The following is a 115,343-nucleotide window of genomic DNA, read 5'->3' as shown; positions in this document are numbered from 1 at the left end:
AGACCGAGCGCGGCCGCGGCGCCACGCTGCTCGACGGCGGCGCACCGCTCGGCGCGGCATTGGGGGCGATCCTGATCACCGGCCTCATCGCCATGCTCGGCTCGTGGCGGCTCGCGTTCGCGGTGGCGGGCATCGGCACGGTGCTCGCGGGCATCCTCGCTTGGTCCTACGTGCGCAATACCCCTCGCGAGCATCCGGGCGTCAACGAACTCGAAGCCGCGTATATCGAGGAATCGCACGCCCGCGACGCCGCCGCCGAACCGTCGTCACTCTCCGGCCGCTCACGCGACTTCTTCAAGTACCGCTCGGTGTGGTGCATGTTTTTCGGCTGGATGTGCTTCAACAGCGTGTTCTACGGCCTGCTCACGTGGATGCCCAACTACCTGCACATGGTTCACGGCTTCGACATCAAGCAGATGGGCGGTTCGAGTTTCATCATCTTCTTCAGCGGCTTCGTCGGCGAGCTGATCGGCGGATGGATCGCGGACAAATGGAAGGCGGCCGGTGGACGTCCGAATGTCGTGATGCGCACGCTTTTCAGCATCGCGGCGGTCATCGCAACGGTGTCGATCTTCTCGGTGGCGTATGTGACGAATGCCGTGGCGGTCGTCGCCCTGCTCTCTTCGACGCTCTTCTTCCTGCGCTGGTGCGGTCTCTACTGGTGCATTCCGTCGTCGCTCGGCACGCGCAACAAGATCGGCTTTCTCGGCGGCTTCATGAATCTCGGCGGCAACATTGGCGGCATCGCGGTGCCGATCATCGTCGGCGCGATCGTGCAGTTCACGCACTCCTACTTTCTCGCGCTGATGTTCTTCGCGGCGGCCGGCGTCGGCTTGCTTCTGTGCTCCAGCGCCATCGATTACGAAAAGAAGATTCCCGTGTAAGCGGAATCGCCAATGCAGCAACGCTTCGCTCAATTCACACCAGAGATATCACGATGAAAAAACGCACCTTGCTCGGCATGCTCACGCCTTCGTCCAACACGTCGCTCGAACCGCTCACGAGCGCGATGGTTTCGGGCTTGCCCGGCGTGTCCGCGCATTTCGCGCGCTTTCCGGTGACGGAGATCTCGCTCGCGGATCACGCGCTCGGCCAGTTCGACGATTCGAAAATCCTGCAGGCGGCGCAATTGCTCGCCGATGCCAAAGTCGATGTGATCGCATGGAACGGCACGTCGTCGGGCTGGCTCGGCTTCGAAGCCGACGAGCGCCTGTGCCGCCGCATCACGGAAGCGACGGGCATTCCGGCGACGACTTCGGTTCTCGCGCTGAACGAAATACTGAAGAAGACCGATGCGCGCGAGTTCGGCCTCGTCACGCCTTACCTCGACGACGTGCAGGAGAAGATCATCGCGAACTATCGCAGCGAAGGCCTTGACTGCATCGCGGAGCGGCATCTGAACCTGAAGGTCAACTTCTCGTTCTCCGAAGTGCAGCCTGACGAAATTCGCCGCATGGTGCGCGAAGTGGCGAAGGACAAGCCGCGCGCGATTTCCATCTTCTGCACGAACCTCAACGCTGCGCATCTCGTGCCCGAGCTCGAAGAAGAAACCGGCATTCCGATCTACGACACCATCACGACGGTCGTATGGAAATCGCTGCAACTCGCTGACTACGACACGCGCAGCGTGAAGGGCTGGGGGCGTCTCTTCAGCGACGTCATCTAAAGGGACATGCCATGTCGAACGATCTCGATTTCGTGATTCGTCACGCCGACGTCGTCACTGCGTCGGACCGCTTTTCGTGCGACATCGGCATTCGCGACGGCCGCGTGGCGATGCTCGGGCAAGGCCTGCCGGGCGCGCCGCGCGAACTCGACGCGAGCGGGATGCTGGTGCTGCCGGGCGGCGTCGACGGCCACTGTCACCTCGATCAGCCGATGCCCGATGGCCTGCGCATGGCCGACGACTTTCTCACCGGCACGCGCTCCGCGTTGTGCGGCGGCACGACGACGGTGATCCCGTTCGCCGCGCAGGCAAAGGGGCAATCGCTGCAAGCCGCCGTCGACGACTATCACGGCCGCGCCGAGGGACGCGCGATGATCGATTACGGTTTTCATCTGATCGTCGCCGATCCGACGCCGCATGTGCTCGCGGAAGAATTGCCGCGTCTGATCAAAAGCGGCTACACGTCGTTCAAGGTCTATATGACTTACGACGATCTCAAGCTGAACGACCGTCAGATGCTCGACGTGCTCACCGTCGCGCGCGAGCATGGCGCGCTCGTGATGGTGCATGCGGAGAACTCCGACTGCATCGGCTGGCTCACCGAGCGATTGTTAGGCAAGGGCCTGCACGCGCCGCACGCACACGCGCTCGCGCGGCCGGCTGTCGTCGAACGTGAAGCGACGCATCGCGCGATCGCATTCGCGGAACTGGTCGATGTGCCGATACTCATCGTGCACGTATCCGGCGCGGATGCGATCGAGCAGATTCGCTGGGGCCAGTCGCGCGGACTGCCGATTCTCGCTGAGACGTGCCCTCAATACATGTACCTGACCGCCGACGATCTCGGGCACGGCGAATATGAAGGCGCGAAGTGCGTTTGCAGCCCGCCGCCGCGCGACCCGGCGAATCAGAACGCCGTGTGGAAAGCGTTGCGCCAGGGCGTGTTCTCGCTCGTGTCGTCCGATCATGCGCCCTTCTCTTATGACGATCCGCAAGGCAAGAAGCCTGGCGGCAAGGAAGTATCGTTCGATCACATTCCGAACGGGATTCCCGGCCTCGAAACGCGTTTGCCGCTGCTTTTCAAGGGCGTGAAGGACGGGCGCATCTCGCTGCATCAGTTCGTCGATCTCACCGCGCTTGCGCCAGCGAAGCTCTACGGCCTCTATCCGAGGAAAGGCACCATCGCGGTCGGCGCGGATGCGGATATCGTCGTGTGGGACCCGGAAAAGCGCGTGACCATCGCCAATTCGACGCTGCATCACGCGGTCGATTACACGCCGTATGAAGGTATTGAAGTCACGGGATGGCCGCGCCATTGCTTCTCGCGCGGCGAACTGCTCGTCGAAGACGGCAGGCTCCTCGACGTGAAAGCCGGACGCGGACGGTTCCTGCCCGCGGGGAAGCCTAATCTCGAATGACATCAGGAGCATGCGATGAAGCTACGTTTGTTATCGCTGACAGCGGCGATGTTGTGCATCACGGCGCACGCGGCGCACGCGGCGGATAAGGACATGCCGACGGTCGTGCCCGAATCCATCGGCGTCGATTCCGCGCCGCTCGTGCGCATGTCGGCATGGATGCGTGCGGACAAGATGGATGTGCGCAGTCTCGTCGTCGTGAAGGACGGCAAGATCGTGTTCGAACGTTATGGCGACGGTCTCACGCGCGACAACAACTACGAGCTGTATTCGGTCACGAAGACCATCACGTCGCTGCTCGTCGGTGTGCTCGAAGGCGAAGGCAAGTTGAATCCGTCGATGAAGGTCGCGCCGCTCATCGCCAGGGCGCGACCCGATCTCGCATCGCAACTCGCGGACAAGCAGGACATAGAACTGCGTCATTTGATGTCGATGTCGAGCGGCCTCAGTTATCAGACGCGCGAAGGCACCGATCCGCTTTACTACGGCGCCCCGGATCGCCTGCGCGTGGCCGTGACGGCGCGTGCGGCGAAGACGCCCGGCACCGACTTCGATTACATCGACGTGAATCCGGTGCTCGTCGGCACGGCCGTCAGCGTGGCCGCGCACGAACGCGAGGACCGTTTCGCACAGAAGAGGCTGTTCGAGCCGCTCGGCATGTCGCATTACCGCTGGACCGGCGTCGATGAAACCGGCGCTGTAGCGGGCGGCTGGGGCTTGCGGCTGCGCGCCGTGGACATGGCGAAGATCGGCATGCTGATGCTCGACAACGGCCGCTGGCAAGGCAAACAGATCGTGCCTCAGGCATGGATCGAACAGATGACGACGCCCTCACCCGCCGCCGCCGATTACGGCTACTACTGCTGGATTCAGCATGTCGTCGAGAAGGGCCAGCCTGAATTCGGCGCGATGGGCTTCAAGGGGCAGTTCATCACCGTCTTGCCGAAGCAGCACGCGGTGGTCGTGATGACGAGTCTTCTTCCGACCGATGGCGGCCTGCGCGACGCGACGTATCTCAATCGATATCGCCACATGGTCAACGATTTCATTCTGCCCGCGCTGACGCCGGCGACGCGCCCGGTCGTCACGGCATCGAAGACCGAAGCGCTGAAGAACGAGCTCGAACGCAGCAACAAGACGCAAGGCGTGCCCGGCACGGCAGCCGCATTCAACGACACGCCGGAGACGTGACCATGAAAGGACCTTTGCTGTTCGCGGGCGTCGTCGCGATCTCGCTTGCGAGCGCGCAGGCAGCGCCGCTGCACGAAGCCGGGCTCGCGCAGGCGCAGCCCGAAGATGCGAATGTCGATTCGCACGAACTCGTGCGCCTCTCGCAGTGGATTCGGGACGAGAAGCTCGATATCTACAGTCTGCTCGTCGTGAAAGACGGCAAGCTGATTTTCGAGCGCTATGGCGCGGGCGCATCGCGCGATTCGAACTACGAGCTGTACTCGGTGACGAAGTCCGTCACGTCGATGGTGGCGGGCATGCTCATCGCCCAGGGCAAGGTCAGTCTGGACGATTCGGTCGCGACCCGCCTCGCCGCGTGGCGTCCCGACTTGCGCGCCGATTTCGCCGACAAGCGCAATGTCGAACTGAAGCACCTCCTGTCGATGTCGAGCGGGCTGCATTACGACTTCAGGCCGAAGGACGATCCGATCTACTACGCCGCGCCGGACCGGTTGAAGCTCGCGGCGGAAACCAGTCCCAAGGCCGCGCCCGGCTCGCAGTTCGAATACACCGACATCAATCCGATTCTCGCCGCCGCGATGCTGAGTGCAGCCGCGCACGAACCGGTCGAACAGTACGCGCAGGCGAAGCTTTTCGGTCCGCTCGGCATGAAGCACGCCGTGTGGGAACGCGCCGACCGCTCGGGTCTCGTCTCGGCGGGTTGGGGTTTGCGATTGCGCGCGGTCGACATGGCGAAGATCGGCATGCTCGTGCTCGATCATGGCCGCTGGCAGGGCCGCCAGGTGGTGCCTGAGGAATGGATCGCGCAGATGACATCGCCCGCGGTCGCGCCGTACTTCGGCTATTACTGGTGGATCAACAACGTCGTGCAGAGCGAGCCGGAGTTCGACGCCATGGGCTTCAAGGGGCAATTCATCACAGTGCTGCCCAAGCGCAACACCGTGATCGTGATGACGAGCGTGATGTCGGTGGATGGCGGATTGCGCGACGCGAAGAACCTTCAGCAATTCCGGCATATGGTGAACGGTTATGTGATTCCGGCACTCGACAACCGGCGTCATGCGCAACCGTCCGCGCGAGCTCGCGCGCAGATGGATCGCGAGCTCGCGGTCAGTGCGCAGACGCAAGGCATACCCGGCGCGCAGGTTGATCCAACGGATATGCCGAGGTAACGAATCCGCCCATCTGGTTGGTGCAACTACGATCCAAGTCCAGCGCGAGGCATGTCGAGCGCGCCGTCCGCATCGGGCGAAATCGGTTTCGCTCGCGCACGGCAGGCGCCCGCGCAGAAGATGCCGACGGCCGAAAGCCCCGCGGGCAACGCCAGAACGAGATAGAGCGCGGCATTAGACCAGCCCGCCGACAACATCAACGCGCCGCCGAACGATCCGGCGATCGCGCCGATGCGCCCCACGCCGAGCGCCCACGCAACGCCCGTCGCCCGGCTCGATGTCGGATAGAAGCCGGACGCGATGACGTTCGCGCAGACCTGCGAGCCGCTCACGCAAAACCCCGTCACGAAGATGCCCGCCGCCAGCCACCACGCGGAGCCCGCGGCCGCCAGCGATGCCACCGCGGCCGCGCCGACGAGATACGCCGCGCTCACGACCTTGTAGGCATCGAACCGGTCGATCAGGACGCCCAGCACGATCGCGCCGAGCACGCCGCCGCCTTGCAGCAGGCCCGCGAACACCGACGCCTGCTTGAGCGACAAGCCCGCTCTCGCGCCGAGTATCGGCAGCCAGTTGATCAGCATGTACAGCAGCAACAGGCTCATGAAGAACGCGAGCCACAGCAGCAGCGTGCCGCGCCGATAATCCGCATCGAAGAGACGAGCGACCGGCGAAGCACTGGCGCGTTCGCCCGAGGTGAAATAGCGCGTGTCGGCGGCCGCGCGATCCGGCGCCACGCGCTTCAGGATAGCCGCGATGCGTGCTTCGTTCCCCTTGCCGAGCGCGAGAAAGCGCACCGATTCCGGCAACGCGAACCACAGGACGGGCACGAGCATCAACGGAAGCAGTCCGCCGATAACGAGCACTCCGCGCCAGCCGAACTCCGCGACGAGATACGCTGTCACCACGCCGCCGAGCGCGGAGCCTAATGAGAAGCCGCAGAACATCAAGGTCAGCAAGGTGCCGCGCCGCCGCTCGGGACTGAATTCGGATGTGAGCGTGATCGCGTTCGGCATCGCGCCGCCGAGTCCGAATCCGGTGAGAAAGCGCAGCACGACCAGCCACTCGATATTCGGCGCCGCCGCCGATCCGAGGCACGCCGCGCCGAACCACGCCACCGACAGGATCAGCACGCCGCGCCGCCCGATGCGGTCGGCAAGCGGGCCGCTCAGAAAGGCGCCCATCATCAGCCCTAGAAGACCAGCGCTAAAGAGCGGTCCGAGGGCGATCACGGACAGGTTCCAGTCGCTGCGCACATGCGGCGCGATGAAGCCGATGATCGCGATATCGAATCCATCCAGCGCGACGATCAGAAAGCACAGCACGCCGATCATCACCTGAAAGCGCGACACGCGCGCATGGTCGATGATGTCGCGCACATCCAGCGGCTCGCGCCGCGATTCGTAAGCGTCCATGAAGTCTCCCTGAAGTGATGCTCACGCGTGCGCGGATTGAGCCTTGCATGCGGCAATGGCCTCGACCTGTTCGATGAACGCGGGATCGCGTTCGCGCAGGTCTGCGTGGCTGACTCGCCCGGTGCGACGCATGTAGTCGTAGGCGAAGCTCACGGGATCGAGATTCATGCGCGTATCGACGGACTCGTACCAGTCGAGACTCTTGCGCGCCGCATCCTGAAAGCGGTTCGACGCGTCCCTTCGGCTTTCCTCGAAGGCGGCGAAAGCGGCGGGAACGTCATCGCGATGCAACGAGAGCGATTCCGCGAGCGCGATGGCGTCCTGCATCGCCATGCGCGTGCCCGAGCCGAGCGAGAAATGCACGCTGCGCAGCGCATCGCCGAGCAGCACGACCTTGCCGTGCGACCAGCGCGCATTGCTCACCACTTTCGCCTGGAACCATTGCGAGCGGTTGGTCAGCAATGACTCGCCTTGCAAGTCGTCGGCGAAGACGTTTTCGCAGAACGCGCGGCTCTCGTCTTCGGTCGCATGATCGAGCCCGCAACGCTGCCACGTCTGCGGATCGACTTCGACGAGAAACGTCGAATGCGTCTTGCTGTACTGATACGCATGCGCGATGAAAACGCCGTGCGGTGTCTCGCGGAAAATCAGCGACACCGGATGAAACAGGCGCGTCGTGCCGTACCACGCGAACTTGTTGCGCCGTTCGTCGAAGCTCGGCTGGAAGTGCTCGGCAAGACGCGCGCGCACTTCGCTGTTCACGCCATCGGCGGCGACGACGACATCGTAATCGTCAAGCGTGGCCGGATCGTTCACGCAACTGTTGTAACGCACATCGACGCCCGCATCGCGGCACGCCTCTCGCAACACGGTCAGCAAATCAATGCGCGATGTGCGCGAGAAATGATTGTTCGACAGCCGCACCGGCACGCCGCGATGCACGACCTCCATATAGTCGCAGCGCTCGTGATGCGCCGTGAACTTGCGGAAGAACGCTTCGTCGGCCTCTTTCAGAAAACTCAGCGCGACATCGGAGAACACGACGCCCCAGCCGTATGTCGCACCGGCCTCGTTGCGCTCATGAACGACGATCTCGTCGCCGGGATGACGCTGTTTCATCAGCATCGAGAAGTAGAGTCCGGCGGGGCCGCCGCCGATCACCGCGATTTTCATGGTGTACTCCTTAATATTCAGAACAATTGAATGCGGTCTCGCCGAGCAGCGCGCCGGCATTCGGCACGATCGGCGCTAGGCCCAGATGATCGAGCATCTGACGCGTCGTGCAGACGGCCGTCGACGTCACCGGCACGCCAAGCCTGTCCTGCGCGGTCTGAATCGCCGCGAGCGACGGCATCTGCACGCACGCGGACAACACGACCGCATCCGCGTTCGCGATACGAAGGCGCTTCACGTCGTCGAGCAATTGCAGCGGATCGCGTCGGCCGACTTCGAGGTTGTCGGGAATCTCGAACGAAAGCGCATCCAGCACTTCGATGCCTTCCTCTTCGATATACGCAACCACCGCCGCCGTCAGCGGCTTCATGTACGGCGCCATCAGCGCGATCCTGCGCGCGCCCATCGCCTTCAGACCGGCGACGAGCGCACCGGCTGACGTCATCACGGGCGCCTCGCAATGGTTCTCGCGTGCGATGCGGCGCAGGTCTTCCTCGACCTGCCGGTGATAGCCCGGCCCCATCGCCATGATCGCGACGAGACACGCGGTGCTCATCACGTCGACGCGCGCATCGGCGAGTTCGGCCGCGCAGCGCAGGCCCTCGCGATTCATCGCTTCGAGTTCTTCCTTGACGACGCGATGCATGCGCATGCGGCTCGAATGAAACGTGAAGCGTTCGGGCAAGATGGCTTCCCGCGCGCGCAGCATCGCGGGGATTTCGGTTTCCATCGTCGTGTTCGAGCTCGGCACGATCTGGCCGATTCGATACGTTCGGGACACTGCCTGAATCATTGCGTTTCTCCAGCGTAAGGTTGTTCTGTACACCGCGACCGATATCCTTCGAGCGCGTCGCGCAAGACGGCGGGCATCTCGATCGATTCGCGCGCGTCGCGGCGGATGCAGACCGGCGTGAGACGCGCGATGAACGCGATCTCGCCATCGGCCATGCGCGCGGTGATGACCAGCGTGAACGTGCGCGTGCGGATCGCATCGACTTCCACGGTGGCGTCGAAGGTTTCGTCGGGTTTGAGCGAGCGGCGAAAATCGAATTCGAGCGCGCGCGTCGGGGTACCGAAGCCGTGATGATTCTTGACCGCCTGCGGCGCGCCATCGAAGAGAAAGCCGTAGAACAGCTCGGCGAACGAGATGACGTAATCGGAAAACGACGCCGTGTAGACCACGCCCGCCGGATCGCATTCGCCCCAGCGCACGCGGCGGCGCACGACGAACGGTTGCGTGCCGGCCACGTATTCGGTGCAGATCATGCGTCCTCCCTGGCACGAGCCGCATGCTCATTGGCGAGACGCGCGGCGACGTCGTGGCGCAGAGCCGCCTTGTCGACCTTGCCGACGCGCGTCACCGGAAACTCGTCGACGATCTCGATGCGCTCCGGACACTTGAATTTCGCGAGCCCCTGCGCGACGAGAAAATCGGCAAGCTGCCGCACGGTGGGCGCGGCATGGTCCGCACGCAGGATCAGATAGGCGCAGGCCTTCTCGCCGTAGAGCGCATCGGGCATGGCGACGAGCTTCGCGTCGGCGACCGCGGGATGATGGCTCACGTAGGCTTCGACTTCCTCGCAGCCTATCTTCTCGCCGCCGCGATTGATGTTGTCGCGCAGCCGCCCTTCGAACGCGAAGCAACGTACGCCGTCGATGACCCTTTGCGTCACCATGTCGCCGGTGCGCACGAAGCCATCGGACGTCAGCGTCTGCGCGCTCGCCTCGGGCGCGCGAAAGTAGCCGCGCAGGCTCGACGGTCCGCGAAAGCACAGCTCGCCCGCCTCGCCGTCGGGCGCGGGATCGTCGGAGCCTGGCACGAGCACGCGGATCTCGTCGGCCGCGCTGCCCGACAGCCCCTGCGTGAAGTGCCGCAAGCGCGCGGCATGCGCCGGACCCGCGCCGAGCAGCAGCCCTTCGGTCGTGCCGTACAGGTTGAAGCATGGCACGCCGAGATGCGCTTCGAGCGAATCGGCGCGGCTCATCGTGCCGAACAATTGCAGCGACGACAGATCGTGCCGCGCGATCTCCTGATACGCGATCATCTGCGGCGCGACCGGCCCGATGGACAGCCCGTGCGTCACCCGATGCGTTTCGATGAGTTCCAGCATCCGCGCGATGTCCACGCGCGGCATCAGCACGGTCGTCGTGCCCGCGGCGACCGTCGAGACGAGCGCATACAGTTGACCCGCGTTGTGCAGCAGCGGCAGCGACCAGATCATGCGGCTCGCCTCGCTCATGCCGATATGCCGCATCCAGTCGAGCGCGTGGCCGATGTACTCCGCATGAAAGCGCGGGATGATCTTCGGCACGCCGGTCGTGCCGCCGGAAAGCTGGAAGCTCAGCACGTCCTCGCTGCCGATGCGGATATCGGCCAGCAGGGCGCGCGCACGCGCAAGCGGCATCGACTCGATGAGCGCGTCGATCGCGTGAGCGCCCTCTTCACCCTTGCCGCGCGCAACGATCAGTTGTTCGAGCGATGCGATCCGTCCGAACATCTGCCGCGCGAAGCCGACGAGATCGAATGCGGAGAAATCCGCCTGCACGAAGTAGCCGCGCGGTTCGGACTGCGCCGCAAGCTGGCCGATCTCGACCTCGCGATACTGCGGCACCGCGCACACCGGCACGATGCCCGCCTTGTAGGCGCCCATCAGCGCAACGGCCGTGTCGATGGTCGTACCCATCTGGAAGATCGCGCGATCGCCCGGCACAAGGCCGGTTTCGATGAGCGCTGCGCCGAGCCGCTCGCTGCGCGCGTCGAGTTCCGCGAAGGTGATGGTGGCTTCGTCGGAAATGTAGGCGGGCCGCTCGGGCATGCGCGCGGCGGTGGCGCGCAGCGCGTCGCCGAGCGTCATGTCGCGCCATGCGCCCGATTCGAAATAGCGTTGCGCAAGCTCGGGCGGACAATAGATCACGCCGTCGATCGGATGAAAGATGCCTCTCATGGTGGGTGTCTCCTGCCTATCCACGTGCCGTTTCAAACGCGCGGCGCGATGCGCACGACATCGCGGTCGTAGCATTCGATGCGTCCGTTCAGTCCGCCGGTGAAAAGTCCGTACCAGACGGCGGGCTTCAGGCCGAGCGCGCGGCGCTCGAACGAAACCGGCTCCGTGGCGCTGATCACCGTGTAATCGCCCTGGTCTTCGACGCGGCACGTGTCGAGCTTGCGCGCGGCGTCGATCAGCGTCGAGAACTCCGGCACGTTGAGCACGAATATTTCGAGCGCCTTCTCGTCCGTCTCACGGCTTTCGCTCAGGCGCGCCGCCTTGCGCGTCCAGACTTCATCGATACATGTCGCGCCATTCTCTAGCTCGATTGCCGCTTCGAGCGTGGCTGCGGCATCGCGTGCATCGAGCGGCGCGAGCGCGCGCAGCTTGCGCGTGATCTCGATGAAATAGCCGTTCGGATCGCGAAAGTAGATCGACTCGATCACTTCGTGCGCCGTTTCCACCGACACGTCCACGCCGCGCGCCTCCAGTCGCGACTTCCACGCCTGCAGTTCGTCTTGCGTATCGACGAGCCAGGCCGTGTGCGTCGCATCGAATACGTGATCGTCGGGGCGCGGAGGATGCGCCGCTCTGCCGTTCAGCGTCTCGGGCTCCTGGCTTCCAAGGTAATGAAAGAACGCGATCGTGCTGCCGTTGCCGCTGTCGAAAAAGAAGTGAAGGAAATCGGGATGCGTCGCGGGGCCCCATCCGCGCGCGGAAATCGTGTGAATCAGAGGCAGGCCGAGCACGTCGCGATAGAACTCGACGGTCTCCTTCAGTCTCCAGGTCGGCCGCGCCGTGTGATCGACGCCGCGCAGGCGCAAGCTCAGATCGGCGGCGGGAATGTCGCTCATCTTCATGTCGGTACTCCGTATCGGATCAGGCGGATTCATTGGGGAAAGTTCTCGCGCAGCCAGTCGCGCACGATGCGCCCGGCGACGTAGCGGCCCGCCTCCTCGCCCTCGGCGAGCGCGCGGCCGTGGTGATCGCCGCGCACGCGACGATGCGTTTTCACCGCCGAGCCGAGACTCGCGTAGATATCCGCGATGACGGTCGGAAAGCACGCCTGGTCGCCGGTGTATTCGACGACGAGCGACGGCTGCACGATCGCGGGCGCGGTCTTCGACAACAGCGCATTGGACGACACGCCCGACCACGTCGAGAGCCACGCTTCCGGCGAACAGCAGCGCGCGAAGCCGACCGAGCCGTAGTTCGACGCGAACGGGTCCGCGCCCCACAGTGAGCCGTAGTGACGGTCGGAGGGATCGAGCGAAAGATCGAACGAGCGCAGATCGGCGTCGGTGCGCCAGATCGTCATCAGCGGCGTGTGCGCGGCCACGCGGCGCGTGCGCGGATCGGCTGCATCGCCCGCCGACTTGACGCGCGCGCGGGCATCGAGCCGCCCGGCGATCAGATTGCGCGCGATGGCGTCGAGCCGTTCCACGCGCGCGGTCTGCGCCGCGCGATAGCGCGCGACGAACGCCGCGTCGTAGCGCGACGATTGCGGCGGCGCGTTGAAGCCGTTGGACGGCGTGAACGGGTCAAGCGATGCATCGACGGCGAGCGCATCGTTCTCGTCCGTCACCGACGGATCGATGCAGCCCTGCAGCAACGCGCCCTGCCCCGGATGCGGCGCAACGAAGATCACGCCGTCCACCAGCGGCATGTCGAGCGACGCGAGTTTCGTCGGACGTCCGCCCGGCGTGCGCTCGATACGCGCGTCCGGCGCGAGGTTCGATTGCTGCGCGTAGAGCGCGTAAAGCCCGCTGCCGCCCGAGTTGCCGAGCAGCACGATTCGCCTGAAACCCGCGTCGCGCAGAAAACGCAGGCCAGCCGCGACGTCGTAGAGCGCGAACTCGTGTTCGAGGCGCATGTCGTTGCCGACCGAGCGCGGGGCTTGCGTCCACGCCGCAAAGCCCGCGCCAGTGATATCCGGAATCAGGTAGTGGCACGCCATGAACTCGCGCGGATGCATGATGCACACGACCGTATCCGTCGCGCCGGGCGAATACAGCGAGCCGCTCGTCGCGGCGCCGTCCTGCGTGCGCAACACGACATTACGCGTGCCGACGCCGGCGGGCAGCTCGCGCGGGTTCCAGTCCGTGTTGAGAAATCCTGCGGTCGCGCCGCCAGAGCCGGCGCGCGTTTGCTCAGATCGGTTCATCGAGTCATCTCCTTTTTTTACATCTTAGTCGAATATTTTTACTTATGTGTTGATTTTTCGTTATGGTTTTTACGGATGTGTTGATTCGACGCGTGACGAACCCTGTTAGGAGGCTGGTTTGGGTTATCGTGTTGATCGTTCTGACACAACCGTCGAAAACGCCGTATGACCCGAACCCAGACCAAGAGCGACGCCTTGCGCGAAAACATCCTCGAAGTGGCGACGCGCCTTTTCATCGAGCGCGGCTTCGACGGCACGAGCTTCAACGACATCGCCGACGCAATCGGCGTGAGCCGTCCCGCGCTCTACTACTACTTCAAGAGCAAGGAAGCGATTCTCGAAGTGCTCACGGAGACGGTGACGCGCGCGGCGGGTCAACTGGCGTCGGAATCCGTGCCGGGGCACATGCAGCATCCCGCCGGCATGCTGCGGCATCTGGTATTGCGGCATGCGCAGTTGATCCTCACGCATCCGCTGCAGTTTCGTGTGGTGGAAAGGAACGAAGGCAACCTGCCGCCGCAGCAACGCCAGCTTGCGGAACAGGCGCGGCGCGCCGTGCTGGAGCAGTTTCAGCACGCGATCGAATTCGGCATCGAGCAGGGACAGTTTCGCGCGCTGGATGCGAAGGTCGCGGCTTTCTCGATCATCGGCATGTGCAACTGGAGCGCGTGGTGGTACTCGCCCGACGGGCCGCGCTCGCTTGAGCAGATTTCGGAGCAGATCGCCGACATGGCCCTGCATGCCGTACAGATGGAAAACGGACGGCAGTTGCGCGAGCCGAGCGTCGGCGCGGTGATCCAGTTGCTGCGCGACGACATCGACATGCTGGAACGGCGGCTTGGATCGGACGAGTGATCATGCCGCGATGTGAGGCAGAGCCATGTTTCATCCGTAATTTGGGCCGGATTTTCTGAAACGCCGCCGTAACGGCGCGCGCACAGAATTCATCCCATGCGCAGAACGAACGGCGCCAAACAACCGGAGAACAATCATGCCGATGCCTTGCTACCTCACGCTCGAAGGACAGAACCAAGGGAAGATCGAAGGCTCCATCAAGGTGACGGGCCACGAAGGAAAGATCCTCGTGCAAGCTGTGGATCACACCATCGAGATTCCGAAGAGCCCGCAAACGGGGCTGCCCACCGGCAAGCGTGTGCATTTGCCGATGACGCTGACGAAGGAAATCGACAAGTCGTCGCCGAAGCTTTATCAGGCATTGACGTCGGGCGAGCAGATGAAGGTGGTGACGCTGGAGTTTTATCGCATCTCGCCGAAGGGCACTGAGGAGAAGTACTACACCGTTCAGCTGTCGAATGCGATTCTGACGAACATGAAGTCGTGGACGCCCAATGCGCTCGATCCCGAGAACCGCCAGATGGGGCATATGGAAGATGTGTCGTTCACGTACGAGAAGATCACGTGGACTTTCGACCCGGACGGCATCGAAGCTGAAGATTCCTGGCTGGCGCCGAAGTCTTGATTGTTGGGTTTGGGTGCATGGAAGAGCCGCTTCTCCTGGAGAGCGGCTCTTGTGTATTCTGCTGTGAGGCACAGACCCAACGAGCGTCAGCGAGGCTCCCGTTCTACAACCGTTCAATCAGGCGCCGATCCCCCGACTCACAATACTCATGACATGCCGCACGCGCCGCGTTCGCCGCGCCGTGCACGAATAGCGGCGCATCCGCGCGGCGCGACATCGACACCACGATCGACGGCGGCGAAGGCTGCAACGGCAACTCCACCACTTCTCCGCGCGCGATGAGATCTGCGACGAACAGACGAGGGATCGCCGCCACACCGAAGCCATCGCGCACCAGTTGCACAATCACCGAGATCGACGGCGATCCGGTAATGCGCGTATCCGCGAGCGGCACGCCGTTCGCGAGCGCAAGCTTGCCGACGATGTCCTCCAGCGCGCGATGCGGTGCCGTGCCGCGTCCGAAGGTGAGGATCGGATGGCGCAGCACGCGCTTGGCGAGCCCGCTGCGCGACAGCGGAAGCAGCCCCGCGCGCGCGACCCAGTGCACCGGATAGTTCGCGAGCGCATCGCACACCACGGTTTCCTCGTCGCTGCCTTCCACGCGAATGATCAGATCCAGCTCGCCGGCCATCAGGCGACGCTGCAATACCACGCTCACGTCCACCGCAAGCTCCACTTCGAGTTGCGGAAGGTCGGCCGAAAGGCGTCGCATGTAATCGGCGAGCCAGCTATGCACCACTGTTTCGATCACGCCGAGCCGCAGCTTGCCGCGCATCGCGCCTTCGTGCGACGCCGCTGCCTGCAACTGGCGCGTTGCTTCCACGACGGCTTTCGCGTAGCCCAGCAGATATTCGCCGTTAGGCGTGAGCCGGAAATCGCGGCTCTCGCGATCGACGAGCGTGGTCTGCAATTCGTCTTCGAGCGCCTTCAGACGCTGCGAGATCGCGGCGGGCGTGGCGTGCAGCGCCGTTGCCGTGGTGCGGAAGCTGCGCAGCTTGGCAAGCGTGACGAAGGTCTCGAGAAAGCGAGTGTTCATAGGCTGGAAAACAAAGCGACGCAAAAGCGCGGCAAAAACAACGAAGGGAAACGCTACAAAAACCTCAACGTGATTCGGGAAAACCCGCGATTCTGTTAAGAAATTCTATTCACTCTGCACAAATAAAACTAGTTGGCGTCAGATTTTCTTCTTTTCTATGCTTCGTCTAACGCTGCAATTCATACACACCGCACGCCGATACCATGACTCCATCTGAATTCCGCAAAGCTGTCCGCCACGGTGACTTCCGCGGCCCCACAGCCGGCCATTGTGGCGACTACGCGCAAGCCAATCTGGCGATTCTGCCCGCCGCACACGCGCACGATTTCCTGCGCTTCTGTCATGCGAATCCGAAGCCGTGTCCGCTGCTCGGCGTGGGCGAGCCCGGCGATTTTCGCGTGCCCGTGCTTGGGCGCGACGTCGATATCCGCACCGACGTGCCCGCCTATAACGTCTATCGTCACGGCGAACTGAGCGAACGCGTCGAGTCGATCGAAGTGCTCTGGCAGGACGATTTCGTCGTGTTCGCCATCGGCTGCTCGTTCTCGTTCGAGCACATGCTCGCGAAGGAAGGCATCGGGCTGCGCCACGTCGAAGAAGGCCGCAACGTGCCGATGTATCGCACCGATATTCCGAACCAGCGCGCGGGCGTGTTCGGTGGCGAACTCGTCGTGTCGATGCGTCCGCTGCGCGGCGCAGACGCGATCCGCGCGATACAGATCACAAGCCGCTTTCCGGGCGTGCACGGCGCGCCCGTGCATATCGGCGATCCTGCGGAACTCGGCATCGCCGATCTCGCGCGCCCCGAGTTCGGCGACGCGGTGACGATCCATCCGGGCGAGCTGCCGGTCTACTGGGCGTGCGGCGTGACACCGCAAACCGCGCTCATGGGCGCGAAGCTGCCCATCGCCATCGCACACGCGCCGGGCCACATGCTGATGACCGACATCACCAACGCATCGCTGGCCGTCTTCTGAGCGTTTGCGCAGCACGCGCGGCATAACACGGCGCCGCGCTCCATTCACAGCAATTCGAAGCGATCCGGCCACGCGGTCCGGAGGGAATGACGCATCCCCACGCTTTGCGTCTATCCACAGGAGCAGCAGATGGACAGCAAGACACTCACGGCAAACGTCGACGACGCCGCCGATCTGAAGGCGACAGCAGACGGCGCACAGCTTTCCTGGTACGCCGAAGCGGGACCGCGCGCACGCCGCGCGTTCTGGAGCTGCAAGGTCGGCTACATGCTCGACGGCATGGACACGCAGATGCTGTCCTTCGTCATTCCGACGCTCGTCGCCACGTGGGGCCTTTCGCTCGCGGACGCCGGTTTCATCGGCACGATGACGCTGCTCTCGTCCGCGCTCGGAGGCTGGATCGCAGGGATTCTGTCCGACCGCATCGGCCGCGTGCGCACGTTGCAGCTCACCGTGCTGTGGTTCGCGGTGTTCACCGCGTTGTGCGGACTCGCTCAAAACTACGGCCAGTTGCTCGCCGCGCGCACGCTGATGGGCTTCGGCTTCGGCGGCGAATGGACAGCGGGCGCCGTGCTGATCGGCGAGGTGATCCGCGCACGCGATCGCGGCAAGGCGGTCGGCCTCGTGCAATCGGGCTGGGCGCTCGGCTGGGGCATGGCCGCCCTGCTCTATGCCGTGCTGTTCTCCGTGATGGCGCCCGAGCTTGCATGGCGCGCGCTGTTCCTGATCGGTCTCGTGCCGGCGCTGCTGGTGGTCTTCATCCGCCGCTACGTGAAAGAGCCTGAAGTGTTCGAACAGGCGAAGGTCGCGCAGCAGGAGGCACAAGACAAACCGCGCTTCACCGAAATCTTCGCGCCCCGCCTGCTTTCGACAACGCTGCGCGCCGCGCTCCTCACCACCGGCGCACAAGGCGGCTACTACGCGATCACGACGTGGCTGCCGACCTTCCTCAAGACCGAGCGTCATCTCACGGTGATGGGTACGGGCGCTTATCTGGCGATGATCATCGCGGGCTCGTATGTCGGCTATCTGTGCAGCGCCTGGCTCACTGACCGCATCGGCCGCAAACCGAACTTCATTCTGTTCGCGCTCGGTTCGATGGCGATTGCCTTCGCGTACACGTCGTTGCCGCTCACGAATGCGTCGATGCTGTGGCTCGGTTTTCCGCTCGGCTTCTTCGCGTCGGGCATCTTCTCCGGTATGGGCGCGTTTCTCACGGAACTCTTTCCGACCCGCGTACGTGGCTCCGGCCAGGGCTTCTGCTACAACGTCGGCCGCGCGATCGGCGCGCTCTTTCCCGTGCTGATCGGCACGCTGTCGAGCCGCTACGGCCTCGGCACGAGCATCGGGATGTTCGCGGTGGCGGCGTATGGCGTGCTGATCCTCGCCGCGCTCACGCTGCCGGAAACGCGTGGCCGCGAACTCGAATCGGCCTGAACAACGCGCTCTTACTCCGTTACCTCTTTCGAATCGCACCTCTCGACACCATGAAGCAAGATCACCACTCCGATGTTTGCACGCCGTCCCGCTGGCAATTCTGGATTGACCGCGGAGGCACCTTTACCGACATCGTCGCGCGCCGCCCGGACGGCACGCTCACCACGCACAAGCTGCTCTCCGAGAACCCCGAGCAGTATCGCGATGCGGCGGTCGCCGGGATTCGTCATCTGCTCGGACTGCGCGACGGCGAAGCCATCACGCCGCACGACGTCGAGATGGTGAAAATGGGCACGACAGTCGCGACGAACGCGCTGCTCGAACGCAAAGGCGAACCGGTTGCGCTCGTCACGACGCGCGGCTTTCGCGACGTGCTACGGATCGCGTATCAAAACCGTCCTCGTCTTTTCGATCTCGACATCGCGCTGCCCGAGGCGCTCTACGAGCGCGTGGTGGAAATCGACGAACGCATGAGTGCGCAAGGCGACATCGTCGCGCCGCTCGATCACGCCGCGGCCGAACGCGCGCTCCGCGAGGTCTATGACAGCGGCATCCGCGCGCTCGCCATTGTGCTGATTCACGGCTATCGCCATACGTCGCATGAACGCGAACTGGCGGCGTTGGCACGTCGCATCGGCTTCACGCAAATCTCCGTCTCGCACGAAGTGTCGCCGCTGATGAAAATGGTTTCGCGCGGCGATACGACGGTGGTCGACGCGTATCTGTCGCCGATCCTGCGCCGTTACGTCGATCAGGTCGCGCACGAAATGCCGGGCGTGAATCTGCAATTCATGCAGAGCAGTGGCGGACTGACGCGCGCAGACGTGTTCCAGGGCAAGGACGCGATTCTCTCGGGACCGGCGGGCGGTATCGTCGGCATGGTCCGCGCGGCACAGGCGGCGGGCTTCGAGCGTGTGATCGGCTTCGACATGGGCGGCACGTCGACGGACGTCTCGCACTTCAACGGCGAGTTCGAGCGCGTGTTCGAAACGCAGGTAGCCGGTGTGCGCATGCGTGCGCCGATGATGAGCATTCACACGGTGGCGGCCGGCGGCGGTTCCGTGCTCGGCTTCGACGGCGCGCGTCTGCGTGTCGGCCCCGATTCGGCCGGCGCGAACCCCGGCCCGGCTGCGTACCGACGCGGCGGTCCGCTCGCCGTCACGGACTGCAACGTGATGCTCGGCAAGATCCAGCCCGACTATTTTCCGCGCGTGTTCGGTCCGCATGCGAACGAGCCGCTCGATCACGACGTGGTGGTGAAACGCTTCCAGGCACTCGCCGATGAAATCTTCGCGGCGACAGGCCAGCGTCGCACACCCGAAGCCCTCGCTGAAGGATATCTGGAAATCGCGATCGGCAGCATGGCGAACGCGATCAAGAAAATCTCCGTGCAGCGCGGCCACGACGTGTCGCAATACGTGTTGACGACGTTCGGCGGCGCCGGCGGCCAGCACGCATGCGGCGTGGCCGACGCGCTCGGCATGACGAGCGTGTTCGCGCATCCGCTTGCGGGCGTGCTCTCCGCCTACGGCATGGGTCTCGCGGACCAGACGGCCATGCGCGAACGCGCCCTCGAAATCAAGCTTGACGAAACTTCGCTGGCCACGATTGAAGCCGCACTCGATGCGCTCGCCGGCGACGCCACGCGTGCCCTGCTCGAACAGAACGTCGATGCCGCGCTCATCACGACCGAGCGGCGCGTGCATCTGCGCTATCAGGGAACCGATTCGCCGCTCTCCGTGCCGGCAGGCAGTGTCGACGAAATGCGCGCCGCGTTCGAAGCGGCCTATCGTCAACGCTACGCTTTTCTGATGGCCGATACGCCGCTCATCGCCGAGCTTGCGTCCGTCGAAGCGATCGGTCATTCCGATGCTCCCGTCGATTGCGGCGACCTTGCGCCTCGCGACGCGAACAACGCACTCCGTGCGCAGACTGTCGTGCGGATGTATTCGGGCGGCGCATGGCACGACGCCTCGCTCTATCAGCGCGATACGTTGCGTGCGGGCGATACGCTCGACGGTCCCGCGATCATCGCCGAAAAGAACGGCACGATCGTGGTGGAGCCGGGCTGGCAAGCGGTGCTGACCACCCAGGGCAACGTGGTGATGACGCGTGTGCAACCGCTCGCCACGCGCCGCTCCATCGGCACCGACGCCGACCCTGTGCGCCTCGAAATCTTCAACAACCTGTTCATGTCGATTGCCGAGCAGATGGGTTTGCGTCTGCAAAACACGGCGTATTCGGTGAACATCAAGGAGCGCCTCGACTTCTCGTGCGCGATCTTCGACGACGCGGGCAACCTGATCGCGAATGCGCCACACATGCCCGTGCACCTTGGCTCGATGGGCGAAAGCATCAAGACGGTGATCGAGCGCAACCGGGGGACGATGCGCGACGGCGACGTGTTCATGCTCAACGACCCGTATCACGGCGGCACGCATTTGCCCGACGTGACCGTGATTACGCCCGTGTTCGCCGACGGTTCTTCCGAGCCGCTCTTCTACGTCGGCTCGCGCGGTCATCATGCGGATATCGGCGGGATTACGCCGGGTTCGATGCCGGCTTCTTCGTCGCATATCGACGAGGAAGGCGTGCTGATCGACAACTGGCAGCTGGTGTCCGCGGGCGTGTTGCGCGACGCCGAAACGCGCGCCTTGCTCGCATCGGGCCGTTATCCCGCGCGAAATATCGCGCAGAACATGGCCGATCTGCGCGCGCAGGTGGCCGCGAATCAGAAAGGCGTGGACGAGTTGCGCCGCATGGTCGCGCAAGTCGGCCGCGACGTGGTACTTGCGTTCATGCGCCACGTGCAGGACAACGCGGAAGAAGCGGTGCGCCGCGTGATCGGCGCACTGAAGGACGGCAGCTATCGCTACGAACTCGATAACGGCGCCGTGATCAACGTGGCGATTCGCGTCGACGCCGCCACGCGCAGTGCCACAGTCGATTTCACCGGCACATCCGCGCAGTTGCCGAACAACTTCAATGCGCCGAAGGCCGTGTGCATGGCGGCGGTGTTGTATGTGTTCCGCACCCTCGTCGGCGACGATATTCCGCTCAACGCCGGCTGCCTGAAGCCGCTTTCGGTGATCGTGCCGGAGCGCTCGATGCTGAACCCCGTTTATCCGGCGGCGGTGGTGTCGGGCAACGTAGAGACGTCGTCCGTGATCACGAATGCGCTGTATGGCGCGCTCGGCATCGTGGCATCGAGCCAGGGCACGATGAATAACTTCACGTTCGGCGACGCGCGCTACCAGTACTACGAGACGATTGCGGGCGGCAGCGGCGCGGGTGATGGTTTCGGCGGCGCGGACGCCGTGCAGACGCACATGACCAATTCGCGCCTCACCGATCCCGAAGTGCTCGAATGGCGCTACCCGGTGCGGCTCGAATCGCATCTGATCAACGCGGAATCGGGTGGCGCGGGACGCTGGCGCGGCGGCAATGGCGCGATCCGGCGCATCCGTTTTCTCGCACCGATGACGGCGTCGATTCTGTCGAATAACCGCATTCATGCGCCTTTCGGCGCGCGTGGCGGGCTGGCGGGAAAACGCGGCAGCAATCGCGTGGAGCGCGCGGATGGTCAGATTGTCGCTCTAGGTCATATCGCGAGTGTCGAAATGGGACCCGGAGATGTGTTCGTGGTGGAAACGCCGGGGGGTGGGGGTTTTGGGAATTCGGCGCAGGCGTTCCCGCTTTAAGGCCGCTGCGGTTGAGTCGGCTTCTATCCAGGGGCTTATTGCCCCGAGCTGCCGGCCCGGCCGCCCGCCCGCAACCCGGTCCCGGTGCGGCTTGGGGCGTTGGCGACGTCGCTAACGCCCTACGCGAACGCCGTCGCTTCGCGAACTTATGCCGTCGCCGACGTACGCTGACGATTAACGAGCTGATTGTCTTTGCCTTCGACGAATCGAGTCAGCCCGATGTCGAATTCGATTTCCTTATATGCGTCGGCCTTGAGACCCAGCGCAGCGCCGCCAGTCTTCTCGACGACGCGAGGAATGAGATCCTCTCGCGTCGCGTACGCAAAGTCGTCCCAGATCAGCGGATCGCCTTCGATGTTGATCTGTGTGGTCAGCTTACGGAAGTTATCGCTTGTGACGAAGAAATGCACGTGCGCCGGACGATTGCCATGCCGTGCGAGCACGTTCAGCAATTGCTGCGTCGAACCGTGCGGCGGACACCCGTAGCCCACGGGCATCAGCGTGCGGAACTCGTATTTACCGTCTTGTCCCGTCTTCACCGCACCGCGCAAATTGAAGTCGCTTTGTGCGCCGGTCGGATCGAAATGGGAGTAGAAACCCTTTGAATTGGCATGCCAGCATTCAACGACGGCACCGGCGACAGGCTTGCCGTCGGGACCAGTGACGGTGCCGCGGATGACAAGCGGCCCAGCCTCTTCGTCTGAGTTGATGTCGATCTTCGCGACGCCGTCGCGCAGCGGCGCGCCTGCCACATACAACGGACCCTCAATGGTGCGCGGCGTGCCGCCGTGAATGTCCGCGCGACGGTCTTCTGCATCCATGCGAATATCAAGAAACTTCTCGAGACCGAGACCCGCGGCGAGCAATGCCGCTTCCCCATCGCGACCGAGCCGGTTGAAGTAGTTCACGCCGGCCCAGATTTCATCGGGCGTCATGTCAAGATCGTCGATGGCTTTGAACAGATCGCTTAGCAGCCGATGCGTGATCTGTTTTGCCCGTACATTGCCGTCTTCGCTGCCGAGATTGGCAGCGGCCGAAAGCAGGTCCTGAACTTCCTTCGCTTCAAAAACTTTGACGCTCACGATGTTGTCTCCATAGGGTATTGCGGGGTATGGCGCAGCGTCTGCTCTCTTGCGACACCACGCTAGATGTCACGCGTCGTCTTCGCGAACCGACGACGGGTGACGGCACAACGGCGTCACCGAAATGCTCATGTACGGGAACAACGGCAAAGCAGTGAGGATGTCGTGCAGTTCAGCATTGCTTTCGACGTCGAAGATACTGAAGTTCGCGTACTCGCCTGCGAGCCGCCAGATATGCCGCCACTTGCCGCTGCGCTGCAAGGCTTGCGAATAGGCTTTCTCACGTGCCTTGATTTCGTCGGTGGCATTCGCGGGCATATCCGGCGGAAGGTTCACATCCATGCGTACGTGGAAAAGCATCTTGTTTTCTCGTCAGAAATTCGGCTACTTGATGACCTTGACCAGTCCGTCACGCGTAAAGCGTTTGATCCGGTCTGTGTCCAACTCGATGCCGAGGCCCGGGCCGTTCGGCACGGTGAGTCCAAAGTCACTGTAATCCAGCGGTTGTGTGAGGATTTCTTCCGTAATGAGCAGCGGACCGAACAGCTCGGTGCCCCATTGCAGGTTGGGCAAGCTCGCAAAAAGCTGAGCCGACGCCATTGTGCTAACCGCCCCTTCCAGCATGGTCCCGCCGTAAAGCTCGATCCCCGCCGCGTCGGCAATGGCGGCGACACGCTGTGCTGCAAAGAGCCCCCCGCTTTGTTCGATCTTGATCGCGAAGACGTCGGCGCCTTCCTGCTTCGCGATTTCGAACGCGCTTTGGGGACCTTGCAGGATTTCGTCCGCCATCAAGCCGACGGGAAAACGGCGCATCAGGCGCGCCAGCGCTGCCGCGGATGCGACGGGTTGCTCGACCAGATCGCAGCCTGCATCGACAAGCGCGGGAATAGCCCATGCCGCCTGCGTTTCACTCCAGGCCATGTTCACGTCCACCCGCACGGACCCTCGATCGCCGAGTGCGCGCTTGATGTCGGCGACGTGCTTGATGTCTGCTTTGACTTCCTTCGCGCCGATCTTGAGCTTGAAGATCTTGTGCCGACGGCGCTCGAGCATCATCTCTGCTTCCGCAATGTCCCTGTCTGTATCGCCCGATGCGAGCGTCCAGGCCACGGGCAGACGCTCGCGGTGCCGCCCGCCCAAAAGTTCGCTGACCGGTACGCCGAGGCGCCTGCCATGCGCATCGAGCAACGCGGTTTCCAGCGCGCTTTTCGCGAAGTGATTGACCCTGACAAGCTTGGCGAGATGTGCCATGAGCAACTGAACGCGCGTCGCATCACGGCCGATGCTGGCGGGTGCAAGATACGCATCGGTCACGAGCTTCATCGACTCTGGACTCTCCGGACCATACGCCATGCCGGCGATCGTCGTGGCTTCGCCAATTCCCGTGATGCCATCGCTACAGAACACCTTCACCAGCATGAGCGTCTGGCCGTGCATGGTGGCGACGGAAAGCTTGTGGGGGCGAATCGTCGGCAGGTCGACGAGACAGGTTTCGATGCGTTCGATCGTCGCTGAAGTCATAGCTATAGATTCGGTACGTCCGACAGGATGTTGGCCAGTTCGACGACACGTTAATTTGGTCGCACCACATTCGTCAAATAGATCAAATGTGCGTGATGTTATCCATACCGTTGATGATTCGATTTACGTTGAAGAGCGAGCATGCTCCAGGTGCGCCTGCACGCTCGCACTCGAGCTATCGCTTCAAAACTTGTGGCGGATGCCCACGCGGACCGTGCTTTGGCGGTCGCTCGTCGAGGGCGTGAGGTTGTTGATCGCCGCAACCGCTGCGGTGCCGGTTGAATCGATGCCTGATGCTTTCTGGTACACGCCGATCAAATAAACATCGGTTCGCTTTGACAGGAAGTAGTCGGCGCCCAGGGCGCCCTGATAGTACTTCGCGCCCGGAACGTTGCCGGTAGCCGAATCGACATCGCCGCCTTTCGTGTAGTCGAATGCCGCGCCGAGCACGAGCGCGGGCGTCAGTTGATACTTGAAGTTGACTTCGACGTTGTTGAAGTTTGCATTGCCGGTGTACCCCCGCGGATTGGGCCCGGAGTTCACGGTATCGCCGAGGTTTTTGAACTGCGCGTTGGAGTATGTCGCACCCAGGGTGGCCGGTCCGAATGCGTAGGCCGCGCCCGCCGCGACCACCTGATAAGTGCGCGCCGACGCATAGCCGCTATACACCGGCGACGAGATGAAGTTCGCGCTCGCGGTGGGCGGGGTGCTCGCGCCGTTGTCACCAAAGAAGCCGACGTTCGGATTGCGCGCGTTCAGGTAGCCGACGCCCAGCGTAAGCGGCCCGTTCGCGTAGCCCGCACCGAGCGACCATAGCTGGTTGCGCGAGACCGCGCCGGCCACACCGCCGAGACTATAGACGCCGCCAAACGTAAATCCATAGTATTGCTTACTAGCGAATTTGATAGCGTTGTTCACGCGGTATGCGTTGTTGAGGTTGTCCAGATCGCCCGGATGAGCGCCGATATATCCCGCCCACTGGGTGCCGGACTCGAACGGGCCCACATAGTCGACGACTGAATCGTATTGACGCCCGATCGACACGGTACCGTAGGCACTGGACAAGCCCACGTACGCCTGGCGACCGAACATCAGGCCCTGGGTACTGCCGCGATTCTTTTGCGCGAGCGAGCCGTTGTTGAGATCGAAACCGTTCTCTATAGCGAACAGCGCGGCGAGTCCGCCACCAAGCTCTTCCCTGCCCTTCAGCCCCCAGCGGCTGGCCTGCATGACGCCGCTCGACAGGTTGTAGAGATTGTGACCGCCTGAGTTCGAGGTCCAGTTGAAGCCATCGTCGACGATTCCGTACAGGGTCACCGCGCTTTGTGCTTGCGCCGTGCCTGCAATTGCAAGTAGCGCCAGAGAAGTTCCCAAGGCAAGTCTCATACGTTCGGGTTCCATGCGAGCCGTTCTATTAAATGACGCAATGAAGGTTCATTGCAGTGATGAGGGCGATGCGCCACGCAGTCTGCGGTCGCGCGTTTCACGCGGCAAATAAACCAAAAGCATGACGGTCGATAAGCGTGATTGATATGTGATGCAAGGCAAGGGTTAGCACGTACGGAACGCGGAGGCACATGCACCAAATTCATGTCGCACATTTTTGTCCCGAATTTGACCGCTGTTGTCGAGGCTCATATCGTGGGCACATCGCATCGATACGACTCGCGCCGCTTCTTGAGCATCAGGGAAGCGGGAACCATCACATCATGTTTTCTCCCACCATGAACCCTGAAGCTCTGAACTCCGATCTAGGCGCGCTCGCTCAATCCCGACCCGCGCGTCCCGTAAGCAATGTGCGCCGTGCCGTCACTACGGCAGTGCTCGGCCAAATCCTTGAGTGGTATGACTTCTTCTTGTACGGCACCGCCGCCGCGCTTGTTTTCGGCAAGCTGTTCTTTCCCGTCGGCACCGATCCGCTGACGGGCACCATCGCCGCATTCGGCGGCTTCACGGTCGGCTTTATTGCGCGGCCGATCGGCGGAGTGCTTTGCGGCCATATCGGCGACCGTTATGGCCGCAAGGTGGTGATGATGCTCACACTTCTCACGATGGGCACCGCCACGGTCCTGATGGGCGTTTTGCCAACGTATCAGCAGGTCGGCATTGCGGCGCCCGTCATGCTGGTATTGCTGCGCATTCTTCAGGGACTGGCAGCAGGCGGTGAATGGAGCGGCAGTATCCTGCTCATTCACGAGAACGCGCCGCAATCGAAGCGCGGAGCGCTCGCGGCATGGAGCCCCTGCGGCGCCGCGCTCGGCTTTGTCTTGTCCACGGGCGCTTTCCTTCTGGTGCAGAACCTTCCGGCGGGTGATTTTCAGAGCTGGGGCTGGCGCCTTCCGTTTCTCGCCAGCGCCGCACTCGTCCTCCTGGGCCTCTGGATGCGCCGCTCCGTTGGAGAGAGCGCCGCGTTCGCCGAAGTGAAGAAGACGCGCCACGAAAGCCGGATGCCTGTCATTGAAGTGCTGCGCCAATGCCCGCGCGAAGTGCTCACGGTGTTCGGCCTGCGCTTCGGCGAAGGCGCGGCGTCCTACCTCTTCTTCGCATTTTCGATCGCCTACGGGCAGTTCCTCGGCATCAAGTCGAGCTGGATTCTCAGCGGTCTGTGTATTTCGATGCTGCTGATGATCCCGGTTTCGCTGTTCTTCGGCTGGGTAACCGACAAGGTCGGACGCAAACCCGTGTATCTCGCCGGTGCGATCGCCATCGTGCTGGTCGCATGGCCGTACTTTGCGCTGCTCGGCTCAGGCGAGTACTGGAAGGTCGTTGCCGCGCTCGTCCTGGCGAACAGCATCACGCTTGGCATTCTGGAAGGCGCACAACCCGCGTTCATCAGCGAAATGTTGCCGGTGCACCTGCGTTTTTCCGGACTCGGCATCGGACGCGAAGTCTCTTCCGTACTCGGTGGCGGCCTCTCCCCGATGATCGCCACCGCGCTGCTCGCGCACTATCACAGCGCCGTGCCGGTCGGCATCTATCTGGGCGTACTCGGACTCATCACCGTCATCGCTACCTTGCTCGCGCGCGAGACGTATCCCAAAGCGATGCGCGCCGCAGCGCGTCAGCAAGCCGAATGACATCGACACACCATTAACCGAGAGGTATCAAGCATGCAAGCCCTTCAAAGCGAAGCAATCATCGATTCGCAAAACGACTATCCCGAGTACGCGGGAACCCTGTCGCTCGATGCGCTAGTCGAAGAAGTCGAGCGCCGCCGCGACGAATTCGATGTCGTGTCTCACGTGCCGCGCGATATGGTTGGCAAGATGAAGCGCGCGGGCATTTTCCGCGCGAGCACACCCAAGCGTTTCGGCGGCGACGCGCTGCCGCCTGCGCGCTTCCTGGAGATGCTCGAACGCATCGCGATCGCGGACGGCTCAGCCGCCTGGGTCGCAGCGTTCGGCTCCGCCAACACGTACCTCGCGTCACTGCCGGTCGACACGCAGGCGCGTATCTACGCAACCGGTCCTGATCAGGTCTTCGCGGGCGGCTTGTATCCGCTGCAAAAGGCCGAGCGCGCGCCCGGCGGCTTCCTTGTGTCGGGACAATGGCGCTTCGCCAGCGGCTGCAAGGGTGCGGACTGGATCGGCGTAGGAATCGGCGGGGCACCTGCTGGCATCGACGATAAGAACGCCGGCAAGCCCTTCACTGCCGTCTTCCCGGCGAGCGAAGTGGAGATCGTCGATAACTGGAATGTGGTCGGCATGCAGGGCACGGGCAGCCACGATCTGCGTTTGAAAGACAAATACGTCGAAGAACAATGGACCTTCGTGCGCGGGGGCACGCCATTGATCGACGAACCGCTCTATCGGTATCCCGCCGTTGCCTATCAGGCGCAGGTGCATGCGGCAGTGAACATCGGTCTCGCGCGCGCCGCGCTCGACCTGCTGGCGGGAATGTCCGGGGTGACAAAGACGACGACGGGTGCGCCGCGTCTTGCCGATCGCGCCTACTATCGCTCGGGGCTCGCACACGCGGAAGCGCAGTTGCGCAGTGCGCGGGCGTTCTTCTTCGAGTGCGCGGAAACATCCTGGCGCACGGTGCTCGCTGGCGACCCGGTGTTGCCGGCAGAAGCCAATTTGTTGCGTCTGTCGGCCACGCACGCGGCCCACACCTGCGCCGATATCGTCATGCAGGCGTACAAGATGGCGGGCATCGGCGCGATCTATCGCGAGAACCGGATGCAGCGTCTGGTACGCGATTCGATCGTTGTCACCCAACACGCCTTCCTCGGCGAAGGAAACTACGACGCATCGGGCGCGATCTTCGTGGGCATTCCGCCCGTCACGCCGTATCCCTGAATCTGCGAACTCTGAAAGGACACCAGCCATGACCCACGATCAAGCGCGTGCACAATTTCGCAATGCAATGGCCTCGCTCGGCGCGGCCGTCAACGTCATCACCACGGACGGACCACACGGACGCAGCGGTATCACGGCAAGCGCCGTTTGCTCGGTGACCGATACGCCGCCAACGATGCTCGTCTGCATCAATCAGTCGAGTTATGTTCACGACGTGCTGCTCAACAACGGCCGCGCATGCATCAATGTGCTCGGCGCGCACGCGCAGGAGCTGGCGCGCATTTTTGCGGGCATGGATGGATGCTCGATGGAGGAACGCTTCGCGCGTTGCGGCTCGCGGCCGGGCGCATTGCAACTTCCTGTGCTCGACGATGCCATTACGAGTCTCGAAGGACGCATCGTCGACAGCAAACAGGTCGGCTCGCATTCGGTTCTTTTCGTACAGGTAGAACACATTGGCTCCGGGGAAGGCGGCGACGGCCTCGTGTACTTCGGCCGGCAGTTTCATCGGCTTGCCCGCGCGGCCGTATCCTGCGAGACGGCGTGACCATGCAAGTGTGCCTGTTTCTGATCGGTGCGAGCGGACAGCAACCGCTGCTCGATGTCGCGCCGCTGCAGCGCATCGACGGCTTGCGCAACCTCATCGAGCATGAACCTATCGCGCAAAGGGTCGATCCGCGCATACCGCCCGCTGCCAATGCGCCATCGTGCGTGCTGCAGTTATATTTCGACGAACTCGCCGCGCTCGAAGCGGCCGCAACCCGCGATGGCCCGATTCACCGCGCGCTGCAAGCACAGTCGGAAGTCAAGCGCTTCACGCAGCAAGTCATGGCGGTGCGCGCTCTCGTGTCATCCACGCCGGGAGGCCAAGCGCGCGCGCAGCGGTGTACTTATCTTGTCGCATACGAAGGCCCGGCCGAAGACTTCGACACATGGCTCGCACATTACCTGCAGCATCACGCGCCTCTGATGTCGACCTTGCCCGCGCTGCGTGAGGTGGAGATCTATACGCGCATCGAGTGCGCCATCGGCATGCCGTGTGCGCGCGCGGACGCGATGCAACGCAACAAGGTCGTATTCGACGATGCGTCAGCGCTCGTCGACGCACTCGCTTCGCCGGTGCGCGACCTGATGCGCCGCGATTTCCATACCTTGCCACCCTATCGAGGAGGCACGCCGCATTTTGCAATGCGCAGCACATACGGTAATCTCGCCACACATTGATATCCGCATGGCGCGACCAGCGCTCGTTCGTGAGTGAACCGTATGACCAAGCTCAACCTCGGTCTCGCCGATCTGAATCTGCTGCGCGTGTTCCTCGCCATCTGGGATCTGCGCAGCCTCACCGCCGCCGGCGATCGTCTGGAATTGACGCAGCCTGCGGTCAGTCACGCGCTACGTCGCTTACGCACGCTGTTTGACGATCCACTTTTCGTGCGCACGCCCAGCGGCATGGTGCCGACCGATGCCGCGCATCGGCTGTACCCGCCGCTCGCACAGGCGTTGTCGATCATCAATGAAGCCGTCCAGCAGGTTGCCAAGTTCGATCCCGCGACGGCGAGACGCGTCTTTCGCATCTCGATGTCGGACATGTCGGAATTCTTTTTCCTGCCACCGCTTCTGGCGCTGCTCGACCGTGAAGCGCGCGGCGTTCGCATCGAAGTGGTCAATGTTCCGGTGGAATCCGTAAGCGCCGCCATGCGCGCCGGAGAAATCGATCTTACTCTGGGCTATGTGCCGGGTCTCGACGCGGGATGTGTGAGCCAGACGTTATTCGTCGACGAGCATGTCTGCGTGGTGCGCGCACATCATCCCTTAGCCAAATCACGGCCGACACGCGAAGACCTGGCCGCCTTGCGCTACGTCTACGCCAGCACCAACGCGACGGGTCATCGCATGGTCGAGCAATGGCTAGACGAGCTTAATCTCAAGCGCGATGTCGTCGTCCGATTGCCGCATTTTGTCGTGGCGCCTGAGATCGTGATGAACACGGACCTCGCCGTCATCTTCCCCAAGAGCATTGCACGGCGGTTCAATCGCGGCAAAGCCTTCCGCATTCTGCCCTTGCCCTTCGCTTTACCCCCCATCGAAATACAGATTCATTCGCACACACAGTTCGCCAACGATCCGGGCGTCGCGTGGTTGCGCGAGACGATCTCCGCGATGTTTCGTCAGCCCGAAAACTGACACTTATTTGCCGCGCTGATATCAGGACATCTTTTCGGCGGATTTGACGGATATCAGTCTCAACTCGACACTGTCTGTCATTCGAAGGCTTCCCAAGGCCTCAGTCCTACTCATTCAATGCGAGCAGACATGGCAACAGTTCATTCCCCGAGCGCCGAGCGCAGCGCGGCGACGCCGGATCGCGCCCTCAGACGTATTGTCATCGCGTCGGTCGCGGGTAATGCGATGGAGTGGTACGACTTCTTCGTCTACGGCACGGCGGCCGCGCTAGTTTTCGGCACCTTGTTCTTTCCGGCCAACGCCGATCCACTGATCGGCACGCTCGGCGCGTTCGCCGCGTTCGCAATGGGCTTTGTCGCGCGACCGCTCGGCGGTATTGTGTTTGGCCATATTGGCGACCGTTACGGACGGCGCGCGTCGCTCGTCTGGACGCTGCTTATCATGGGTTTCGCGACTTTCGGCATCGGCTTGTTGCCGACTTACGATCACGTGGGTCTGTGGGCGCCGGCTGCGCTTGTCGCACTTCGCCTGCTGCAGGGTATTGCGTCCGGCGGCGAATGGGGCGGTGGCGTGCTGATGATCAGCGAGAACGCGCCACCCGAAAAGCGTGGCTATTACGCGGCATGGAGTCAGCTCGGCGTGGGCGGCGGTTTCGTGCTGTCCTCGGCGGCGTTCCTCGCGGTGCAAGCCTTGCCGCACGAGCAGTTCATCTCTTGGGGATGGCGTCTGCCGTTTCTCGCAAGCATCGTGATCTTTGCGCTTGGCGTCTACATTCGTCATAGCCTGCCCGAGAGTCGCGACTTCGAGAACGCGGAAGAAGCCGGCAAGACATCGCACATGCCGGTGCTCGAAGCCATCAAGCGTCATCCGAAAGAAATTCTGATGGCGATGGGTCTGCGTGTCGCGGAAAACGGCGGCGCTTACATCTTCCTCGCGTTCTCACTCGTGTACGGCAAGTTTGTCGGCATTCCCAATTCGACGATGCTCACCGGCGTCATGCTCGCGATGGTCGTCGAAATGGTCGCGATGCTGCTGTGGGGCAAGCTCTCCGATCGCATCGGACGCAAGCCTGTGTACATGATCGGCGCCGCTTCGCTGGCGGTGATGGCCTTCCCGTTCTTCTGGCTGCTCGACACGCATTCAACCCCGCTTATCTGGCTTGCGCTGGTTCTGGGTACCGCCGTTTGTCACGGGGCGATGATCGGCACCTTGCCTGCGCTTGTCGGCGAATTGTTCAGCACGGAAGTGCGCTACTCCGGCGTCGCGCTCGGGCATGAAGTGGCCTCGATCTTCGCGGGCGGTCTGTCGCCGCTCCTCGCAACCGCGTTACTGTCGCACTATCACACGTCTTGGCCCGTCGCGGTTTTCCTCATCGTGCTCAGTCTCATCACGGTCATCACGCTGCGCTTTACGCGGGAAACGCGTCAGCGCTAAGCCGGTACCTCTCTCACTTGATCGCGCTGACGATCATGAAGCTCGCCCATCGCCCACGCGTTCACTGCACAACGCTAACTGCTGCTGCGTGTCGCGTTCCCGTTCCCCCGAGCTGGCGTGCACGTTTCAAATATCAGCCTCACTGATTTGCTGACCTGTTTTTAATCGATTTGACGCATGATCGTTGAGTAGCGAGACTGATGTCATCGAGAGGATGCGCCGAGTGCGTGGTCAAGCTCGTGTTAGCCGCTCATTCAGCCACTCAACTTCTCCCCAGGAATACGATGAGTATGCCGAACTACCAAACCATCGACACCAGCGCGCTCGCCAAGCGCGCTGAGCATGATCGCATTGCCCCGTCGCTCTACTACGATCCGGACCTGTTCGAAGCCGAACTCGAACGCATCTTCTACAAGACGTGGATCTGGGTTGCGCACGACAGCGAATTGCCCAAACCGGGCGACTTCGTGACGACGACCATTGGCCGTCAGCCCGTCATCGTGGTGCGCGACAAGACCGGGGCCGTCAACGTGTTGCAGAACCGTTGCCGTCATCGCGGCGCAACCGTGTGCGAAGAGCACAAGGGTAACGCAAAGGGCTTCACGTGCCCGTATCACAGCTGGTCCTATGCGCTCGACGGTGCGCTGCGCGCCCTGCCCTACGGCGATGGTTACGAAGGCGTGTGTGAGAAAGGCGATCTGCCGCTCAAGAAACTGCGCGTGGGCGTCTATCAGGGCCTTATTTTCGCGAGCTTCAATGAAAACATTGAATCGCTCGAAGACTTCCTCGGCGGCGCCAAGCCGTGGATCGATCTTTTCATGAAGCAGGGCGCGGGTTATCCGATCAAGGCGAACGGAGAGCACAAGTTCAAGTTCAAGGGCAACTGGAAAATCCAGCTCGAGAACACGACCGACCTCTACCACTTCCCCGTCGTGCATAAGTCCTGGATGAAGTCCATCGACGATGAAACGGCCGCTGTGATTACGAGCTTCATGACGAGCGAAGACGCGTTCTGCCGCTCGCTCGGCAACGGCCACAGCCTCGCGGTGCTGGTGCCGGAAATCGTCGACCTGGACAAGGACGATGGCGCGCCGCTGCCCGACCGCTTCAACGAACTCGCCGCGCAACTCGCACAAAAGCATACGCCGGAGGAAGTGCGGCGAATCGTGCGTTCGCTTATGGGCGTCGGCTTCAATCTCAATCTGTTCCCGAACCTCGCCTTGTCGATGGCGTTCTTCCGCGTGCTGCGCCCGATCTCGGCCGAAGAGACAGAGATTCGCCACGTTGCGCTCGCCATGGACGGCGGCCCCGAGGAAGCGAACCGGGTGCGGCTGCGCATTCACGAACACTTCCAGGGGCCGTTCGGATTTGGCAGCCCCGACGATGCCGAAGCATGGGAACGCGTGCAGCGAGGCTCATACGCCGGTCCTGACGTACCTATCCTCGTGAACCGCGGCCTTAACCGCGAAACCACCGCACCGAACGGTGAGAAGACTGCGCACGCAACCGACGAAACCGGCATGCGCGAAGCCTATAAGCAATGGCGCGCAATGATGGAGCAAGCATGATGGACGAACGCAACGCACTCTTCACCGATCAGACGTTCGCGCGGGCAATCGAATTCCTCTGGCGCGAAGCGGAGCTTCTGGACCGGCGCGACTACCGCGCATGGCTTGAACTGTGGGATCCGAAAGGTATCTATGTGGTGCCGATCGATCCCGACACGACCGACTACGCCGCGACACTGAACTATGCGTTCGACGACCAGCACATGCGCGAACTGCGTGTGCAGCGCATGACATCCGGCTATTCGGCGTCCGCCTCCGACGCCGCGCGTACTGTGCGTACCTTGTCGCGCTTCACGCGGTCTTCAGACAGCGCGGACCTCGTCGAAGTGAACTCGTCGCAGATCATCATTGCGTACAAGCGCGGCGTATCGACTATCTTCGCTGCGGACCTGACGCACAAGATCAGCATTACAAACGGCGAACTTCGGCTCGTCGAGAAGGTTATCCGCCTGATCAATTCAACCGAAGCACTGAACGCCATCGGCTTCCTGCTTTGAACTTCAATCGAGCATCGGTGCATGCATTGTGCCGATGCGCATTCTTATCCTGATCATGCCGACCCTCGAAGTTTATCTGCCTCAAGGTCACTCCGACGAGCGCAAGGCATCGCTCATTGCCGGTCTGACGCGGGCGACCGTCGACGCCATTGGCGCACCTGCGGAATCCGTGCGCATTCTGCTGACGGAGTTGCCGGTCTCGGACATCGGGTTGGGCGGAAAGCCGACGCCCGCTGCGTTGCCGGTCATCATCGCGATTCTGATTGCAGGCCGCACGGAAGCGCAAAAAGAAGCGCTGATCGCGCACCTGTCCGAGACCAGTGCATCCGTGCTGGATGTGTCCTTGCAGTCCACGCGCGTGATGATCAAAGACATCCCCAATACCGATTTCGGCCTCGGCGGCAAGACCGCCCGCGCGTTGGGCCGATAAGTCCAAAGCGGGTGCTTTTCTGCTGCGGCGTCACGCAGAATTTCTTGACGGTCCCGCCCGCCGTTACCAACAAGACGTGAAGCCATGACGGACACGATCATCAGGAGCCTGCAGGCGCGCTTGCAACTGCTCGAAGCGCAGGACGCGGTGCGCAAGACCATCGCGCGGTACATGGCGCTCTGCGATGTGCCGGCACGCGCATTGGAAGGCGAATCGCTTGCAGCGCTCTTCTGCCATGACGCCGTGTGGGAAGGCATCGGTCCGCAGTATGCGGACAAATTCGGCCGCTTGCAGGGGCCGGGCGCTATCGTCGAGATGCTGCAACGCTACCTGCCGCCCACACCGCACTTCGCAACGAACGTTCACTTTCTGACGAGCGAGCATATCGACGTGCAGGGCGATACGGCGAAGGGCCGTTGGATCATGTTGCAGGCATCCGGCTATGTCGATGCAAAAGCCGAACTCATCGCGGCGCGGCTGGAAGTGGATTTCACGCCGTCGCCGCACCGTGACGACGTCTGGCTGATTCGTCACTTCCGTACTGAGCGCCTTTTCGACGCGCCCTGGCTGGTCAACGCCGCTCAAGGAGTCCGTGCATGAGTGCCTTTCTACAGGAATTCGATCTCGCCTCGCATGCCACCGACGATGCGCCCACCATTGCGATCAAGGACAGCATCGACGTAGCCGGCTATCCGACGACCGCGGCTAGCGAAGCGCTTGCTGATTCAGCGCCCGCGCTGCGGCACGCGCCCGTCGTGCAGCGCCTCCTCGATGCGGGCTGGCGCATTACCGGCAAGGCCAACATGCACGAACTCGCCTTCGGCATGACGAGCATCAACGAATTCAGTGGGACGCCTGTCAACCCACAAGATCCGGCGCGCATTCCCGGCGGATCGTCGAGCGGCTCGGCATCGGCGGTGGGCTTGCGCCTCGTCGATGCAGCGCTCGGCACGGATACCGGCGGCTCTGTACGTTGCCCAGCGGCATGCTGCGGCGTCATCGGTCTGAAGCCGACCTTCGGGCGCGTGTCGCGTGAAGGGGTCGCCCCGCGCCAGACATCGCTCGACTGTGTTGGCGCGTTCGCACGGGACATGAACACGATCATCGACGTCATGCTCGCCATCGATCCGTCATTCCAGGGCGGTCATGCGCGCCGCGACGCGACAAGGCTGCGCGTCGCGCTGCCCGAAGTGGAAGCCGCCGACGAAATCCGCCATGCGGTGGCGGCGGCCGTCGCACGCAGCCGCTTCGCGTCGCGCGGCGTACAGTTGGAATTCATGCGCGATGCCTTCCCGGCCGGGCTTGCCATCATCAACGCCGAGACGTGGCGTGCGTTCGGTCATCTCGTCGACAGCGGCAAGCTTGGCCTCGACATCCTCGCGCGTCTGCGCGCAGCCGCCAACACCCAGGTTTCCGAGCTCGACGCCGCCGAGCGCATTCGACGGGACTTCACCGATGAGGTAGACCACGTGCTGGAAGACGCGGACGTCCTCGTCCTTCCGACCATGCCGTCACTGCCGATCACGATCGAGGCCGCGCGAGCGGGCACTTCGGTGATTGCAATGTCGTCGCTTATCCGGCCTTTCAACCTGAGCGGACATCCGGCGCTGACGTTACCGGTCCCGATTGAAGGAACATCGCTGAAAGCGGGGTTGCAGATCGTCGGCCGGAAAGGCGAGGACGAGACGGTTTGCGCGGTCGCCGCATGCATCGAAGCGACACTCGCTTCGCATGCTTAGAGAAGAGCGCAAGTCATGCCGAAAAGAGTCGTGCGCGCCTCCCCGCACAAGTCCGTCAGGCCGTTGCGACTACAGGCGCCGATTTTTCCACGGGCCGGTACGACTGCTCCGCAATCTGTCCTCGCAGCTTGATGAGCGCCAGCACCGTATCGATCGTCGGTGTCGCCTGCCCGACGAGACGCCCCATTTCCTGAACCACGGTGAGGAGTGGATCGATCTCCATCGGACGGTTTGCCTCAAGATCCTGGAGCATCGACGTCTTATGCGCGCCGACAGCACCCGCGCCGTCAATACGTCTTTCGACGTCAACACGAAAATGCACGTCAAAGCGATCGGCAATCGCTTTGGCCTCCAGCATCATCGCCTTGGACACAGCGCGCGTAGCCGGATTACCCGTAATGACATCGAGTGTTGCATGAGTCAATGCGCTGATCGGGTTGAAGCAGAGATTGCCCCACAGCTTGAGCCAGATTTCATCACGAATCTTCTCGCGGATGGGCGCATCCAGATCCGCGGCGGTCATGATTTCATGTAGCTTCTGAACGCGTTCGCTACGTTCCCCATTGGGTTCGCCGATGGGAAATTTCTTTCCATACACATGGCGGATGACACCCGGCGCCACGACCTCGGCAGCCGGGTAGACGACGCAACCGATCGCGCGTTCCGGTCCGAGCGCGCTCCATTGCTTTCCTCCGGGATCGACGCTATCGAGCGTCGTGCCCTCCAGTTCCCCGCCATGCTTGTAGAAGTACCAATAGGGAATCCCGTTGACCGCCGTGACGATCGCCGTGTCCGGCCCGATCAACGTCTGCATCTGATCGACGACACCCGGCACTGAATGCGCTTTCAATGCGACGATCACGTAATCCTGTTGACCCAGCTCGCGCGGATCCGACGCGCAACGGACCTTGACGACACGTTCCTCGCCATCGATTTGCAGCCGTACGCCATTCTCCTGCATCGCAGCGAGGTGTGGACCACGCGCGACGAAGCTCACGTCAGCGCCGGCAGACGCCAGCTGCGCACCAAGGTATGCACCGATAGCACCGGCGCCATAGACACAGATCTTCATCGTTACTCCCTGTCCCACATCAAGAATGCCGGGAACCGAAACGCCGCTTCGCTTCAGTTCCCGAAGCCAATGCTTCGCTATATGCAGCGCTCAGTCACCGCAGTGGACGCGTTCTCAGGCGCCAAGATGACTGAGCAAGGCATCGACACTGCCCTTGGCATCGCCGAACAGCATCCGCGTGTTCTCCTTATAGAAGAGCGGATTGTCGACACCGGCATAGCCTGCCGCCATGCTTCGTTTGGAGACGACCACGGTTCGCGCCTTCCATACTTCGAGCACCGGCATGCCGGCGATCGGACTGCCCGGATCTTCGAGCGCGCCCGGATTCACGATGTCGTTTGCACCGATCACCAGCACGACGTCCGTGTTGGAAAAGTCCTCGTTGATTTCATCCATCTCGAGCACGATGTCATAGGGCACCTTCGCCTCCGCCAGCAGCACGTTCATGTGCCCCGGCAAGCGGCCCGCCACCGGATGAATGCCGAATCTCACCTTCACGCCCTTGCTACGCAGCTTCTTTGTGATCTCGCTGATCGTCGCCTGAGCCTGCGCGACCGCCATGCCGTAGCCGGGCACGATGACGACCTCCGAGGCATCGCGCAGCAGCGAGCCGACTTCATCGACGGTGACCGGCGCGACTTCCCCCTCGATCGCCTTAGCAGCCGTCGACGTCGCCGTGCCGAACCCGCCCAGAATCACGGCGAGGAATTTTCGGTTCATCGCGCGGCACATGATGTAGCTCAGAATCGCCCCGCTCGATCCGACCAGCGCTCCGGTCACGATCAGCAGATCGTTGCTGAGCATGAAGCCGGTCGCGGCGGCGGCCCAGCCCGAGTAGCTGTTCAGCATCGACACGACCACCGGCATGTCCGCGCCGCCGATCGCCATCACGAGATGCACGCCGATCAGCGCGGCGATCGCGGTCATCGTGAGCAGCGTGCTGATGCCTTCATTCGCATCGGGCGCCGTGAGGAACAGATAGCCGAGCGCGATGCACGCGATCACGCCGACGAGATTCAGCGTGTGCCGCATCGGCAGCAGCAGCGGCTTGCCTCCTACGACGCCCTGCAGCTTCAGAAACGCAGCGATCGATCCGGTGAAGGTTATCGCGCCGATGAACACGCCGAGATAAATCTCGACGTTGTGGATCGATTGCGCCACGCCGCCCGATTCCGCACCCGACGCCGGCGACAGATAGCTCGCAATGGCGACCAGCACGGCCGCGAGACCCACGAAGCTATGCAGCGCCGCGACGAGTTGCGGCATCTGTGTCATCTCGACGCGTCGTGCGAGCAGCGCGCCGCCCGCTATGCCGATCGCCATCAGCACGGCGACGACCGGCAACGCGGCTCCCCCGTTGAGCCACAGCGTGGTGACGATGGCGATGGCCATGCCGGCGACGCCATAAAGGTTGCCGCGCCTGGCCGTCGATGGATGACTGAGCCCGCGCAGGCTCAGGATGAACAGCACACTCGCCGCCAGATAGGCGATGCTTCCGATTCCGTTCTGCATGCCGATCTCCTTAGCGCTGGAACATGTTCAACATGCGTCGAGTGACGAGAAAGCCACCCGCGATATTGATCGTCGCGACCAAAATCGCAAGGCCGGAGAGAATCGCGACCAGATGATTCGGCGTGCCGACCTGCAGCAGCGCGCCCGTCACGATGATTCCACTGACCGCGTTCGTCACGCTCATGAGCGGCGTATGCAATGCGGGCGTCACGTTCCATACGACCTGATAGCCGACGAAGATGGCGAGCACGAACACGGTGAAGTGCGCGACGAACGCGGGCGGCGCAAAGGCCCCCAGCGCTGCGAGCAATGCCGCCGAGATAACGAGCCCGGCCACGCCGATCCATCCTGCGCGGCGCTTCTGCTCGACGGTCACGGCAATCGTCGGCGCAGGCTTCGGCACAGCGGGTGCGGCAACGGCAGGCTGAGGCTTCCTGGGCTGCGGCCACTTCACCTCGCCGCGCAGCACTACGGTCACGCCGCCGATCACCTCGTCATCGGTATTGACCACGATCTCGCCGTTCTTCTGCGGCGTCAGATCGGTCAGAAGATGCCGCAGATTCGTGGCGTACAGCTGGCTCGATTGCGTCGCCATGCGCGACGGGAGATCCGTATACCCGACGATCGCGACGCCCTCCACGGATACCGCCTCGCCCGGCTGCGTGAGCTCGCAGTTGCCGCCCTGCTCCGCCGCCATGTCGACGATCACGCTGCCCTGGCGCATGCTGCGCACCATGTCGGCGGTGATCAGTTTCGGCGCCGGTTTGCCCGGAATCAGCGCAGTCGTCACGATGATGTCGACGTCCTTTGCCTGCGCCGCGAACAGCGCCATTTCCGCGGCGATGAATTCCGCGCTCATCTCCTTCGCATAGCCGCCGCTGCCGCCGCCGTCCTCGATATAGTCGAGTTCGAGAAACTCGGCGCCCATGCTCTCGACCTGCTGCCGCACCTCGGGCCGCGTATCGAAAGCACGGACGATCGCGCCGAGACTGCGCGCCGCGCCGATCGCCGCCAGTCCTGCCACGCCGGCGCCGATCACCATCACTTTCGCCGGCGCGATCTTGCCTGCCGCCGTGATCTGCCCCATGAAGCCACGGCCGAACTGGTGCGCGGCTTCGATGACCGCGCGATAGCCGGCCATATTCGCCATCGAACTCAATGCATCGAGCTTCTGTGCGCGCGAGATGCGCGGCACGCAGTCCATCGCGAGCACGGTGACGTTGCGCGCGGCGAGGCGCGTCAACAGCGCCGCGTTCTGCGCGGGCCAGACAAAGCTGATCAGCGTCGATCCTTCGCGCAACCACTCGACTTCATCGCCCACGGGCGCAATGGAAGGCGCGCGCACTTTCACGACGATATCCGCCCTCGCATAGAGTGACGGCGCATTCTCTGCGATCCGCGCACCCGCGGCGCGATAGGCATCGTCGGAGAATGCGGCGAGTTCACCCGCGCCGGCCTCGACCGTGACCTCGAAGCCGAGCTTCAGCAGATGCCCGACCACCTCCGGCGTCAACGCGACGCGACGCTCCCCGGGATAGCGCTCCCGCGGCACAGCAATCATCATTTGCATGACTAAATTCCCAATCGACGGTTTGTATTCTTGAGTGGCGCGCGTCTGAAGCGTCTTTTCGTGCTTCAGGTCTTCGCGAGGACTTCGGACACATGGTTCGTCAACGTGCCGATGCCTTCGATCGAGACTTCGACCGTCGCGCCGTCGCGCATCGAACCCACGCCCAGCGAAGTGCCGCACGCGATCACGTCGCCCGGCAGCAAGGTCATGTCGCGAGAAATGAGGCTCACCTGTTCCAGCGGTGAAAACGCCATGTCGGCAAGCGGATAGTTCTGCCGTTCGACGCCGTCCAGCGTGGTCACGACGTGGGCGTTTTGCCAGTCGAGCGCGGTTGCGATGGCAGGACCGATGCAGCCGAAGGTGTCGTAGCCCTTGGCGCGGCACCATTGCGGAAAGTTCGCATCTTCGAACAGCAGCTCGGCAGCGGTGACGTCGTTGACGACCGTGTAGCCGAACACGTAATCGGCCGCTTCTTCAATGCTCACGTTGCTGCACCGTTTTCCGATCACGATGCCGAGCTCGCCTTCATAGACGATCTTGCCGCCGTATCCCGCGGGGCGCAGGATCGTGTCGCCGGGTCCCGCGAGCGAGGTGGACGGCTTGATCAGAAACAGCGGGTGCGCGGGCAGCGCCTTGCCCAGCTTCGCGGAAAGCGCATGGAAGTTGTTCCATAACGCGACGATTCGGCTCGGCACGCACGGACTCGTCAGCGAAATATCGTCGAGGTCGAACACCTGCCCTGTCCGATGCGGCGAAGCGAACATGTCGCCTTCGTATTCGACCACGCGCCCGTTCTCGAGCATGCCAAAACCAGCGCGGCCTTCACCCTTTGCCGTCGCGCGCGTATAGCGGATCCACAAACTCATGATGGTTTTTTCCCGATGTCGCAAAACCTTTCGCGCTGATGCGTGGATATCATCCGCACGCACGCAGCCGCCGGCGCCTCGCGTCAGCCCGAAGCTGTCGCGAGGTACGAATAGTGGTCATTTTCTGGTCGGTCAGCCGCGAATGCGGGCATCGAGTAAAGCGGCCGGCGGGATGAGTGGCCGCTTCTTCCTTCAGCTGCGTCGGCTGCATTTTTTGGTGCGCGGACGCGAGCTGTCTTCTCCTGATTGCTTTTTATTCTGTGAATCGATGAGCCTTCAGGCGTTGGCGTTCGCCTCCAGCTCGGCGATGCGCTTGCGCAGCGCACGCTCTTCCTGAAACCGCGCCGTTTCATCGCGGATGATCGCGACGATGCCGGTCACTTCACCTTGCGGCGATTGCAGCAGCGCGACGGTGAACGCAATCGACATCGCGCGTCCGGCTTTATCGACGGCCGGAACCTTGAGCAAATCGTGTCCATAACGCGTCTCGCCGGTCGCCATGGTCTTGTGATAGCCGTCCCAATGCCGGCCGCGCAGACGCTCCGGAATGATCAGATCGAGCGACTGACCCATTGCCTCGCTCTGGGTAAAGCCGAACATGCGCTCCGCCGCCGGATTCCAAAGCGTGATCGCTCCGCTCGCATCCGAAATGATCACGGCATCGCCGATCGCATTGACGAGCTGTTCGTAGTCGATGGGGTGGGTCATAAAGTTATCCGGATCGTGGGGTATGAATCGAAGCTTACGCCTCAATCGATCTGATTTTTATAAGGGGCGCTGCCTATGCCTTCTTCTGCACGACTGCCGCATAAGAAAGACAGAAGGCAGCGCTCACCTTCACCTGCCGATACAACCAAACAACTGCGTCAAACGGCTCCCGATTCCTGCATCTGCGCGACTTGCTCCCTGCTATAACCCAGCTCGGCCAGCACATCCGCCGTGTGCTCGCCCAGGAGCGGCGAGGCCTTGATTTCCGGCTTCAGGTCCGAGAACTTGATCGGGCTGCCGACCGTGAGGTACTTGCCGCGCACCTTGTGATCCACTTCGACGATGGAGCCGCTCTTGCGCAAGGATTCGTCGTTCGCGAGTTCCTTCATCGTGAGCACCGGCGCGCACGGAATATCGAACTTGCGCAGGATATCGACCGCTTCGTACTTCGTCTTGTCCGCGAGCCATTCTTCGATCTTGCCGAAGATATCGAAGATGTGCGGCTGACGTGCTTCGGCCGTGTTGTAGTCCGGGTCGTCGATCCATTGCTCCTTGCCGATCGCGCGGCAGATCGGCGCCCATGCGTGGCCCTGAATCGTGAAGTAGATATACGCGTTCGGATCGGTTTCCCAGCCCTTGCACTTGAGCACCCAGCCCGGCTGGCCGCCGCCGCCCGCATTGCCGCCACGCGGCACGACGTCGCTGAACGTGCCGTGCGGATACTGCGGATATTCCTCCAGATAGCCGACGCGATCCAGACGTTGCTGATCGCGCAGCTTCACGCGGCACAGATTGAGCACGCTGTCCTGCATCGACACGGCGACCTTCTGTCCCTTGCCCGTTTGCTGACGGCCGATGATCGCCGTCAGAATGCCGATCGCGAGATGCATGCCGGTGTTGCTATCGCCCAGCGCCGCCGCGCTGATGGTGGGCGGGCCGTCCCAGAAGCCCGTCGTCGAGGCCGCGCCACCCGCGCATTGCGCGACGTTTTCGTAGACTTTCAGGTCGTCGTAGTGATGGCCGTCGCTGAAGCCCTTGACAGACGCCACGATCATCTTCGGATTCAGCGCCTTGATGTTCTCCCAGGAAAAACCCATCCGGTCCAGCGCGCCCGGCCCGAAGTTCTCGACCAGCACGTCCGACTCCTTGATCAGCCTGGTCAGCACTTCCTTGCCTTCGGCCTTCTTCGTATCGAGTGTCAACGAGCGCTTGTTGCTGTTGAGCATCGTGAAGTACAGCGCATCCGCGTCCGGAATGTCGCGCAGCTGGTTACGCGTGACGTCGCCCGAACCGGGACGCTCCACCTTGATCACGTCCGCGCCGAACCATGCCAGCATCTGGGTGCATGCGGGACCGGCTTGCACGTGCGTGAAGTCGATGATCTTGATGCCTTCGAGTGGTTTGTTGCTCAAGGGATTCTCCTGGGTGGCTCGTCTTGGTTACTTTTTCGCTGCCGCGGTTTGCGGGTTCAGATTCGTCAGGCGACCGCTCTCCGTGCCGGCCGTTTCGTCGATGACTGCGTTGATCAGGGTCGGTTTGCCCGACTTGATCGCTTCTTCCAGAGCATGCGTGAGTTCTTCCGGCGTCGTCGCGTGGAAGCCGATTCCGCCGAATGCCTCGATCATCTTGTCGTAGCGCGCGTTCTTCACGAACACGGTCGGCGCGACATCCTTGCCACCCGTGGGGTTCACATCGGTGCCGCGATAGACGCCGTTGTTGTTGAACACGATGGTGCACACCGGCAAGTCGTATCGGCAGATGGTCTCGAGTTCCATGCCGCTGAAGCCGAACGCGCTATCGCCTTCGATCGCGACGACCTGCTTGCCGCTCGTCACCGCCGCACCGATCGCGAAACCCATGCCGATGCCCATGATCCCCCACGTACCCGAATCGAAGCGCTTGCGCGGCTCGTACATGTCGATGATGCTGCGCGCATAGTCGAGCGTGTTGGCGCCTTCATTGACCACGTTGATGTCCGGGCGCGTCTTCAGCACGTCGCGGATGGCTCGCAGCGCGCTGTGGAAGTTCATCGGCGACGGGTTTTTCGCGAGCGTCGCCGCCATCTTTTCGAGGTTCTTGTTCTTGCGCTCGTTGATCGCGCCCGTCCATTCGCTCGACGGCTTCGGGAAGCCGGCGTCGATGCCCGCGACGAGCGCCGAGACACACGAACCGATGTCACCGATCACCGGCGCGGCGATCGCGACGTTGCTGTCGATCTCGGTCGGCGAGATGTCGATCTGCACGAACTGCTTGGGCGCCGCGCCCCAGGTCTTGCCCTTGCCGTGCGCAAGCAGCCAGTTCAGACGCGCGCCGATCAGCACGACGCAATCCGCTTCCTGCAGCACGAACGAGCGCGCCGCCGACGCCGATTGAGCATGCGTGTCCGGCAACAGGCCCTTGGCCATCGACATCGGCAGATACGGAATGCCGCTCTTCTCGACCAGTTCGCGAATCTGCGCGTCGGCTTGTGCGTACGCCGCGCCCTTGCCCAGCAGGATCAGCGGACGCTTTGCGCCCTTGATGACGTCGAGCGCGCGCTTCACCGAATCCGGCGACGGCAACTGACGCGGCGCGGCATCGACGACCTTCACGAGCGATTGCTGGCCCTTGAGCGCTTCCATCGTCTGCGAGAGCAGCTTGGCCGGCAGATCGAGATAAACGCCGCCGGGGCGGCCCGACACGGCTGCGCGGATGGCACGCGCCACGCCGATGCCGATGTCCTCTGCATGCAGCACGCGATAGGCAGCCTTCGCATACGGCTTCGCGGCGTTCAACTGGTCCATCTCTTCGTAATCGCCCTGCTGCAGGTCGACGATCTCGCGCTCGCTCGAGCCGCTGATCAGGATCATCGGGAAGCAGTTGGTGGTTGCGTTGGCGAGCGCGGTCAATCCATTCAGGAAGCCCGGCGCCGACACCGTCAGGCAGATGCCCGGCTTCTGCGTCATGTAGCCGGCGATCGCGGCCGCGTTGCCCGCATGCTGCTCATGGCGAAAGCCGATGAAGCGCATGCCTTCTGCCTGCGCGAGTCGCGCGAGGTCGGTGATCGGAATGCCGACCAGGCCGAAGATCGTGTCGATGTCGTTCAGCTTCAGCGCATCGATGACGAGATGGAAACCGTCGGTCAATTGCGGCGCCTTCACTTCCACGGCTTCCTGTGTTCTTGCCTCGAGTACGTCTGCCATTTGTCTCCCCCTGAGGGCCGGTTATGTTGGTGATATACTAGATACCGAATACTGTATCTGTCAAAGGTTTATTTGGGTTTTGTCATAGGGGTGAACCAGAACATCGAGGGCGCAACCCGCGAATGCATCGCTCAATCAAGAAAATCGCACTTGGCTTCGACGAACGCGGCCAGATCGAGCGAATGCTCCTTCACGAGCCGCTCGGCCAAGTCTGAATTGCGCGTCTCGAGCGCCTCGATGATCCGCATGTGATCGACGATGGAACGCGACGCACGATCGCTTTGCGGAAGCGTCATCTTTCGAATGGCCCGCACGTGCACGAAGATGTTCTTGATCGTGTCGAAGATCACGTCCGACTTCGATAGCCGCACGATGGCCGAATGGAACGCGATGTTCGCTTCCGAGTACTCGTCGATATTCTCGGCAGGCGTCGAATCGCGGAAGTCGTCGAACATCCGGCGAAGCTGGGCGATCTCCTCGTCGGTCGCACGCTGGATGGCAAGTTGCGCCGCCGCGCTCTCGAGTGCGGCCCACATGTGAATCATCTCGACAATCTCGCGCTTGGTCTTGCGAAGGATATAGACACCGCGGCGCGACCCGGTCCGCAGAAAGCCTTCCTGCTGGAGCAGCGCCATGGCTTCGCGAATCGGCGTACGCGACACGCCGAGCGCCTCGGTCAACTCCTTCTCGTCGAGACGAATTTCGTTTCGCGAGTGGTAGATGTCCGCTTCGGCAATCACCTGCCGCAGTTTCACGTAGGCCTGATCGCGAAGCGAGGCGGCTACGCTGATGGGCTCGAGCGACAGCGTCAATCCGCCAGCCCCCTCCAGAGATTGCGTTTCAGATAGCATCGGTTGCTCGATTCCCTATATGCGGACGTGCCCAGGTGTGGGTTCATCGACCGCTTGGTTTTAGCTTCTGATATACAACATACTACATTCAGAATGCCAACGATAGAGGCAAAATTCGACACATGCATGGGGCTTCGGACGAGCGTCCGCTTCGGGGTGTTTTAGTGAACCAGGGGACAAGGCAGAACGAGCGCCCCGCAAACGCGCGCGCATCGGGATGGGAGAAGCTTCGGTGTGAGATTGCCCGTGAATGCAAGCAGCAAGACAGAGTGCGCGAAAAGCACAGGGCAGCATCCGCGACCTCATCTTCGAGTTCGCGGATGCTGCCCCTAACAACGCATGAAACCTTCAACGCCACGCGGACGCGACAAGCAACGTCAATCGGTGCGACGCCCGGATTCACGCATGACAGACCTCTTCATCGGGCTGACGACTTGCTCGGCGCCTCCGCCCAGTCAGCGTGAAAGGACAAGTCGATCGACGGCTCCGGCGATGTCTGCGTGACCGTGTTCTCGATCCAGCGCTTGCGCATCGGTGCGAGGACGAACTTGGCGCACACGCCCGCCGCGATCGACGTGATCGCGGTAGCGATGAACACGGTATTCCACGAGCCGACCGTCGCCAGCACCGAGGCCAGCGGCACCAGCATGGAAGCCGTGCCCTTCGCCGTGTACAGCGTGCCGGCATTGGCGGCGGCGTACTTGCTGCCGAAGGTGTCGGCGCAGGTCGCCGGGAAAATCGAGAAAATCTCGCCCCAGCAGAGGAAGGTCAGCGCCGCGAACAGCATGAACATGTACGGATTCTGTCCGAACTGCATCAGCCCGAGCAGCGCGACGCCTTCACCGAGAAAGATGATGAACATCGTGTTCTCGCGGCCGATCTTGTCGGAGATGAAGCCGCACAGCGGACGCGTAAAGCCGTTGCACAGGTTATCGATGGAGAGCGTCATCGCGAGCAGCGGCAAGGTCGCGCCGAACAGGCTCACCGGCATGCTTGCGAACCCGTATTCCTTGGCGATCGGCCCGAACTGCGCGGTCGCGATCACGCCGCCCGCCGCGACGAACACGAACATCAGATAGAGCACCCAGAAGATAGGCGCCCGCACCATCTGTCCGGTCGTGTAGTCGACCTTGGTCGCCACGATGCGCTTGGCCGGCACGATGTTCGCAGGCGGTTTCGGGCGCACGAGCAGCAGCGCCAGCACGAAGATGACCGCGCCTTGCAGGATGCCGAAGAACATGAACGTGTGCTCGTAGCCCGAGCTCTGGATCATATTGGAGATCGGAATCACCGTGACGGCCGCGCCCGCCCCGAAGCCGGCCGCAGTCAGACCGGCGGCGAGACCGCGCTTGTCCGGGAACCACTTGAGCGCCGTGCCGACACACGTGCCATACACGCACCCCGCGCCGATACCCGCGACGACTGCCGCGATGTATAGATGCATGAGCGTAGTCGCATGAGCGTCGATGATCCAGCCGATCGCCGCGCAGATCGCGCCGCCCATCACCACGGGCCGCGGTCCGAATTTATCGACGAGCCAGCCCTCGACGGGCACGAGCCACGTCTCCGTGACGATGAAGATGGTAAAGGCCATCTGAATCGCGGCTTGGCCCCAATGGTTCTTCGCATCCATTGGTATGACGAACAGCGTCCACGCGTACTGGAAATTGGCCACCAGCCCCATGCAGACGATACCGATCACCAACTGCACCCACCTGTTCTGACGTCGTCCGTACGACTTCCCGGACGCAACCGTGTCTGCGCTTGCCATGTCTGTCTCCGTTATGTGTCATTGCGCTCGTTCGGCGCTTGAATGTAGTGCTGAGATCGATGCGTTTGCTCAGGGTAAGTACTCAGTCGCCTCGCGGGCTAGAGCCTTCGAACACGGGAAAACACGGGAACATCGTGCGGCAGAGAAACGATACGGGAAAGTTATAAAAAGTTAGGGTTTGAATTCACGATCATGAATGGATGAGGGGCGCCCGACGCGAAAAGGCGTCGGCGCGGAGAGCAGCTAGAGCCGCTCGATCATCGACGAGTTGTTTGCGGAGCACAGTCTGCCGCGTCCGCGCATCGACGTGCATTGCGATGCGATCACCGGCGCGCAGGCCAGCAGCGCGGAGAGCGATCTGCTGGGCCTACTGGAGCCTCGGCTTTATGATTGTTCCGGACGAGATCGTGGCCGCGGTGAAGCACCGCAAAAGTCGTTCTGGGATCTCATGACGGGAAGCTACTTCATCGAGCGCGCGATGAGTCCCTTCGCTTCGTTGCTGCTCGAATCGATCGACAGTGCGGTGTTGGCATTTTGCCAGGCACACATGGCACGCTCCTGCACGACGCAACTGCGTGCCGCCTTCAAGGCCGCATTGCGAACCGTCTCCCGCGACAGCAAATCCTGTTTGAGCCGGAGGGCCTCGGGATTGTCCGGCTGCAACGAAAGCGCCCAAGAAATGCCGGACCGCGCCAGTTGCAGGTTGTTTTTTCCGAGACCGTCGCGCGCTCGCGCGAGCGCAAGCGGCATCAACTTCTGATTTTTGTCGGCGGATGCTTTGTCACTCGGCGGCGGCGCTTCCGAGCGTGGGGCAATTGTCGGAGCCTGCGGCACGGCCGGGGCCTGCGCGGGCTGATTCAAGTCGTTCGACGTCACCATGCCTTGCGCGCCGATCGATCTCGTCGGCTCTTCGTGCGCGTCATGATTCCGAATCCAGTACGAGAGTCCCGATCCGATGAGCACGAAGGCCGCCGCAAGCGTCAGCACTGCCCCCTTTTTCATGCCCCGACGCCCGGTATCGCGGCGCGGTGGCGGACGGACCTCGTCGTCGGGATAAACGGCGTCGTTCGATGCGAACGAGGATGCATTTTGCCGCGGCCACGCCGGCGGGTCAGGCGGAAGATCGAGACGCCCGTTCGGTGCGCCGTGCGCTGCCGCTCCAGGCTTCCTCGCGGTGGGGACACGATCGCCGAACACAAACCGCGCAGGCGCACCGCAATGAGGACAGGACAAATTCGGCCGTGGCGCCTTGCCACCGCAGCGTGCGCATGTTCCCGTGACAATCGGGGCACAAACGCCTTGTTCGTCCATCTAAACTCTCCTCCTCGTGAAGTGCGAAAGAAACGTCGGACCTGAAACGTGGTTGATGCGACGGGCGCGACGGGCAAAGGTGGCCGCTGGATCGATATGGAACGGCTCTCTTCCTCACGATTACGGGCCAGACTAGGGCTATTAGTCTAACATCGGGCCGCTCGAGCGCGTCCTCACGCCATCGACATGGAACGTTAGCGGTAACGCGACGGGACGCCTTAATATCGGTATCCTTATTATTTACCGAGGGGCCCAGGAAGGTCCTTGGTCGACAGCCAAACCGAGCGCGTCGAAGTAAAGGTCGAATGAACGCAGGACCGATTCGGCGATCAGCCGAGCGATGCCCGCGTAGTTGTTGCTCGCGCAAGCGTCGTCCAGCGAATCGCAATAGGCTGCGCGATCCTCATCGCGGATAACAGCCGGGGGATAGCTCGATTTCATCAACTCGATATTCAGAAGCAGGCGACCTGTTCTGCCGTTTCCGTCAACGAACGGATGGATCCTGACGAACCTCGCATGAAGTTCCGCTGCGCGCTCAATGGGATGCATGTGCCCTGCTCCCGCATGCCACTCGACGAGCGCCGCCAGTTCGGCCGGAAGATCCAGGAAGTCGGGCGGCGTGGTTCGGGCGTCGGCGATCGCCACATTCACATGACGGTAGCGACATGCCTCCTCACCGACGCGGCGCTTCAGCACGGCGTTGTGGATGTTGCGGATCTGCCAGGTCGAGATTGGCTCATTGCTTGCGATGATCTCCTCGATGTAGCGCATCGCGTTGGGACGGCCCATGGTCTCGCAGTGCTGCCGTAGCGACTTGTCGCCAATCTTCAAATTGTCGAGTACGACCTGGGCTTCGCGCAGTGAGCGCGCGTGGTGCTCGGTTGCGTTCGCATCAGGCGTCCATTCGAGCCTCAGCCTTTGCTGCAGCGATGCCAAGGCTGGAGGGGAAAGCGGGCGTGTCGCGTCCAGTCGTGCCTTGTTGGCGTCGATCGCTTCCAGCATGCGTTGTAAGTTCATGGTTCTGGTCTCATATCGGCGGCGTGGCGTGGCTGCGGGTGCGAACTGGCGATTGAACTAACGTCAATATGGAACAGATTTGGAAATGATGGGGGTGGCGGTGGTGGATGGATGGCCGAAGCCTGCCACGTCGGCAGTGCGGACACGTTGGGTCGCGGCGGCGCTTGCGCGTAGCGTGTGCTGCGTCAGCGTGATGGCGCGTTGGCGGGTGTGTGGGATCGTGAAGGTGGTTAAGCGATTCTGGGATCGGGGATTTGCCGTATCGACCGTCAACTGTCTGTTGGACTTCCAGGCCGTTAAGAGGGAGTTTCAGGCGGCGTCGGATGGTTCGCGGGATCTTTGCTGCTCCTGGGCCGTAGCCGACATTGGAGGAGACTGCCTTGGAAGTTAGCATCATGGACGGCTTCCGACGGTGACCGCGCCGCGCTGAGGCCAACGGCCGCGACTCACTTGAGGACCCGGACTTTGGATCCGGCTCCGGCGTTCAAGCCGGACGCCGGCATGAACTGGCCGCTGACCGAGATCGCCTCCGACGGCCACGCCCTCGGCTTGTGCGACTTGTGCGTGAGGATGCCCGAACTCGCCTGGGTCAGTTTGCGGAGGCTGACGACCGTCCGCGGGCGACTCGTCCTGCCGATCGAGCGCCACTTGCACTTTCGGGGGGAGAAACTGAGCACCTACACGCGCGATGCGCGGCTGGCAGGGCGGATCCTCGTCCAACCCAGCGCGGGGCGTCGCGGAGCGCTCCGACAGCGCCGGTGGTGAGACCTCCGGGCTCCATTGCTGACGCCGGCCGGCATTCCGAGATCCGGGCCTGCGCGCTTCGCTTGCGTGCGGACGGCACACGGGGACGGCCGTTGCGTCGAAACGTCTTCCCTGACCTTATCCCCTTGTCCGCGACTGTATCTCACGGCCATGCGTTGTCAAGGCGCGCAGGGCCGCGTCCTCGGCCGCGTCCTCGGCTGCGTCTGCGTCTGCGGGCCGCATACCCCGCCCTTGTCTCCTCGACGGCGCTCGCCCGCGTGCTCCTGACCGTCGCGGGTGATGAACTCAAGAATGACGGTGGTGACGAGGCCGCGGGTATTTCGCGCCGACCGCACCGGCCAGCCGAAAGACGGGCTCCGAATCTTGGAATCCGGTTGCGATGAACAGCAAATCCTTTTTTGTCAGGAGGCGCCATGCAACTTGCAACTCGTTTCGCTTTCCGTTCGCCGGTGCCGCGCTCCGACTAACTGGCTGAAGTCACTACTGAAGGATGCCATTACGCACCAGGCCGCTAGCGCCGCGTTCGGGCATTGCGTCTTATGCCGCAATTGCCGCCGACGCTAGAGCGGAACGCGATGGGCTGGGCCGCCGCGGAGGCATAGCATCCGATGCAACCATGCTCCAACACAACGTTCAAGCGGTCTTGGATTCTCACTATACGGAGGCGCTTACCGCGGCCGAGTCCGGCTTTATTCCATATTTGACGAATTGTCGGCGTCGTTCCTCCTTAGCGTGTCTCAGGCTTACCTCGATGCGAAAGCAACGGTTCGTGGCAGGCTGGGAGCCTTCTACGAGCGTCCGGACGCGATTGACATTGCACGGCTCCTTCCGGCATCCGCCAAAGCAAAGATTCGACGTCCTCGGCCTCTCGAATCTCGACTGACCCGCGTCGCCCCCCCCCCCGGAGCGGCAGCGATCGTTTGCCAATCGGCCGGGCGTGCCGGCCCACGACCGTTGCCGATCTTCGGATTTCGGTAGGTCTAAAACAGGATAAGCGTCGCTTTCTGCCAGTCGCGCCTGCCCGGTCGCGTGCGCCAACCAAACAGGTCCGTTTTGCAAATGACCGAGTGCTTGGCGCGCCAAGTAACTCAATGGCCGCTTCCAGCCTCCGATGACATAGCCTCGACGCTTCTGAGTCACGCTTCATCGAGAACGGTCTGTGACTGCTCATAACGTGAATAGCGCCGTCATTGAATGAGCATTGCTTTCGATCAAAAGCGGTACCTCGCTCGGCGCCAAAGACCGCTCGAAGTCCCCAGCCCTCGATCAACTCGCGCGTGGCGTCAATCGCCTCAAGTTACTACTGTATTTGCCGTTAACGCCCTAACGCGATAGGAGGTTACATCATGAAGCTATTTGCTACAGTGTGCGTATGGCTGTTCGCCACTGCAAATCCGGTCTTGGTGACCCACGCGAATGCGGCGGCGCCCCTAAAGTCCTATGGAGAGATGTCGTTCTCCGTTTTCTCCCCTTGCGCTGGCAACGCTAGCTTCTGCGCGCCTACAATCTTGGCGCACGGGATCGCCAAGGCTGATACGGCGGAATCTCTGCGATCGTTCGTTACGAACATCGCAAATCGTCTTACTTAGATAAAGAGCATCTAGCGGACTACACGCGCGTGTGCTGCGACAGTCCCGGTGGAGATCTTGTCGGTGGCATCAAGCTCGGCAAAGTATTCGAAATATGAAGTTAGACACCTGTTTGGCTTCAGACTATACAAAAAGAGATAATTCGCGATCTGACGCATTTCGCGACAATGGAGCTATCTGCGCTTCTGCGTGTGTCTTGTCATTCGCCGGTGGCATGAATCGAAGTGTGGAGGACCGCTCACGGGTCGGAATACATCAGTTCTCGGGCCGGTCCGGGCAGATCGGCGATAGCGCTACTCAGGTAGCAGTCGTGCAGATTGCGGACTATCTCGAAGGAATGGGAATCTCGGGGCGTATCCTTGATTTGGCATCGCTTGTGCCAGCTGAGAAAATTTATTGGCTCAATACGAACGAAGTGAAGAGTCTTCGCTTGGACAACCCAACACAGATTCTTCATGCATGGAACCTCCAAGCAGGGCCTGACGGCGTGTTGATCGGTCCTGGTCAGCCAGCCCACCGCTCAAGGTGATGACGCGAACGTCACACAACTTTTGCTTACCCAGACTTCCACAGGGCCAGTGCTGCTGATCCGAGGCGAATTCCACAATCGGTTCGCAAGCAGCATTGTCGAAGGTGTGGATGCCTTGTCGTCCACCGATGGTCGAGCAAATGTTTGGTTGGTTACTGGACGAAAGAAGAGCCATCATTGCACGAGCGGTCCGATGGCAGCCCGACAAAAATGGGCGCGGAATTTTCGCAGCTATAGCACTCTCGTCCAATGAGGCGCTGGCGCTGGCAAACGCACGAACACTGCGAGTCGAGACGTCTTGCCCTCATGCCTTGGATCAGTATTCTTTGGATACCGACATATCTATGCAGAATACGGCAGGCATCCTTCGAGCTGTTTTGAAGCCTTGAATTCGCACCTTTCGATCGCTGCATCCATCCAACGATCGCACTCAATGACTAGAATGGCCGGGTGGCTCCGTTGTACCAAACACTATCGCTTGCCAATAAAAAAGCCGCTTCTCCGAAGCTTGCGGCTCGCTGGTCGGGTAACCAGTCCAGTTACCGCAAACTTCGAGAGCGCGGCAGAACCAAGGCGCTACCCGGTGTAGGTCGGAGCGCCCCAAAGCGTTCTCAATAGTTGCTTTCTGGTGCCCAATCGTGCGAAGGGTGCCGTGCATTAGCGTCCGGAAATCAAAGCCACAGCAGGTCGGCTCTCCCTGACGTTCGAGGGATTTGGATCGGCGAGTTTATCCGCGCGCCTTTCCCAGCTTTGCCCATGTACGCTAAGATCATGTAATCGGCGCGCCCTTAGACGAGTCGAAAAACTAGCACAATTTCCGCGGAATCTCCATGGCTTTAACAAGCAAATCATCGTCGAATACGTCAACAATAATTGAAATTGACCTTGATCGCAGTGACGACAACAATCAAGTTGAAACGAACCAGCTCATTCAATTGGATCGCTACGATGCACTGAAGAGCGAAATCGATCGCGACCTAAAGAGGATTCTCAGGCAAGACTGGTTGGACGGCTATCCAGCAGGAAGCGGTCTCGTCTATTTCATCGACGGTACCCGCGGCGCGGGCAAATCTACATTTCTGAAGTCAGCATTCAAAGGTCTTTCGAAGGATCTGCGAGAGGAAGGCCTCAAGATTGCGCCGCTCGCCCATATCGACCCCAGCCGTGTCGAAAGCAATGAAGTCGTGTTACTTCATGTGCTGAAAGCGTTGAAACGAGAGGTCGACAAGACCGCACGCAGCAACTTCACGTTGAACGAAGATCGTCATCTCGCTAGTTTTCGTGACTTCTTCCGAAAGTTGGCAGGAGGTCTAAGTTTGCTGGCTCCTGGCCACAATCCTCTGCAGGACGTGGATGCCGAGCTTTTCCTTGACTGGGGTCTGGAGCGTGCCGGCCACAGCGAAGATCTGCGCTCCGATCTACATAACGTCATAGATTCGGCGTGCAGCCTTTTGAACGTCAATGCGTTGATCCTGGCGTTCGACGATGCGGATACCTATACGGAACATGCCCGCAGCGTCCTCGAATGTATCAGGAAATACCTAGACATGCCAAAGCTGATCATCCTGGTAACCGGAGATCTAGAGTTGTATTCGCTTCAGGTACGGGACATGTTTTCAGGCATGCTCCATCGAAATAGCAAGAAAGACGATCTCGATGAGCAGCGCGTGTCTCAGCGCATTCGAATGCTTGATCACCTCGAGGACCAGTATCTGCTCAAGCTTTTTCCTATCAGGCGACGCATTCAGCTCAGACCACTTTGGAACTTGATAGGCGATAGTGAAACCCGGAAAAAGTCAACCGTTCGATACAAACTAGTCAGCAACTCTTGGCTCGAAGAACGAGACGTAGACTCTGTAATCGCTGAAACGGTCCAGCAAAGCCTTCGCATTCGCAGTTCTCGTGACATTGCTCTATATCGAGAATTTCTGCTCAAACAGCCTCTAAGATCGGTACTTCAACTGCTCTCGAAGGTCGCAGGGCACCTGAGCCAACGAGACAATGGACGCAGACCAGCGACCGAGTGGTCTACGGAGCTCTCAGACGCCGTGTGCGAAGCCCTGAGATCGGTCGCACTTGGGAGTCTTTACAAGTTTGGCGTCGATGTTGATGCCATTGCGGCGCGAGAGTTGCCCGCCTTGATCGAAGCCGTGTTCGACCTTGCCGTTCGAGAGGGCGACGTCGATACAGCCGCTTACTTGCGTCCTCAGCCCAGTGATCCAGGTCTTCGTAATAGTTTCGCGTCGCTCTCCGCGGATGTCGCTGCGTTCTGCGCTGGAAGCCCGAGCTCGGTCATTCAGTATATGCTGGCCGGACCCGGAAGCGTCGCTCTCTATGGCCAAACGATGTCCGCGCGAAATCGTACGCGGCTCGGCGAGTCGGATCGATTAAAGCTTTTTAAGAAATATGTCGGAATTGGACGAAAGGAAGACTCTCTGAACTGGGCGAGACATGCTGCGGTTATCCTTTCCAGTCCATTTCTGGTGAATTTCGATGCTCCAACCGTCCGATTTGGCGTGATTGGCCTCTGCAAGCGAGAGCCAACGTTCCGAGCGACAGAAAGGGGCCGAACATTCGAGACTGTTTCGCATCAACTCGAAGCTCTTCGTGAACAAAAAAAGCCGCAGCCTGTTTTCGCACTGAGTTTGATCGACGTTTCTGGAATCGCTAAGTTAACGCTTGCCTCTATATTCAACATATTGGGGATCATTGAGCGATTGCTCTCCTTGCGAGAGAGCGATCTTAATTTAAAGAGCGTACTTGGTATTCTTTCGAAACCCTATCCGGCGCTTAGCATTTCACGCCCAGAATGGGAAGAGGAATATCCCCTCAGGGCAGTCGACGAAGTTAGTGAAAAGGACTATCACTCGCACAGGTCTGAAGAGTCTGGGCCCGATGTGCCAACAGGTTACAGCGCGCTTTCAGAACTGAGTAGAAATACTCTCAACTGGTTGAGGGATATTCAAGATCTGAAGGGTTCAATCTCGCCGTCCTCGGTTTTCATCGGGAAGATTTGGACGCGCCTGTATTTCAGCCTTGAAAAAGTCTCGATTGATAGGCGGGGAAAGGTCGGCGCGGCGAGCCTGATGGAGCTCTTTGCGTTGTGCGTGGTTAACGCATTTTTGGTTGAGGAGCTGGAGCATCATCTGCACACCAATATGGCATCGTATGAAAAACTCAGGTCTATCGATCGGACCAACCCGCTCACATCACCTGATACGTTCGTAACAAAGCTGAAGCATCAAGCAGTCAACCGCACACAAACCCCTCTCACCGCCTTGATCGTCACATGCCCGCTTATTCTTGGTCTACTGAACGCGGAACGAAGATATGCAGATGGTATCGCGAAGCTTGCAAGGACCGAAATGCAGATGACACATCACAATCTACGTAAAACCATCATGGGGATGCACGAGGAGGAAGAGCGCAGAAGCACGCATACTAGGATTCACGAAATGCTTTGCGACAGTGAGACCTGGGATCTTGTCGAACACATTTCCATACCATGAACGAAGAAATCGCGAATGGCGATACCAGTAGCGTAATCGCTCTGATTTCTGCTACTTTGCTCTCGAATCATCTGGTTCTAGACCTTGTGACCCGGTCGATGTTTTCGGATGACATCAGCAGTTCTGAGCTGCGTGAAGCGGTGTATCTGGGATATCGGCCATGGGCTTCTCGATTTCCTGACCACGTATTCGAAAGCTCATGGCGGCACTTAAGCCAGCGAGTCGGCAGTATCGGCGAACACTGCTTGCTCCTGGCGTCACTGAAAGCATTGTCTGACGAATTTCTTCAGCTTCGTCACGGTCACGCAACGGTTAAGCGCTCCAAATTCGGGCCGTGGCAACAAAGCGTCTTGAGTCGCATGAGCGGCTTGCCTGTTTTGGGTAGCCTTTGGGCAAACCATAGATCCATGGATGCCCACCGTTCGCACGAAATTCATGCAGAATCCGCGGCAGATTTTCGCAGCGGTGGCTGGCGACGGGAACTGCAGCCGATTCTGCTACCCATAGACGCCGTGGTCGAGGACTACATCGCACGAGAAGGCCTGCATGAAACTCACCTGCATCTCAACGGAAGCACCCACGCAGAGCAGTGCTGGCTGCGTGCACTCATCGCGCCGAAGGCTGAGACACGCGACTTTAGTAACAAATGGATTGCAAGGTCCAGCCAAGAGGCGGCTCGAATTCGAGAACTCGCCCATGCCGTCAATCCGACGCTAACACCCGCAGAACTCTATCGGCAGCTCGTTGCGGCGCGGCATCTAAGACAATGGTTAGTGGCACTCGCGACGGACAGCGTTCCGGGAGGAATGAACCTACCGACACGCTACACTGAATTTTGTGAGTTTCCGCTAATCGAGAGATCGGCGCCGCCTGCACGCGACGCGTCGCTTGAGCTTTCCTCTGCGACGCGAGCGGTTGATGAAGTCCGATGGATCGAGTTGGTTCTGCGACGGCTCGCACTCAGGCCCGATGTATGCATTGAGCGCATGCTGCATTGCTATCTGTTACTTCAAAATCAGTACTACAGGCTTCTTGTTCAAAGCGAGGAACAGTTCGGCTTTGATCAATTTCAGAAACTGACCTACACCGATCTCCGCGAACCGGCGGAGACGACATATCTCAATCGATTTATAATGATGCACGGGGACAATCGGGGATTTAGTCGGACCGGATACCTAGAAGGCCGGTTTGCACCGAAATCAACTATCGACAAAAATGCCAAAATCCTCCACCAGATTCTTTTCGGCTACAAGCGATACCTTCGCAACGACTGGACAACGCGACCTCCTTACACCGGTGGGACAACGTCACTTAACGCTCTCCTACGCGAACTCGATGAAGAATTTGTAAGTCGCCCCGCGCGTGATCGGCGTCATCATCGGCTTGCTCTTGTAGCGCACTTTATCAAGAGGCCATGGTCTGCAAGTCCAGTCCACAAGGCGGGTCCATACCGGTTCTTCAGACAACGCGCTGAATTGAGGCGCAGCGCCACAGCACTGCTCGCTACGTTGTCGAGATGGCCGCGGCTTAAGACGTGGATTAGAGGCATCGATGCGGCGGCCAACGAATTGGATGCGCCTCCCGAGGTCTTCGCGAGCTGTTTTCGAGTTTGTCAGCGCGCTGGGCTATCGCGGAGAAGCTACCATGTTGGTGAAGATTTTCCGCACTTGCTTGCAGGCTTGCGCAACATCAATGATGCACTGACACTGCTCGACCTTCGGGACGGCGACCGGATCGGTCATGGAACTGCAATGGGTATTTCTCCTCAACTCTGGATAGACAGGATGCCGAGAACGATGGTCGTTCGTCGAGGTGACTGGATGATCGATCTGCTAGCTGCATGGCAGCTCTTAAGGTCGGTTCCCGGATCTGATGTACTTGCTGATCGAGTTTCCACCGACTTACTCAAGATCTCTAGCATCGTCTTCCAAGACGACATTAGTTGCGCGGCGCTCGAACGAGCGATGGGTCTTCGTCATTTAAATCCCTATTTCATTAAGGCATCTCGCGATAATTCCTGGAACTGGCAATCGTCGTCATTAAACGATAATTGGAGGATCGAAGCAGAGTTAGTGCACAATGCCAAGCAAAGCAATCGGCGCGACGTCGATTTATTGTGGGAATGGCTGAGCAATCGTGAAATATGGGCGCGGACCGAGGAAACAATCGAGGTAAGCTCCTCTTACTTTACGGCATCTACATACGTTCAGCTTCAACAATCCCTGATGCGAAAAGTAGCCGAGCGAGGGGTGATCGTTGAAACGCTCCCGTCTAGCAATGTAAGAATTAGCCAGTATCAGACTTTTTTGGAGCATCATTCACTGCGCTGGATGCGAGTGCCGGGGTTTGTTATGGATGGAGATCCCGAAATTATGGTATCGCTAGGATCGGACGATCCCGGGATATTTGCCGGCAATCTAGACGGAGAGTTCTACCAGCTTTACTCAGCTCTAAGAAATCAATCACTAAGCGACACCATTTCCCTTGAGTATCTCGCGCCGCTGAACGAGCGTGGGCGTAAATACCGCTTTCACGAAAGAAGCTTGAGTTAGCCTTAATCTAACCCCAGCCAGCTAAGACGGCGAACCGGTGAAGATCAAACGACGATTTGTGGTGTCGTTGCGTGCAGTGCTTATGCTGCCGGTCGCCGCTCTAGCAGTCGGCAAACCACTTTAAAGTTGTACGTGTCAGACTGTCTGCGGTCGATGAGAACTCAGAATCGATGGGTGCCATTCACCAAAACCTGTCGCTCGCGGTTCACCACCTCTCATCGTGATCCTCAACAGTTACAGCCGGAAGATACCCGCAGTGGCGGCCCGGACCGCAGAAGAATTTGGTGGCATTGTGCAACGCGAGCGGAAGCAATGAACTGCTAGGAGGACGCCTCAGAATCCTCGGTCGGGTCAGGATAACCCTGCGCCTCGGCGCCGCCGAGAGGCGGTTGGGTACGTGCGTCGTCACGCAGAGGGTAGAAGCCGTACCTACCATATTCACGTATGCGCGTGAAAACCGTGGGGTTCAAGGTTGCGGCAGTGGCGGGCTCGACCTCCTCGTTCTCCAGGACAATCACCTGCCCCAGCCCATTCCACGTCGACAGCCATTTGTAGAAACTTGCGACGACGGTGGCGGATGGAACATCTTTGGTCTAAGCCGACTTGGGATCGGCATAGGCTTTGAGCGGCGAGTCGAGAACCACACGCGAACGCGGCACGCCGCACGTCCCCTTCTCTCAAACCGTCTTCGGATAGTTAGACGGGAACAACGCACGCTTCGTCTCATCGTCGTTGACCGTCTTGAACGCATGCTTCTTATTCACAGCGCGCGCACGTTCGACGGCCGGCCGCGCATCGATCTTCGCAAACCAGCGCTTGAGTTCCGGATATGGCCCGAGCGGATCCTCGCTCGACTTGAACACGCGCGATGCCCGATCGAGCCAGCCCCACGCGGACATGTCCGCGATCGTATAGCTGTCGGCCACGATGTATTCGCGGCCCTTGAGCCTGTCGTTCAAAACCTGATAGTGACGATCCGCCTCCCGCCGATAACGATTCACCGCATAGTCGAGCCCTTCCGGCGCCGCGTACTGAAAGTGCACCGCCTGCCCGGAATACGGTCCGAGCCCACTCGCTACGAACATCAACCACGAAAGAAGCTCCGGGCGATCTTCCGGCGCGCCGGCGAACTCACCCGTCTTCTCCGCAAGATAAAGAAGGATCGCGGTGGAGTCGAACACAACAGCCGGCTTGCCGCCCGGCCCTTCCCTGTCCACGATGGCGGGCACCTTGCCGTTCGGGTTGATCGCGCGGAACCCGGCCGAATGCTGCTCGCCCTTGCTGATGTCCACCGGCCTCAATTCATATGGCAGCCCCGATTCTTCGAGGAAGAGCGCGATCTTCGCGGGATTGGGCGTCGGGTGAAAGTAAAACTCGATCATGGGGATGGTCTCTGTGTCGTGGCCGATGTCGCGCCATTCTAGATCGGACGATTTCTATGCGCAGAAGCGAATCGGAAGGGCTAATGCTGGCGTAAGGAAGCACTAACGCCGGTGCACTCGCACGAGCCTCACTGCCGATTGCTGAAAATGAAGCCAACATTACATTTCAACCTATCTCCTGCCGAACTTTCTCCACCCGCTAACCCACATTTTGCCCATTTCATCCTGTCGTAAGGTTTACCCCGATTTAAACGCAAACCAACAAAAGGGACATTTTGACTGCAGCACGTAATCCATGCGAAACCCAATTGACGCCACCTTGAAGCGCCGCCTCTGCGACTGGCGTCGCGCACGCCGCAAAGGAGAGCGATTTGGTCCTGGAACTGGAGCGAGTCAGTGTCGTTTCTGGCGGGCAACCGTATTTGTACGGCGTGGATTTGCGCCTCGTCCCAGGCGCCATCAATGTGCTTCTCGGACCCACGCAGGCCGGTAAAACCACGCTGATGCGCGTGATGGCGGGTCTCGACAGGCCGAACGAAGGCCGAGTGCTCGTCGACGGCCAGAACGTGACCGGCGTCAGCGTGCGCCAGCGCAATCTCGCGATGGTCTATCAGCAGTTCATCAACTACCCGGCGATGACGGTCTTCGAAAACATCGCCTCGCCTTTGCGCCTGCAAAAGACCGATCCTGATGAAATCCGCCGGCGCGTGCGGGAAGTCGCAGCCAAACTGCATATCGATCATTTGCTGGAGCGGCGGCCGGGCGAACTGTCAGGCGGCCAGCAGCAGCGCTGCGCGCTCGCACGTGCACTCGTGAAGCGTACGTCGCTGGTGCTGCTCGACGAACCGCTCGTCAATCTCGATTACAAGCTGCGCGAGGAATTGCGCATGGAACTGGCGACGCTTTTCGCTGACGGCAACACCACCGTCGTCTACGCGACGACCGAACCTCTCGAAGCGTTACTGCTGGGCGGCCATACGGCGATCGTCGATAAAGGCCAGGTTTTGCAGTTCGGTCCCACGCTCGACGTCTATAACGCACCGGTCAACGTCGCGGCCGCGGCCATTTTCAACGACCCGCCGATGAACATGCTGACGAGCGACTGCGCCAACGGCCGCGCGCGTCTGCCGATCGGCGTGGAGGTGCCAGTCCGGCACGGTGCCGCTGTGAACGGCGCGTGCCGCATCGGCATCCGGCCGGGGCATCTGCGTCTTCACGCGAAGGCCTCTCATGCGATCGCCGTTCCGTGCCGGCTCGAACTCGCGGAACTGAGCGGCTCCGAAACGTACCTGCACTTGCGCACGCTGACCGGCGCGGTCAACCTGGTTGCGCAGTTGCAGGGCGTGCATCAGATCGAGCTCGGCACGCAGCTCGACGTTTTCATCGACCCTGAAGAACTGTTTGTGTTCGGCGCAGAAAGCCAACTGGTGTCCAGCCCGGAGGCAGCGCATGGCGTGCATTGAGTTTAGAAATCTCGCACACGCGTACAGACCGAATCCCGCGACGGTCGACGACTACGCGCTTCAACCCATGAGCATGGTCTGGGACGACGGCGGCGCTTATGCGTTGCTCGGGCCATCGGGTTGCGGCAAGACCACGCTGCTGAATATCGTTTCGGGGCTCGTCAAGCCGTCGGAGGGCCAGGTGTTGTTCGACGGACGCGACGTGACGGCGCTCGGCGCACGTCAGCGCAACATCGCCCAGGTGTTCCAGTTCCCCGTGGTCTACGACACGATGACCGTGTTCGATAACCTCGCGTTTCCGTTGCGCAATCGCAAGTTGTCAGCGGCCGAGGTCACGAAGCGCGTGCACGAAGTCGCGGATATCCTCGATATGACGCGCGACCTGCCGCTCAAGGCGAGCAATCTGGCCGCCGACGCCAAGCAGAAGATCTCGCTCGGGCGCGGCCTCGTGCGCAAGGACGTCGCGGCGATCCTCTTCGACGAACCGTTGACGGTGATCGACCCCGCGATGAAGTGGATGCTGCGCCGCCAGTTGAAGAAGATCCACCAGCAACTCAAGCTCACGCTGATCTACGTGACGCACGATCAGGTAGAAGCGCTGACTTTCGCCGATGAAGTCGTGGTCATGACCAATGGCCGCGTCGTTCAGAAGGGAGGCGCCGATGCGCTTTTTCTGCGGCCGGACCACGCGTTCGTTGGCTACTTCATCGGCAGCCCGGGCATGAACCTTTGTCCGATCGAGCTTGACGCCGACGGCGCAACAATCGGCTCGCAGCGCCTGCCGCTCGACGCCGGCACGCTGGCAACGCTACGGGACGCGCATCAGCAGACCAAAGGCGCGCTCAAACTGGGGATTCGCCCGGAGTTCGTCCGCCTCTCGCAGGAAGGAGGCGCCGGCGCGGTGCACGCGCGGGTGCTGCGCGCGCAGCAGCTCGGCAACTATCAACTGGTTACCTTGCAATGCGACGGCCATGTTTTCAATGCGAGGCTCGAACCGCATCTGCGGATTGTCGACGGACCCGCGTGGCTGCATCTCGTTGCGCCTGAAACCGTGTACTTCTGCAACGACGAACGAATCGAAACGCGCATCTTCGAAGGGGCCGCGCGATGAACAAGCCCGTCAATCAGAAGGCATGGCTGCTGGTCGTTCCGGTGTTCATCTGCGTCGCGTTCTCTGCGATCCTGCCGCTGATGACGGTGGTGAACTATTCGGTGCAGGACATCATCGGCCCGACGCAGCATGTGTTCGTCGGTACGGAGTGGTTTCGCAACATCATGACCGATCCGGATTTGCGCGAGGCGCTCGGCAGACAGGTCATTTTCTCCGCGTGCGTACTGCTGTTCGAGATTCCATTGGGCGTGGGCCTCGCACTCTCGATGCCGGCTTCGGGATGGCGCGCATCGGCCACACTCATCGTGCTTGCCATGCCGTTGCTGATTCCGTGGAACGTGGTGGGCACGATCTGGCAGATCTTCGGGCGCCCGGATATCGGACTGCTCGGCTACTGGCTCAATAGTCTTGGCTTCGACTACAACTACACGGCGAGTCCCACGGCGGCATGGATCACCGTGCTGGTGATGGACATCTGGCACTGGACCCCGCTCGTCGCGCTGCTGTGCTATGCGGGCTTGCGCGCGATTCCGGACGCCTTCTATCAGGCCGCGGAAATAGACGGCGCAAGCCGCTTTGCGGTATTCCGCTACATCGAATTGCCGAAGATGCGCGGCGTGCTGATGATCGCCGTGCTGCTGCGCTTCATGGACAGCTTCATGATCTACACCGAGCCGTTCGTGCTGACAGGCGGTGGTCCCGGCGATTCCACGACATTCCTCAGTCAGTATCTGACGCAAAAAGCGGTCGGTCAGTTCGATCTCGGCCCGGCTGCGGCTTTCTCGCTGATCTATTTCCTGATCATTCTGCTGCTGTGCTTCATTCTCTACAACTGGATGAGCCGCGTAGGCAAAGGTGGACCCGCCGCGCAAGGAGACGACCATGCAGGATAAGCGCCGCTGGATGCGGACGTTGATGCTCGTCGTCTATATGCTGTTCGCGCTGATTCCGCTTTACTGGATGTTGTCGATCTCCCTGCGCACGAACGAGGAGACCATGTCGACGTTCGCCACGCTGCCGCAGCACGTGACGTTCGACAACTACAAGGTGATCTTCACCGATCCTTCGTGGTACTGGGGCTACATCAATTCGATCATCTACGTGCTGATGAACACGGTGATGTCGGTGCTGGTCGCGCTGCCTGCCGCATACGCGTTCTCACGATATCGCTTTCTCGGCGACAAGCACATGTTCTTCTGGCTGCTCACCAACCGCATGACGCCGCCCGCCGTATTTTTGCTGCCGTTTTTCCAGCTCTATTCGAGCGTCGGTTTGACCGACACGTACATTGCCGTCGCACTCGCGCACATGCTGTTCAACGTGCCTCTTGCCGTGTGGATTCTCGAAGGCTTCATGTCGGGCGTCTCGCGAGAAATAGACGAAACCGCGTACATCGACGGTTATACGTTTCCCGCTTTCTTCGTGAAAATCTTCCTGCCGCTCATCAAGTCGGGCGTCGGCGTCACGGCGTTTTTCTGCTTCATGTTCAGCTGGGTCGAACTGCTGCTCGCGCGCACGCTGACTTCGGTCAACGCGAAACCTATCGCTGCCGTGATGACGCGGACCGTGTCGGCGGCCGGCATGGACTGGGGCGTGCTGTCGGCGGCGGGCGTGCTGACGATCGTACCCGGCGCGCTGGTGATCTACTTCGTGCGCAACTACATCGCGAAGGGCTTCGCGATGGGGAGAGTGTGATGTTCACCTGGATGTACTGGACGCCCGAGGTGGCGATCTTCTTCGGCTGCATCGTCGTCATGCTGTGCGGCATGACGGTATGGGAACTGCGCTCGCCCACTCATGAACGCAAGGGCTTTCTGCCTATCGCAACGACTCGCGGCGATCGCCTGTTCATCGGCCTGTTGGCTGCCGCGTATGTCAATCTCGCGTGGCTCGCCATCAGCGCCGAGGGTTCGAGTTCGTGGCCGGGCTTCGCAGCCTCCGTGCTGGTCGTGCTCGCGATCATGTGGAAGGGCTAAAGAGCAAACGCTTGCAATGAAGACTGATAAGTGCCGGTTCCGCTGATGGCCCCCAGCGGGCGCCGACAAGATCGAAGGGGCACGGAAGACACAGGAGAAGACCATGCATCAGAGGAGACGGATCGTCGCGCTGGCATTGGCAAGCATCGTGTCAGGCACCTTCGCAAATCAGGCTCGGGCGGGCACGCCCGAGGCGCAGAAATGGGTGGACAGCGAGTTTCAACCCAGCACGCTTTCGAAACAGCAGCAGATGGACGAGATGAAATGGTTCATCGACACCGCGGCAAAACTCAAATCGCAAGGCGTCAAGGAGGTTCATGTCGTGTCGGAAACCATCGACACGCATACCTACGAATCCAAAACGCTTGCCGCCGCGTTTAGTGAAATCACCGGCATTCAGGTGAAGCACGACATCATTCAGGAAGGCGACGTCGTCGAGAAATTGCAGACCTCCATGCAATCCGGGCAAAGCATTTACGACGGCTGGATCTCGGACTCGGACCTGATCGGCACGCACTATCGCTATGGCGTCATCGTGCCGCTATCCGATTACATGGCGGGCGAAGGCAAGGAATATACGAACCCCGGTCTCGACATTAAAGACTTTATCGGCACGAGTTTTACGACCGCGCCCGACAAAAAGCTCTATCAGCTTCCCGACCAGCAGTTCGCGAACCTTTACTGGTTCCGCGCGGACTGGTTCGCACGCAAGGACTTGCAGGACAAGTTCAAGGCGAAATACGGCTACGATCTCGGCGTGCCGGTCAACTGGTCCGCGTATGAAGACATCGCCGAATTCTTTACGAACGATGTGAAGAACATCGACGGAGAGAAAGTTTTCGGTCATATGGACTACGGCAAGAAGGACCCCTCGCTCGGCTGGCGCTTCACGGACGCATGGCTTTCCATGGCGGGCGCAGCCGACAAAGGGATTCCGAACGGCATGCCCGTCGACGAATGGGGCATTCGCGTGACGCCTGACGGCTGTCATCCGGTAGGCGCCTCGGTGTCGCGCGGCGGCGGCACCAACAGCCCGGCAGCAGTCTACGCGACGACCAAATACATCGACTGGCTCAAGAAATACGCCCCGCCGGAAGCGTCGGGCATGACCTTCAGCGAGGCCGGCCCTGTGCCCGCGCAAGGCCGGATCGCGCAACAGGTGTTCTGGTACACCGCGTTCACGGCGTCGATGCTCAAGCCGGGCAACGTCACGAATGCAGACGGCACGCCGAAGTGGCGCATGGCACCTTCCCCGCACGGCGCGTACTGGAAGGACGGCATGCAAAACGGCTATCAGGACGTGGGCTCGTGGACGTTCTTCAAGTCGACGCCGCCGAATCAGCGAGCCGCCGCGTGGCTATATGCGCAATTCGTGACGTCGAAGAGCGTGTCGCTCAAGAAGTCGATCGTCGGTCTCACGTTCATTCGCGACTCCGACATTCATAGCGACTACTTCACGAAAAACGCCGACAAGTACGGCGGCTTGATCGAGTTCTATCGCAGCCCGGCGCGCGTCGCGTGGACGCCGACCGGCAACAACGTGCCCGACTATCCGAAGATGGCGCAACTCTGGTGGAAGAACGTCGGCACCGCTGTCGCAGGCGAGAAAACGCCGCAGGCCGCAATGGACAATCTCGCAAAAGAAATGGACCAGGTGTTGTCCCGTTTGCAGCGGGCCGGGATGAAGGTTTGCGCGCCGGAGCTCAATGCGCAAAGCGATCCGTCCAAGTGGCTGTCCGACCAGCACGCGCCGTGGAAGAAGCTCGCCAACGAAAAACCGAAGGGCGAAACAGTGAAGTATGAGCAACTGCTGTCGGCCTGGAAGGCGGGCAAGGTGCGGTAGCCTTTCTGACGGCGTTCGGCGCTCTTATGAATCGGCGGCGCTTGATAGTGCCGCCTTTTTTATGTGTTGCTTTACTTTCGGCATGCGGCTGGAACCAGTCCACCTGTACAAGCAGTCCATCGGGGGAATAATGTCTGAAACCGAAGCATGGACATGTCCGACCTGTGCCATCCATGTCACCACGCCGTTCTGTCCGATGTGCGGAGAGAGCCCGCTTCGGCCGCCCGACCTGACATTGCGCGGCATCGGAGCAAAGATCCTGCATGCAGCGACGAGCATTGACGGGCGACTTCTTCGCACAATCAGTGTTTTGCTACGTCATCCGGGCGAGTTGACAGTCGCGCATCTGCACGGAAAGCGGATGCCTTATGTCGCGCCATTCCAACTGTTTCTAATCTCGAATGCGATTTTTTTCGCGATGCAGTCGCTGACTGACACGCAAGTCTTCGGCTCGACACTCCAATCCCATCTTCATCATCAGGACTGGAGTCCGCTCGCGCAGTCGTTAGTAGCCGAGCGCCTGGCGAAACTCGGCACGGACCTTCCCCGGTACACCGCTACTTTCGACCGCGCGGCCGTGCTCAATGCGAAATCGCTCATCATTCTTATGGTGGTCCCATTCTCTTTGTTACTCTGGATTGCCCTTCTACGCACGCGAAAACCCTTTGTCGCGTTTGTTTATTTCTCGCTCCATCTCTATGCATTTTTGCTGTTGTTGTTTTCACTCGCGCTAGCGGTCGCGGCCATCGAGGTCCGTCTGGGTGGCCTCGGACTCGATTCGCCCATCGTCGACAAGATTCTTTCGATCATCAATCTTGGTGTCTGTGGGGCGTACCTATACTTTGCTTTAAAGCCTGTGTTCGGCTCATACGGCGTGGCTCGGCTCATTACTTCAGGCGCTATGGCGCTAGCCGCTGGCGTCATCGTCGTAGCCTATCGATTCGCTATTTTCCTGATCACGCTATACACGGTGTAAGGACCGAATCTAAGGACGCTCGACGCCTATAATCAACCTCAAGCCCGCCCGCGCACGATTCTTCCAAACACCATCGTGTTTTCAAATCTTTGTTCAACATTCCGAACCAATGATCGAAAACTACGACCAGCTTCCGGCCAAACTCTACGCAGGTGAAATCGAGGCATGCTTCCGCTTCCTCGACGAACGCAACGCGCAAGACGGACATGATCCCGAGCATTGGCACTGGCGCGCGGTCACGCACCTGCGCGCGGGAGACTTCCTGCGGGCGCTCGATATCTGCTGCTACATCACCCGGCTCTCGGACACCTTCAAGTTTCAGATTCATTGCCTGTGCGACGCGTGCGCGCATCTCGGCCTCAAGGACGTCGCGCTCAGCATGATCGAGTATCACGCGAGCAAGCCGGCGAGCGCGCCGCTGCCCGCCTTTCTCTGGCGCGTCTACGGCTGGCATTACGTCGGCGAGGACGAGCGTGTGCTGGAACTGAGCGCCGAAGGCCTCGACGCTCATTCGACTTACGTGCTCGGCCATCATCAGGCACGCAGCGCGATGCGGCTCAACGGAATCGCAAGCGGCGTCGAACAGATGCACCGCTACTGGTCGTCGCACGAAGCGCGGCGCGTGCTGTTTCCGCACGTCGATGTCGAACAATACTGGTGCGGGCAACGCGTTCTCCCCGCACACCTGAATATCGCGTTGATCGCGTCGGGTTTCGGCGATCAGGTGAACTGGGTGCGCTACGCCGGCGCGCTTCAGGCGCTCGGCGTGCAGATCTCGTATGCCGATAACGCCGAGCGGAACTATCGACTCACCATGCCCGAGCCCGAACAGGCGAAATACGCCGAAGCCCTGCGCGCAGCCGGCTTCATCGTGGCGCCCGGCAGCACACAGTGGAGCGATCCGTTCGCTCTCTTCACCGCGCTGTTTCCCGTGCTCGGCTACGCGTCATCGGCGCGCCATATCGAGCCGGCCGATCCCCGCGCGGCCGATGCCATCGTCGACGATATCCGGCGCCGCGCGCGCGGACGGCGCTGCATCGGCATCTTCTGGTCGTCGTGCGAATCGGCGAACAACTTCGCCAACCGCAGCCTGCGTCTCGCGGACCTCGACCCGCTCTTCAACGCCGCCGAAGACATACACTGGGTCATCATGCAGCGCGGCTACGAGTACAAGCGCTGGCTGAGCGATCCGCGCTCGGCGGATTTCGAGCGCTTCACGACGCTGCCGCCCGATTTCACCTTCGCGCAGAGCATCAGTCTTATCGACCGGCTCGATGCGTTCGTCGGCAACGACGGCGGTCTGTCCCACTTCGCCGGCGCACTCGGCAAACCCGCGTACACGTTCCTCAATCAGGTGGCCGACTGGCGCTACGAGCGCGATTTGCATCGCACGCCGTGGTACGCGTCGATGCGCCTGGTCCGCGCCAGCCGCATGGGCGACTGGGACGATGTCGTGCGCAAGCTGCGGCAGCGACTCGCCGCCGCCGCCCTTCCCGGCTGAATCGCCGACTCGGGCTTCAGGCGAAGCGCGCCGCGAGTGTTTGCGGAATCGCGCTGCGACGCGTGAGCGCACAGGTCGGCAGTTCGGAATGCGCGCCGCGCACATAGGTTTCGAGCTGGTCGATGGCGAATTGCTGCTCCTCGATCAGATGCCGCACCATGTCGCCGATCGAAATCATGCCGACGAGCCGCCCGCCCTCGATCACCGGCAGATGACGGATGCGCTGCTGCGTCATCATCGCCATGCATTCGTCGGCGCTCGTCCTGAGACTCACGGACATAATCGGCGCGGTCATGATTTCGCATACCGTGGTCGTGCGCGAAGCCTTGTCCTGCAAGATCACTTTGCGCGCGTAATCGCGCTCCGTGACGATGCCGCACACCGCGCCGCCCACCGTGACGACGAGCGCGCCGACCTCCGCTCTCGACATCAGCGCGACCGCTTCATAGACGCTCGCCTCGGCGTCGATCGTATGAACCGCCGCGTCGCTCTTCGCCTTCAAGACTTGTTTCACCGTTGCCATTTGCCGTTCTCCGTGTGCTGTTTTCAGTTGCGTATCGAAAAGCGCGTCGATGAAGCGCGCGGCGGTGCGTTCAATCGAAATCGAACAGGTCGCCGAGGAAGGATTTTTTGCGCCGCGGATGCTCGTGCCTGCCGCGCGAATCGCCGTAGCGATGGTCGCCGTGACGTTGCGGCCGGTGTTCGCGCTCGCGATACGCGTCGCGCTCGGCGGCCTGCACGTCTTCGATGGACGCCTGCGCGGCGCGTCGCACGATCTGATCGAGCTCGCCGCGGTCGAGCCACACACCGCGGCATTGCGGGCAATAGTCGATTTCGATGCCCTCGCGCACGGTCATCAGCAGATCCGTCGCGGGGCACACGGGGCATTTCATGTCGATTCCTTTCTGATTGCTTTCAATGAAAACAATCTAACGGAACGTTCGACATGGAAAAACGTGAGATTTTGAGCGCTTTACTTCGGAAAATCCGCAGTGCGGAGGCGACGCGCCTAGTCCGGCGCGGCGCGCCACGCCTGCCACATCGCGCGATACGCCGCTTCGAGATGGCGCGTGAAACGCGGCGCGTCCATCATCGGCGAGGCTTCGAGACGCGCGCGCAGCGACGCCCGCAGGTGCGCAAGGCGCGGCAGATCGCAGGCGAGACGGCTGACGATATCGACATAGGCGGCGTCGTCATGCGCGGCGAGATCGCCGAGGCCGAGGTTCATCAGAAAGCTGAGGCCGGCCCGGCTCACCGCGGTCTCGCCCGCGCGCGACGGCACCGGCACGCCCATCCACAAGGCATCGAGACTCGTCGTGTGGCCGTTGTAGGGAAACGTGTCGAGACCGATGTCGATTCGGTCGTAGGTCCGCAGATACGCGTCGCGAGGCTGGTAATCCAGGAACTCGATGCGCGCGATATCGACGCCGAGCGCGCCGAGCCGCTCGGCGGCACGCTCGCGCGCGCCGGGCGGCGAGAGAAGCACGAGACGCGCGCCCGGCGTCGTCGCCAGCACCGCCGCCCACATGTTGAGCGTGCGGTCGGACGCCTTGCAGGGATTGTTCAGGCAGCCGAACGTAATGTGGCCATTGGCGAGCGCCGGCAGCGGCCCGACTTCCGGCGCATGCTGCGTCGTGACGCGCGGATCGACGCACCAGAACGTTTCCGGCAGGCGAATCGAACGTTCGCTATAGCGCGCATCCACGTCCGGGCGGCCGGGCGGGTCGATCCACGGATCGGTCAGCCGGTAACGAATCGCGCTGCTGCCCGTCGTGCCGGGATAGCCCAGCCATTGCACCTGCACCGGCGCGGGGCAGCGCGCAAACAGCAACGGGCGGCCCTGCGACATGTGCAACGTCAGATCGACCAGCACGTCGATACGGTCGTCGCGAATGCGTTGCGCGAGCGCTTCGTCGGAGAGGGCGTGCACGTCGCGCCACAGATCGACCTTCGTGCGCATTGAGGCGGTGATGTGGTCCGTGTCCGACGTGCTCGAATAGCAGACGATTTCGAACGCCGCGTGATCGTGCGCGCCGAATACCGGCGCGGTGAACATCGACTGGCAATGCATGTTGAAATCGGGCGCGACATAGCCGATGCGCACGCGCCGTGACGGATCGCGGCTGTTCGGATAATCCACCTCTGCCGGCCGCAAAGGCGCTTCATGACGCGCCGCGAAACGCAGGCACTCGTCCAGAATCTCGTGCGGATCCTCCGCGTGGTAGGTCAGCGCGTAGTTCAGGTTGCGATGCACGCATTCGTTATCCGGCGCGCAGTCGACGGCCCGGCGAAATTCGGCGATGGATTCCGCCATCGCGCCCATGTCCTTCAGCGTGGCGGCCAGATTGTTATGCGCTTCCCTGACGTCCGGACGCAGCGCGACCGCGTGGCCCAGAATCGCGGCCGCTTCCGGCAGGCGGCCGAGATCCCGCACGATCCGGCCGAGGTTGTTGTGCGCCTCCGCATAGTCCGGGTCATGCGAGATCGCGTTGCGGTAGGCTGCTTCCGCTTCGTCGAGGCGCTTCTGGTCGCCCAGCAGCACGCCGAGGTTGTAGTGGAGTTCGGCGGCATCGGGCCGCAACGCCAGCGCCGCGCGGTACGCCACTTCGGCTTCACGGACGCGTTCCTGACGATCCAAGGCGTAGGCGAGCGCGCCATGCGCTGCGGCGTCGCCGGGATCGAGTGCAAGCACCTGACGATAGGCCGCCTCGGCATCGGCGAAACGCTCCTGATGCGACAACACCGCGGCGCGGCTCCGCCACGCGTCCGCATAATCGGGCCGCACATCGCACGCTCGCCGATACAGCGCCAGCGCGCGCGCCCACCGGCCCGCATCGCGCCACACGTGGCCGAGATTCAGATGCCCCTCCGCGAAATCCGGACGCAATACCACGGCCTGCCGCAGCGCCGCCCTCGCCTCCTTCGTTCTGCCGCTTGCGCGCAAGAGATTGCCGAGATTGTTGCAGGCGTCGGCGTAGGCGGGACGCGCGGCGATCGCCGCCCGAAACGCGCGCTCGGCGTCGTCCGCGCGACCTTGCTCCGTGCGCAGATTGCCGAGGTTGAAATGCGCTTCGGCAAAGTCGGGCCTGACGGAAAGCGCATCCAGCAACGCCGCCGCGCCCTCCTCATGACGGCCGAGCCGATTGAGCAGATTGCCGAGGTTATAGTGCGCCTCCGCGAAATCGGGTTTCAACCGTATCGCTTGCCGATACATCGCTTCCGCGTCGGACAGCCGGCCTTGCGCCAGAAGCAGATTTCCCAGATTCGCGTAATTGCCCGCGATATCGGGATGTTCCGCAATCGCCCGCCGCCAGTGCGATTCGGCTTCGGCGTGACGATTCAGGCAATAGCAGCACGTCGCCGCGAGATTGAGCGCTTCGGGATGCGCCGGACTGGCTTCCAGCATGGCGCCTAGCGCCGACAGCGCTTCGTGATACTGGCCGCCGGAAAAATGCGCGGCGGCCGACTGATAAACGTTCGGATCGAATGACATGGGTCTATTAATTCGCCATTAAGCCCGTTCGACGGAAAATCCGTTCTTTTTCAACGGTCTCAGGCAGATTAAAACTAACAGATCCGTGCGGCCGATTCGTCAATAACTATAAAGCGGTGCGCAAAGCGAAACAAAAACGGTTCGTCGCTTGCGCCCGCGCCAGCCCGCCTCTATCGTGCCGAATCCCGAAATACGGCGAGTCACGCGCCCGTCATGCAACGCCGACTTGCGATCCATCTCAAAACCCCGCAAGCTTCGTTTTCGAGACGGCGCGCGGGCGCGCGCCGCAACCGCACCACACAGGCGACATCACCATGCACGACAAATCCGCGATGAGCGAAGCACGCGACGGCGCCGACAAGCGCGATCTTCTGTATTTGCTGCAGGGCGCCGACGACTTCAGCCGCCTCGTCTTCCCCGACAGCGAAGCGCTCTTCAAGAGCCTCGCGCACCAGCAGGCGCCGCATACGCTCTTCATCACCTGCGCCGATTCGCGCGTGTCGCCCGAAATGATCACGCAGACGCGCCCCGGCGAGCTGTTCGTGTGCCGCAACATCGGCAATATCGTGCCGGCTTATGGCGAAATGCTCGGCGGCGTGTCCGCCGTGGTCGAATTCGCGGTGCTCGCACTCAACGTGCGCCAGATCGTGATTTGCGGCCACTCGGACTGCGGCGCGATGAAAGGCCTGGCGTCGGGCGCAACCATCGCCGACGAAATGCCGACGGTCCACGCCTGGTTGCGCAATGCCGAAGCCGCGCGCAGCGTCGTGATGGCGCGAAAGCTCGAAGAAGAGCGCATCGTCGCCGCGATGGTCGAGGAGAACATCCGCCTGCAACTCACGCATTTGCGCACGCACCCGGCGGTCGCGGGGCATCTCGCGCTCGGCAAGCTGCAGGTTCAGGGCTGGGTGTACGACATCGGACGCGGCAAGGTCTCGGTGTTCGACGAAGCCGACGGCAAGTTCGAGTCGCTGGAAGAAGCGCGCCTGCGCATGCTGCGCACAGGCGCGCGGTAGGACGCCAGCGCCGGCCGCCGCGTGGGCGTTATTGCACGCCCTTCTTCGCGGCGAGATCCTGCGCCATCTTCAAATGCTTCTGGATCGTCGGCAGCGCCTTCTGGGCCGCCTTCTTCAGATCGGCGTTCTGGCCTTGGTCGATTTCGGTCTGAAACACCTTCACGGCTTCCTCGTGGCCCGCTACGCCGACTTTCTGGATGTACGCCGTATCGAATTCCTTGCCGTGCAAGGATTTGAGCGAATCCAGCACCGCCGGGTCCGAATTGTCCTTCGGCACCGTCACGCCGTGCGGCGCGGCCATCTTGAGCTGCATCGTGAGCTTGGTGTGATCGATCATCATGTGATGGGCGAAGTTCTTCACGTCCTTGTCCTGCGACTGTTTCGTGGCGAGCTTGGCCGCATCGATCTCGGTCGATCCCGCCGCCGACGCCGCCTGCACGAACGCCTTGTCGGCGGGCGGCAGGTCGTTGCCCATCGTGGCGCTGGCCGCCTCGGTCTGGGCGAGCGCCGAAAGCGGCAGTGCGGCGATGAAGGTCGCGGCGAGCGCCGCGCATAGAGTGGCATTGCGTTTCATGGGGCCTCCCTGGGCAAGGTATGTTGTGATCTTTTCAGCAATGCCGATGCCACAGTCAGCCGGGGCCAGGCCGGGCGTGCGGCATGCTTGCTAAACTCGCCGGTCGCGAGTCGTTATTTTTTCGAATGGGAGCGCCATGCCTGTCTACGATTACGAATGCGCGGAATGCGGCGCATTCGAAGCCGTCCGCCGTATCGCCGAGCGCGACGAACCCGCCGCCTGTCCGCATTGCGGTGCGATCGCCGCGCGCGTGACCGTCGGCGCGCCGAGCGTCGGCGGCCCGAGTTCGCCGGATGGCGGCGCGGAGGAAACCGGCAGCTACGGCATGTCGCATCGCGGCGGCTGTCTCTGTTGCCGCTAATGTTTCATCGCCGCGCTGGGCACGGCCATTGCAAGGTCAGCGTGGCGCCCGCCTCGCGCAGCGCGGGCGTATCATGCAAGACGACGGCGCGTCGTGCGCAAGGCTGCGCGCCGTCGAGGGCATCGCCATTGCAAGACGCGCTGCGTTGCGTCGTATATTCGCGTCTTGCGGTGCGCGCGCTTGAGCGTGTTCCGAACGAATAACAGGAGGTGATAAGGATGACGATAGAGTTCAGCGGGCGGCGTCATGTCGTGGCGGCAGCGCGTGTCGCTTTCGAAGCCAGGGTGGACGGGCGCGAGGTCTGGTGCAGCGTCTCCCTTGATGCGCTCAACGATCACTTCGGCAACAGCGGGACGTCTTCGCACGATCTACTCTCCGCGTTCGAAGGAGGACGCATGCAAATCGAGGATGCGGCCCGGCGCGCGCTCGAGCGCAATCACGGCCAGTCGGTCGAACTGGAAACCAACGATTTCAAAGCGTCCAGGGCCACCTGACGCGCGGGCCTGAAAGCGGGCTATGGAGCGTGCTTTGAAGCGGGCGGCGATGCATCGGCTGCATCGGCAACACCGCCCGCATCAGTGGGCATAGAAGCACTTCAATACGTCGAACATCCACCAGACCGGGCACGGCGTTCTGCAAAAGCCGTCGTAACCCGCGTCGAAGAGCGCGTCGCGCGGGTCGCGCACGGCGTCGGCGGCCAGCGCGATCAGCAAGTGTTCTTCACCTTCCTGGCGATTTTGCGCAAACGCCTCGCGCAGCGCGTGGGCGAGCCCGTGAACGCGCCTGTCGCCGATGAGCGTATCGACGAACAGCACCTGCGGCCGCCACTCGCGGGCGAAGCGCAAGGCGCTGGTTTCCTCGCCGATCTGCACGGCCTCGAAGCCGCGCATCGCGAACAGCAGCGAGAAAGAATCCCCGACGTTCGATTCCGAATGCACGACCAGCACGCGCCGCGGACCGGCAATCGTCATGGTGTGCGGATTCCATATTTCGCACCGTTCGGTGCGCATGTCGTACGAACGTTCTTCCATATCGGTCCGGCACGGCGATGGACGCCGCACCGGCACCGTCGATTCAGCAAGGTCGAGGCCCGCCTGCGTTTTTTCGATTCGGAAGGCCGCTAGCGCGAAGCGAGCAGGCCCACGATCAGCCCGCCGACGGCCGCGAGCGCAATCGACTTCCACGGATTGTCGTGTACGAAATCGTCGGTGCCTTCCTTCGCTCGGGCGTACCGCACCGCAACAGCGTCCTGCGCGCCGGCGAGCACGGCACGCGCGCGCCTCGGCACCGGCCGCGCCGGATGAAACTCGCTGCCCTGCCCTTCGGCCGACGCAGACGCCGGCTGGGCCAGCACCGTCGGGCTGTCGCCGCCTTCGAGCACGCTGCCGTGCACGTGGTACGGCGCGTACTTCGCGGGTTTGTGCGCCGCGCCGGGCGCGAGCGGCATGACGTTCGTGGCCTGCGCCTGCGCCATGCCCGGCGCGAGCGCCGCGTCCATGGCGCTGGCTACCGCGCGGCGTGCGAGCGCCGGCTCGGCGGATGGCATCGAAGGGATAGGAGATGCGTTCCCGTTTGCATTGTCCACGGCTTTTCTCCGGTTGACTGCATCCATCGCGCTGCAAAAAACACCGTTCGCGATCCGATGATGCAAGAGTCGCACCGAATGCGCGCCCCGGCAACCCGAGCGCGCGGCGGTCGTCGAACGTCACGCCACGCATCCGCCGCATGGCAATTTTTTTCACATAACGGTGAGAATTGCTCGTTTGTCGCGGTATCCGTGCGGGCCTTACGATTCGTGGCGTAGAGCGAAGCCGGGCGTGTGTTCCGGACGAAGCGGCGCAGCACGAGCCGCAACGCCAGCGCTGCATCTTTCGTTTCACGCCGGGCCGAAACGTCGGCGGCCCGCGCGCCGCTACGATGGCTTCGCTTTCGACTCCTTTTGCGAAGCCCGCCATGAATCCCGTCAATCTCGCTCAACTGTTCATCCTCGCCGCGCTGTGGGGCGGCTCGTTCCTCTTCATCCGCGTCGGCGTCGCCGATCTCGGCGTCGCGCCGCTGATGGCGTTGCGCGTCGGCATCGGCGCGGCGTTTTTGCTGCTGATGCTGGTATTGCGCGGCACGGTGCGGCAGGCGCTCTCGACGATGCGCGAGCGCGCCTGGCCGCTTCTGGTCGTCGGCATCCTGAATTCGGCCGCGCCTTTTTGCCTGTTCGCCTATGCCGAGCTGACGCTGTCGGCGGGCGTCACGTCCGTCATCAACGCGACGACGCCGCTCTGGGGCGCGCTCGTCGCCTTCTTCTGGCTCGACGACCGGCTGACGCGCATGCGCGTCGCGGGTCTCGCGATCGGCTTCGCGGGCGTGCTCGCGCTCGTGTGGGACCAGATGTTCGCGCACGATGCGAGCGCCGCCGCTTCGCCGCTCGCGACCGCGCTCGCGGCGCTCGCCGGACTGGCCGCGACGCTCTGCTACGGCATCGCCGCGAGCTACACGAAGAAGCATCTGATGGGCGTGGATTCGCTGACGGTCGCGGCCGGCACGATGAGCGCGGCAACCCTCGTGCTGCTGCCTTTCGCGCTCGTCTTCTGGCCGGCGGGCGCGGTGTCGCTCACGTCGTGGGGCGCGGTGCTCGGACTGGGCGTCGCGTGCACGGGCGTCGCCTACATGATGTTTTTCCATCTCATCGCGGTGGCCGGCCCCGCGCGCGCGATCACCGTCACCTTCGTGATTCCGATCTTCGGCATCCTGTGGGGCGCGCTGTTCCTGGCCGAGCGCGTGTCGCTGGGGATGGCGGCGGCGTGCGTCATCGTGCTCGCCGGCACCGCGCTCGCGACGGGCGTCGTGAAACGCCTGCCGCTGACGGGCGCGCGCCGCGCCAAGGCGTGAGCCCGCCGCGCTTCAGTGCATCAGTGCCAATGACGCGACAGCGGCCCATCCTCCCCCGCAACGGGATCGCAGCGCGGAAACGGCAGCGCTTCCATCGCGACGCGCTCGGCCTCGCTGATCGCTTCGCGCCGGATATCCCATTGCTGGCCTGGCGGATACGCGCCGACCACCTGAAAGCGCCGGCCCGCTGCTAGGAGGCAATGGCCGGTGCCGGCCGGCAGAACGAGCGCGTCGCCGGCGCTGACCGCGATCACGCGCCCATGCGGGCCGCCGAGGATCAGTTCGGCGTCGCCCGACGCGATGCCGAGCGCCTCGTGCGCGGTCGAATGAAAATGGTGATAGTCGAACACGCCGTCGCGCCATTGCGGCGGCCAGCCGTTTTGCTCGAACAGCGCTTCGAAACGGGCGAGGCCTTCGGCGGCGCGGGCATCGATCGCGCCGCGCCATACGAGCACCGGCAAGCGCGAATTGTTCGGCACCCAGCCGTTCGGCGGCAGCATGAAATGCTCGCAGCGCGCATGCTGCGACAGCACGCTCAGGGTGTGTTCAGCCATAGTGCACGTTCTCCGGAAAAGCCGAAGAACGTGCAGCAACCGATGTTCCAGCGCGCGGCTAGCGGCCGTGCCAGCGGCCGCCTCCGCTGCTGAAGCCGACGCCGAGCGACACCGACGGCGCCGCGTAATACCCCGGCGCGTACCCATAGCCGTAGGCGGGCGCGTAGCCGTAGACGGGCGCAGGCGCGGGTGCATACCCGTAAGGCGGCGCATAGACGCAGCCGCCGAGGCCGGCCGCCAGCGCGAGCGCGGCGGATACGCCCAACGAGCGCCTGAGGCGCGCCCCGCTTCGAGTTCGAGATGAAGTTGTCATGATGTGTCCCGCTCCCGGATAGTCCTGTGATTACCAGTGGCGATAACCGTAATACCCGCCGCGATGCGCGTAATAGTCGCGGCGTCCCCAATAGCGATAGCCATCCCAGTAACGATCGCCGTGCCACCCGATGACGATGGCCGGCGCGGGCGCGACCATGACCGGCGCAGGCTGATACACGACGGGCGGGGGCGGCGGCGGCGCCATATATACAGGTGCGGGCGCGACGTAGACAGGCGGCGCGGCATAAACAGGCGCGACCGGAATCCCGAGATTGATGCCGACGTTCACGCCCGCCGTCGCGGCTTCGCAGGCGAGCCCCGCGGACAGTGCGATTCCTACCCCGATCAAGCCCTTGGCGTTCATTTCTTCCTCTTCTTAGAGGGCCGCCACGAAGACCGCGATGCGATCCTGAATTCATATGCGACCATGAATCCATGTTAGCCGCGCGGGTCGCGCGTTGCGTTACAAGGCCTGTAACAGATGTGAGTGCTGAAACGAGGCGTCAAGAACCGTCACAGCCCGCGCGGGTTGCGCGCGGTTGCGCCGCCGTGGGATAGTTCCGGCTTCCTCGAACGGACGGCGGGACGATGGATTTACTGCGGAGCATGAAGATTTTTGCGCGCGTGGCCGAAGCGGCGAGTTTTACCGCGGCAGCGCAGCAAATGGACATCACCACGGCGCAGGCGTCGCGCGCCGTCACCGAACTCGAATCGCACCTGCGCACGCGGCTTCTCAATCGCACGACGCGCCGCGTGGCGCTCACCGACGCCGGCAACCGCTACCTCGCCCGCTGCAAGGAAGTGCTCGAACTCGTCGATCTCTCCGAAGCCGAAGCGAGCAACGCGCAGCGCTCGCCGAGCGGCACGCTGCGCATGCACGCGCCCATCACGTTCGGCCAGCACTATGTCGTGCCCGCGCTCACGCGCTATCTGGAAGCGCATCCGCAAGTGCGCGTCGAACTGACGCTGTCGCAGAACGTGCCCGACATGCTCGACGAAGGCTTCGACGTCTTCCTGCAAGTCACCACGTCCACCCTGCCCGACTCCGCGCTCGTCTCCACGAAAATCTGCTCGATGCCGAGCGTGCTGTGCGCCTCGCCCGCGTATCTGGCGCGCGCGGGCGTCCCGGCGGACATCGGCGACCTGCCGAACTTCGCGTGCCTGCAACTGGTGACGACCTTCTTTCCCATCGACCGATGGACCTTCGAAGGCCCGCGCGGACAGGTCGAACTCGAACTGAACCCCGGCCGGCTGCGCGTCAATTCCGCCGATGCGCTCGCCGCCGCGCTCGCGGACGGTCTCGGCATCGCGCCCTTGCCGATGCTCGCGGCGCTGCCGTGGCTGCAAAGCGGCGCGCTCGTGCGTGTGCTGCCCGACTGGGAACTGCAGAGCATGACCGTCTACGCCATGTACGCGTCGCGCCAGTATCTCGATGCGAAGATCCGGACGTGGGTGGCGTTTCTGCGCGAATTCGTCGAAGGCACGCTCGCGAACGAACTCGCCTGAGCAATACGGAAACATCGCATCCCTAAGACAAATCACGGGTTCGGAGGGCACGCACACCGGCTTAAACGCGTAGTTGCAAGCATGGTTCGGAACACTAAACTGCTTGATGGTGGGCTCGCATCGCGTCACGACGATGCAGCGCAACAGAAAGGAGTCGTCCGACATGAACGAGACTCTGCGTGCAAGCATCGCGTGCCCCGCGCTTCGGCTCTGCGCCGCCGTCTTCATCGCGGCGGCGTTCGCGCAGGCACACGCGGAGCCCACGGGCGCGCGCGTCGTCGCCGGTTCCGGCTCGGTGACGTCCGCGGGCGCGAACACGACCATCCAGCAAAACAGCAGCCGTCTTTCGATCGACTGGCGCTCGTTCGGCACGCGCCCCGGCGAATCCATCACGTTCAATCAGCCGGGCGCGAACGCGATCGCGCTCAACCGCGTCACCGGGCCGCGCCCGTCGGCGCTCTTCGGGCGGCTCGATGCCAACGGCCAGGTGTTCATCGTCAATCCGAACGGCGTGATCTTCGGGCCGGGCGCGCAGGTGAACGTGGGCGGGCTGCTCGCCTCTTCGCTCGATCTGTCGTCGAACGACTTCATGGCCGGCAATTACACCTTCGCGGGCGGGCGTCGCCACTGGCGGCGGCATGACGGCGACGGCGCGGCGGTCGTCAATCTCGGCACGATCCGCAGCGCGCCGGGCGGCTACGTCGCGCTGATCGGCGCGCGCGCCATCAACGCCGGCACGATCGATTCGCCCGGCGGCTTTGCCGCGCTCGCGGCGGGCGAGCGCATCGCCGTCACGCTCGGCGATCACAGCATGATCGGCCTGTCGGTGGAGCGCGGCGCGCTCGATGCGCTCGCCGCGAATCACGGTTTGATCGAAGCCGATGGCGGTCAGGCCTGGCTCGCCGCGAGCGCCGAAGACGCGCTCTTCGCCAATGTCGTGAACAACACGGGCGTCATCCGGGCGCGCAGCGCCGTGAACCAGAACGGCGTGATCCGGCTCGTCGCGGACAGCGGCGTGGTGCGCGCGGGCGGCACGCTCGACGCGTCCGCGCCCAATGGCGGCAACGGCGGCCTCATCGAAACGGCGGGCACGCAGGTGCGCGTCGCGCCCGATGCGCAGATCACGACGGCGGCGAGCACCGGACAAACCGGAACGTGGCGCATTGCGAGCGATTTCGTCGCGCTCGTCGGCGCGGACAATCGCTTCGGACAGCGCTTCGGCACGATTCAGAGCGCGACGCTCTCGCGCGTGCTCGAATCGACCAATGTGTCGATCAGCGCCGCCGCGCCGTCCGGCTTCGAGCCGTTCGGCTTCGTGCTGATCGACGGCCCCGTCGCCTGGCGCGGCGCGAACACGCTTTCGCTCGCGGCGCAAAGCGGCATTCGCGTCGATGCCGCCATCGGCGCGCCGCGCGGCACGCTTTCGATGACGACCGCAGGCGAAGCCACGCAGCGCGCGCCAATCGAAGCGGCGGGCGTCGCGCTGCAAGGCGGCGGCGCGTACACGCTGACGAATGCGGGCAACCGCATCGGCATGCTGGCCGCGAACGCCGGGGCGCTCACGCTCAGCGATGCCGCACCGCTCGTCGTCGGCAGCGTCGCGGGCCTGACGGGCGTGACCTCAAACGGCGCGGTGACGCTCGCCGCGCCGTCGCTCACGCTGGCCGCGCCGGTCACGAGCCGCGCGAGCGGCACGGCCATCACGCTCGCCGCCGCGAGCTTCGACAACCGCGCGGGCGCGGGCGCGCTCGCCGCGCCCAACGGCCGCTGGCTCGTCTACACCGATTCGCCGGACAGCGCCGCGTTCGGCGGCCTGCAAAGCGGCAACCTCGCACTCTGGGGCGATACCTACACGGGCAGCGCCGATGCGCGCGCCGCTGCGTCGCCGGGCAACCGGTTTGCGTTCGGCACGGTGCAGCAGGTGACGCTGACGGCGGTGAACATCGACGTGCCCTTCGACACGCCGCGCACGCTCGGCCCGAACGACGTCGCCATCGCGCTGCGCTACGACGGCACGAACTACGGCAACGCGTTCGCGGACAGCCCGCGCGTCCACGAGCCTTTCGTGTTCACGGTGACGAGCACGGGCGCGACGCCCGGCGCGGCCAGCGGCGAATACGCGATCACGGTCACGGCGACGGGCGGGCCCACGGGCTACCGGATCACGACGCAGGGCGGCACCCTGCGCATCGCGGGAGCGCCCATTCCGCCGCCGCCCGTGCAACCCGTGCTCCCGGCAACGCCTCAGACGCCCGAAACGCCTGCAACACCCACCACCCCCGGCTCGACCATCACGACAGCCGCGACCATTCCCGGCATCCTCGATTCGGTACGCACCGACGCCGCGAACCCCGTGCCGCTCTCCAATGCGACACCGGGACTTCAGCCGGAATCGGCGCCGCTCGTGCAACAGCGCACCAGTTCGTCGAGCGACGGCAGCCGCCTGCCGGACGACGCATGGCCCGGTCTCGTATGCCGCATGTGAGCGCGCGGCGCGTGCGACGCTCACTTCCCCCGCGACACGGCCGCGCGGCGTCGCGCCGGCTCGCCGTGCTGTTCGCGGCGCTGGTGGCGGCCGCCGCGCGCGACCCGCGCGATGCGCGGGCGCAGGCGCTGCCAAACGCGGGCAGCATCCTGCGCGAACAGCAGCAGCAATCGCCCGCCCCGCCGCCGCCGTCCGACCTTCGCCTGAACGTGACGCCCGCGCCGGAGCCCGCGCCCGCCTCGCCCGCGCCGGGCGGCATCCGCTTCGAGGTGAAGGGCTTCGACTTCACGGGCAACACGCTCTTTTCTGCCGCGGAACTCATGGATGTGGTGCGCCCCGCCGTCGGACCGGACCGTTCGCTCGACGATCTCGAAGCCGCCGCCGACCGCGTGAGCGCGTATTACCGCCGCCACGGCTATCTGGTCGCGCGGGCGTACGTGCCGCCGCAGCAGATCGACCACGGCATCGTGCGCATTGCGGTGAGCGAGGGGCGCTACGGGCGCATCGATATCGACAACCGGTCGCGCACGCGCGATGCCGTCATCGCGCGCTTTTTCGGCGCGCTCAAACCCGGCGATGTCATCGACGAGCACGCGCTCACCCGCGCGACGCTGCTCGCCCAGGACGCGGCCGGCACGACCGGCGCGAACGCGACCATCGCGCCGGGCGTGCTGCCGGGCACATCGGACATGACGCTTCGGGTGCCGGCGGCGCGGCCCCTGTCGGGCAGCGTGCAGGCCGACAACTACGGCCAGACGACGACCGGCACGGCGCGTCTCATCGGCGCGCTGCAATGGAACAATCCGCTCGGCCTGGGCGATCAACTGGGGGCGCGGCTGCTCGGCTCGATCACCGGGCAGTTCTACGGCAACATCGGCTACACCGTGCCGGTGGGCGGCAGCGGGCTCGCGTGGGGCGTCGCCTACACGCGCTCGACCTATTCCGTCGGCGGCCAGTTCGACGAGCTCGACGCCTACGGCAGCGCCAACGTGTTCTCGACGTTTTTCAGCTACCCGCTCTTGCGCTCGCCATCGGCGAACGTGTTCACGACGCTCGGCTACGACCACAAGCTGTTGTCGGATCACATCGGCGCGTTCGATTCCGTCAGCGACAAGACGAGCGACGTCGGACGGCTCGGCTTGTCGGGCAATCTCACGCTGGAAAAAAGCATCACGACGTTCGATACGAGCCTCCAGCAAGGCAACCTGCGCTTCAAGTCGCCGCAGCCCGAACAGCTCGCGTCGCAGATCGCGGGCGCGTTCACGAAGTTCGTGCTCACGCTCACGCATACGCAGGTGATCGGGGCGCAGACCAACGGCACGCAGCTCTATTTCGCGCTGACGGCGCAGGCGAGCTCGCACAATCTCGATTCGTCCGAGCAGATCTCGCTCGGCGGGCCGTACGCGGTGCGAGCCTACGCCACCGGCGACGCGCCGGTCGACGAAGCGTATATCGCGACCTTCGAAGTGCGGCAGACGCTGCGGCAATCGCTCGTGCCGGTGCTCGTCACGCTGTCCGGTTTCATCGATACCGCCGACGGGAAAATCGTCGCGCATCCGGTCGTGCCGGGCACGAATCACGTCCGGCTGTCGGGCATCGGCGTGGGCGCGACCTTCGCCGCGCCGCACGACTTTCTGCTCTCGATGGCCTACGCCCATACCCTCGGCTACGTGCCGCCGACCTCCGGCGCGGGCCACGCGAACCGCTTCTGGGTCGCGCTCACGAAGTCCTTCTGAGTCCCGAACATGATGCGCGCCCGATATCTTCTTCTGCTCCTCTTCCTCAGCCTGGCCGCGCATGCCGCGCACGCCGAAAACGTCGCGACGATCACGGCGCTCGTCGGCAATGTCGCGATCCAGTCCGCGAGCGGCGGGCAGCGCGTGGCGGCCGTGGGCGGCGGCATCGACAACGGCGACACCGTGCAGACCGGCGTCGGCTCCGAAATCGTGATGATCTTCACCGACAAGCAGCGCGTGTATCTCAAGCCGGGCTCGGTGTTTCGCGTCGACGACTTCCACTACGCGGCGGGCGCGCCGCAGGAGGACCGCAGTTTTCTGTCGCTCGTGAAGGGCGGGCTGCGCGCGGTGGACGGGCTCGTCGCGAAGGAAGGCAAACCGGAGAACTATCGCGTGAAGACGCCGACTTCCACGATCGGCATACGCGGCACCGAATATTCCGTGACCGACTGCGCGAATCTCGAGCCCGGCGCCAACGCGGATTGCAAGGGCGATCAGATCGTCGTCTACGACGGGCAGATCGTCGTGATCAATCAGGTGGACCGGCAGATCGTGCGCGCGGGCGAAGGCGCGATCGTCGTCAGCGCGCGGCTGCCGTTCGGCGTACTGCCCGCGTCGCGCGTGACGCCGGTGGTGCCGTCGGCGGCGTGCCGCTAGCGGGAGCCGCCGTGAGCACGCGCGAGCCCTTCGCGTTCGCGCTCAAGCGCGCCGGACTGCGCTGGGCGCTGGGACTCGCGCTCGTCGCCGCGCTCGCCGGGCACGCGCTCGGCCGTTACGACATCCGTTTCGCCGATACGCTCGACGCGCTGATCTACGACGCGAAGGTGCGCCTCTTCATGCCGCGCACGGCCGACACACGCATCGCGATACTCGACATCGACGAGAAAAGCCTCGCGGAACTCGGCCGCTGGCCGTGGAATCGCGCGCGCATGGCGGAACTGATCGATGCGCTCTTCACGCGCGAGCATGTGGCCGTGCTCGGCTTCGACATGGTGTTCGCGGAACCCGACGCCAGCTCGGGCCTCGCCGTGCTCGACGATCTCGCGCGCGGCCCGCTCGCCGGCGACGATGCCTACCGCCGCGCGCTCGATGCGCTTACGCCGCGCCTCGACTACGACCGGCGCTTCGCCGATGCGCTCGCGGGCCGCCCCGTCGTGCTCGGCTATTACTTTTCGAACGGAGAGGCGTCGAGCGGCGCGATCGGCGCGCCGCTTCTTTCGGACCGCGCGTTCGGCACGCATCCGTTCACGCTCTTCGACTGGACCAGTTACGGCGGCAACCTGCCCGCGCTGCAAAAGGCGGCGCGACGCGCGGGCTACTTCAATCCGGTGATCGATTTCGACGGTTCCGTGCGCCGCGTGCCGCTCGTCACGGCCTACCGCGACGGCATATACGGCGCGCTCTCGCTCGAAGTGATCCGCGCGCTCTTCGGCGACGCCGCCGTCACCCCGCTTTTCGACGATCCCGCCGACCCGGCCGCCCCGCTTTCCGGCCTCGCGCTGACGACGCCGCGCGGCACGCGCACGATTCCCGTCGATGAAAACGGCGCGGCGCTCGTGCCGTATCGCGGGCCGGCGGGGAGCTTCCCGTACTACTCCGTCGCCGATGTGCTCGCCGCGCGCATTCCGGCCGGCGCGCTCGCGGGCAAGATCGCGCTTCTCGGCACCACGGCGCCCGGCCTGATGGATCAGCGCACGACGCCCGCCGGCGAGGTGTATCCCGGCGTCGAAGTGAACGCGAACCTGATCGGCGGCATGCTCGATGGCGCGATCCGCTTCCGGCCGCCGTTCGCGTCGGCGTTGCAGGCGCTCGCGCTCGCCGCCGCCGGCCTCGCGATGATTATCCTCTGGCCGTGGCACATGCCCGCCCGCGCGACGCTCGGCACCGTGCTCCTGCTCGCGGCGATCGTCGCGGCCGATCTTTACGCATTCGCGCGGCTCGGCTGGTCGATTCCGATGGCGCCGCTGCTGCTCGCCGTGCTCGCGCTCTATGTGCTCAACATGTCCTACGGCTATTTCGTCGAGGCGCGCGCGAAACGCCATTTCGCCGCGCTCTTCGGGCAATACGTGCCGCCGGAACTCGTCGAGGAAATGAGCCGCAGCCCGGAGGACTACAGCATGACGGGCCGCCGCGCCGAGCTCACCGTGCTGTTCTGCGACGTGCTCGGCTTCACCGCCATCGCCGAGACACTGGAACCGGAAGCGCTCGCGCGCCTGATGAACGAGTATCTCGGCACGATGACCGAGGTGATCCGCGCGCATCGCGGCACGCTCGACAAGTACATCGGCGATGCGATCATGGGCTTCTGGGGCGCGCCCGTCGACGATCCGGATCACGCGCGCCATGCCGTCGCGGCGGCGCTCGGCATGCGCGCGGCGCTCGTCGATCTGAACCGCACGCTCACGGCGCGCGGCTGGCCGACCTTGTGGATCGGCATCGGCATCAATACGGGGCCGATGACGGTCGGCGACATGGGATCGTCCGTGCGCAAGGCGTACACCGTGATGGGCGATGCGGTGAACGTCGCGGCGCGGCTCGAAGGACTGACGCGGCGCTTCGATATCGACATCATCGTCGGCGAGGCGACGCGCGAGCAGGCGCCGGAATTCGTGTTCCGCGAGATCGACCGCGTGCGGGTAAAAGGCCGCGTCGCGCCGATCGCGGTGTTCGAGCCGCAGCCGCCGCACGAACACGCCGACGCGCTCGCGCGCTGGCACGCGGCGCTCGCGCACTACCGCGCGCGCGAGTGGAGTGAGGCCGAAACGCTACTCGCGACGCTCGCGGCGCAGTATCCTGAGCGGCAGGTGTATGCGCTGTACCGGAAGCGTATCGATGCGCTGCGCGGCGTCGAGCTGCCCGAAGACTGGGACTGCGTGAGCGCGTTCGATGTCAAATGAGATCCAGCATGAACGTTCGGGTACTCGGCTGTAGCGGCGCGATCGGCGGCGGGCCGGACACGGCGGGCGATCCGGGCGATCCGGTCGGCACGACCGCGCTGCTCGTCGACGACGACATGCTCATCGATGCGGGCACGGGCGTCGCCGTGCTCGGCGACGAGGCGCTCGCGCGCATCGATCACGTATTCATCACGCATTCGCATCTCGATCACATCGCGTATCTGCCGCTGATGATCGATGCAGTCGGCGATGCGCGCGCCGCGCCGCTGACGGTTCACGCGAGCCGCGCGACGCTCGATATCCTGCAGGCGCATATCTTCAACAATCTCATCTGGCCGGACTTCACGCGCATTCCGTCGCCCGAGGCGCCGGGCGTGCGGTTCGAGCCTTTGGAAACCGGCGAGCGCGCGGTGCTGGGCGGGCGCATCGTGACCGCGCTGCCCGCGCGTCATGCGGTGCCGGCGGCCGGGTTCGCCGTGTCCAGCCACACTGCATCGCTCGCGTTCAGCGGTGACACCACGACGAACCCGGATTTCTGGTCGGCCGCCGCCGCGCTGCCGGGCTTGCGCTATGTGATCGTCGAGACGGCTTTTCCCGATGCGCAGATCGCGACGGCGCATGCGGCGCATCATTATTGTCCGCGGCTCATCGCGGAAGATTTGCGCGGGATCGGGCTGAAGGCGGACCTGCTGATTTCGCATCTGAAACCGCCGCACGGCGCGCAGATCCTCACGGAACTGCGCGCCGCGTTGCCGGGGGTTGCGTTGCGGGCGTTGCGGGCCGGCGAGGTGTTGAGCGTGTGATTGTCGGGATTCGCTTTAGCTCTGAAGTCTGTTCGGTTGTCGCTGAATCTTGGCGGTTGAGCCGATGCTGTGAAGGCGAGAGTCGGCAGGGGGTCGCTAGAACGGCGATAACGTGGAGGGGCGGGGAATGACCGACGCGAAGCAGGAGTCGTGTGGCCGGTCCCGGCCATCAAGCGTCGTTCGCCAGCGCTGAGACGGTGTCATTCACACGACCGCTAGGCTCTGATACCCGCCCTTAACCTCCAGCGGCAAGACTCGCAGCAGCGAAGCACTTGAGCGGCGCGGCAGTCCCGTAACGCGCTATGAGCCAAAGATCAGGCAAAGAGCGGTATGTTGCTGATATCGTACAACTTTGTTATTCAACAACGCGACGTTATACGAGACTCAGTCAACGGTTAAGACTGCATCGCAATGGGAACGTCGACAACGAGAAGACCTCTCTAATGGATATCGACAATCCAGCAACACCCGAGTTTGCTTCCTGGATGAGCTACAACCGTTTCGCACAGAGTGTCCGGCACAAACGACGCTATGTGTGGGACGACCACGTCAAGGCGTTCATTGCAACGGTTTTGGCAACGCTGAGGGAGCGAGATCGCATACTTCCGAACGGAATGTTGTTGCTTCGGGCGCAGCGCGGAATTGACTACTGCACCTTAAGCAACGACGAAGCTGAGCAGCCGACCGGTTACAAAGCCGAGCGGATGAAACCGCGCCCCAATCAAGCGACAGAAGGCCGCGCCAACGCGGCTGGTGTCTCTGTACTCTATCTCGGCACGACGGTGCAGACGGTCATTTCAGAAGTGCGACCCTGGGTGGGCTCGGACATTTCCGTCGCACAGTTCAAATTAAATCGGGAATTGCGTGCGCTCGATCTTTCATGCGGCCATGGTCAGTCCTCCGCTATGTCCATTCTCGGCCAACTTCTGAATGAAACTCGATTGTCAATCGAGGACAAGGAAAAAGCTGTATGGATCGATATCGACAACGCATTCTCAACGCCGGTTACAAAGTCCGACGATACCGCAGACTACGCGCCTACACAGATACTGGCCGAGGTCTTCGCGGGCGAAGGATACAACGCCATTATCTACAAAAGCCAGTTCGGCGAAAAAGGCTACAACATCGTACTTTTCAACCCGGACGATGCCGACATAGTCAACTGCGCGCCATATTCTGTCACTGGCTTCGAGGTCTCATTCGCGCAAACGGGAAATGCGTGGTATTCGCCGGAGTGCTTTCCGAAGCAGGAAAAATAGAAAGGTTGAGTAATGACCGTATCCATTCGATGCTTGTCCTTAGATCTCCAATGGCGCGCCCGGCGGCAGTGGGTCGAGAGACGCCCTTCACGCGACTTCTAACGTCGGCATCCTGGGCAGAAGGTTCAAAGTTATCCGAACCGTCGATTCCGAGTTGACTGAACAGCGCGTCCCCCCCTCGCCCGCTTCACCGTCACTGCGATTCAGACTTATGCGAATCTCGACACTGACTCAACGCGATACCCCCACCGCCCGCTGCTCGATCGACCGCACGTTGTCTCTCACCGCCGCAACAGCCGGAGCCGCAGCGGGCAACAACGTACCGCGCACGATCGCCCGCACCGTTCCAACGATCAGCATGCCGATCACCACGTTGGCCACGACGAAGGCGACCGGCGCGATCCACGCCATCGGTCCCGTCGCGCCGCGTTCGAGCATGCGGATCGCCATCGTCGGCAAGGCGGCTGCGCCGAAGCTGACGGCCCAATACGACGGCGTGAACGCATGCTGACGGATCCACGGCACGAGGCGCGCAAGCATCATCGCCTGATAGAGCCCGTAGCCGAGCAGCATGTACGCAAACGTGTCCGGCGCGCCGTGCGTGATCGCGAGATACGTCACGCCTCCCACGACCGGCGGCGCAAGCTGGATGCCGAGGCTCGGGCGCAGCGCATCGGGAAGCGGGTCGTGCACGGCGGCGCGATGCAGCACGACCGATTCGATCGCGAGCCACGAGAAAACGCCCGCGCCGAAGAAGAACATGCCGACTTGCGTGAAGCCCAGTCCCGCTGCCGCCGTTCCCGCGACGAAGCTCGACGCGACCGTCGGCAGATAGATGGCGGGCGTGGTCTGTTCGGGCTTGCGGCCGCCTTGCCAGAAACGTCCGTGGAGATAGGCGCCGAGCGCGAGCGCAGCCGCCGCGCCCATCGCGAAGAGTGCAATGGCGAGTTCGCGCGAGTACGGCTGCACGGCTTGCGCGGCCAGCATCGTCGAAACCGGGGCGAGCGCCGCGAACGACGACTGCACCGGATGACGCATTTCCTCGATGGCGGCGTCCCGTTCGACGAGCCACTTGCGTCCGTAAGCCACGGACACCGCGAGCCACACGACGAGCGCGGCCGCGGTCAGCAGCGTGGGCGCGGCGGCGGGCATCGACCATACATGGGCCGCCGCGCGCCATGCGCCCGCGAGCGCGAGCGAACCCACAGCGATGCCGAAGAACGCCACCGGCATCGGCGCGCGATTGTTCGTACCATTATTGCTGTTCATTGCCCTTCTCCTTGGATGTCCGTCGAAAGCGTCATGCTCTCGGTGCGTCGTTGGAGAAAGATTAGCGGCGGCGGCCTCGCATGCGAATGTCGCAACGTCTCGTTCGGCTGCTCGCGCGTCTCATGTCATTCGCCGCCGCGCAGCTTCACGGCGATGTCGTGCCAGTCGCTCACCGCGCGCTTCAGTTCGCGGCCGAGTTTCGGGTCGAGCGCATCGAGACGCGCCCACAAAGCCGCAAGCGTTTTTTCGCGCGCCTCGTACACGGCCGCGGCAGCGAGTTTGCTCGCGCCCGACAGACGCGCTTCGGCATCGGCGCACGCCATGTACAGGTGCGCGACATGCGGATCGGCCAGTTCGACGGGACGCAGATGAACAGCGGTAAAGCGTGACTTCATGGCGAATTCCCCGGTCTCTTTTGTAGTTGTCGATGCGCGGGTCAGTATGACGGCGCTTCAAACGCGCTGACAAGGCGATTCGCACGCGATACGTGGACTTCCGAGCGCACGGCGCTTTCGCTTTCGCTTGCGCGCCGGGCGAAGCGGTAACATCGGCTCATGAACCGTTCGGGTCCGCACTCCTCTTCCACGCCTGCGCAGGACGCATCCGTCAAGCGCCGCGGCCTGCTGCGCGGCGTCTTCGCGCTGCGCCATTCATGGGCGGGCCTCGTCGCGACGTGGCGCGAGGAAAGCGCGTTTCGTCAGGAAGTCTGCGTCGCGGCGGTGCTGCTGCCCATCGCAGCACTCGTGCAGGTGAGCGCGGCGGAACGCGTCATGCTCGCCGCGTCGGTGCTGCTGGTGCTGCTTATCGAGCTGATCAATTCGAGCATCGAGGCGGCCATCGACCGCATCTCGCTCGAACGTCACGAACTCTCCGCGCGCGCGAAGGATTGCGGCAGCGCGGCAGTAACGATCGCGCTCGTGATCGCGGCGATGACGTGGGCCGTGATCTGCGGCCCGCTCGCCTGGCACTGGCTTCGGATGCAACTCTAGAAGCGCGCGTCGCGACTACTTCGAAACGAACGCATCGACGTGCCGGGCCAGTTCGACCGGATACTGGAACATGAGCGCATGGCCCGCGTCGGCGACCACATCGAGCGTCGCGCGCGGAATGATCTGTTCGAGACGGCGCGCGTTGGCATCGGCGAGCACCTCGTCGTTCGCGCCCGCCACGATCAGCGTGCGCACCGGCGAGCGCCGCAAGGCATCGGCGGCGGCGGAATCGGCGAACCAGCGCGTCATCGCCGCGTTCTGCTGCGCGGCCACTGCATCCGGCACGGGGCGGCCCTTGTAGCCGTGCGGCGCGAACATATCGCCGACGAAGCATTGCGACGCCTCGCCCGCCACGTTCGCCGGAAACAGCACGCGCATGATCTGCGGAAACGCGTCCTTGCCCGAGCCCGACAACACCGCCAGCACATCCGGCGAAGTCGGCACGGCCTGCGGCCCCGGCGGCGCGGTGGCGATCAGCGTGAGCGATTCGACTTTCTCCGGCGCATCGAGCGCGAGCTGCTGCGCGATCATGCCGCCCATCGACCAGCCGAGCACATCGACGCGCGACAGCTTCAGGCCCGCGATGACATCGGCGGCGTCGGCAGCCATGTCGCTAATGCCGTAATCAGGGCCGAAGCGCCCTTCGATCGCGGCCGTGCGCCCGATGCCGCGATTGTCGAACACGATGACGTCGTGATGCTTCGCGAGCTCGCCGAGAAAGTACGCGTTCCACTCGCCGAGCGTCGCGCGATAGCCGGTGATGAGCAAAAGCGGCGTGCCGCGCCCGAAGCGCGCGTAGCCGATCGGCCCGTTCCTGCCCTGCACGGTCTTCACGCGCAAGGCGGGGTTCGCGTCGGGCCGCGCGGCCTGCAGGCCGCAAAGCTGATTCGGGCCGAAGGAGACATCGTCGGCGTGCGCTGGCATCGACAGCGCGGCGGCGGTCAGCAACGACACGAGGAATTTCATCCGGCGCTCCAAGCGGGTTCGATGATGAACAAAAAAAGCGGCGCGCGCCGCAACCGCGAGGAATAATAGGCGGCGGATTTCGCACCTTCAACAAGAGCTTAAGAAAAAGGAGTTCCCGCCGATGAACCGACTCTTCCGCTCGTGCCTTGTCCCCGCCGCCGCCGCCGCGCTCGCACTCGCCGCGTGCAGCACGCCCGTCGAATTTTCGGCGAGCGCGAATCCGCCGCCGTGGAACGACACCGGCGACGCCGACTTCAGCGGCATGGACAACTCGATGTCCGCCTGCAAGGCCGCCGCGAAGAAAGCCGGCGCGGGCCGCTGCACGCAGGTGCGCGCCTACGAGGCGTGCATGAAGGACAAGGGCTATATCACCGTGCTTGGCCCGGAGAATCCGCCGAACTGCGGCCAGCCCGAATGGGAATCGGACGTGCGCAAGTGGCTCAAATAAGCGCCTACTTCCGATTTGCGAGGCGCATGAACACGACGTAGAGCAGCGCGCCCGCCACCGCGCCGATCAGCCAGCCGAGATTGTTCGGCGGCAGGAGCTTGAGCATCTGCGTCGAGAGTTCCCAGCCGACCGAAATCACGCCCGAGGCGATCAGCGCGAAAAGCCCGACCTTGTTCCAGCCGCCGTCGTAATAGAAGCGTCCGTCGGGCTGCATCGTGTAGAGCTCGGCGGTGCGCACCTGCTGGCGTTTGACGAGGTAGTAGTCGGACATCATCACGCCGTACATCGGCGCGAGCACGGCCCCGAACACGCTGACGAAAATTGTGATCGCCTTCGGGCTGTCCACGAAAATCCACGGGCACACGACCACCGCCAGAATCGACGCGATCAGCCCGCCCCTCTTGAAGTCCACGTGCTTCGGAAAGAGATTGGCGATGTCGTAGGCCGGCGAGACGAAGTTCGCGACGATATTGATGCCCATCGTCGCGATGATGAACGTGATGCTGCCGATCGCGACCCACACCTTGTTCTCGATGCGCGACACGATCTCGACCGGGTCCATGATCATCGTGCCGAACACTTTCTCGCTGCCCGCGGTGACGATCACGGTGATGATCGCGAACGCAACGAAGTTGAACGGCAGTCCGAGAAAATTGCCGACCTTCATCTGCCGCTCGCTCTTTGCGAAACGCGAGAAGTCGCCGAAATTCAGCAGCAGCGCCGCGAAATAGCTCACGACGAGCAGAGTCGCGTTGATCATCGCGTGGAGCTGCTCGTCGCCGGAAAGCACCTTGCCCGAGAGCGTGAGGTTCAGGCTGCCGAGGCCCGCGCGATACAGAATCCAGCCCATCAGCACGAACATCACGACATACACGGCCGGCCCGCAAAAATCGATGAACTTGCGGATGATCTCCATGCCGCGCTGAAAGATGATGAGCTGCAACAGCCACATGAAGAGAAAGCTGACCCAGCCGAGCATGTCGAGCCGGAGAAAGCTCGTATCGCGCCACGCCGCGACCGAGGGCACGAAGAGGAGTAGCAGCGTCGCCACCGCCTTCGACGCGAAATACGTCTGCACCCCGTACCATACGATGCCGACCACGCCGCGAATCAGCGCGGCGAGATTCGCGCCCATGACGCCCATCGAGACGCGCGCCATGACCGGAAACGGAATGCCGTGCACGAGGCTCGGCTTGCCGACCCAGTTCATCAGCACATACACGATCAGAATGCCGATGGTGAGCGCGAGCAGCACCTGCCAGCCGGAGATGCCGAGCAGGAAGAGACTCGCCGCGAAGGTGTAGCCGCCCACGCTGTGCACGTCCGACATCCACATCGCGAAGATGCTGTAGCCGTTCCAGGTGCGCTTCGCGCGCGGCACGGGCGCGAGGTCGTGGTTGTAGAGACGCTCGTCGGCGTTGACGATTTCGGCGTCGGCGCCATGCGCGGCATCGTCGGCGGAGGTCGTGTGGGATGCGGCCATGTTGTCCTCCAGTGCCTTCGGCGGGCGCGAGTTATGCACTTAGAGTAGATGATCAAAAATGAGAAAGTGAAGGCATCGGACGGCGTTTTCGGGCATTAAAGTCCGGCCGTGCGGCTGCCGTTATGTGCATCATGAGAAAAAGACGCCTTCACTCCCGCGACATGAACGACGCCTTCGCCGCCGCAGCCGAGGCGCTCGCGCTTTTCTGCCGGCTGCGCAACATCGACGCAGCGGATTTGCCCGCGCGCGAAGTGGACATCATCCTCGATCTCGCGTTCGAGGAGGCCGCGCAACACGCGGCGGCGCGCAGCGAGGCCCGCCGCCCGGGCTGATCCGCGTTTTTTTGCGGACCCCCTGGCGCAACGCTCGCCATGGGCGCGAAATTTGCTCGGCCGAAAAGGATGGGCAGCGCCCGCGCCGCGGAGGTCCCATGTCGAAGATTCTCGGTCCCGTGCTGGGCCCGCAGGTGAGAAGCGTTGCGAAGCATCCGTTCGGTTTCGCGATGCGCACGATCAAGGCATTTCGCGCCAACCAGGGCTTGCTGCTTGCGGGCGCGGTCGCGTACTACGCGCTGCTGTCCATCATTCCGCTGCTGATCCTGATCGTGATCGTGCTGTCCAAATTCGTCGGACAGCAGGCCTTGCTGGATACCCTCACGCATTTGCTCGAATGGCTCGTGCCGGGCCAGGCGCGCGCGATCGTGCGCGAGCTTGCGAACTTTCTCGCGCATCGCGCGGTGCTCGGCTGGCTGCTGCTCATCACGATGATCTTCTTTTCCTCGCTCGCTTTCACGGTGCTGGAAAACGCGATGTCGGTGATCTTCGTGCATCGCGTCGCGATCCGCCGCCGGCATTTTCTGCTCTCGGCGCTGCTGCCTTACTGCTACATCCTGTTTCTCGGCGTCGGCATGCTGATCGTCACGCTCGTGTCGAACGGCTTGCAGGCGATGGGTTCCAATAGCGTCGATCTGCTCGGCGTCGAAGTGTCGCTGAAAGGCGTGTCGCGCCTGCTGCTGTATCTGCTCGGCGTCGCGGGCGAGATCTTCGTGCTCACGTCGATCTATCTCGTGATGCCGGTCGGCAGGCCCTCGCTGCGGCTCGCGCTGCTCGGCAGCGTGACGGCGGCCGTGCTGTGGGAAATCACGCGACACGTGCTCGTGTGGTACTTCGCGACGCTCTCGCAGGTGAGCGTCGTGTACGGCTCGCTGACGACATCGATTGTCGTGCTGTTCAGCCTCGAAGCGCTCGCGACGCTCTTGCTCTTCGGCGCGCAGGTGATCTCGGAATTCGAGCGCTTCGGCATGGAAGACGAAGCGCCGCCGCAGCCCTTCACGACCGATTGAAGCGGCGCAGCGTGTTTTCGCGGCGCGCGTGCGCTACAGTGAGGCGCCCCTCGTTTCGTCGCGCTGCCGATGTCCAAGCCAGGCTCCCACCCCGCCTTCCCCGCGCCCACGCCGTACGGCGCGCGCATCGCGATGCTCACCGTCCTCGCAATGCTCGCCTTCGCGGGCAATTCGCTGCTGTGCCGTCTTGCGCTCAAGGGCACGCAGATCGACGCGGCGAGCTTCACGCTCGTGCGCATCGCGGCGGCGGCGCTCGTGCTGTCGGTCATTCTGCTGGCCCGTGGCGGCGGCGCACGGCAAGATTTCCGCCATGCAGGAAGCTGGGCGTCGGCGTTTGCGCTGATCGGCTACGCGGCAGCGTTTTCCTTTGCTTACGTGCGGCTCGCGGCCGGAACCGGCGCGCTGATGCTCTTCGGCGCGGTGCAGGCGACGATGATCGGCTACGGCATCGCGATTGGCGAACGGCTCGCGGCGATGCAGTGGCTCGGCCTCTCGCTCGCGCTCGCCGGGCTCGTCTGGCTCGTGCTGCCGGGGCTGGCCGCGCCCGATCCGGTGTCGTCGGCGCTGATGATCGTTGCAGGCATCGGCTGGGGCGTGTACTCGCTGCGCGGACGCGGCCAGGCCGATCCGGTCGCCGCGACGGCGGGCAACTTCGTGCGCGCACTGCCTTTCGCGGCGGCGCTATCGGCGGCCGCGTTCGCGCACGCGCGCTTCGACGCCGCCGGTTTCGCCTACGCCGCCGCCTCGGGCGCGCTGACTTCAGGCCTCGGATACGTTATCTGGTACGCCGCATTGAAGGGACTCAAGCCCGCCATCGCCGCGACCGTGCAACTGAGCGTGCCCGTCATCACGGCGGCGGGCGGCGTGCTGCTGCTCGGCGAGACGCTCGGCGCGCGGCTCGTCGCGAGCTCGGTCGCGATTCTCGGCGGCATTGCGCTCGTCGTGTTGTCGAAACGCCACTGAGCCGACCCTCCCGAGCCCGCCGCCCGCGCGGTCACGCCGCGCCGCGGTCCGTATGTGCGGCAACTCACATACGCGCGGGAACTTCCTCTGAAGAATGATGCATGGACGATTCATCAAATCGGGGTGGGAACGAAAAGTGCTGAAGTAGTGCGCGGTTTGCCTGCAACGGCGTCCCGCGATGTGGGAAGCACCCCGCGCCCGGTGCGGGGGGACGCTTCGCCGGTCCGATGCAGCGGGCATCCGCGCGCTTTTCGCGCGTCCGTTCGAGCATCACCTCGCCACCCCTGATTGTCGCGGTATGAGGTGCGGGTTACATTGATTGGCAAAAAATGAAGCCGGACGGCGTGAGCCGGACCGGCATCCGGCTGTTGTTCCGACACGCCGCATCGCGCTCGATGGTTCATAGCTTGAGACGCGCTGATTTCGCGCCGTCGGCGGACGTTTCACCGTCCGACGCGCCGTGTGATGAATACGTACTGGAGAGCGCTGTCATGCCTCACCAAGCAAAGCTGCCCGAAGAGAGCGTCGCGGACCACGCGAGTCCGGCGAACGATCCCACTGTCCTCAACCTGGCGGAGCCTGCAATCGATTACGACGACGACCCCGGCCCCGCACGTACGCCGCTGCGCTTCGGACGCCTCGCGCTCTGGATGGCGTCCGCGACGGCGCTCGGGATCGGCGTGCTCGGCACCGTCGCCTACAGCATGTGGTTCAACCACGACCAGCGCGTCTATGCCGAAGCGATGGCGAGCGCGCGCAAGACGCTCGGCATCGATCAGCCGGCGATCGTCGCGCGCACGGAGTCGTCGGGCATGGTCGAGACGCCCCTGACCACCACGGTTGCCGGTTACACGAGTCCGTCCGCGGTAACCGAGGGACCGCCGCCCGTCGAGACCGCCACGCTCGCCGACAACCCGCCGCCCGGCGACGCCGCCGACGAACCCTCGCTCGCCGTGACGTCCGACACTGCGGACGCAACCGGCGCGGCCGTGCTCGCGACGGCTGCAGCGGCTTCCGCGCAGGCCGGCGAACCGACATCCGCCCCGCCCGTGCAGAGCGCCGCCGTGCAGCGCCGCGGCAATCCGGCGGCGGCGCAGCAGACCGCGTCGAATCGCGCCAGTGCGGCCGCGCAGGCGCGCAGGCAGCAGGCGCGCGCGAAGCCCGAAAGCGGACTCTTCGCCCGCGTGGGCGCGTTTTTCCATCGAGTGAGCTATCGACACAATGTTCCGAACCGTCAGCGAGAGGAGTATTCACGTCCCTGAGGCGACGCTGGCGAGCCGTGTGCGGCGCGCGCTCAGGCGCGTGCCCGTTCCCGGCCCCGCGCCGCTCGCGGGCGCGGCGTTGTTGTGCCTGCTGATCGGGCTGCTGCTTCTGGCGTTCCAGGTTCGGGCGATCTTTTCCGCGCAATTGCAGCAGGAATACGTCGGGCTCGTGCTCGAAGCGGTCGAACGCGCCGACACCGCGCGCGCGGCCGCCCTCTCCCTGCAGAACCTTCCCTCGGACGACACGAAGCATCAGGCCGCGTATCGCGAGACGCGCATCGAACTGGCGGGCCGGCTCGCCGCGCTGCATGCGCTTGTCGCGTCCAGTCCGATGTCCGCGCCGTCCGTGCCCGCCGCCGTGCTGTCGCCCTCGGCGGCGCTTGGCGAAGCGAGCACCGCGCTCGACACCACGTACGCCTGGTGGCGCACCGAGCGCGACCGCACGAGCGCGGATGTGCGCGAGCGTATTCTGAGCGTGTCGCATACGCTGATCGCGCTCTCGGCGATCGTGTTCGGCGTGCTGATCACCGCGCTCGGCATGTACGCCAAGCGCAACCGACAGCTTCTGGGCATCTCGAACGAGTTCGAGCAGGCCTCGCTGCACGATCCGATGACCGGCCTGCCCAACCGCCGCAAGCTCTTCGCGGCGCTGGAGGAAGCCGCGAATGCGCTCGCGGGCGGCGCGCGCGGCGCAAAGCGCATCGCGGTGCTTTACATCGATCTGGACGGCTTCAAGCGCGTCAACGATACGCATGGCCACCGCATCGGCGACGAGTTTCTGATCGCCGTGTCGAGGCGTTTCCGCCAGACGGTGCGCGGCGGCGATATGGTCGCGAGAATCGGCGGCGACGAATTCGCGCTGCTCGTGCGCGAGTTTTCGAGCGATGGCGAGCTTGCCGTGATCGCGCAGCGGATCATCGCGTGCGTCGCCGAGACCGATGCGCAGATGGGGCTGTCGATCGTGCGCGCGAGCATCGGCATCGCGAGTTTTCCGGATCGCTGCCACGACTACTGGCGGCTCGTCGCCGCCGCCGACGAAACGATGTACACCGTCAAGCGCAACGGCAAGAACAATTACGCGTTCGCTTCCGCGCCGGCTTCGGCGTAAGGGGCCACAAGCGCCTATAAGCGGGGTTTTACGCCGCCGCTCGCAGATCCTCTTCGCCGCCGAGCGCCTCGGTCAGATCGGCGAGCATGCGCGCGAGTTCGCCCGTCATCAGGATGAAATCGGATTCGAAACGTTCGTCGTCGTTCGCGGCGGTGGGATCGGCCGCGTCCTTGATGACGTCGAGCGGGCTCACGCGCTTCAGGGTGAGCGACGGCGTGAGGACGTAAGACACGCGGTCGTTCCAGGTCATCGCGAGACGCATGCATTGCTTGCCGGCTTCGATATGGCGACGCATGTCATCCGTTTCGAGCGCGTGGCCGACGTAGCGCACCGTCGCGTTGCCTTCACCCGTCGAGCGCAATTCGGTGTCGCGGTCGAGCGTGAAGCCTGCGGGCGCATCGCCCGAGAGCAGCCATTCCGTCATCGCGGAAACGGGCGAGCGCGCGGTGCGCACGCTCGCGAGCGGCAGGTCGGTGACGGATTTCACGAGCAGGCCGATGATGTCGTCGCACACAGTCGCCGATGCGGAATCGATCGCGAGCCAGCCGTTGACCGGATCGATCCACACGCGCGTGTCGCGGCGGATGCTGAAGGCGCGCGGCAGGAGTTCGTCGGTGACTTGTTCCTTGAGCTCTTTCATCTGCTTGCGGCCGGGTTTGAAGCCCTGCTGCTCTTCGAGCTCGGCCGCGCGCTCCTTGACGAACTGCGTGACGACCGAAGCGGGCAGCAGCTTTTTCTCCGCGCGATAGACGATGAGCATCTGACGGTTCGCCGTGTAGACGAGCTCGTCGTCGCCGCGCGGCGAGACCCAGCCGCGCCGCTCGTTTTCGATGCTCGACGCAGCGCTGAACGCGAGCGGCGCGAGCCCTTGCTGGATTTGCTGCGGCGTGACCGACCAGTGAGCGGGAAGACGGTGAAGCTGAAGATTCTTGAACCACATGGCGCGGAGTTTCGATGTAGTCGGAGGGGGCGCCATTTTATACGAGGCGGCCTCAGTCTTTCGCGCGCCGCTTTTGCGGCACGATCCGCCACTTCAGATTCACCCCTGCCGCCGCGAGCAGAATCAACACCGCGCCGGCCGCTTGCAGCCACGCGAGCCGCTGTCCGAACGCGAGCCAGTCGACGATGATCGCCACCACCGGATAGATGAACGACAGCGCGCCCGTGGTCGCCACCGGCAGCTTCTGGATCGCGCCGTACAGCAGCACGTACATGAGCCCTGTGTTTACGACGCCCAGCACGACGAGATCGGTCCAGCCCGCGAACGATGCGGGCGCCGCTTCGAAGCGCGCGAACGGCGCGAGCATCGCGATGCCGAAGATCACGTGCAGCATCGCGATGAGATGCGGCGGCGTGCCCTGCAAGCGCTTCGTGACGATCGACGATATCGCGTACAGGAAGGCCGCGCCGAGCGCATACGCGATGCCTTCGAGATACTGCCCCGGCGCCGCGAGCACGGCGGGCTCGACGCGCACCACCATCACGAGCCCGATGAACGCAATGCCGAGCCACGCGAGCGTCGATGCCGACACGCGCTCGCGCAGCACGATCGCGCCCAAGGCGACGAGCATGAAGGGCTGCGTGTTGTAGACGGTCGTCGCCATCGAGATCGACGCGCGCGAGTACGCGGCGAAGAGCAGCAGCCAGTTGCCGACGATCGCCACGCTGCCCAGCGCCGCGAGCCCGATCACGCGCCACGAGAAATAGCGCTTCTTCAGAAAGCCCAGCGCCGCGCACACGGCGATGAGCGTCGCCGCGCCGAACACGCAGCGGAAGAACACGACGTTCCACGGCGTCTGCCCCGACGACACGACGAGCCAGCCGATCGTGCCCGACATCAGCATGGCGAGCGACATCTCGATCGTGCCGCGACGCAGGTCGTTCGCGCCCGATGCGGCGGTCATGCGGGCATCCATTCTTTCGGTGGTCATGAGGGGTCTGCCATGCAGGTTTCGATGTGTTCCAGTCTATCGATGCGCTTCCCGCGAAACCATGCCTAAAATGAGGCGCATGCTTCTTTCGACCTCGGATTCGAAGGCCATCATGGGAAAGAACCTAAACGCCCCGCAATACGGAGCGATCGATGCGATCGACCGCGAGCTCATCGGCGTACTCGCCGGCGACGGGCGCATCGCGATCAGCGAGCTCGCCAAACGCGTGGGACTGTCCGCGCCGAGCACCGCCGAGCGCGTGCGGCGGCTCGAAACGCAAGGCGTGATTCGCGGCTTCACCGTCGATATCGATCCGCGCGCGCTCGGCTATACGCTGCAGGCGATCGTGCGGGTGCAGCCGCTGCCCGGCCAGTTGCATCTCCTCGAAGAGGCGATCCGGCGCATTCCCGAGTTCGTCGAATGCGACAAGGTCACGGGCGACGACTGCTTCGTATGCCGCCTCTGGCTGCGCTCGATCGAGCATCTCGACGACATCCTCTCGCGCGTCACCGAGCGCGCCGCGACGAGCACGGCCATCGTGAAGGCGACGCCCATCGAACGACGCCTGCCGCCGCTCGGCTGAGCATTGCGCGTTTTTACCTGCAGACGAACGGCGTTACACTGAGGGGGCTATGCGCGAAAGGAGCGAACATGAGTGACTTCGACGCCACCCGCACCTTCCGCGGCCTTCCGCTGACACCCGAGCAGGATGCCGAAGTGAGGCATTACATCAAGAAGAAGAATCAGCGCGACGAGCCGTGGGACACGCCCGAACTGGAGGCGATGCTGCAGGACATGCTGGAGCCGCCCGCCGAGGAGGACGGCGTCGTCGATGACGACACCGAGGACGAAACGCGCTCGGCGGCGGAGCGCGCGTCGGCGTTCATCGACGAAGGCATGGACCCGATCGAGAACAGCGAGGAATGGCACGCCGCGATGGAAGCCGAAGCCATGAAAGGGCCACGACGCGGATAGCCGCCGCACCCCAAACAAAAGCGCCGGTCGATGCCGGCGCCGCATGCGCTTAATTCACGTTGCACTGCACGCTCAATGCCTGTGCCGCCAGTCGCGCGGCGGATGCGTATCCAGCCAGCGCGCCTTCGGAATCTGGATATGCGGGTGTCGGTGATGCATCACGAGAACCACCGCGATGCATAGCACCAGGACGATTCCCGCCATCAGGCTGATCATCGGCTCGGCCATTGCAACCTCCTCTGTGGGTCAAGGGGCGATGCCTCTATTTTAAGCACAGTTTTGCATGCCGAAAAAGCGCGACGCGCGAGAAAGCCTCCACGAAACAGGCGAAAGCATGCCGCGCCCTTGTGTCCTATAGTGCTTGCACGTGTGTGCTTCGTGAGTGTTTTGCCATTAGCGAACCAACTGGGAGACGCAGCATGGCGACCTGGAAACCCGATCCGAGCTTCTACCCTTCGCCGCGGCTCGCCGCCAAGGCGCCGCGCGAAACGCTGGCCTACGTCGCGACGTTCGATCCCGAGCGCAAGTCGCCGGACAAGATCGCCGTCGTCGATGTCGATCCGGATTCGCCGGACTATACGAAGATCGTCGGTGAAATCGCGATGCCCGATACCGGCGACGAACTGCATCACTTCGGCTGGAACGCGTGCTCGTCGTGCCTGTGCCCGAACGCGCCGCATCCGCACATGGAGCGGCGCTATCTCGTCGTGCCGGGGTTGCGCTCGTCGCGCATTCATATCATCGACACGAAGCCGGATCCGAAGCAGCCGGTCATCGTGAAGACGATCGAGCCGGAAGAGCTCGCGGAAAAAACCGGCTATACGCGTCCGCACACGGTGCATTGCGGGCCGGGCGGCATCTATATCACCGCGCTCGGCAACGCCGAAGGCAAAGCGCCCGGCGGCGTGCTGATGCTCGATCAGCAGAGTTTCGATCCGCTCGGCCGCTGGGAAGTGGATCGCGGCCCGCAGCAACTCGCCTACGACGGCTGGTGGCATCTCGGCTACGACACCATGGTCACGAGCGAATGGGGCACGCCCGATACCTTCGAGAACGGCCTCGTGCCCGAAATCCTGCTCGGCGCGAAATACGGGCGCAAGCTGCATTTCTGGGACTTCACCAAGCGCAAGCACATACAGGAAATCGACTTCGGCGACGAATATCAGCTCGTGTTCGAACTGCGCCCCGCGCACGATCCGACCAAGGCCTACGGCTTCGTCAACTGCGTGATCAGCCTCAAGGATCTGTCGTCGTCGATCTGGACCTGGTATCGCGACAAGGACAAATGGGCGGTCAAGAAAATCATCGACATTCCTGCCGAGCCCGCCGACGCGTCCCTGCTTCCGCCGCTCCTGCAGGGCTTCGGAGCGGTGCCGCCGCTCGTCTCCGACATCGATCTCTCGATGGACGACCGCTTCCTCTACGTGTCGTGCTGGGGCACCGGCGACATGCTGCAATACGACGTCTCCGATCCCTTCGCGCCGAAGCTGACCGGCAAGGTGCGCATCGGCGGCGTGGTCGCGAAAGCGACGCATCCGGGCGCCGCGAACGGCAAAAGCAACGGCACGCTGAACGGCGGCCCGCAGATGGTCGAAGTGAGCCGCGACGGCCGCCGCGTCTACTTCACGAACTCGCTGTACGGCGCGGTCGATGCGCAGTTCTATCCCGAAGGCATCGAAGGCTGGATGGTGAAGCTCGACGCCGATCCCAACGGCGGCCTCGCAGTGGACGACAAGTTTTTCATCGACTGGCCGAAGGGGCAGCGGCCGCACCAGATCCGGCTGCAAGGCGGCGATTGCTCGTCGGATTCGTACTGCTATCCGTGATGGACGCCGCGTCGCCCGCGCTCGTCGCCACCGCCGCGGGGCTCGGCGCGTTCCACGGCCTGAACCCCGCGATGGGCTGGCTCTTCGCGGTCGCGCTCGGCCTCTACGCGCAGAGCCGCCGCGTCGCGCTGGTTTCGCTCGTGCCGATCGCGCTCGGGCACGCGGTATCGGTTGCGCTCGTGCTCGCGGGCGCGCTCACGCTCGGCGCGTTCGCCGGCCACGACATGCTCGCGCGCGCGTGCGGGGCGCTCCTGATCGGCTGGGGCGTGTGGCGCGCATGGCGCGGGCATCGCGGGCGGCCGACCGTGGGCATGCGCACCGGGCTTGCCGGGCTCGCGCTGTGGTCGTTCGTGATGTCGAGCGCGCACGGCGCGGGTTTGATGCTCGTGCCCGCGCTCCTGCCGTTGTGCACGGGCAAGGTGGCGGCGGGCGCATTCGAAGCCAGCGCGATCGCGCTGACGGTGCATACGGGCGCGATGCTCGCGGTGATCGCCGCGATCTCGATGTTCGCGATGTCCGTGCAGGCACGCGGCGGGCTCGGCTTTCTGCGCAGCGGATGGATCAACGTCGACTGGATCTGGAGCGCGGCGCTGATCGGGTGCGGCGTGTTTCTCTTCGTATAGCGCCGGCACCTTGCGTGCGGCATTTTGCATGCATCATGCGCGATGGCATTTTGCATGCATCGCGCAAAATTCAATCTCGGCGCGACACTTCCTCCGCGCTCGGCAGCGCCGCCGTGCTCCATCCGCCGCCCAGCGCCTTCACGAGCGCGACACTCGCCGCCATGCGCCGCCGCTCGATGCTCACCGCCGTGCGCTGGTCCGACAGCACGATGGCCTGCGTCACCACCACGCTCAAGTACGTGATCGCGCCGTTTTCATACCGGTTGCTCACCTTGCCGAGCGCGCGCTGCGCGGCATCGACCGCTTTGCGCTGCGCTTCGCTTTCGCGGCGCAGCACATCGAGCGCATTCAGATTGTCCTCGACCTGACCGAACGCGGTCAGCACCGTTTGCCGGTAATCCGCGACGCTCTCGTCATAGGCGGCGCGCGCGGCATCGCGTGCCGCCGCGCGGCCGCCGAAATCGAGCACCGTGAACGCAAGCTGCGGACCGAGCGACCAGAAACGGCTGGGCGCTTCGAGCCACGAAGAAAAGCGCGTCGCTTCGAGACCGCCAGTCGCGGCAAGCAGGAGATTCGGAAAGAACGCCGCCGTCGCCACGCCGACGCGCGCATTGGCCTCGGCGACGCGGCGTTCGGCCGCCGCGATATCCGGCCGCCTTTCGAGCAGCGCGGACGGCACGCCGAGCGGCAGCGCGTCGAGCGCCGCTGCGGGATGCGGCGAATGCGCCTCGTTGAGCGGCGCGACATCGAGCGTGAAGCTCGAAGGCGTCTCGCCGACGAGAATCGCGATCGCATTCACGAGACTCGTGCGCGTGGTCTCCAGATCGATCAGTTGCGCCTGTGTCGCGCGCAATTGCTCTTCCGCCTGCGCGACATCCGATTCCGCCGCGACGCCGCCCGCGAACCGGTCCTGGGTGAGCGCGAGCGCCTTTTCATAAGCTTGCAGCGTCGCCTGCAGCAAGCGCTCTTCCTCCACCGTGCCGCGCAGCTCGAAGTAGCGCGTGGCAAGCTCGGCCTGCATCGACAGAAGCGCGCTTTGCAGATCCGCCGCGCTCGCCTGCGCTTCGGCGCGCCCGCCTTCGACCGCGCGCGATATGCGGCCCCACAGATCGGGCTCCCACGAGATTTGCGCGTCGACCAGATAATCGGGCACGGTCACGCCCGCGCTCGATTTGTACAGCACGTTCGACGAAGCCCGCGTCTGATTGAACGCCGCGTTTGCCGTGACGGTCGGAAACCACGCCGAACGCGCTTGCGCAGCCGCCGCCCGCGCGCCGCGAAAACGCGCGGCGGCTGCGGCCACGGTCTGATTCGCGCTCGCGACGCGTTCTTCGAGCGCATTGAGTTGCGGATCGCCGTAGATCTCCCACCATGGCGCGCGCGGCTTCGCGTCGGCGGGTTGCGCGGGCTTCCAGTCCTGCGAGGCCGCATCCGAAGGAGGCTGCGACTTGTACGCGGCGGGCACGGCTAAGTCGGGCCGCACATAGTCGGGTCCGACCGTGCATCCGGCCAGAGCGGAAATCGTTAGCAATGCGATGGATCGAGCGAGATGGCGCATCGTCACGACTCGCTGCCTTCGGTCTTCGATGCGCCGCCATGCGCATCCGTCCGGCCAACGCGCACCGTCGCGCCGTCGATGATCGAATCGGGCGGATTCACGATCACGCGCTCGTCGCCATTCAATCCCGAGACGATGGACACGCGCGTGCCGTAGTCCGTGCCGAGCGTGAGCGGCAACAGCTTCACGCGATTGTTCGCGTCGACGCTTGCGGCATGCACGCCATCGGGGCGAAACAGCAGCGCGTTGCCCGGCAGCGTGTACGAAGGATTGGCGCTCGTGAGACGGAAGCGCACCTGCGCATACGCGCCCGCGAGCAACTCGCCCGTCGGGTTCTTCACATCGACTTCGACACGCATCGTGCGCGCGACCGGATCGACCGCGCCCGCCGTGCGCACCGTGACGCCCTCGAACTTGCGGTTGCGCTCTTCGTTGAGCAGCAGCTCGGCGGGCAGACCCACCGTGATCATGCGCGCATAAGCCTGAGGCACATCGACGAACACGCGCAACGTCGACGCATCCTGAATGTGAAAGAGCTCGCGGCCCGCGGCGCCGCTGCCCGCATCGATCAGCTGACCGACATCCGTATTGCGCGCGGTGACGACGCCATCGAAAGGCGCATAGATCTTCTGGAACGATACGAGCTGCTCGAGCCGCGACACATTCGCCTGCGCCGCGTTCAGCGCGGCTTCCTTCGCAAGCATGTCGCCGTTCTTCTCGTCGGTCTCCTGACGCGACACCGAGTTGTTCTTGAGCATCTGCGCCCAGCGCTCGGACGTGGTCTTCGCAAGCAGATAGTTCGCGCGCGCGGTCTGCGCGTCCGCGCGCGCCTGACGAAGCTGATCGTTGATTTCGGGCGCATCGATCTCCGCGAGCAATTCGCCCTTCTTCACCTTCGTGCCGATATCGACGGTCCAGCGCTTGAGATAACCGTTCGTGCGCGCGAAGATCGGCGCATCGGAATACGCGCGGATATCGCCCGCGAGCGTGAGATCCTGCGAGGCCTTCATGCGCAGCGGCTTGATGACCTCGACCGTCTGCACGCCATGTTCGCTGGCATCGCGTTCGAGTTCCGCATGCGCCGCGCGCCGCGACCAGATGCCCTGCGCGATGAGCGCGACGATCACGATCAACGCAAGCACGATCACCAAGCGTGTGCGTTTCGTGTTACCCGATCGTTGCGACAACTGCTCGTCCATTCTTGCTCCGCTTCCTGTTTATTGCGCCGCTTCACGCGTCTTCGCGCTCGGGCCTTTGCCGCGCGCTTCCATGCGCCGATAGATCATCGAGAAAACGATCGGCACGAAGAACAGCGTCGCGATGGTGCCGACCATGAGTCCGCCGATGACCGCGCGCCCGAGCGGCGCGTTCTGCTCGCCGCCTTCGCCGAGGCCGATCGCCATCGGCACCATGCCGATCATCATCGCGAGCGCCGTCATCAGCACGGGCCTGAAGCGCGTATAACCCGCTTCGAGCGCGGAAAGCATCGCGTCGCCGTGCTCGGCGAGCGCCGTGCGCGCGAAGCTCACCACGAGAATGCTGTTCGCCGTCGCGATGCCGATACACATGATCGCGCCCGTCAGCGCGGGAATCGAAAGCGTCGTGTGCGTGAGGAACAGCATCCAGACGATGCCCGCGAGCGCGCCCGGCAATGCGGTGATGATGATGAACGGATCGAGCCACGACTGAAAGTTCACGACGATCAGCAGATACACGAGCACGACCGCGAGAATGAGACCGAACGCGAGACCGGAGAACGAACCGTTCATCGTCTCGACCTGGCCGCGCATCTCGATCGTCGAGCCTTTGGGCAACTCGCCGCGCACGTCGTCGAGGATACGCTGCACGTCGTCCGACACCGCGCCGAGATCGCGCCGCTCGGTGCTCGCATAGAGATTGATGGTGGTCTGCGCGTTGTAGTGATACACGACCGCATCGCGCGCGCCTCGCGACAACGTTGCGAGCGCGCCGAGAATATTGGTCTTGCCGCTCGCGGACGTGACCGGAATATTGGCAACCGATTGCAGCGAATCCATGTCGTACTGCGGCGCGGTCGTGATGACCTGATAGCTCACGCCGTTTATCGGATTGAGCCAGAACGTGGGCGTGGTCTGCTGGCTGCCCGATAGCGTGATGAGCAGATTGTTCGCGACATCGCGCTGCGTGAAGCCCGCCTGCAACGCCTTCGTGCGATCCACTTCGACATTGATCGTGGGCAGATCGGACGGTTGCTGAATGCGCGCATCGACGAGACCGGGCACACGGCGAATCTTTTCGAGCACACGGTTCGCAATGGCGCGATTGCCGCGCACGTCGCGCCCGGTGATCGCGATATCGATCGGCGCGGGCACGCCGAAGTTGAGGATCTGGCTCACGATATCCGCGGGCAGGAACGAGAACGTCACGCCCGGAAACTCTTGCGGCAGCCGCTTTCTCAGTTCTTGGATATAGCGTTCGGTCGGCGCGTGACCTTCATTGAGGCTGATGAGCACGTCGGCGTCGGCGGCACTCACCGTGCCCGTGTTGTTATACGAGAGATTGATGCCCGAAACCGGCAAGCCCATGTTATCGATGATCGAGCGAATCTCGCCGCGTGGAATCAATTGCCGGATGCGCGCATCGACACGATCGGTCAACGCCGCCGTTTCCTCGATACGCGTACCGGTTTTCGTGCGCATGTGCAGCGCGATCACGCCGGAATCGACCGACGGAAAGAAGTCGCGTCCGAGAAACGGCGCAAGGCCGAGCGAGAGCAGGCAGCATAAGAGAAAGATCGATGCGAAGCGGCCCGGATGCGCGAGCTGCGCTTCGAGAAAGCCGCGATAGCGCTTGCGCACCGATTCGAAATGACGCTCGAAGGAAAGATGAATGCGCACGAAAACGTTCCGCGAGCCTTTCATCGATTCGACATCGCCGCCCATATGCTCGTGATGGCGCAATAGATATTTCGCGAGCGTCGGAACGAGCGTGCGCGAAAAGAAGTAAGACGCGAGCATCGCGAATACGACGGCTTCGGCCATCGGCACGAAAAGATAATGCGCGACGCCCGTCAGCAGAAACATCGGAATGAAGACGATGCAGATGGACAGCGTCGAAACGAGTGTGGGCACGGCAATCTGCTGCGCGCCATCGAGAATCGCCTGCTCCAGTTCCTTGCCTTGTTCGAGGTTCTGACTGATGTTCTCGATCGCGACAGTCGCGTCGTCCACGAGAATGCCGACCGCGAGCGCGAGGCCGCCGAGCGTCATGATGTTGATCGTCTGCCCGATCGCCGAAAGCGCGACGATCGACGTCAGCATGGAAAGCGGAATCGAGATCGCAATGATGAGCGTCGCGCGCCAGCTTCCGAGAAAGAGCAGCACCATCAAAGCGGTCAGCCCCGCTGCGATGACCGCTTCGCGCAACACGCCTTCCACCGACGCGCGCACGAAAAGCGATTGATCCGCGACCGGCTCGATCTTCAGCGACTCGGGCACCATGCCGCGCAGCGTCGGCAACAGGTTCTTCACGCGCGCGACGATATCGAGCGTCGATGCATTGCCGCTCTTGTTGATCGTGAGTAGCGATGCGCGCGTGCCGTCCACGCGCACGATGTTGGTTTGCGGCTGAAAGCCATCGCGCACATGCGCGACGTCCTTGATGTAGATCGTGCCGCCGGGGCCGGTGCGTATCGGTATGTCGTTGAGGCCTTCGATCGAACCAGGGCTCGCGTTCAGGCCAACCGAATATTCCGTCGAGCCGATCTTCGTCGTGCCCGTGGGCAGGATGAGATTCTGCGCGCTGATCGCGTTGACGACATCGGTCGGCGCGAGGTTCTTCGCCTGCAGCTTGCGCGAATCGATATCGACCATGATCTGCCGCTGCTTGCCGCCATAAGGCAGCGGCACCGATGCGCCCTGCACGGTCGCAAGCTGCGTCTTCAGAAAGCTGTTGCCGAAGTCGTAGAGCTGTTGCTCCGTGAGTTCCGCCGACGATAACGCGAGTCGAAGAATCGGCACTGTCGATGCATTGAAACGCAGAATGTTCGGCGGCGTGATGCCCGGCGGCAGCGAGCGCAATTGCGTCTGCGAAAGCGCGGTGATCTCGGCAATCGCTTCATCGACGTTCGCGTTCGGCTGAAAGTAGATGCGGATAACCGCGATGCCCGGCAACGATTCCGACTCGATATGCTCGATGTCATTCACCGCCACCGACAAGCCGCGCTCATAGTTGAGCGTAATGCGGCGTTCCATCTGATCGGGCGGCAAGCCCGTATAAGACCAGATGACGCTGACCACCGGAATATCGATGTTGGGAAAGATATCGGTCGGTGTGCGCACAATGACGAGCGGACCGATGATCAGCAAAAGCAGCGACAGAACGATGAACGTGTACGGGCGCCTGAGCGCGAGTCTGACGATCCACATCTAAGTTCCGCCTGCCCCGTTTGGTGTTCGTTATTCGAATACTGTTCGCCTGCTCAAGCTTGTCCGAGCGAATGCACCCGCTACGATGACACAACTAAAGCTTACATAACAATTTGCGCAAACGATTGCGAGGGTTTATGCGGAAGTATTTCTGCAGAGGAATGCGAGGCCGCACCGAAAGTGGAACACGCGCTCCACTTGGTGGGAATGACGTTACGCCCCGCGGAACGCGGGGCGCTTGACTTCGAAGAGGCTTAGACGGTCGCGGGGCGCAGATCAACCACGCGTTTCGCCTTGCCGGTGGCGGTTGTCGGAATTTCGCCGGAATCGAGCACGCGCACTTGCGTCGATACGCCGACCATCGTCTTGACGCGATGCTGAAGCTCGCGCGAGAGTCCGGCGCGATCGCCTTCGCTCAAGGTCGCGCAGACTTCGGCGCGCGCTTCGACGGAAACGGCCAGCGAATCCATGTGTCCCTCGCGCGACACGCACAACTGATACTGGCCGCTCAAACGCGGAATCGCAAGAATCAGTTCTTCGATCTGGCTCGGGAACACGTTGACGCCGCGAATGATGAGCATGTCGTCCGAGCGGCCCGTGATCTTCGCGAGACGGCGCATCGAACGCGCGCTCGGCGGCAGAAGCGAAGTCAGATCGCGGGTGCGATAGCGGATCATCGGCATCGCTTCCTTGGAGAGCGACGTGAAGACCAGTTCGCCCGTGCTGCCTTCGGGAAGCACTTCGCCGGTAATCGGATCGATGATCTCGGGATAGAAGTGATCTTCCCAGATCGTCGGGCCGTCTTTCGTTTCGATGCATTCGCACGCGACGCCCGGCCCCATGATTTCCGACAGGCCGTAGATGTCGAGCGCCTGAATGCCCGCACGCGTTTCGATCTCGCTGCGCAAGCCCTGGCTCCACGGCTCGGCCCCGAAGATGCCGATCTTCAGCGACGTGTTCGCCGGGTCCATGCCCTGGCGCGCCATCTCGTCGATCAGATTGAGCATGTAGGAAGGCGTGACGAGAATGATCTTCGGCTCGAAGTCCCGGATCATCTGCACCTGCTTTTCCGTCTGGCCGCCCGACATCGGCACGACCATGCAGCCGAGACGTTCCGCGCCGTAATGAATGCCGAGTCCGCCCGTGAAAAGGCCATAGCCGAAGGCGTTATGCAGCGTGTCGCCCTTACGGCCGCCTGCCGCGCGAATCGAGCGCGCGGTCACATTCGCCCATGTGTCGATGTCCTTCGCCGTATAGCCGACGACCGTAGGCTTGCCCGTCGTGCCGCTCGATGCGTGCACGCGCACGACCTGATCGCGCGGCACCGCGAACAGACCGAAAGGATAGTTATCCCGAAGATCTGTTTTCGACGTAGTCGGAAAACGCGCGAGATCGGAAAGCTCGCGCAGATCGTCGGGATGCACGCCGGCTGCATCGAATGCGCGGCGATAATGCGGCACGTTTTCATAGGCGTGACGCAGCGTCCATTTGAGGCGCTCGAGTTGCAATGCCTGAAGTTCGTCGCGGCTCGCGCGTTCGATCGGTTCCAGTTCGCTCTGTTGTGCAATGGCTTGGACCACGGTTGTCTCCTGCATGAATGCCCGAAAAATAATGACGCGAAAGCATCAATGAAAACGTTGCCCCGACTGACGCAAGGCCGCGATGAGCGGCGATGCGCGATAGCGGTCTTCGCCATAGTGCGCCGCGAGGTGTAGCAGCACATCGTGAATGCGCGCGATGCCGATGCGTTCGCCCCACGCGAGCGGCCCGAGCGGATAGTTCACGCCCTTCTCCATCGCGAGATCGAGATCGGCGCACGTGCAGACGCCTTGGTTCACCGCATCCGCCGCCTCGTTCACGAGCATCACGACCGTGCGCATCACGGCCATGCCGGCGACATCCTTCAAGGGCACCACGGCATAGCCGGCCTTCGTCAGCGCGCCGACCATCGCGGCATAGGCTTCGTCGGCGCATTGACGCGCACGCGTCACCGCAATGCTTTTTGCATTCGCATAGTCGAGCGCGAGATCGATCAGCACGACGTTGTCGATGCCGAGCGCATGCGCGCGTGCGGTCGCGGTGCGGCCATCGGTGAGAAAGAGATACGCATCGTCGATCTGCGCGATGAGGCCGGGCAGATCATTGCGGCTCGTGCTCTCACTTGCGATGCGCGATTGCAGGCGTTCGTATAGCGGCGCACGCTCGCCCAGCACGATATGCGAAGGCGTGCGCATGTTCGTCTCGATGCGCACGGCGGGCTTTCCGGCATCATCCGCATAGTCATAGAAACCGCGGCCCGTCTTGCGGCCGAGAAAACCCGCATTCACCAGTTCCTGTTGAATCAGCGAAGGCGTGAAACGCGGATCGTTGAAATACGCGTTGAACACCGATTGCGTCACCGCGAAGTTCACATCGTGACCGATCAGGTCCATCAACTCGAACGGGCCCATTCTGAAGCCGCCCGCATCGCGCATCACCGCATCGATCGAAGCCGCGTCCGCGCCCTCTTCGTTGAGCACGCGCAGGCCTTCGGCATAGAACGGCCGCGCGACGCGATTGACGATGAACCCCGGCGTCGACTTCGCATGGACCGGCTTCTTGCCCCATGCCGCCGATGTCGCGTACACCGTCTGCGCAACGGCTTCGGACGTGGCAAGACCGCGCACGACCTCGACGAGCGCCATCAATGGCGCGGGGTTGAAGAAGTGCATGCCGACCACGCGCGACGGATGTGTCAGCGGCGCGGCAATCGCCGTAATCGAAATGGACGACGTGTTGGTCGCGAGAATGCAATCGGACGTCACGATGCGTTCAAGCTCGCCGAACAGCGCCCGCTTGACGTCGAGCCGTTCCGCAACGGCTTCGATGACGAGCGAAGCAGCGCGCATGTCGGTGAGATTCGTGATGCTGCGCACGCGGTCGATCGCCGAGCGTCCCGCGCTTTCGTCGAGCTTCTTCTTGTCGATGAGACGCTGCACGTTCGCCGCGATGCCCGCGCGCGCCCGGTCGAGCGCATGTGCATCGAGATCGTGCAGCAGCACGGTATGCCCCGCGAGCGCCGCGACCTGCGCAATGCCCGCGCCCATCGCGCCCGCGCCGATCACGCCGACGATGTCCGATGCCTGAATAGCCTGTGCCATGTCTTGCGGCCCTCAGACGCGCTCGATCGCGATCGCGATGCCCTGCCCCACGCCGATGCACATCGTGCACAGCGCATAGCGGCCATTGCGACGCTCGAGCTCATACATCGCGGTCGTCACGAGACGCGCGCCCGATGCGCCAAGCGGATGGCCGAGCGCAATGGCGCCGCCGTTCGGATTCACGCGCGGATCGTCTTCGGCGAGCCCCAGTTGACGCAGCACCGCAATGCCTTGCGATGCAAAGGCTTCGTTGAGTTCGATCACGTCGAACTGTTCGAGCGTGAGACCCGTGCGCGCCAGAAGCTTCTTCGTCGCGGGCGCGGGACCGATGCCCATGATGCGCGGCGCGACGCCTGCCGTCGCCATGCCGATGATGCGTGCGCGCGGCGTGAGCCCATTGCGCTTTGCCGCCTCTTCGTTCGCGATGATGAGCGCGCATGCGCCATCGTTCACGCCCGATGCATTGCCCGCCGTTACGCTGCCATCCGGACGCACGACGCCCTTGAGTTTCGCGAGCGTTTCGAGTGTGGTTTCGCGCGGATGCTCATCGCGTTCGACCGCGATCGTTTCGCCCTTCTTTTGCGGCACATGAACCGCAACGATCTCCTGCGCCAGCGTGCCGTCCGCCTGCGCGCGTGCGGCGCGTTGCTGGCTGCGCAGCGCGAAGCGGTCCTGCGCGTCGCGCGAGACGCCGAAATCGACGGCGACGTTCTCGGCCGTCTCGGGCATCGAATCGACGCCATAACGCTCGCGCATCGCACGATTGATGAAACGCCAGCCGATGGTCGTATCGAAGATATCGGCCGAACGCGAGAAGGCGCTCGACGCCTTGCCCATCACGAACGGCGCGCGCGTCATGCTTTCGACGCCGCCCGCGATATAGAACGCGCCATCGCCCGACTTGATCGCGCGTGCGGCGCTGCCGACCGCGTCCATGCCCGAGCCGCACAGACGGTTGATCGTCGAACCGGGAACGTCGATGGGCAAGCCCGCCAGCAGGCCCGACATGCGCGCGACGTTGCGGTTGTCCTCGCCCGCCTGATTCGCGCAGCCGTAGAGCACGTCGTCGATCTGCGTCCAGTCCACCGATGCGTTGCGCTTCATGAGCGCGGCGATCGGCACGGCGCCGAGATCGTCCGCGCGGACGTCTTTGAAAACACCGCCGTAGCGGCCGATAGGCGTGCGAATCGCGTCGCAGATGAAGGCTTCAGTCATGACAAGTCTCGATGTGTTGGATGATCGGCCGCGACGAAGCCGCGCAATGCTCGCATTGCCAGCGACTTCTCGCCTGAACTGGTTTTGGATGTTTTGGGTTCGCGCGCATCGTTGCGATACGCGCGATGGGATGCGGCGGCTCTCAGGCCCTAGTCGTATGGTTTTAGCGCTCGTCGAAACTCACGACCACACGTTCGCTCACCGGATGACACTGACACGTCAGCACGAAACCATCATCGATCTCATGTTGTTCGAGCGTGTAGTTCTTCTCCATCTTCACTTCGCCTTCGAGCACTTTCGCGCGGCACGTGCAGCACACGCCACC

99 protein-coding genes and 2 pseudogenes (1 of these 101 running past the window's edge) are annotated in these 115,343 nt (G+C 62.9%); 54 read left to right on the top strand and 47 right to left on the bottom strand.

From position 1 onward, the window contains the following. The 5 genes in view from AWB70_RS25385 to AWB70_RS25365 are tightly spaced (at most 53 nt apart) and all read left to right on the top strand, a layout consistent with a single transcriptional unit that may run on beyond the window. Window positions 1–884: the 3' portion of an MFS transporter gene (locus AWB70_RS25385; RefSeq protein ID WP_014191416.1), read on the top strand. It extends 415 nt beyond the left edge of the window; 884 of the gene's 1,299 nt are visible here — the last part of the coding sequence; its start codon lies beyond the left edge, outside the window; its stop codon occupies window positions 882–884. Window positions 885–937: 53 nt separating this feature from the next. Next, window positions 938–1,666 (top strand): maleate cis-trans isomerase family protein, encoded by a 729-nt coding sequence (locus tag AWB70_RS25380; protein WP_014191417.1) that lies wholly within the window; start codon window positions 938–940, stop codon window positions 1,664–1,666. 11 nt (window positions 1,667–1,677) lie between these two features. Continuing rightward, window positions 1,678–3,084: a dihydropyrimidinase gene (gene hydA, locus AWB70_RS25375; RefSeq protein WP_053568194.1), complete on the top strand. Its 1,407-nt coding sequence runs from the start codon at window positions 1,678–1,680 to the stop codon at window positions 3,082–3,084. 15 nt (window positions 3,085–3,099) lie between these two features. Beyond that, the gene (locus tag AWB70_RS25370; protein WP_053568195.1) at window positions 3,100–4,275 is read left to right on the top strand and encodes a serine hydrolase domain-containing protein; all 1,176 of its coding nucleotides are present in this window, start codon (window positions 3,100–3,102) and stop codon (window positions 4,273–4,275) included. 2 nt (window positions 4,276–4,277) lie between these two features. Further along, window positions 4,278–5,447, top strand: a complete 1,170-nt coding sequence (locus tag AWB70_RS25365; RefSeq protein ID WP_087086341.1) for a serine hydrolase domain-containing protein — start codon at window positions 4,278–4,280, stop codon at window positions 5,445–5,447. 26 nt (window positions 5,448–5,473) lie between these two features. On the opposite strand, the gene AWB70_RS25360 is transcribed toward AWB70_RS25365, so the two are convergent. From AWB70_RS25360 to AWB70_RS25330, 7 genes are read right to left on the bottom strand one after another with little or no spacing between them, the layout of a single operon-like run. Further along, window positions 5,474–6,862 (bottom strand): MFS transporter, encoded by a 1,389-nt coding sequence (locus AWB70_RS25360; RefSeq protein ID WP_053568197.1) that lies wholly within the window; start codon window positions 6,860–6,862, stop codon window positions 5,474–5,476. A 21-nt stretch (window positions 6,863–6,883) separates the two neighbouring features. Next, the gene (locus AWB70_RS25355; RefSeq protein ID WP_053568198.1) at window positions 6,884–8,035 is read right to left on the bottom strand and encodes an FAD-dependent monooxygenase; all 1,152 of its coding nucleotides are present in this window, start codon (window positions 8,033–8,035) and stop codon (window positions 6,884–6,886) included. A 10-nt stretch (window positions 8,036–8,045) separates the two neighbouring features. Continuing rightward, entirely contained in the window at window positions 8,046–8,828 is a 783-nt protein-coding gene (locus AWB70_RS25350) for a maleate cis-trans isomerase family protein (RefSeq protein ID WP_053568199.1), read from the bottom strand. Continuing rightward, window positions 8,825–9,301, bottom strand: a complete 477-nt coding sequence (locus AWB70_RS25345; RefSeq protein ID WP_053568200.1) for an acyl-CoA thioesterase — start codon at window positions 9,299–9,301, stop codon at window positions 8,825–8,827. Before AWB70_RS25345 ends, AWB70_RS25350 begins: the two co-directional genes overlap by 4 nt. After that, complete coding sequence (locus AWB70_RS25340) at window positions 9,298–10,980, bottom strand: AMP-binding protein (RefSeq protein ID WP_053568201.1); 1,683 nt, start codon at window positions 10,978–10,980, stop codon at window positions 9,298–9,300. Before AWB70_RS25340 ends, AWB70_RS25345 begins: the two co-directional genes overlap by 4 nt. Window positions 10,981–11,012: 32 nt before the next feature. Then, entirely contained in the window at window positions 11,013–11,876 is an 864-nt protein-coding gene (locus tag AWB70_RS25335; RefSeq protein ID WP_053568273.1) for a VOC family protein, read from the bottom strand. Between the two features lie 35 nt (window positions 11,877–11,911). After that, window positions 11,912–13,186, bottom strand: coding sequence for an alpha/beta fold hydrolase (locus AWB70_RS25330; protein ID WP_053568202.1), 1,275 nt, complete (start codon window positions 13,184–13,186; stop codon window positions 11,912–11,914). A 165-nt stretch (window positions 13,187–13,351) separates the two neighbouring features. On the opposite strand from AWB70_RS25330, the gene AWB70_RS25325 reads away from it, so the two are divergent. Next, window positions 13,352–14,041 (top strand): TetR/AcrR family transcriptional regulator, encoded by a 690-nt coding sequence (locus AWB70_RS25325; RefSeq protein WP_053568203.1) that lies wholly within the window; start codon window positions 13,352–13,354, stop codon window positions 14,039–14,041. Between the two features lie 136 nt (window positions 14,042–14,177). Next, on the top strand, window positions 14,178–14,666 hold the full coding sequence (locus AWB70_RS25320; protein ID WP_014191429.1) for an Hcp family type VI secretion system effector: 489 nt from the start codon (window positions 14,178–14,180) through the stop codon (window positions 14,664–14,666). A gap of 103 nt (window positions 14,667–14,769) precedes the next feature. Here the strand turns inward: AWB70_RS25320 and AWB70_RS25315 are convergent, their stop codons facing one another. Then, a complete protein-coding gene (locus AWB70_RS25315; protein ID WP_053568204.1) occupies window positions 14,770–15,702 on the bottom strand; it encodes a LysR family transcriptional regulator in 933 nt (310 codons plus the stop codon). Window positions 15,703–15,899: 197 nt separating this feature from the next. Between AWB70_RS25315 and AWB70_RS25310 the strand changes: the two are divergent. From AWB70_RS25310 to AWB70_RS25300, 3 genes and pseudogenes are all read left to right on the top strand, one after another. Beyond that, window positions 15,900–16,679 (top strand): annotated as a pseudogene (locus AWB70_RS25310) (putative hydro-lyase); the annotation flags it as partial. Window positions 16,680–16,808: 129 nt separating this feature from the next. Further along, a complete protein-coding gene (locus AWB70_RS25305; RefSeq protein ID WP_053568206.1) occupies window positions 16,809–18,116 on the top strand; it encodes an MFS transporter in 1,308 nt (435 codons plus the stop codon). Window positions 18,117–18,166: 50 nt separating this feature from the next. Then, complete coding sequence (locus tag AWB70_RS25300) at window positions 18,167–21,817, top strand: hydantoinase B/oxoprolinase family protein (RefSeq protein WP_053568207.1); 3,651 nt, start codon at window positions 18,167–18,169, stop codon at window positions 21,815–21,817. 146 nt (window positions 21,818–21,963) lie between these two features. Here AWB70_RS25300 and catA read toward each other — a convergent pair whose 3' ends face one another. The 4 genes from catA to AWB70_RS25280 form a co-directional block, all read right to left on the bottom strand. After that, window positions 21,964–22,899 carry a catechol 1,2-dioxygenase gene (gene catA / locus AWB70_RS25295; protein WP_053568208.1) on the bottom strand — a complete coding sequence of 312 codons (936 nt, stop codon included), beginning with the start codon at window positions 22,897–22,899 and terminating at the stop codon, window positions 21,964–21,966. A 69-nt stretch (window positions 22,900–22,968) separates the two neighbouring features. Beyond that, window positions 22,969–23,259 (bottom strand): muconolactone Delta-isomerase, encoded by a 291-nt coding sequence (gene catC, locus AWB70_RS25290; protein WP_014191435.1) that lies wholly within the window; start codon window positions 23,257–23,259, stop codon window positions 22,969–22,971. 24 nt (window positions 23,260–23,283) lie between these two features. After that, complete coding sequence (locus tag AWB70_RS25285) at window positions 23,284–24,420, bottom strand: muconate/chloromuconate family cycloisomerase (RefSeq protein ID WP_053568209.1); 1,137 nt, start codon at window positions 24,418–24,420, stop codon at window positions 23,284–23,286. A gap of 183 nt (window positions 24,421–24,603) precedes the next feature. Then, a complete protein-coding gene (locus AWB70_RS25280) occupies window positions 24,604–25,806 on the bottom strand; it encodes a porin (protein ID WP_053568210.1) in 1,203 nt (400 codons plus the stop codon). Between the two features lie 338 nt (window positions 25,807–26,144). Here AWB70_RS25280 and AWB70_RS25275 point away from each other — a divergent pair, with 338 nt between their 5' ends. From AWB70_RS25275 to AWB70_RS25225, 11 genes are all read left to right on the top strand, one after another. After that, complete coding sequence (locus tag AWB70_RS25275; protein ID WP_087086340.1) at window positions 26,145–27,497, top strand: MFS transporter; 1,353 nt, start codon at window positions 26,145–26,147, stop codon at window positions 27,495–27,497. A gap of 33 nt (window positions 27,498–27,530) precedes the next feature. After that, window positions 27,531–28,721 (top strand): acyl-CoA dehydrogenase family protein, encoded by a 1,191-nt coding sequence (locus tag AWB70_RS25270; protein WP_053568211.1) that lies wholly within the window; start codon window positions 27,531–27,533, stop codon window positions 28,719–28,721. A 28-nt stretch (window positions 28,722–28,749) separates the two neighbouring features. Beyond that, the gene (locus AWB70_RS25265; RefSeq protein WP_014191440.1) at window positions 28,750–29,268 is read left to right on the top strand and encodes a flavin reductase; all 519 of its coding nucleotides are present in this window, start codon (window positions 28,750–28,752) and stop codon (window positions 29,266–29,268) included. Window positions 29,269–29,270: 2 nt separating this feature from the next. Next, on the top strand, window positions 29,271–29,945 hold the full coding sequence (locus AWB70_RS25260; RefSeq protein WP_053568212.1) for an EthD domain-containing protein: 675 nt from the start codon (window positions 29,271–29,273) through the stop codon (window positions 29,943–29,945). Window positions 29,946–29,987: 42 nt separating this feature from the next. Further along, window positions 29,988–30,908, top strand: coding sequence for a LysR family transcriptional regulator (locus AWB70_RS25255; RefSeq protein WP_053568213.1), 921 nt, complete (start codon window positions 29,988–29,990; stop codon window positions 30,906–30,908). A gap of 129 nt (window positions 30,909–31,037) precedes the next feature. Then, window positions 31,038–32,342, top strand: a complete 1,305-nt coding sequence (locus AWB70_RS25250; protein WP_053568214.1) for an MFS transporter — start codon at window positions 31,038–31,040, stop codon at window positions 32,340–32,342. A 284-nt stretch (window positions 32,343–32,626) separates the two neighbouring features. Continuing rightward, entirely contained in the window at window positions 32,627–33,910 is a 1,284-nt protein-coding gene (locus AWB70_RS25245; protein WP_053568215.1) for an aromatic ring-hydroxylating oxygenase subunit alpha, read from the top strand. Further along, window positions 33,907–34,407 carry an aromatic-ring-hydroxylating dioxygenase subunit beta gene (locus tag AWB70_RS25240; protein ID WP_053568216.1) on the top strand — a complete coding sequence of 167 codons (501 nt, stop codon included), beginning with the start codon at window positions 33,907–33,909 and terminating at the stop codon, window positions 34,405–34,407. Before AWB70_RS25245 ends, AWB70_RS25240 begins: the two co-directional genes overlap by 4 nt. 55 nt (window positions 34,408–34,462) lie before the next feature. Continuing rightward, window positions 34,463–34,837, top strand: a complete 375-nt coding sequence (locus AWB70_RS25235) for a tautomerase family protein (RefSeq protein ID WP_053568275.1) — start codon at window positions 34,463–34,465, stop codon at window positions 34,835–34,837. An 84-nt stretch (window positions 34,838–34,921) separates the two neighbouring features. After that, window positions 34,922–35,437 carry a nuclear transport factor 2 family protein gene (locus AWB70_RS25230; protein ID WP_053568217.1) on the top strand — a complete coding sequence of 172 codons (516 nt, stop codon included), beginning with the start codon at window positions 34,922–34,924 and terminating at the stop codon, window positions 35,435–35,437. Then, a complete protein-coding gene (locus tag AWB70_RS25225; protein WP_053568218.1) occupies window positions 35,434–36,576 on the top strand; it encodes an amidase in 1,143 nt (380 codons plus the stop codon). Before AWB70_RS25230 ends, AWB70_RS25225 begins: the two co-directional genes overlap by 4 nt. Before the next feature lie 55 nt (window positions 36,577–36,631). Here the strand turns inward: AWB70_RS25225 and AWB70_RS25220 are convergent, their stop codons facing one another. The 11 genes from AWB70_RS25220 to AWB70_RS25170 form a co-directional block, all read right to left on the bottom strand. Then, complete coding sequence (locus tag AWB70_RS25220) at window positions 36,632–37,648, bottom strand: 2-dehydropantoate 2-reductase (RefSeq protein ID WP_053568219.1); 1,017 nt, start codon at window positions 37,646–37,648, stop codon at window positions 36,632–36,634. Between the two features lie 114 nt (window positions 37,649–37,762). Continuing rightward, window positions 37,763–39,160 (bottom strand): NAD(P)(+) transhydrogenase (Re/Si-specific) subunit beta, encoded by a 1,398-nt coding sequence (locus tag AWB70_RS25215; RefSeq protein ID WP_053568220.1) that lies wholly within the window; start codon window positions 39,158–39,160, stop codon window positions 37,763–37,765. A gap of 10 nt (window positions 39,161–39,170) precedes the next feature. Next, on the bottom strand, window positions 39,171–40,730 hold the full coding sequence (locus tag AWB70_RS25210; RefSeq protein WP_053568221.1) for a Re/Si-specific NAD(P)(+) transhydrogenase subunit alpha: 1,560 nt from the start codon (window positions 40,728–40,730) through the stop codon (window positions 39,171–39,173). A gap of 65 nt (window positions 40,731–40,795) precedes the next feature. Beyond that, a complete protein-coding gene (locus tag AWB70_RS25205) occupies window positions 40,796–41,596 on the bottom strand; it encodes a fumarylacetoacetate hydrolase family protein (RefSeq protein ID WP_053568222.1) in 801 nt (266 codons plus the stop codon). A 276-nt stretch (window positions 41,597–41,872) separates the two neighbouring features. Continuing rightward, on the bottom strand, window positions 41,873–42,304 hold the full coding sequence (locus AWB70_RS25200) for a PAS domain-containing protein (protein ID WP_053568223.1): 432 nt from the start codon (window positions 42,302–42,304) through the stop codon (window positions 41,873–41,875). Between the two features lie 158 nt (window positions 42,305–42,462). Then, window positions 42,463–43,716 carry a formyl-CoA transferase gene (gene frc, locus AWB70_RS25195; RefSeq protein WP_014191454.1) on the bottom strand — a complete coding sequence of 418 codons (1,254 nt, stop codon included), beginning with the start codon at window positions 43,714–43,716 and terminating at the stop codon, window positions 42,463–42,465. A 27-nt stretch (window positions 43,717–43,743) separates the two neighbouring features. Further along, on the bottom strand, window positions 43,744–45,486 hold the full coding sequence (gene oxc / locus AWB70_RS25190) for an oxalyl-CoA decarboxylase (protein ID WP_014191455.1): 1,743 nt from the start codon (window positions 45,484–45,486) through the stop codon (window positions 43,744–43,746). Between the two features lie 131 nt (window positions 45,487–45,617). Further along, window positions 45,618–46,337 (bottom strand): GntR family transcriptional regulator, encoded by a 720-nt coding sequence (locus AWB70_RS25185; RefSeq protein ID WP_014191456.1) that lies wholly within the window; start codon window positions 46,335–46,337, stop codon window positions 45,618–45,620. Between the two features lie 418 nt (window positions 46,338–46,755). Then, on the bottom strand, window positions 46,756–48,108 hold the full coding sequence (gene oxlT / locus AWB70_RS25180) for an oxalate/formate MFS antiporter (protein WP_053568224.1): 1,353 nt from the start codon (window positions 48,106–48,108) through the stop codon (window positions 46,756–46,758). A gap of 459 nt (window positions 48,109–48,567) precedes the next feature. After that, entirely contained in the window at window positions 48,568–49,419 is an 852-nt protein-coding gene (locus AWB70_RS25175) for a hypothetical protein (protein ID WP_143281701.1), read from the bottom strand. A 240-nt stretch (window positions 49,420–49,659) separates the two neighbouring features. Then, window positions 49,660–50,436, bottom strand: coding sequence for a Fic family protein (locus AWB70_RS25170; protein ID WP_053568226.1), 777 nt, complete (start codon window positions 50,434–50,436; stop codon window positions 49,660–49,662). Window positions 50,437–50,870: 434 nt separating this feature from the next. Here AWB70_RS25170 and AWB70_RS25165 point away from each other — a divergent pair. The 3 genes and pseudogenes from AWB70_RS25165 to AWB70_RS25155 all read left to right on the top strand — a co-directional run. Next, a pseudogene (locus tag AWB70_RS25165) lies at window positions 50,871–51,201 on the top strand (DUF2958 domain-containing protein); the annotation flags it as partial. Window positions 51,202–54,149: 2,948 nt separating this feature from the next. Then, window positions 54,150–56,828: a hypothetical protein gene (locus AWB70_RS25160; RefSeq protein ID WP_053568228.1), complete on the top strand. Its 2,679-nt coding sequence runs from the start codon at window positions 54,150–54,152 to the stop codon at window positions 56,826–56,828. Then, the gene (locus AWB70_RS25155; RefSeq protein WP_063786678.1) at window positions 56,825–59,380 is read left to right on the top strand and encodes an amidohydrolase family protein; all 2,556 of its coding nucleotides are present in this window, start codon (window positions 56,825–56,827) and stop codon (window positions 59,378–59,380) included. The genes AWB70_RS25160 and AWB70_RS25155 overlap by 4 nt, the downstream gene beginning before the upstream one ends. 677 nt (window positions 59,381–60,057) lie before the next feature. Here AWB70_RS25155 and AWB70_RS25145 read toward each other — a convergent pair. Then, window positions 60,058–60,762 (bottom strand): glutathione S-transferase family protein, encoded by a 705-nt coding sequence (locus AWB70_RS25145; protein WP_053568231.1) that lies wholly within the window; start codon window positions 60,760–60,762, stop codon window positions 60,058–60,060. A 371-nt stretch (window positions 60,763–61,133) separates the two neighbouring features. On the opposite strand from AWB70_RS25145, the gene AWB70_RS25140 reads away from it, so the two are divergent. The 8 genes from AWB70_RS25140 to AWB70_RS25105 all read left to right on the top strand — a co-directional run bounded on the left by AWB70_RS25140 (window position 61,134) and on the right by AWB70_RS25105 (window position 69,632). Beyond that, a complete protein-coding gene (locus AWB70_RS25140; RefSeq protein ID WP_053568232.1) occupies window positions 61,134–62,225 on the top strand; it encodes an ABC transporter ATP-binding protein in 1,092 nt (363 codons plus the stop codon). Next, on the top strand, window positions 62,212–63,336 hold the full coding sequence (locus AWB70_RS25135) for an ABC transporter ATP-binding protein (protein ID WP_053568233.1): 1,125 nt from the start codon (window positions 62,212–62,214) through the stop codon (window positions 63,334–63,336). Before AWB70_RS25140 ends, AWB70_RS25135 begins: the two co-directional genes overlap by 14 nt. Further along, on the top strand, window positions 63,333–64,229 hold the full coding sequence (locus AWB70_RS25130) for a carbohydrate ABC transporter permease (protein WP_014191466.1): 897 nt from the start codon (window positions 63,333–63,335) through the stop codon (window positions 64,227–64,229). Before AWB70_RS25135 ends, AWB70_RS25130 begins: the two co-directional genes overlap by 4 nt. Then, window positions 64,219–65,031 (top strand): carbohydrate ABC transporter permease, encoded by an 813-nt coding sequence (locus AWB70_RS25125; protein ID WP_014191467.1) that lies wholly within the window; start codon window positions 64,219–64,221, stop codon window positions 65,029–65,031. Before AWB70_RS25130 ends, AWB70_RS25125 begins: the two co-directional genes overlap by 11 nt. Beyond that, window positions 65,031–65,312, top strand: a complete 282-nt coding sequence (locus AWB70_RS25120; RefSeq protein ID WP_014191468.1) for a DUF2160 domain-containing protein — start codon at window positions 65,031–65,033, stop codon at window positions 65,310–65,312. The genes AWB70_RS25125 and AWB70_RS25120 overlap by 1 nt, the downstream gene beginning before the upstream one ends. A gap of 103 nt (window positions 65,313–65,415) precedes the next feature. Then, entirely contained in the window at window positions 65,416–67,155 is a 1,740-nt protein-coding gene (locus AWB70_RS25115; protein WP_053568234.1) for an ABC transporter substrate-binding protein, read from the top strand. 130 nt (window positions 67,156–67,285) lie between these two features. Beyond that, window positions 67,286–68,131 carry a DUF3667 domain-containing protein gene (locus AWB70_RS25110; protein WP_053568276.1) on the top strand — a complete coding sequence of 282 codons (846 nt, stop codon included), beginning with the start codon at window positions 67,286–67,288 and terminating at the stop codon, window positions 68,129–68,131. Between the two features lie 109 nt (window positions 68,132–68,240). Then, the gene (locus tag AWB70_RS25105; RefSeq protein ID WP_053568235.1) at window positions 68,241–69,632 is read left to right on the top strand and encodes a glycosyltransferase family 9 protein; all 1,392 of its coding nucleotides are present in this window, start codon (window positions 68,241–68,243) and stop codon (window positions 69,630–69,632) included. Window positions 69,633–69,648: 16 nt separating this feature from the next. Here AWB70_RS25105 and AWB70_RS25100 read toward each other — a convergent pair whose 3' ends face one another. The 3 genes from AWB70_RS25100 to AWB70_RS25090 all read right to left on the bottom strand — a co-directional run bounded on the left by AWB70_RS25100 (window position 69,649) and on the right by AWB70_RS25090 (window position 73,125). After that, on the bottom strand, window positions 69,649–70,155 hold the full coding sequence (locus tag AWB70_RS25100) for a CBS domain-containing protein (protein ID WP_053568236.1): 507 nt from the start codon (window positions 70,153–70,155) through the stop codon (window positions 69,649–69,651). Between the two features lie 70 nt (window positions 70,156–70,225). Next, window positions 70,226–70,525 carry a TFIIB-type zinc ribbon-containing protein gene (locus AWB70_RS25095; RefSeq protein ID WP_053568237.1) on the bottom strand — a complete coding sequence of 100 codons (300 nt, stop codon included), beginning with the start codon at window positions 70,523–70,525 and terminating at the stop codon, window positions 70,226–70,228. A gap of 116 nt (window positions 70,526–70,641) precedes the next feature. Next, complete coding sequence (locus tag AWB70_RS25090) at window positions 70,642–73,125, bottom strand: tetratricopeptide repeat protein (RefSeq protein WP_053568238.1); 2,484 nt, start codon at window positions 73,123–73,125, stop codon at window positions 70,642–70,644. Window positions 73,126–73,439: 314 nt separating this feature from the next. Here AWB70_RS25090 and AWB70_RS25085 point away from each other — a divergent pair, with 314 nt between their 5' ends. Next, window positions 73,440–74,141 carry a carbonic anhydrase gene (locus tag AWB70_RS25085; RefSeq protein ID WP_014191475.1) on the top strand — a complete coding sequence of 234 codons (702 nt, stop codon included), beginning with the start codon at window positions 73,440–73,442 and terminating at the stop codon, window positions 74,139–74,141. Between the two features lie 28 nt (window positions 74,142–74,169). Here AWB70_RS25085 and AWB70_RS25080 read toward each other — a convergent pair whose 3' ends face one another. Continuing rightward, window positions 74,170–74,715 carry a DUF4142 domain-containing protein gene (locus AWB70_RS25080; protein ID WP_053568239.1) on the bottom strand — a complete coding sequence of 182 codons (546 nt, stop codon included), beginning with the start codon at window positions 74,713–74,715 and terminating at the stop codon, window positions 74,170–74,172. Window positions 74,716–74,851: 136 nt separating this feature from the next. Between AWB70_RS25080 and AWB70_RS25075 the strand changes: the two genes are divergently transcribed. Together AWB70_RS25075 and AWB70_RS25065 are read left to right on the top strand one after the other, a co-directional pair. After that, complete coding sequence (locus AWB70_RS25075; protein ID WP_014191477.1) at window positions 74,852–75,076, top strand: FmdB family zinc ribbon protein; 225 nt, start codon at window positions 74,852–74,854, stop codon at window positions 75,074–75,076. A gap of 218 nt (window positions 75,077–75,294) precedes the next feature. After that, window positions 75,295–75,570 (top strand): DUF1488 family protein, encoded by a 276-nt coding sequence (locus AWB70_RS25065; RefSeq protein WP_014191478.1) that lies wholly within the window; start codon window positions 75,295–75,297, stop codon window positions 75,568–75,570. A gap of 81 nt (window positions 75,571–75,651) precedes the next feature. Here the strand turns inward: AWB70_RS25065 and AWB70_RS25060 are convergent, their stop codons facing one another. Both AWB70_RS25060 and AWB70_RS25055 read right to left on the bottom strand, forming a co-directional pair. Then, window positions 75,652–76,047 carry a response regulator gene (locus AWB70_RS25060; protein ID WP_233384676.1) on the bottom strand — a complete coding sequence of 132 codons (396 nt, stop codon included), beginning with the start codon at window positions 76,045–76,047 and terminating at the stop codon, window positions 75,652–75,654. A gap of 149 nt (window positions 76,048–76,196) precedes the next feature. After that, on the bottom strand, window positions 76,197–76,661 hold the full coding sequence (locus AWB70_RS25055; protein WP_041730417.1) for an ElaB/YgaM/YqjD family protein: 465 nt from the start codon (window positions 76,659–76,661) through the stop codon (window positions 76,197–76,199). 368 nt (window positions 76,662–77,029) lie between these two features. Between AWB70_RS25055 and AWB70_RS25050 the strand changes: the two genes are divergently transcribed. Next, on the top strand, window positions 77,030–77,959 hold the full coding sequence (locus tag AWB70_RS25050) for a DMT family transporter (protein ID WP_087086339.1): 930 nt from the start codon (window positions 77,030–77,032) through the stop codon (window positions 77,957–77,959). A 20-nt stretch (window positions 77,960–77,979) separates the two neighbouring features. Here the strand turns inward: AWB70_RS25050 and AWB70_RS25045 are convergent, their stop codons facing one another. Genes AWB70_RS25045 through AWB70_RS25035 form a run of 3 tightly spaced genes read right to left on the bottom strand, consistent with a single transcriptional unit; the run spans window position 77,980 to window position 79,192 of the window. Further along, window positions 77,980–78,513 carry a cupin gene (locus AWB70_RS25045; RefSeq protein WP_014191483.1) on the bottom strand — a complete coding sequence of 178 codons (534 nt, stop codon included), beginning with the start codon at window positions 78,511–78,513 and terminating at the stop codon, window positions 77,980–77,982. A 58-nt stretch (window positions 78,514–78,571) separates the two neighbouring features. After that, the gene (locus AWB70_RS25040) at window positions 78,572–78,826 is read right to left on the bottom strand and encodes a hypothetical protein (protein ID WP_075644218.1); all 255 of its coding nucleotides are present in this window, start codon (window positions 78,824–78,826) and stop codon (window positions 78,572–78,574) included. Window positions 78,827–78,856: 30 nt separating this feature from the next. Further along, window positions 78,857–79,192, bottom strand: a complete 336-nt coding sequence (locus AWB70_RS25035) for a hypothetical protein (protein WP_053568242.1) — start codon at window positions 79,190–79,192, stop codon at window positions 78,857–78,859. 224 nt (window positions 79,193–79,416) lie between these two features. Between AWB70_RS25035 and AWB70_RS25030 the strand changes: the two genes are divergently transcribed. The 7 genes from AWB70_RS25030 (at window position 79,417) to AWB70_RS25000 (ending at window position 89,514) form a co-directional block, all read left to right on the top strand. Next, window positions 79,417–80,334 carry a LysR family transcriptional regulator gene (locus AWB70_RS25030; RefSeq protein ID WP_014191485.1) on the top strand — a complete coding sequence of 306 codons (918 nt, stop codon included), beginning with the start codon at window positions 79,417–79,419 and terminating at the stop codon, window positions 80,332–80,334. Between the two features lie 163 nt (window positions 80,335–80,497). Continuing rightward, window positions 80,498–82,819: a two-partner secretion domain-containing protein gene (locus tag AWB70_RS39560; RefSeq protein ID WP_268760524.1), complete on the top strand. Its 2,322-nt coding sequence runs from the start codon at window positions 80,498–80,500 to the stop codon at window positions 82,817–82,819. Beyond that, complete coding sequence (locus tag AWB70_RS25020) at window positions 82,792–84,555, top strand: ShlB/FhaC/HecB family hemolysin secretion/activation protein (protein WP_235024343.1); 1,764 nt, start codon at window positions 82,792–82,794, stop codon at window positions 84,553–84,555. The genes AWB70_RS39560 and AWB70_RS25020 overlap by 28 nt, the downstream gene beginning before the upstream one ends. A 9-nt stretch (window positions 84,556–84,564) precedes the next feature. Next, entirely contained in the window at window positions 84,565–85,212 is a 648-nt protein-coding gene (locus AWB70_RS25015) for a FecR family protein (RefSeq protein ID WP_053568244.1), read from the top strand. A gap of 11 nt (window positions 85,213–85,223) precedes the next feature. After that, window positions 85,224–87,452, top strand: a complete 2,229-nt coding sequence (locus AWB70_RS25010; RefSeq protein WP_053568245.1) for a CHASE2 domain-containing protein — start codon at window positions 85,224–85,226, stop codon at window positions 87,450–87,452. Window positions 87,453–87,460: 8 nt separating this feature from the next. Continuing rightward, entirely contained in the window at window positions 87,461–88,255 is a 795-nt protein-coding gene (locus tag AWB70_RS25005) for a 3',5'-cyclic-nucleotide phosphodiesterase (protein WP_053568246.1), read from the top strand. 443 nt (window positions 88,256–88,698) lie between these two features. Beyond that, window positions 88,699–89,514: an RES family NAD+ phosphorylase gene (locus AWB70_RS25000; RefSeq protein WP_053568247.1), complete on the top strand. Its 816-nt coding sequence runs from the start codon at window positions 88,699–88,701 to the stop codon at window positions 89,512–89,514. 231 nt (window positions 89,515–89,745) lie between these two features. Here the strand turns inward: AWB70_RS25000 and tehA are convergent, their stop codons facing one another. Both tehA and AWB70_RS24990 read right to left on the bottom strand, forming a co-directional pair. Next, the gene (gene tehA, locus AWB70_RS24995; protein ID WP_053568248.1) at window positions 89,746–90,783 is read right to left on the bottom strand and encodes a dicarboxylate transporter/tellurite-resistance protein TehA; all 1,038 of its coding nucleotides are present in this window, start codon (window positions 90,781–90,783) and stop codon (window positions 89,746–89,748) included. A 125-nt stretch (window positions 90,784–90,908) separates the two neighbouring features. Further along, the gene (locus AWB70_RS24990; protein WP_041730426.1) at window positions 90,909–91,178 is read right to left on the bottom strand and encodes a hypothetical protein; all 270 of its coding nucleotides are present in this window, start codon (window positions 91,176–91,178) and stop codon (window positions 90,909–90,911) included. A gap of 159 nt (window positions 91,179–91,337) precedes the next feature. Between AWB70_RS24990 and AWB70_RS24985 the strand changes: the two genes are divergently transcribed. Beyond that, window positions 91,338–91,772, top strand: coding sequence for a diacylglycerol kinase (locus AWB70_RS24985; RefSeq protein WP_053568249.1), 435 nt, complete (start codon window positions 91,338–91,340; stop codon window positions 91,770–91,772). Between the two features lie 15 nt (window positions 91,773–91,787). Here the strand turns inward: AWB70_RS24985 and AWB70_RS24980 are convergent, their stop codons facing one another. Continuing rightward, on the bottom strand, window positions 91,788–92,738 hold the full coding sequence (locus AWB70_RS24980; protein WP_053568250.1) for an alpha/beta fold hydrolase: 951 nt from the start codon (window positions 92,736–92,738) through the stop codon (window positions 91,788–91,790). A 121-nt stretch (window positions 92,739–92,859) separates the two neighbouring features. On the opposite strand from AWB70_RS24980, the gene AWB70_RS24975 reads away from it, so the two are divergent. After that, entirely contained in the window at window positions 92,860–93,186 is a 327-nt protein-coding gene (locus AWB70_RS24975; RefSeq protein ID WP_053568251.1) for a hypothetical protein, read from the top strand. A gap of 4 nt (window positions 93,187–93,190) precedes the next feature. Here the strand turns inward: AWB70_RS24975 and AWB70_RS24970 are convergent, their stop codons facing one another. Further along, window positions 93,191–94,669, bottom strand: a complete 1,479-nt coding sequence (locus AWB70_RS24970) for an NCS1 family nucleobase:cation symporter-1 (protein ID WP_014191495.1) — start codon at window positions 94,667–94,669, stop codon at window positions 93,191–93,193. Window positions 94,670–94,830: 161 nt separating this feature from the next. Between AWB70_RS24970 and AWB70_RS38870 the strand changes: the two genes are divergently transcribed. From AWB70_RS38870 to AWB70_RS24950, 5 genes are all read left to right on the top strand, one after another. Further along, window positions 94,831–95,001, top strand: coding sequence for a hypothetical protein (locus tag AWB70_RS38870; RefSeq protein ID WP_156903052.1), 171 nt, complete (start codon window positions 94,831–94,833; stop codon window positions 94,999–95,001). A gap of 98 nt (window positions 95,002–95,099) precedes the next feature. Then, window positions 95,100–96,011, top strand: coding sequence for a YihY/virulence factor BrkB family protein (locus tag AWB70_RS24965; protein WP_053568252.1), 912 nt, complete (start codon window positions 95,100–95,102; stop codon window positions 96,009–96,011). 69 nt (window positions 96,012–96,080) lie between these two features. Next, window positions 96,081–96,974, top strand: a complete 894-nt coding sequence (locus tag AWB70_RS24960; protein ID WP_053568253.1) for a DMT family transporter — start codon at window positions 96,081–96,083, stop codon at window positions 96,972–96,974. Between the two features lie 491 nt (window positions 96,975–97,465). Continuing rightward, window positions 97,466–98,236 carry a hypothetical protein gene (locus tag AWB70_RS24955; protein ID WP_053568254.1) on the top strand — a complete coding sequence of 257 codons (771 nt, stop codon included), beginning with the start codon at window positions 97,466–97,468 and terminating at the stop codon, window positions 98,234–98,236. A 40-nt stretch (window positions 98,237–98,276) separates the two neighbouring features. After that, the gene (locus tag AWB70_RS24950; RefSeq protein ID WP_045452033.1) at window positions 98,277–99,344 is read left to right on the top strand and encodes a GGDEF domain-containing protein; all 1,068 of its coding nucleotides are present in this window, start codon (window positions 98,277–98,279) and stop codon (window positions 99,342–99,344) included. A 28-nt stretch (window positions 99,345–99,372) separates the two neighbouring features. Here AWB70_RS24950 and AWB70_RS24945 read toward each other — a convergent pair whose 3' ends face one another. Continuing rightward, window positions 99,373–100,284 carry a recombination-associated protein RdgC gene (locus AWB70_RS24945; protein ID WP_053568255.1) on the bottom strand — a complete coding sequence of 304 codons (912 nt, stop codon included), beginning with the start codon at window positions 100,282–100,284 and terminating at the stop codon, window positions 99,373–99,375. A 52-nt stretch (window positions 100,285–100,336) separates the two neighbouring features. Continuing rightward, the gene (locus tag AWB70_RS24940; RefSeq protein WP_053568256.1) at window positions 100,337–101,275 is read right to left on the bottom strand and encodes a DMT family transporter; all 939 of its coding nucleotides are present in this window, start codon (window positions 101,273–101,275) and stop codon (window positions 100,337–100,339) included. A 112-nt stretch (window positions 101,276–101,387) separates the two neighbouring features. Here AWB70_RS24940 and AWB70_RS24935 point away from each other — a divergent pair, with 112 nt between their 5' ends. Beyond that, the gene (locus tag AWB70_RS24935) at window positions 101,388–101,858 is read left to right on the top strand and encodes an Lrp/AsnC family transcriptional regulator (protein ID WP_053568278.1); all 471 of its coding nucleotides are present in this window, start codon (window positions 101,388–101,390) and stop codon (window positions 101,856–101,858) included. Window positions 101,859–101,926: 68 nt separating this feature from the next. Beyond that, complete coding sequence (locus AWB70_RS24930) at window positions 101,927–102,250, top strand: hypothetical protein (protein WP_045450637.1); 324 nt, start codon at window positions 101,927–101,929, stop codon at window positions 102,248–102,250. A 72-nt stretch (window positions 102,251–102,322) separates the two neighbouring features. Here the strand turns inward: AWB70_RS24930 and AWB70_RS39095 are convergent, their stop codons facing one another. Next, entirely contained in the window at window positions 102,323–102,478 is a 156-nt protein-coding gene (locus tag AWB70_RS39095) for a hypothetical protein (protein WP_167350985.1), read from the bottom strand. Window positions 102,479–102,669: 191 nt separating this feature from the next. Here AWB70_RS39095 and AWB70_RS24925 point away from each other — a divergent pair, with 191 nt between their 5' ends. Both AWB70_RS24925 and AWB70_RS24920 read left to right on the top strand, forming a co-directional pair. Further along, entirely contained in the window at window positions 102,670–104,076 is a 1,407-nt protein-coding gene (locus tag AWB70_RS24925) for a selenium-binding family protein (RefSeq protein ID WP_053568257.1), read from the top strand. Beyond that, complete coding sequence (locus tag AWB70_RS24920; protein ID WP_053568258.1) at window positions 104,076–104,699, top strand: hypothetical protein; 624 nt, start codon at window positions 104,076–104,078, stop codon at window positions 104,697–104,699. Before AWB70_RS24925 ends, AWB70_RS24920 begins: the two co-directional genes overlap by 1 nt. A 70-nt stretch (window positions 104,700–104,769) precedes the next feature. On the opposite strand, the gene AWB70_RS24915 is transcribed toward AWB70_RS24920, so the two are convergent. From AWB70_RS24915 to AWB70_RS24885, 7 genes are all read right to left on the bottom strand, one after another. Beyond that, complete coding sequence (locus tag AWB70_RS24915) at window positions 104,770–106,257, bottom strand: efflux transporter outer membrane subunit (protein WP_053568259.1); 1,488 nt, start codon at window positions 106,255–106,257, stop codon at window positions 104,770–104,772. A 2-nt stretch (window positions 106,258–106,259) separates the two neighbouring features. Then, complete coding sequence (locus AWB70_RS24910) at window positions 106,260–107,456, bottom strand: efflux RND transporter periplasmic adaptor subunit (protein ID WP_053568260.1); 1,197 nt, start codon at window positions 107,454–107,456, stop codon at window positions 106,260–106,262. An 18-nt stretch (window positions 107,457–107,474) separates the two neighbouring features. Then, the gene (locus AWB70_RS24905) at window positions 107,475–110,663 is read right to left on the bottom strand and encodes an efflux RND transporter permease subunit (RefSeq protein ID WP_053568261.1); all 3,189 of its coding nucleotides are present in this window, start codon (window positions 110,661–110,663) and stop codon (window positions 107,475–107,477) included. Window positions 110,664–110,917: 254 nt separating this feature from the next. After that, window positions 110,918–112,258 carry a phenylacetate--CoA ligase PaaK gene (paaK, locus tag AWB70_RS24900; RefSeq protein WP_045450642.1) on the bottom strand — a complete coding sequence of 447 codons (1,341 nt, stop codon included), beginning with the start codon at window positions 112,256–112,258 and terminating at the stop codon, window positions 110,918–110,920. Window positions 112,259–112,288: 30 nt separating this feature from the next. Continuing rightward, window positions 112,289–113,803 carry a 3-hydroxyacyl-CoA dehydrogenase gene (locus tag AWB70_RS24895; RefSeq protein ID WP_053568262.1) on the bottom strand — a complete coding sequence of 505 codons (1,515 nt, stop codon included), beginning with the start codon at window positions 113,801–113,803 and terminating at the stop codon, window positions 112,289–112,291. Between the two features lie 12 nt (window positions 113,804–113,815). Then, window positions 113,816–115,018 carry a 3-oxoadipyl-CoA thiolase gene (gene pcaF / locus AWB70_RS24890; RefSeq protein ID WP_014191513.1) on the bottom strand — a complete coding sequence of 401 codons (1,203 nt, stop codon included), beginning with the start codon at window positions 115,016–115,018 and terminating at the stop codon, window positions 113,816–113,818. Between the two features lie 163 nt (window positions 115,019–115,181). Further along, the coding region (locus AWB70_RS24885) for a 2Fe-2S iron-sulfur cluster-binding protein (protein ID WP_143281700.1) at window positions 115,182–115,343 on the bottom strand (162 nt) is incomplete at its 5' end.

Origin of the sequence: Caballeronia cordobensis (assembly GCF_001544575.2) — a bacterium.
Lineage (GTDB): Bacteria > Pseudomonadota > Gammaproteobacteria > Burkholderiales > Burkholderiaceae > Caballeronia > Caballeronia cordobensis.
The sequence above is the reverse complement of the archived record's forward strand: the minus strand, read 5'-3'. Positions and strand labels throughout refer to the sequence as shown.

What these genes read in the sequence shown, in the direction of transcription:
- AWB70_RS25380 (WP_014191417.1), top strand. Translation starts at nt 938, where the DNA reads ATGAAAAAACGCACCTTGCTCGGCATGCTCACGCCTTCGTCCAACACG.
- hydA (WP_053568194.1), top strand. Translation starts at nt 1,678, where the DNA reads ATGTCGAACGATCTCGATTTCGTGATTCGTCACGCCGACGTCGTCACT.
- AWB70_RS25370 (WP_053568195.1), top strand. Translation starts at nt 3,100, where the DNA reads ATGAAGCTACGTTTGTTATCGCTGACAGCGGCGATGTTGTGCATCACG.
- AWB70_RS25365 (WP_087086341.1), top strand. Translation starts at nt 4,278, where the DNA reads ATGAAAGGACCTTTGCTGTTCGCGGGCGTCGTCGCGATCTCGCTTGCG.
- AWB70_RS25360 (WP_053568197.1), bottom strand. Translation starts at nt 6,862, where the DNA reads ATGGACGCTTACGAATCGCGGCGCGAGCCGCTGGATGTGCGCGACATC.
- AWB70_RS25355 (WP_053568198.1), bottom strand. Translation starts at nt 8,035, where the DNA reads ATGAAAATCGCGGTGATCGGCGGCGGCCCCGCCGGACTCTACTTCTCG.
- AWB70_RS25350 (WP_053568199.1), bottom strand. Translation starts at nt 8,828, where the DNA reads ATGATTCAGGCAGTGTCCCGAACGTATCGAATCGGCCAGATCGTGCCG.
- AWB70_RS25345 (WP_053568200.1), bottom strand. Translation starts at nt 9,301, where the DNA reads ATGATCTGCACCGAATACGTGGCCGGCACGCAACCGTTCGTCGTGCGC.
- AWB70_RS25340 (WP_053568201.1), bottom strand. Translation starts at nt 10,980, where the DNA reads ATGAGAGGCATCTTTCATCCGATCGACGGCGTGATCTATTGTCCGCCC.
- AWB70_RS25335 (WP_053568273.1), bottom strand. Translation starts at nt 11,876, where the DNA reads ATGAGCGACATTCCCGCCGCCGATCTGAGCTTGCGCCTGCGCGGCGTC.
- AWB70_RS25330 (WP_053568202.1), bottom strand. Translation starts at nt 13,186, where the DNA reads ATGAACCGATCTGAGCAAACGCGCGCCGGCTCTGGCGGCGCGACCGCA.
- AWB70_RS25325 (WP_053568203.1), top strand. Translation starts at nt 13,352, where the DNA reads ATGACCCGAACCCAGACCAAGAGCGACGCCTTGCGCGAAAACATCCTC.
- AWB70_RS25320 (WP_014191429.1), top strand. Translation starts at nt 14,178, where the DNA reads ATGCCGATGCCTTGCTACCTCACGCTCGAAGGACAGAACCAAGGGAAG.
- AWB70_RS25315 (WP_053568204.1), bottom strand. Translation starts at nt 15,702, where the DNA reads ATGAACACTCGCTTTCTCGAGACCTTCGTCACGCTTGCCAAGCTGCGC.
- AWB70_RS25305 (WP_053568206.1), top strand. Translation starts at nt 16,809, where the DNA reads ATGGACAGCAAGACACTCACGGCAAACGTCGACGACGCCGCCGATCTG.
- AWB70_RS25300 (WP_053568207.1), top strand. Translation starts at nt 18,167, where the DNA reads ATGAAGCAAGATCACCACTCCGATGTTTGCACGCCGTCCCGCTGGCAA.
- catC (WP_014191435.1), bottom strand. Translation starts at nt 23,259, where the DNA reads ATGCTTTTCCACGTACGCATGGATGTGAACCTTCCGCCGGATATGCCC.
- AWB70_RS25285 (WP_053568209.1), bottom strand. Translation starts at nt 24,420, where the DNA reads ATGACTTCAGCGACGATCGAACGCATCGAAACCTGTCTCGTCGACCTG.
- AWB70_RS25280 (WP_053568210.1), bottom strand. Translation starts at nt 25,806, where the DNA reads ATGAGACTTGCCTTGGGAACTTCTCTGGCGCTACTTGCAATTGCAGGC.
- AWB70_RS25275 (WP_087086340.1), top strand. Translation starts at nt 26,145, where the DNA reads ATGAACCCTGAAGCTCTGAACTCCGATCTAGGCGCGCTCGCTCAATCC.
- AWB70_RS25270 (WP_053568211.1), top strand. Translation starts at nt 27,531, where the DNA reads ATGCAAGCCCTTCAAAGCGAAGCAATCATCGATTCGCAAAACGACTAT.
- AWB70_RS25265 (WP_014191440.1), top strand. Translation starts at nt 28,750, where the DNA reads ATGACCCACGATCAAGCGCGTGCACAATTTCGCAATGCAATGGCCTCG.
- AWB70_RS25260 (WP_053568212.1), top strand. Translation starts at nt 29,271, where the DNA reads ATGCAAGTGTGCCTGTTTCTGATCGGTGCGAGCGGACAGCAACCGCTG.
- AWB70_RS25255 (WP_053568213.1), top strand. Translation starts at nt 29,988, where the DNA reads ATGACCAAGCTCAACCTCGGTCTCGCCGATCTGAATCTGCTGCGCGTG.
- AWB70_RS25250 (WP_053568214.1), top strand. Translation starts at nt 31,038, where the DNA reads ATGGCAACAGTTCATTCCCCGAGCGCCGAGCGCAGCGCGGCGACGCCG.
- AWB70_RS25245 (WP_053568215.1), top strand. Translation starts at nt 32,627, where the DNA reads ATGAGTATGCCGAACTACCAAACCATCGACACCAGCGCGCTCGCCAAG.
- AWB70_RS25240 (WP_053568216.1), top strand. Translation starts at nt 33,907, where the DNA reads ATGATGGACGAACGCAACGCACTCTTCACCGATCAGACGTTCGCGCGG.
- AWB70_RS25235 (WP_053568275.1), top strand. Translation starts at nt 34,463, where the DNA reads ATGCCGACCCTCGAAGTTTATCTGCCTCAAGGTCACTCCGACGAGCGC.
- AWB70_RS25230 (WP_053568217.1), top strand. Translation starts at nt 34,922, where the DNA reads ATGACGGACACGATCATCAGGAGCCTGCAGGCGCGCTTGCAACTGCTC.
- AWB70_RS25225 (WP_053568218.1), top strand. Translation starts at nt 35,434, where the DNA reads ATGAGTGCCTTTCTACAGGAATTCGATCTCGCCTCGCATGCCACCGAC.
- AWB70_RS25220 (WP_053568219.1), bottom strand. Translation starts at nt 37,648, where the DNA reads ATGAAGATCTGTGTCTATGGCGCCGGTGCTATCGGTGCATACCTTGGT.
- AWB70_RS25215 (WP_053568220.1), bottom strand. Translation starts at nt 39,160, where the DNA reads ATGCAGAACGGAATCGGAAGCATCGCCTATCTGGCGGCGAGTGTGCTG.
- AWB70_RS25210 (WP_053568221.1), bottom strand. Translation starts at nt 40,730, where the DNA reads ATGCAAATGATGATTGCTGTGCCGCGGGAGCGCTATCCCGGGGAGCGT.
- AWB70_RS25205 (WP_053568222.1), bottom strand. Translation starts at nt 41,596, where the DNA reads ATGAGTTTGTGGATCCGCTATACGCGCGCGACGGCAAAGGGTGAAGGC.
- AWB70_RS25200 (WP_053568223.1), bottom strand. Translation starts at nt 42,304, where the DNA reads ATGACCCACCCCATCGACTACGAACAGCTCGTCAATGCGATCGGCGAT.
- oxc (WP_014191455.1), bottom strand. Translation starts at nt 45,486, where the DNA reads ATGGCAGACGTACTCGAGGCAAGAACACAGGAAGCCGTGGAAGTGAAG.
- AWB70_RS25185 (WP_014191456.1), bottom strand. Translation starts at nt 46,337, where the DNA reads ATGCTATCTGAAACGCAATCTCTGGAGGGGGCTGGCGGATTGACGCTG.
- oxlT (WP_053568224.1), bottom strand. Translation starts at nt 48,108, where the DNA reads ATGGCAAGCGCAGACACGGTTGCGTCCGGGAAGTCGTACGGACGACGT.
- AWB70_RS25175 (WP_143281701.1), bottom strand. Translation starts at nt 49,419, where the DNA reads ATGGACGAACAAGGCGTTTGTGCCCCGATTGTCACGGGAACATGCGCA.
- AWB70_RS25170 (WP_053568226.1), bottom strand. Translation starts at nt 50,436, where the DNA reads ATGAACTTACAACGCATGCTGGAAGCGATCGACGCCAACAAGGCACGA.
- AWB70_RS25160 (WP_053568228.1), top strand. Translation starts at nt 54,150, where the DNA reads ATGGCTTTAACAAGCAAATCATCGTCGAATACGTCAACAATAATTGAA.
- AWB70_RS25155 (WP_063786678.1), top strand. Translation starts at nt 56,825, where the DNA reads ATGAACGAAGAAATCGCGAATGGCGATACCAGTAGCGTAATCGCTCTG.
- AWB70_RS25145 (WP_053568231.1), bottom strand. Translation starts at nt 60,762, where the DNA reads ATGATCGAGTTTTACTTTCACCCGACGCCCAATCCCGCGAAGATCGCG.
- AWB70_RS25135 (WP_053568233.1), top strand. Translation starts at nt 62,212, where the DNA reads ATGGCGTGCATTGAGTTTAGAAATCTCGCACACGCGTACAGACCGAAT.
- AWB70_RS25130 (WP_014191466.1), top strand. Translation starts at nt 63,333, where the DNA reads ATGAACAAGCCCGTCAATCAGAAGGCATGGCTGCTGGTCGTTCCGGTG.
- AWB70_RS25125 (WP_014191467.1), top strand. Translation starts at nt 64,219, where the DNA reads ATGCAGGATAAGCGCCGCTGGATGCGGACGTTGATGCTCGTCGTCTAT.
- AWB70_RS25120 (WP_014191468.1), top strand. Translation starts at nt 65,031, where the DNA reads ATGTTCACCTGGATGTACTGGACGCCCGAGGTGGCGATCTTCTTCGGC.
- AWB70_RS25115 (WP_053568234.1), top strand. Translation starts at nt 65,416, where the DNA reads ATGCATCAGAGGAGACGGATCGTCGCGCTGGCATTGGCAAGCATCGTG.
- AWB70_RS25110 (WP_053568276.1), top strand. Translation starts at nt 67,286, where the DNA reads ATGTCTGAAACCGAAGCATGGACATGTCCGACCTGTGCCATCCATGTC.
- AWB70_RS25105 (WP_053568235.1), top strand. Translation starts at nt 68,241, where the DNA reads ATGATCGAAAACTACGACCAGCTTCCGGCCAAACTCTACGCAGGTGAA.
- AWB70_RS25100 (WP_053568236.1), bottom strand. Translation starts at nt 70,155, where the DNA reads ATGGCAACGGTGAAACAAGTCTTGAAGGCGAAGAGCGACGCGGCGGTT.
- AWB70_RS25095 (WP_053568237.1), bottom strand. Translation starts at nt 70,525, where the DNA reads ATGAAATGCCCCGTGTGCCCCGCGACGGATCTGCTGATGACCGTGCGC.
- AWB70_RS25090 (WP_053568238.1), bottom strand. Translation starts at nt 73,125, where the DNA reads ATGTCATTCGATCCGAACGTTTATCAGTCGGCCGCCGCGCATTTTTCC.
- AWB70_RS25085 (WP_014191475.1), top strand. Translation starts at nt 73,440, where the DNA reads ATGCACGACAAATCCGCGATGAGCGAAGCACGCGACGGCGCCGACAAG.
- AWB70_RS25080 (WP_053568239.1), bottom strand. Translation starts at nt 74,715, where the DNA reads ATGAAACGCAATGCCACTCTATGCGCGGCGCTCGCCGCGACCTTCATC.
- AWB70_RS25075 (WP_014191477.1), top strand. Translation starts at nt 74,852, where the DNA reads ATGCCTGTCTACGATTACGAATGCGCGGAATGCGGCGCATTCGAAGCC.
- AWB70_RS25065 (WP_014191478.1), top strand. Translation starts at nt 75,295, where the DNA reads ATGACGATAGAGTTCAGCGGGCGGCGTCATGTCGTGGCGGCAGCGCGT.
- AWB70_RS25060 (WP_233384676.1), bottom strand. Translation starts at nt 76,047, where the DNA reads ATGACGATTGCCGGTCCGCGGCGCGTGCTGGTCGTGCATTCGGAATCG.
- AWB70_RS25050 (WP_087086339.1), top strand. Translation starts at nt 77,030, where the DNA reads ATGAATCCCGTCAATCTCGCTCAACTGTTCATCCTCGCCGCGCTGTGG.
- AWB70_RS25045 (WP_014191483.1), bottom strand. Translation starts at nt 78,513, where the DNA reads ATGGCTGAACACACCCTGAGCGTGCTGTCGCAGCATGCGCGCTGCGAG.
- AWB70_RS25040 (WP_075644218.1), bottom strand. Translation starts at nt 78,826, where the DNA reads ATGACAACTTCATCTCGAACTCGAAGCGGGGCGCGCCTCAGGCGCTCG.
- AWB70_RS25035 (WP_053568242.1), bottom strand. Translation starts at nt 79,192, where the DNA reads ATGAACGCCAAGGGCTTGATCGGGGTAGGAATCGCACTGTCCGCGGGG.
- AWB70_RS25030 (WP_014191485.1), top strand. Translation starts at nt 79,417, where the DNA reads ATGGATTTACTGCGGAGCATGAAGATTTTTGCGCGCGTGGCCGAAGCG.
- AWB70_RS39560 (WP_268760524.1), top strand. Translation starts at nt 80,498, where the DNA reads ATGAACGAGACTCTGCGTGCAAGCATCGCGTGCCCCGCGCTTCGGCTC.
- AWB70_RS25020 (WP_235024343.1), top strand. Translation starts at nt 82,792, where the DNA reads ATGGCCCGGTCTCGTATGCCGCATGTGAGCGCGCGGCGCGTGCGACGC.
- AWB70_RS25015 (WP_053568244.1), top strand. Translation starts at nt 84,565, where the DNA reads ATGATGCGCGCCCGATATCTTCTTCTGCTCCTCTTCCTCAGCCTGGCC.
- AWB70_RS25005 (WP_053568246.1), top strand. Translation starts at nt 87,461, where the DNA reads ATGAACGTTCGGGTACTCGGCTGTAGCGGCGCGATCGGCGGCGGGCCG.
- AWB70_RS25000 (WP_053568247.1), top strand. Translation starts at nt 88,699, where the DNA reads ATGGATATCGACAATCCAGCAACACCCGAGTTTGCTTCCTGGATGAGC.
- tehA (WP_053568248.1), bottom strand. Translation starts at nt 90,783, where the DNA reads ATGAACAGCAATAATGGTACGAACAATCGCGCGCCGATGCCGGTGGCG.
- AWB70_RS24990 (WP_041730426.1), bottom strand. Translation starts at nt 91,178, where the DNA reads ATGAAGTCACGCTTTACCGCTGTTCATCTGCGTCCCGTCGAACTGGCC.
- AWB70_RS24985 (WP_053568249.1), top strand. Translation starts at nt 91,338, where the DNA reads ATGAACCGTTCGGGTCCGCACTCCTCTTCCACGCCTGCGCAGGACGCA.
- AWB70_RS24980 (WP_053568250.1), bottom strand. Translation starts at nt 92,738, where the DNA reads ATGAAATTCCTCGTGTCGTTGCTGACCGCCGCCGCGCTGTCGATGCCA.
- AWB70_RS24975 (WP_053568251.1), top strand. Translation starts at nt 92,860, where the DNA reads ATGAACCGACTCTTCCGCTCGTGCCTTGTCCCCGCCGCCGCCGCCGCG.
- AWB70_RS24970 (WP_014191495.1), bottom strand. Translation starts at nt 94,669, where the DNA reads ATGGCCGCATCCCACACGACCTCCGCCGACGATGCCGCGCATGGCGCC.
- AWB70_RS38870 (WP_156903052.1), top strand. Translation starts at nt 94,831, where the DNA reads ATGAACGACGCCTTCGCCGCCGCAGCCGAGGCGCTCGCGCTTTTCTGC.
- AWB70_RS24965 (WP_053568252.1), top strand. Translation starts at nt 95,100, where the DNA reads ATGTCGAAGATTCTCGGTCCCGTGCTGGGCCCGCAGGTGAGAAGCGTT.
- AWB70_RS24960 (WP_053568253.1), top strand. Translation starts at nt 96,081, where the DNA reads ATGTCCAAGCCAGGCTCCCACCCCGCCTTCCCCGCGCCCACGCCGTAC.
- AWB70_RS24955 (WP_053568254.1), top strand. Translation starts at nt 97,466, where the DNA reads ATGCCTCACCAAGCAAAGCTGCCCGAAGAGAGCGTCGCGGACCACGCG.
- AWB70_RS24945 (WP_053568255.1), bottom strand. Translation starts at nt 100,284, where the DNA reads ATGTGGTTCAAGAATCTTCAGCTTCACCGTCTTCCCGCTCACTGGTCG.
- AWB70_RS24940 (WP_053568256.1), bottom strand. Translation starts at nt 101,275, where the DNA reads ATGACCACCGAAAGAATGGATGCCCGCATGACCGCCGCATCGGGCGCG.
- AWB70_RS24935 (WP_053568278.1), top strand. Translation starts at nt 101,388, where the DNA reads ATGGGAAAGAACCTAAACGCCCCGCAATACGGAGCGATCGATGCGATC.
- AWB70_RS24930 (WP_045450637.1), top strand. Translation starts at nt 101,927, where the DNA reads ATGAGTGACTTCGACGCCACCCGCACCTTCCGCGGCCTTCCGCTGACA.
- AWB70_RS39095 (WP_167350985.1), bottom strand. Translation starts at nt 102,478, where the DNA reads ATGGCCGAGCCGATGATCAGCCTGATGGCGGGAATCGTCCTGGTGCTA.
- AWB70_RS24925 (WP_053568257.1), top strand. Translation starts at nt 102,670, where the DNA reads ATGGCGACCTGGAAACCCGATCCGAGCTTCTACCCTTCGCCGCGGCTC.
- AWB70_RS24920 (WP_053568258.1), top strand. Translation starts at nt 104,076, where the DNA reads ATGGACGCCGCGTCGCCCGCGCTCGTCGCCACCGCCGCGGGGCTCGGC.
- AWB70_RS24915 (WP_053568259.1), bottom strand. Translation starts at nt 106,257, where the DNA reads ATGCGCCATCTCGCTCGATCCATCGCATTGCTAACGATTTCCGCTCTG.
- AWB70_RS24910 (WP_053568260.1), bottom strand. Translation starts at nt 107,456, where the DNA reads ATGGACGAGCAGTTGTCGCAACGATCGGGTAACACGAAACGCACACGC.
- AWB70_RS24905 (WP_053568261.1), bottom strand. Translation starts at nt 110,663, where the DNA reads ATGTGGATCGTCAGACTCGCGCTCAGGCGCCCGTACACGTTCATCGTT.
- paaK (WP_045450642.1), bottom strand. Translation starts at nt 112,258, where the DNA reads ATGCAGGAGACAACCGTGGTCCAAGCCATTGCACAACAGAGCGAACTG.
- AWB70_RS24895 (WP_053568262.1), bottom strand. Translation starts at nt 113,803, where the DNA reads ATGGCACAGGCTATTCAGGCATCGGACATCGTCGGCGTGATCGGCGCG.
- pcaF (WP_014191513.1), bottom strand. Translation starts at nt 115,018, where the DNA reads ATGACTGAAGCCTTCATCTGCGACGCGATTCGCACGCCTATCGGCCGC.